The sequence below is a fragment of the Wenzhouxiangella sp. XN201 genome (assembly GCF_011008905.1).
In the GTDB taxonomy this organism is placed as follows: Bacteria; Pseudomonadota; Gammaproteobacteria; order Xanthomonadales; family Wenzhouxiangellaceae; genus Wenzhouxiangella.
Window position 1 is genome coordinate 115414 of record NZ_JAAIVI010000022.1, and the last position, 114626, is coordinate 230039.

At 63.0% G+C, this 114626-nt stretch carries 107 protein-coding genes and 1 other RNA gene; 36 read left to right on the forward strand and 72 right to left on the reverse strand.

All coding sequences use genetic code 11. The features are described 5' to 3' along the window. Positions 1–184: 184 nt before the first annotated feature. The gene (locus G4Y73_RS13380) at positions 185–3238 is read right to left on the reverse strand and encodes a ligand-binding sensor domain-containing diguanylate cyclase (RefSeq protein ID WP_164232322.1); all 3054 of its coding nucleotides are present in this window, start codon (positions 3236–3238) and stop codon (positions 185–187) included. Positions 3239–3355: 117 nt separating this feature from the next. Here G4Y73_RS13380 and prmC point away from each other — a divergent pair, with 117 nt between their 5' ends. The 7 genes from prmC to arsS all read left to right on the forward strand — a co-directional run bounded on the left by prmC (position 3356) and on the right by arsS (position 10118). Further along, entirely contained in the window at positions 3356–4210 is an 855-nt protein-coding gene (prmC, locus tag G4Y73_RS13385) for a peptide chain release factor N(5)-glutamine methyltransferase (RefSeq protein WP_240451363.1), read from the forward strand. Between the two features lie 97 nt (positions 4211–4307). Further along, positions 4308–6455, forward strand: a complete 2148-nt coding sequence (locus G4Y73_RS13390; protein ID WP_164232323.1) for an FAD-dependent oxidoreductase — start codon at positions 4308–4310, stop codon at positions 6453–6455. Positions 6456–6562: 107 nt separating this feature from the next. Beyond that, positions 6563–6970 (forward strand): nucleoside diphosphate kinase regulator, encoded by a 408-nt coding sequence (rnk, locus tag G4Y73_RS13395; RefSeq protein WP_164232324.1) that lies wholly within the window; start codon positions 6563–6565, stop codon positions 6968–6970. A 4-nt stretch (positions 6971–6974) separates the two neighbouring features. Further along, positions 6975–7652, forward strand: coding sequence for a glycosyltransferase (locus G4Y73_RS13400; protein WP_164232325.1), 678 nt, complete (start codon positions 6975–6977; stop codon positions 7650–7652). Continuing rightward, positions 7649–8341, forward strand: a complete 693-nt coding sequence (locus tag G4Y73_RS13405) for a DUF2064 domain-containing protein (RefSeq protein WP_164232326.1) — start codon at positions 7649–7651, stop codon at positions 8339–8341. Before G4Y73_RS13400 ends, G4Y73_RS13405 begins: the two co-directional genes overlap by 4 nt. Before the next feature lie 6 nt (positions 8342–8347). Continuing rightward, on the forward strand, positions 8348–9163 hold the full coding sequence (locus G4Y73_RS13410) for a sterol desaturase family protein (protein WP_346426860.1): 816 nt from the start codon (positions 8348–8350) through the stop codon (positions 9161–9163). Further along, positions 9156–10118, forward strand: coding sequence for an arsenosugar biosynthesis radical SAM (seleno)protein ArsS (arsS, locus tag G4Y73_RS13415; RefSeq protein WP_164232327.1), 963 nt, complete (start codon positions 9156–9158; stop codon positions 10116–10118). The genes G4Y73_RS13410 and arsS overlap by 8 nt, the downstream gene beginning before the upstream one ends. Here the strand turns inward: arsS and G4Y73_RS13420 are convergent. The 3 genes from G4Y73_RS13420 to G4Y73_RS13430 form a co-directional block, all read right to left on the reverse strand. Continuing rightward, entirely contained in the window at positions 10089–10805 is a 717-nt protein-coding gene (locus G4Y73_RS13420) for a hypothetical protein (RefSeq protein ID WP_164232328.1), read from the reverse strand. The two genes, arsS and G4Y73_RS13420, sit on opposite strands and share 30 nt — an antisense overlap. A 68-nt stretch (positions 10806–10873) precedes the next feature. Beyond that, positions 10874–12484, reverse strand: coding sequence for a peptide MFS transporter (locus G4Y73_RS13425; RefSeq protein WP_164232329.1), 1611 nt, complete (start codon positions 12482–12484; stop codon positions 10874–10876). 104 nt (positions 12485–12588) lie between these two features. Beyond that, entirely contained in the window at positions 12589–16182 is a 3594-nt protein-coding gene (locus G4Y73_RS13430; protein ID WP_164232330.1) for a methylmalonyl-CoA mutase family protein, read from the reverse strand. Positions 16183–16379: 197 nt separating this feature from the next. Here G4Y73_RS13430 and G4Y73_RS13435 point away from each other — a divergent pair, with 197 nt between their 5' ends. Then, entirely contained in the window at positions 16380–16661 is a 282-nt protein-coding gene (locus tag G4Y73_RS13435) for a metalloregulator ArsR/SmtB family transcription factor (RefSeq protein ID WP_240451364.1), read from the forward strand. On the opposite strand, the gene G4Y73_RS13440 is transcribed toward G4Y73_RS13435, so the two are convergent. The 4 genes from G4Y73_RS13440 to G4Y73_RS13455 form a co-directional block, all read right to left on the reverse strand. After that, positions 16624–18033, reverse strand: coding sequence for a sodium/proline symporter (locus tag G4Y73_RS13440; protein WP_164232332.1), 1410 nt, complete (start codon positions 18031–18033; stop codon positions 16624–16626). The genes G4Y73_RS13435 and G4Y73_RS13440 overlap by 38 nt on opposite strands. Positions 18034–18119: 86 nt before the next feature. After that, entirely contained in the window at positions 18120–19283 is a 1164-nt protein-coding gene (locus G4Y73_RS13445) for a hypothetical protein (RefSeq protein WP_164232333.1), read from the reverse strand. Positions 19284–19474: 191 nt separating this feature from the next. Next, positions 19475–19975: a response regulator gene (locus G4Y73_RS13450; protein WP_164232334.1), complete on the reverse strand. Its 501-nt coding sequence runs from the start codon at positions 19973–19975 to the stop codon at positions 19475–19477. A gap of 76 nt (positions 19976–20051) precedes the next feature. Further along, positions 20052–21335 (reverse strand): HD-GYP domain-containing protein, encoded by a 1284-nt coding sequence (locus G4Y73_RS13455; RefSeq protein ID WP_164232335.1) that lies wholly within the window; start codon positions 21333–21335, stop codon positions 20052–20054. Between the two features lie 172 nt (positions 21336–21507). Here G4Y73_RS13455 and G4Y73_RS13460 point away from each other — a divergent pair, with 172 nt between their 5' ends. The 4 genes from G4Y73_RS13460 (at position 21508) to G4Y73_RS13475 (ending at position 24328) form a co-directional block, all read left to right on the forward strand. Next, complete coding sequence (locus G4Y73_RS13460) at positions 21508–22188, forward strand: TIGR00153 family protein (protein WP_164232336.1); 681 nt, start codon at positions 21508–21510, stop codon at positions 22186–22188. 31 nt (positions 22189–22219) lie between these two features. After that, positions 22220–23470, forward strand: a complete 1251-nt coding sequence (locus G4Y73_RS13465) for an inorganic phosphate transporter (protein ID WP_164232337.1) — start codon at positions 22220–22222, stop codon at positions 23468–23470. Positions 23471–23561: 91 nt separating this feature from the next. Next, the gene (locus G4Y73_RS13470; RefSeq protein WP_164232338.1) at positions 23562–23765 is read left to right on the forward strand and encodes a DUF2892 domain-containing protein; all 204 of its coding nucleotides are present in this window, start codon (positions 23562–23564) and stop codon (positions 23763–23765) included. Between the two features lie 77 nt (positions 23766–23842). After that, positions 23843–24328, forward strand: coding sequence for a DUF3365 domain-containing protein (locus tag G4Y73_RS13475; RefSeq protein ID WP_164232339.1), 486 nt, complete (start codon positions 23843–23845; stop codon positions 24326–24328). Positions 24329–24416: 88 nt separating this feature from the next. Here the strand turns inward: G4Y73_RS13475 and G4Y73_RS13480 are convergent, their stop codons facing one another. From G4Y73_RS13480 to G4Y73_RS13490, 3 genes are all read right to left on the reverse strand, one after another. Further along, a complete protein-coding gene (locus G4Y73_RS13480) occupies positions 24417–27800 on the reverse strand; it encodes a right-handed parallel beta-helix repeat-containing protein (protein ID WP_164232340.1) in 3384 nt (1127 codons plus the stop codon). A 219-nt stretch (positions 27801–28019) separates the two neighbouring features. Continuing rightward, positions 28020–28841 carry a hypothetical protein gene (locus G4Y73_RS13485; protein WP_164232341.1) on the reverse strand — a complete coding sequence of 274 codons (822 nt, stop codon included), beginning with the start codon at positions 28839–28841 and terminating at the stop codon, positions 28020–28022. After that, positions 28807–29118 (reverse strand): hypothetical protein, encoded by a 312-nt coding sequence (locus G4Y73_RS13490; RefSeq protein ID WP_164232342.1) that lies wholly within the window; start codon positions 29116–29118, stop codon positions 28807–28809. Before G4Y73_RS13490 ends, G4Y73_RS13485 begins: the two co-directional genes overlap by 35 nt. Positions 29119–29331: 213 nt before the next feature. Between G4Y73_RS13490 and G4Y73_RS13495 the strand changes: the two genes are divergently transcribed. The 5 genes from G4Y73_RS13495 to G4Y73_RS13515 all read left to right on the forward strand — a co-directional run bounded on the left by G4Y73_RS13495 (position 29332) and on the right by G4Y73_RS13515 (position 38686). Next, positions 29332–31017: a sigma 54-interacting transcriptional regulator gene (locus tag G4Y73_RS13495; protein ID WP_164232343.1), complete on the forward strand. Its 1686-nt coding sequence runs from the start codon at positions 29332–29334 to the stop codon at positions 31015–31017. A 1-nt stretch (position 31018) separates the two neighbouring features. Continuing rightward, positions 31019–34027: a serine/threonine-protein kinase gene (locus G4Y73_RS13500; protein WP_164232344.1), complete on the forward strand. Its 3009-nt coding sequence runs from the start codon at positions 31019–31021 to the stop codon at positions 34025–34027. Positions 34028–34227: 200 nt separating this feature from the next. Beyond that, positions 34228–35331, forward strand: a complete 1104-nt coding sequence (locus G4Y73_RS13505; RefSeq protein ID WP_164232345.1) for a Glu/Leu/Phe/Val dehydrogenase — start codon at positions 34228–34230, stop codon at positions 35329–35331. Positions 35332–35511: 180 nt separating this feature from the next. Then, positions 35512–36660, forward strand: coding sequence for an isovaleryl-CoA dehydrogenase (locus tag G4Y73_RS13510; RefSeq protein ID WP_164232346.1), 1149 nt, complete (start codon positions 35512–35514; stop codon positions 36658–36660). A gap of 205 nt (positions 36661–36865) precedes the next feature. Continuing rightward, positions 36866–38686: an SLC13 family permease gene (locus tag G4Y73_RS13515; protein ID WP_164232347.1), complete on the forward strand. Its 1821-nt coding sequence runs from the start codon at positions 36866–36868 to the stop codon at positions 38684–38686. Between the two features lie 127 nt (positions 38687–38813). Here G4Y73_RS13515 and G4Y73_RS13520 read toward each other — a convergent pair whose 3' ends face one another. Beyond that, on the reverse strand, positions 38814–40859 hold the full coding sequence (locus G4Y73_RS13520; RefSeq protein ID WP_164232348.1) for a S8 family serine peptidase: 2046 nt from the start codon (positions 40857–40859) through the stop codon (positions 38814–38816). Positions 40860–41062: 203 nt separating this feature from the next. Between G4Y73_RS13520 and G4Y73_RS13525 the strand changes: the two genes are divergently transcribed. From G4Y73_RS13525 to G4Y73_RS13545, 5 genes are all read left to right on the forward strand, one after another. Then, entirely contained in the window at positions 41063–42232 is a 1170-nt protein-coding gene (locus G4Y73_RS13525; protein ID WP_164232349.1) for an acetyl-CoA C-acyltransferase, read from the forward strand. Positions 42233–42236: 4 nt separating this feature from the next. Next, entirely contained in the window at positions 42237–43130 is an 894-nt protein-coding gene (locus tag G4Y73_RS13530; RefSeq protein WP_164232350.1) for a hydroxymethylglutaryl-CoA lyase, read from the forward strand. 88 nt (positions 43131–43218) lie between these two features. Beyond that, positions 43219–43605 (forward strand): GxxExxY protein, encoded by a 387-nt coding sequence (locus tag G4Y73_RS13535; RefSeq protein ID WP_164232351.1) that lies wholly within the window; start codon positions 43219–43221, stop codon positions 43603–43605. 78 nt (positions 43606–43683) lie between these two features. Beyond that, entirely contained in the window at positions 43684–44454 is a 771-nt protein-coding gene (locus tag G4Y73_RS13540) for an SDR family NAD(P)-dependent oxidoreductase (RefSeq protein WP_164232352.1), read from the forward strand. Between the two features lie 197 nt (positions 44455–44651). Then, positions 44652–45500, forward strand: a complete 849-nt coding sequence (locus G4Y73_RS13545; protein WP_164232353.1) for a mechanosensitive ion channel domain-containing protein — start codon at positions 44652–44654, stop codon at positions 45498–45500. Positions 45501–45597: 97 nt separating this feature from the next. Here G4Y73_RS13545 and G4Y73_RS13550 read toward each other — a convergent pair whose 3' ends face one another. From G4Y73_RS13550 to G4Y73_RS13560, 3 genes are all read right to left on the reverse strand, one after another. After that, on the reverse strand, positions 45598–46404 hold the full coding sequence (locus tag G4Y73_RS13550) for an NYN domain-containing protein (RefSeq protein WP_164232354.1): 807 nt from the start codon (positions 46402–46404) through the stop codon (positions 45598–45600). A 253-nt stretch (positions 46405–46657) separates the two neighbouring features. Further along, complete coding sequence (locus G4Y73_RS13555) at positions 46658–48556, reverse strand: DUF2207 domain-containing protein (protein ID WP_164232355.1); 1899 nt, start codon at positions 48554–48556, stop codon at positions 46658–46660. Between the two features lie 11 nt (positions 48557–48567). Next, positions 48568–49149 (reverse strand): LemA family protein, encoded by a 582-nt coding sequence (locus G4Y73_RS13560; protein WP_164232356.1) that lies wholly within the window; start codon positions 49147–49149, stop codon positions 48568–48570. Positions 49150–49428: 279 nt separating this feature from the next. Between G4Y73_RS13560 and G4Y73_RS13565 the strand changes: the two genes are divergently transcribed. Continuing rightward, the gene (locus G4Y73_RS13565) at positions 49429–49941 is read left to right on the forward strand and encodes a YqiA/YcfP family alpha/beta fold hydrolase (RefSeq protein WP_164232357.1); all 513 of its coding nucleotides are present in this window, start codon (positions 49429–49431) and stop codon (positions 49939–49941) included. Between the two features lie 88 nt (positions 49942–50029). Here G4Y73_RS13565 and G4Y73_RS13570 read toward each other — a convergent pair whose 3' ends face one another. Further along, positions 50030–51979 carry an acetoacetate--CoA ligase gene (locus G4Y73_RS13570; RefSeq protein WP_164232358.1) on the reverse strand — a complete coding sequence of 650 codons (1950 nt, stop codon included), beginning with the start codon at positions 51977–51979 and terminating at the stop codon, positions 50030–50032. A gap of 145 nt (positions 51980–52124) precedes the next feature. Here G4Y73_RS13570 and G4Y73_RS14225 point away from each other — a divergent pair, with 145 nt between their 5' ends. The 3 genes from G4Y73_RS14225 to G4Y73_RS13585 are packed head-to-tail and all read left to right on the forward strand — an operon-like array spanning position 52125 to position 54827. Further along, positions 52125–53099, forward strand: coding sequence for a peptidylprolyl isomerase (locus tag G4Y73_RS14225; protein WP_164232359.1), 975 nt, complete (start codon positions 52125–52127; stop codon positions 53097–53099). A gap of 7 nt (positions 53100–53106) precedes the next feature. Continuing rightward, entirely contained in the window at positions 53107–54054 is a 948-nt protein-coding gene (locus tag G4Y73_RS13580; RefSeq protein ID WP_164232360.1) for an ABC transporter ATP-binding protein, read from the forward strand. Next, positions 54051–54827: an ABC transporter permease gene (locus tag G4Y73_RS13585; RefSeq protein ID WP_164232361.1), complete on the forward strand. Its 777-nt coding sequence runs from the start codon at positions 54051–54053 to the stop codon at positions 54825–54827. Before G4Y73_RS13580 ends, G4Y73_RS13585 begins: the two co-directional genes overlap by 4 nt. A gap of 13 nt (positions 54828–54840) precedes the next feature. Here G4Y73_RS13585 and G4Y73_RS13590 read toward each other — a convergent pair whose 3' ends face one another. The 3 genes from G4Y73_RS13590 to G4Y73_RS13600 form a co-directional block, all read right to left on the reverse strand. Then, a complete protein-coding gene (locus tag G4Y73_RS13590; RefSeq protein ID WP_164232362.1) occupies positions 54841–56604 on the reverse strand; it encodes a DUF3300 domain-containing protein in 1764 nt (587 codons plus the stop codon). Positions 56605–56819: 215 nt separating this feature from the next. Then, entirely contained in the window at positions 56820–58136 is a 1317-nt protein-coding gene (locus tag G4Y73_RS13595; RefSeq protein WP_164232363.1) for an alkaline phosphatase D family protein, read from the reverse strand. A gap of 85 nt (positions 58137–58221) precedes the next feature. Further along, a complete protein-coding gene (locus tag G4Y73_RS13600) occupies positions 58222–61272 on the reverse strand; it encodes a DEAD/DEAH box helicase (protein ID WP_164232364.1) in 3051 nt (1016 codons plus the stop codon). 208 nt (positions 61273–61480) lie between these two features. Here G4Y73_RS13600 and G4Y73_RS13605 point away from each other — a divergent pair, with 208 nt between their 5' ends. After that, the gene (locus G4Y73_RS13605; RefSeq protein ID WP_164232365.1) at positions 61481–65107 is read left to right on the forward strand and encodes a hydantoinase B/oxoprolinase family protein; all 3627 of its coding nucleotides are present in this window, start codon (positions 61481–61483) and stop codon (positions 65105–65107) included. A gap of 2 nt (positions 65108–65109) precedes the next feature. On the opposite strand, the gene G4Y73_RS14310 is transcribed toward G4Y73_RS13605, so the two are convergent. The 3 genes from G4Y73_RS14310 to G4Y73_RS13620 all read right to left on the reverse strand — a co-directional run bounded on the left by G4Y73_RS14310 (position 65110) and on the right by G4Y73_RS13620 (position 70024). After that, entirely contained in the window at positions 65110–68169 is a 3060-nt protein-coding gene (locus G4Y73_RS14310; RefSeq protein ID WP_164232366.1) for a ligand-binding sensor domain-containing diguanylate cyclase, read from the reverse strand. A 167-nt stretch (positions 68170–68336) separates the two neighbouring features. Continuing rightward, entirely contained in the window at positions 68337–69278 is a 942-nt protein-coding gene (locus tag G4Y73_RS13615) for an FAD-binding protein (protein WP_164232367.1), read from the reverse strand. Next, a complete protein-coding gene (locus tag G4Y73_RS13620; RefSeq protein ID WP_164232368.1) occupies positions 69278–70024 on the reverse strand; it encodes an electron transfer flavoprotein subunit beta/FixA family protein in 747 nt (248 codons plus the stop codon). The genes G4Y73_RS13615 and G4Y73_RS13620 overlap by 1 nt, the downstream gene beginning before the upstream one ends. A gap of 108 nt (positions 70025–70132) precedes the next feature. Here G4Y73_RS13620 and G4Y73_RS13625 point away from each other — a divergent pair, with 108 nt between their 5' ends. After that, positions 70133–70651, forward strand: coding sequence for a transcription termination/antitermination NusG family protein (locus G4Y73_RS13625; protein ID WP_240451367.1), 519 nt, complete (start codon positions 70133–70135; stop codon positions 70649–70651). Between the two features lie 3 nt (positions 70652–70654). Next, a complete protein-coding gene (gene glmS, locus G4Y73_RS13630) occupies positions 70655–72487 on the forward strand; it encodes a glutamine--fructose-6-phosphate transaminase (isomerizing) (protein WP_164232369.1) in 1833 nt (610 codons plus the stop codon). A 30-nt stretch (positions 72488–72517) separates the two neighbouring features. On the opposite strand, the gene prmB is transcribed toward glmS, so the two are convergent. From prmB to G4Y73_RS13655, 5 genes are all read right to left on the reverse strand, one after another. Continuing rightward, positions 72518–73399 carry a 50S ribosomal protein L3 N(5)-glutamine methyltransferase gene (gene prmB, locus G4Y73_RS13635; RefSeq protein WP_164232370.1) on the reverse strand — a complete coding sequence of 294 codons (882 nt, stop codon included), beginning with the start codon at positions 73397–73399 and terminating at the stop codon, positions 72518–72520. 199 nt (positions 73400–73598) lie between these two features. Then, positions 73599–73951, reverse strand: an RNA gene (gene rnpB / locus G4Y73_RS13640) — RNase P RNA component class A. 69 nt (positions 73952–74020) lie between these two features. After that, entirely contained in the window at positions 74021–74866 is an 846-nt protein-coding gene (asd, locus tag G4Y73_RS13645) for an archaetidylserine decarboxylase (protein ID WP_346426861.1), read from the reverse strand. Further along, positions 74863–75501: an SCO family protein gene (locus G4Y73_RS13650; protein WP_164232371.1), complete on the reverse strand. Its 639-nt coding sequence runs from the start codon at positions 75499–75501 to the stop codon at positions 74863–74865. The genes asd and G4Y73_RS13650 overlap by 4 nt, the downstream gene beginning before the upstream one ends. Positions 75502–75633: 132 nt before the next feature. Continuing rightward, positions 75634–76320 carry a zinc metallopeptidase gene (locus tag G4Y73_RS13655; RefSeq protein ID WP_164232372.1) on the reverse strand — a complete coding sequence of 229 codons (687 nt, stop codon included), beginning with the start codon at positions 76318–76320 and terminating at the stop codon, positions 75634–75636. Positions 76321–76383: 63 nt separating this feature from the next. On the opposite strand from G4Y73_RS13655, the gene rsmI reads away from it, so the two are divergent. The 3 genes from rsmI to G4Y73_RS13670 are packed head-to-tail and all read left to right on the forward strand — an operon-like array spanning position 76384 to position 79509. Further along, complete coding sequence (gene rsmI, locus G4Y73_RS13660; protein WP_164232373.1) at positions 76384–77232, forward strand: 16S rRNA (cytidine(1402)-2'-O)-methyltransferase; 849 nt, start codon at positions 76384–76386, stop codon at positions 77230–77232. Between the two features lie 53 nt (positions 77233–77285). Continuing rightward, entirely contained in the window at positions 77286–79157 is a 1872-nt protein-coding gene (locus G4Y73_RS13665; protein ID WP_164232374.1) for a penicillin-binding protein activator, read from the forward strand. Further along, positions 79132–79509, forward strand: coding sequence for a YraN family protein (locus tag G4Y73_RS13670; RefSeq protein ID WP_164232375.1), 378 nt, complete (start codon positions 79132–79134; stop codon positions 79507–79509). The genes G4Y73_RS13665 and G4Y73_RS13670 overlap by 26 nt, the downstream gene beginning before the upstream one ends. A gap of 641 nt (positions 79510–80150) precedes the next feature. Here the strand turns inward: G4Y73_RS13670 and G4Y73_RS13675 are convergent. The 9 genes from G4Y73_RS13675 to glyA form a co-directional block, all read right to left on the reverse strand. Next, positions 80151–80639: a phosphatidylglycerophosphatase A gene (locus G4Y73_RS13675; RefSeq protein ID WP_164232376.1), complete on the reverse strand. Its 489-nt coding sequence runs from the start codon at positions 80637–80639 to the stop codon at positions 80151–80153. Then, positions 80629–81573 carry a thiamine-phosphate kinase gene (gene thiL, locus G4Y73_RS13680; RefSeq protein ID WP_164232433.1) on the reverse strand — a complete coding sequence of 315 codons (945 nt, stop codon included), beginning with the start codon at positions 81571–81573 and terminating at the stop codon, positions 80629–80631. Before thiL ends, G4Y73_RS13675 begins: the two co-directional genes overlap by 11 nt. Then, the gene (nusB, locus tag G4Y73_RS13685) at positions 81566–82027 is read right to left on the reverse strand and encodes a transcription antitermination factor NusB (protein ID WP_164232377.1); all 462 of its coding nucleotides are present in this window, start codon (positions 82025–82027) and stop codon (positions 81566–81568) included. Before nusB ends, thiL begins: the two co-directional genes overlap by 8 nt. Beyond that, the gene (gene ribH / locus G4Y73_RS13690; RefSeq protein ID WP_164232378.1) at positions 82024–82485 is read right to left on the reverse strand and encodes a 6,7-dimethyl-8-ribityllumazine synthase; all 462 of its coding nucleotides are present in this window, start codon (positions 82483–82485) and stop codon (positions 82024–82026) included. The genes nusB and ribH overlap by 4 nt, the downstream gene beginning before the upstream one ends. A gap of 8 nt (positions 82486–82493) precedes the next feature. Further along, positions 82494–83609, reverse strand: a complete 1116-nt coding sequence (ribB, locus tag G4Y73_RS13695) for a 3,4-dihydroxy-2-butanone-4-phosphate synthase (RefSeq protein ID WP_164232379.1) — start codon at positions 83607–83609, stop codon at positions 82494–82496. Then, positions 83606–84202, reverse strand: coding sequence for a riboflavin synthase (locus G4Y73_RS13700; protein ID WP_164232380.1), 597 nt, complete (start codon positions 84200–84202; stop codon positions 83606–83608). The genes ribB and G4Y73_RS13700 overlap by 4 nt, the downstream gene beginning before the upstream one ends. 14 nt (positions 84203–84216) lie before the next feature. Continuing rightward, a complete protein-coding gene (ribD, locus tag G4Y73_RS13705; RefSeq protein ID WP_240451369.1) occupies positions 84217–85293 on the reverse strand; it encodes a bifunctional diaminohydroxyphosphoribosylaminopyrimidine deaminase/5-amino-6-(5-phosphoribosylamino)uracil reductase RibD in 1077 nt (358 codons plus the stop codon). A gap of 121 nt (positions 85294–85414) precedes the next feature. After that, entirely contained in the window at positions 85415–85921 is a 507-nt protein-coding gene (gene nrdR, locus G4Y73_RS13710; protein ID WP_164232381.1) for a transcriptional regulator NrdR, read from the reverse strand. A gap of 182 nt (positions 85922–86103) precedes the next feature. Continuing rightward, the gene (gene glyA / locus G4Y73_RS13715) at positions 86104–87363 is read right to left on the reverse strand and encodes a serine hydroxymethyltransferase (RefSeq protein ID WP_164232382.1); all 1260 of its coding nucleotides are present in this window, start codon (positions 87361–87363) and stop codon (positions 86104–86106) included. Between glyA and G4Y73_RS13720 the strand changes: the two genes are divergently transcribed. After that, complete coding sequence (locus G4Y73_RS13720; protein WP_164232383.1) at positions 87362–87574, forward strand: hypothetical protein; 213 nt, start codon at positions 87362–87364, stop codon at positions 87572–87574. The genes glyA and G4Y73_RS13720 overlap by 2 nt on opposite strands. Here the strand turns inward: G4Y73_RS13720 and G4Y73_RS13725 are convergent. After that, on the reverse strand, positions 87555–87878 hold the full coding sequence (locus tag G4Y73_RS13725) for a DUF1622 domain-containing protein (RefSeq protein WP_164232384.1): 324 nt from the start codon (positions 87876–87878) through the stop codon (positions 87555–87557). The two genes, G4Y73_RS13720 and G4Y73_RS13725, sit on opposite strands and share 20 nt — an antisense overlap. An 8-nt stretch (positions 87879–87886) precedes the next feature. Next, on the reverse strand, positions 87887–89026 hold the full coding sequence (locus G4Y73_RS13730) for an alkane 1-monooxygenase (protein ID WP_164232385.1): 1140 nt from the start codon (positions 89024–89026) through the stop codon (positions 87887–87889). A gap of 140 nt (positions 89027–89166) precedes the next feature. Between G4Y73_RS13730 and G4Y73_RS13735 the strand changes: the two genes are divergently transcribed. Continuing rightward, positions 89167–90525 carry a phosphomannomutase gene (locus G4Y73_RS13735; protein ID WP_164232386.1) on the forward strand — a complete coding sequence of 453 codons (1359 nt, stop codon included), beginning with the start codon at positions 89167–89169 and terminating at the stop codon, positions 90523–90525. Here G4Y73_RS13735 and G4Y73_RS13740 read toward each other — a convergent pair whose 3' ends face one another. Continuing rightward, positions 90526–91716, reverse strand: a complete 1191-nt coding sequence (locus tag G4Y73_RS13740; RefSeq protein ID WP_164232387.1) for a GGDEF domain-containing protein — start codon at positions 91714–91716, stop codon at positions 90526–90528. A gap of 39 nt (positions 91717–91755) precedes the next feature. Continuing rightward, complete coding sequence (locus tag G4Y73_RS13745) at positions 91756–93606, reverse strand: DUF885 domain-containing protein (protein ID WP_164232388.1); 1851 nt, start codon at positions 93604–93606, stop codon at positions 91756–91758. A 102-nt stretch (positions 93607–93708) separates the two neighbouring features. On the opposite strand from G4Y73_RS13745, the gene G4Y73_RS13750 reads away from it, so the two are divergent. After that, positions 93709–94353: a hemolysin III family protein gene (locus G4Y73_RS13750; RefSeq protein ID WP_164232389.1), complete on the forward strand. Its 645-nt coding sequence runs from the start codon at positions 93709–93711 to the stop codon at positions 94351–94353. Here G4Y73_RS13750 and G4Y73_RS13755 read toward each other — a convergent pair. Next, positions 94322–96250, reverse strand: a complete 1929-nt coding sequence (locus G4Y73_RS13755; RefSeq protein WP_164232390.1) for an EAL domain-containing protein — start codon at positions 96248–96250, stop codon at positions 94322–94324. The two genes, G4Y73_RS13750 and G4Y73_RS13755, sit on opposite strands and share 32 nt — an antisense overlap. Before the next feature lie 163 nt (positions 96251–96413). Between G4Y73_RS13755 and G4Y73_RS13760 the strand changes: the two genes are divergently transcribed. Then, on the forward strand, positions 96414–96953 hold the full coding sequence (locus G4Y73_RS13760) for a YSC84-related protein (protein WP_164232391.1): 540 nt from the start codon (positions 96414–96416) through the stop codon (positions 96951–96953). Between the two features lie 22 nt (positions 96954–96975). Here G4Y73_RS13760 and G4Y73_RS13765 read toward each other — a convergent pair whose 3' ends face one another. The 31 genes from G4Y73_RS13765 to tuf form a co-directional block, all read right to left on the reverse strand. Then, positions 96976–98754 carry an ABC transporter transmembrane domain-containing protein gene (locus G4Y73_RS13765; protein WP_164232392.1) on the reverse strand — a complete coding sequence of 593 codons (1779 nt, stop codon included), beginning with the start codon at positions 98752–98754 and terminating at the stop codon, positions 96976–96978. After that, positions 98751–99662 (reverse strand): EamA family transporter RarD, encoded by a 912-nt coding sequence (gene rarD / locus G4Y73_RS13770; protein WP_164232393.1) that lies wholly within the window; start codon positions 99660–99662, stop codon positions 98751–98753. Before rarD ends, G4Y73_RS13765 begins: the two co-directional genes overlap by 4 nt. Before the next feature lie 120 nt (positions 99663–99782). Beyond that, positions 99783–100169, reverse strand: a complete 387-nt coding sequence (rplQ, locus tag G4Y73_RS13775; protein WP_164232394.1) for a 50S ribosomal protein L17 — start codon at positions 100167–100169, stop codon at positions 99783–99785. Positions 100170–100182: 13 nt separating this feature from the next. Further along, a complete protein-coding gene (rpoA, locus tag G4Y73_RS13780; protein WP_164232435.1) occupies positions 100183–101154 on the reverse strand; it encodes a DNA-directed RNA polymerase subunit alpha in 972 nt (323 codons plus the stop codon). Between the two features lie 89 nt (positions 101155–101243). Further along, positions 101244–101870: a 30S ribosomal protein S4 gene (gene rpsD / locus G4Y73_RS13785; RefSeq protein WP_164232395.1), complete on the reverse strand. Its 627-nt coding sequence runs from the start codon at positions 101868–101870 to the stop codon at positions 101244–101246. 26 nt (positions 101871–101896) lie between these two features. Further along, positions 101897–102289, reverse strand: coding sequence for a 30S ribosomal protein S11 (gene rpsK, locus G4Y73_RS13790; RefSeq protein ID WP_164232396.1), 393 nt, complete (start codon positions 102287–102289; stop codon positions 101897–101899). Between the two features lie 11 nt (positions 102290–102300). After that, positions 102301–102654 carry a 30S ribosomal protein S13 gene (gene rpsM / locus G4Y73_RS13795; protein ID WP_164232397.1) on the reverse strand — a complete coding sequence of 118 codons (354 nt, stop codon included), beginning with the start codon at positions 102652–102654 and terminating at the stop codon, positions 102301–102303. A gap of 94 nt (positions 102655–102748) precedes the next feature. Then, positions 102749–102862 carry a 50S ribosomal protein L36 gene (gene rpmJ / locus G4Y73_RS13800; protein WP_164232398.1) on the reverse strand — a complete coding sequence of 38 codons (114 nt, stop codon included), beginning with the start codon at positions 102860–102862 and terminating at the stop codon, positions 102749–102751. 42 nt (positions 102863–102904) lie between these two features. Then, complete coding sequence (secY, locus tag G4Y73_RS13805) at positions 102905–104263, reverse strand: preprotein translocase subunit SecY (protein ID WP_164232399.1); 1359 nt, start codon at positions 104261–104263, stop codon at positions 102905–102907. Beyond that, positions 104263–104694 carry a 50S ribosomal protein L15 gene (gene rplO, locus G4Y73_RS13810; protein ID WP_164232400.1) on the reverse strand — a complete coding sequence of 144 codons (432 nt, stop codon included), beginning with the start codon at positions 104692–104694 and terminating at the stop codon, positions 104263–104265. Before rplO ends, secY begins: the two co-directional genes overlap by 1 nt. A 22-nt stretch (positions 104695–104716) precedes the next feature. Continuing rightward, a complete protein-coding gene (gene rpmD / locus G4Y73_RS13815; RefSeq protein ID WP_164232401.1) occupies positions 104717–104911 on the reverse strand; it encodes a 50S ribosomal protein L30 in 195 nt (64 codons plus the stop codon). Continuing rightward, positions 104904–105410 carry a 30S ribosomal protein S5 gene (gene rpsE, locus G4Y73_RS13820; RefSeq protein WP_164232402.1) on the reverse strand — a complete coding sequence of 169 codons (507 nt, stop codon included), beginning with the start codon at positions 105408–105410 and terminating at the stop codon, positions 104904–104906. The genes rpmD and rpsE overlap by 8 nt, the downstream gene beginning before the upstream one ends. A 17-nt stretch (positions 105411–105427) precedes the next feature. Then, on the reverse strand, positions 105428–105784 hold the full coding sequence (rplR, locus tag G4Y73_RS13825; RefSeq protein WP_164232403.1) for a 50S ribosomal protein L18: 357 nt from the start codon (positions 105782–105784) through the stop codon (positions 105428–105430). 10 nt (positions 105785–105794) lie between these two features. Beyond that, a complete protein-coding gene (rplF, locus tag G4Y73_RS13830; RefSeq protein ID WP_164232404.1) occupies positions 105795–106322 on the reverse strand; it encodes a 50S ribosomal protein L6 in 528 nt (175 codons plus the stop codon). Between the two features lie 22 nt (positions 106323–106344). Continuing rightward, complete coding sequence (rpsH, locus tag G4Y73_RS13835) at positions 106345–106740, reverse strand: 30S ribosomal protein S8 (protein WP_164232405.1); 396 nt, start codon at positions 106738–106740, stop codon at positions 106345–106347. Positions 106741–106754: 14 nt separating this feature from the next. Further along, a complete protein-coding gene (gene rpsN / locus G4Y73_RS13840) occupies positions 106755–107060 on the reverse strand; it encodes a 30S ribosomal protein S14 (RefSeq protein WP_164232406.1) in 306 nt (101 codons plus the stop codon). A gap of 14 nt (positions 107061–107074) precedes the next feature. Further along, a complete protein-coding gene (rplE, locus tag G4Y73_RS13845) occupies positions 107075–107617 on the reverse strand; it encodes a 50S ribosomal protein L5 (protein WP_164232407.1) in 543 nt (180 codons plus the stop codon). A gap of 165 nt (positions 107618–107782) precedes the next feature. Continuing rightward, positions 107783–108100 (reverse strand): 50S ribosomal protein L24, encoded by a 318-nt coding sequence (gene rplX / locus G4Y73_RS13850; protein ID WP_164232408.1) that lies wholly within the window; start codon positions 108098–108100, stop codon positions 107783–107785. A gap of 10 nt (positions 108101–108110) precedes the next feature. Continuing rightward, positions 108111–108479 (reverse strand): 50S ribosomal protein L14, encoded by a 369-nt coding sequence (gene rplN, locus G4Y73_RS13855; protein ID WP_164232409.1) that lies wholly within the window; start codon positions 108477–108479, stop codon positions 108111–108113. Positions 108480–108493: 14 nt separating this feature from the next. Next, positions 108494–108754 carry a 30S ribosomal protein S17 gene (gene rpsQ, locus G4Y73_RS13860; protein ID WP_164232410.1) on the reverse strand — a complete coding sequence of 87 codons (261 nt, stop codon included), beginning with the start codon at positions 108752–108754 and terminating at the stop codon, positions 108494–108496. Continuing rightward, positions 108751–108948, reverse strand: a complete 198-nt coding sequence (gene rpmC, locus G4Y73_RS13865) for a 50S ribosomal protein L29 (protein WP_164232411.1) — start codon at positions 108946–108948, stop codon at positions 108751–108753. Before rpmC ends, rpsQ begins: the two co-directional genes overlap by 4 nt. After that, positions 108948–109358: a 50S ribosomal protein L16 gene (gene rplP, locus G4Y73_RS13870; protein WP_164232412.1), complete on the reverse strand. Its 411-nt coding sequence runs from the start codon at positions 109356–109358 to the stop codon at positions 108948–108950. Before rplP ends, rpmC begins: the two co-directional genes overlap by 1 nt. Positions 109359–109361: 3 nt before the next feature. Beyond that, positions 109362–110051 carry a 30S ribosomal protein S3 gene (rpsC, locus tag G4Y73_RS13875; RefSeq protein WP_164232413.1) on the reverse strand — a complete coding sequence of 230 codons (690 nt, stop codon included), beginning with the start codon at positions 110049–110051 and terminating at the stop codon, positions 109362–109364. Positions 110052–110053: 2 nt separating this feature from the next. Next, positions 110054–110386, reverse strand: a complete 333-nt coding sequence (gene rplV / locus G4Y73_RS13880) for a 50S ribosomal protein L22 (protein WP_164232414.1) — start codon at positions 110384–110386, stop codon at positions 110054–110056. A 19-nt stretch (positions 110387–110405) separates the two neighbouring features. After that, positions 110406–110678, reverse strand: a complete 273-nt coding sequence (rpsS, locus tag G4Y73_RS13885; RefSeq protein ID WP_164232415.1) for a 30S ribosomal protein S19 — start codon at positions 110676–110678, stop codon at positions 110406–110408. Between the two features lie 12 nt (positions 110679–110690). Next, positions 110691–111518 carry a 50S ribosomal protein L2 gene (gene rplB, locus G4Y73_RS13890; protein ID WP_164232416.1) on the reverse strand — a complete coding sequence of 276 codons (828 nt, stop codon included), beginning with the start codon at positions 111516–111518 and terminating at the stop codon, positions 110691–110693. A gap of 24 nt (positions 111519–111542) precedes the next feature. Continuing rightward, a complete protein-coding gene (rplW, locus tag G4Y73_RS13895) occupies positions 111543–111839 on the reverse strand; it encodes a 50S ribosomal protein L23 (protein ID WP_164232417.1) in 297 nt (98 codons plus the stop codon). Beyond that, complete coding sequence (gene rplD / locus G4Y73_RS13900; RefSeq protein WP_164232436.1) at positions 111836–112438, reverse strand: 50S ribosomal protein L4; 603 nt, start codon at positions 112436–112438, stop codon at positions 111836–111838. Before rplD ends, rplW begins: the two co-directional genes overlap by 4 nt. A gap of 11 nt (positions 112439–112449) precedes the next feature. Further along, complete coding sequence (gene rplC / locus G4Y73_RS13905; protein ID WP_164232418.1) at positions 112450–113088, reverse strand: 50S ribosomal protein L3; 639 nt, start codon at positions 113086–113088, stop codon at positions 112450–112452. Positions 113089–113102: 14 nt separating this feature from the next. Further along, positions 113103–113414 (reverse strand): 30S ribosomal protein S10, encoded by a 312-nt coding sequence (gene rpsJ / locus G4Y73_RS13910; RefSeq protein ID WP_116650688.1) that lies wholly within the window; start codon positions 113412–113414, stop codon positions 113103–113105. A 147-nt stretch (positions 113415–113561) separates the two neighbouring features. Beyond that, positions 113562–114626 (reverse strand): elongation factor Tu (gene tuf / locus G4Y73_RS13915; protein ID WP_164232419.1); only part of this gene is annotated, 1065 nt, incomplete at its 5' end.

The following is a 114626-nucleotide window of genomic DNA, read 5'->3' on the forward strand; positions in this document are numbered from 1 at the left end:
AACGCGTTCCCCCGAACCGCCGATCCGGCTTCGCCGGGCGGTTAGATGGCTGACACGAGGTCAGCGACCTTCGGTTCCGTCCCTGGCCACCATCCCCGCCAATTTCCAAGCATCCGCCTTCGGTCGAGGCCTTCCACCGAACCGCCTATCGCGCTGCGCGCGGCGGTTAGATAGCCGGGTGTGATCAACCGCCCTCGCGGCGCCGTAACTGCCCCTGTGCGATCAGCTGGTCCGGGTCTTCCTTGACCTGCTGCATGAATTCATCGCCACTCGACACGACGAGACCTTCTCCTGGCTCGAGTTGGACCCAACGGTCCCGGCCGGCGCCCTTGGCCTGGTAGACGGCAACGTCGGCCAGCTGGACAACCTGCTCCCAGTCGACCGCATCGTTGGGCTTGCCAAAGGGGTAGCAGGCAATGCCAATCGAACAGGTCAGCCCCAGATCCTGGCCTGCGTCGTCGATGGTGAATCGGTTGGCACGAACACCTTCAATCATGCGCTGGGCAATCTGGTGCGCCTGCCCACACTCGGTCTGACAGGCCACGACGAGAAACTCCTCCCCGCCCCAGCGAATCATGTAGTCGCTATCACGCAACTGCCGGCCCAAGGTGCGACTGAACTCGAGCAGGATGCGGTCACCGGCATCATGACCGTGGACATCGTTGATCTGCTTGAAGTTATCGAGATCGACCATCAGAAACGCAACATCGCCGTTGACAGGATCATCGTCGTGATGCGCCCGCCGGCTGCGCGCAATGTCGTCACCGATCCGGTCGAACAGGTAGCGCCGATTGGGAAGCCCGGTAAGCTGGTCGCTGCGTGCCATGTGGCGCAGGCGGTCATTGGCCTCGCTCAATTCCGCGGTACGGCTCCCGACCAGGTGCTGCAAACGTCGACGTGTGGCCTCGATCTGCCGCAAGCGCAGGTGAATAACGCCCCAGACCAGAAGGGCGAGCGTCGCGCCACACAACAAGATGAACCAGGTCCTGGCCCAGAACGGAGCGTCAACCGAAAACTCGAAGCGATCCGGGTGCTCGCTCCAGACTCCATCTGGATTACGGGCCATGACCTCGAACCGGTATTCGCCGTGCCCCAGATTGGCGTAGGTGACCTGCCGGTTATCGGTCGGTTCGGACCACCGCTCGCCGGCGCCGAGCAGACGATAGCGGAATCGCACCGCGTCTTCATCCTGAAAGCTCAATCCAGCGTAGTTGATCGTCAGGCTGCCGGGTCGATGCGGCAGCCGTTGCCCACTCTCCACCGGCTGTCGGTCCAGTTCGACCGACTCGATCACCACCGGCGGCGCGACCGAATTGCTGTATTCACCGTCCGGGTCGTAGCGCATCAACCCGTCGGCCGAAGCAAACCACAGCATGCCGTCACCGGTCTGAAACGCGCCGGTTGCGCCGCCCTCGAGGTGCAACAGGCCGTCGCGCTCGGAGTAATTGACGAAGTTGTCGTCCTCCATTCGGGACAGCCCGCGGTTGGTATAGGCCCACAATCGGCCACGATCATCCTCCAGCACTTGCCAGACCGAGTCGTCGACCAGGCCATCGCGGCTCGTGTACTGCTCGATGCGGCCATCGGGCCAGACGCGGAAGATACCGTCCCCATTGCTGCCTACCCACATCGAGCCGTTCGGGGAAGGAGCGATATCCCAGAGCATCTCATCGGTCAGGCCCTCGGCGGCCTGATAGGAAGCCACGGTCCCGTCCGGCTCGCGGATCAGCAAGCCGTGGCGGAGCGTCGCAAACCACAGGCGACCGGCCGAGTCCTCGCGGATACGAAGGGCAAAGGCCTGCGCCAGTTTTCCGTCAGAGGGAGTTTGAAGCTCGCCATTCTCGCGCCAGCGCACCCCGCGAGTGCTGCCGATCCAGAGTCGGTCGCCGCCGTCGATCAGCAGCGAGTGAATCTCCTCGGCCGGCAGGCCATCCCCGGCATCGATCAGCTCGGTAACACCTTTTTCATCGTGCAAGTGCGCCACACCCTGCCCGGTCGCAATCCATGCGCTTTCCCGGCCTGTAAAGGCAATACTGAAGATCCGGTTGTCGGGCAGGCCATCGGAACGCAGGATGGGTCGCGATTCGTCGAAACGCCAGCGCCCGTCGCGTTTCGTGACGATCTGCAGACCCTCACGCGTGCCCAGCCAGAGCCGGCCCTGATCATCCTCGTTGATGGTTCGCACGAACGAGGCCAGCAGGCCGTTCTTGGTCGAGAACCCCTCGAAAGGTCCAGGCAGCACCTTGATCAGACCCTGGTCGCTACCAATCCACATCAGACCTTCGCGGTCCTGCTCCAGCGACAAGGTACGATTATTGGACAAACCTTCCCGGGTGGTCAGCAGCTCGGGCCCTTCGCTGCCTCCACGAATCAGTCCTTCAGGCGTTGCCGCCCAAAGGGTGCCGTCGGAATCGAAGGTGATGTCATCGATTCGGGTCCCGGACGGAATCGGTAACGCCCGCTCCTCGATCCCACCGGTGACCGGATCCAGGCGAAACAGGGTGCCGTTACTGCCGATCCACAGTTCGCCATCGTGGATTTCCAGGTCGTACACGGTCGAGCCATTAGCCGGAAGGGGCTGCCTTTCCAGCTCGGCCGCCGCCAGCAAGAACAGGCCCGCCTGGCCCCCAACCCAGAGACGCCCGTTATCATCCAGCGCAAGGGCGTGCACGACTGCCGACCCCGCCAGTCCGGCCCAGCCCTCGACCGGCTTGAACTGGTCATCTTCAAAAACAAACAAACCCTCGTCGGCAGCCACCCAAAGCATGCCGCCATCGATCTGAAGATCGTTGACCATCAGTTCATCTACATTATCCGGGTTGAAGCAATCGAACCGCCCTGCCTTGCGCCGACAGAGGCCGCGCGCAGTGCCGACCCAGACGGTTCCGCGGGTATCGGATTCGACCACGTTGATGTAGCTGGTAGAGAGCCCGGCGTCGGTTCGGAAAACTTCGAAACGGTTGCCGTTATAACGTGCCAGGCCGCCGTAGGTCCCGACCCACAGGTAGCCGAGTTCGTCCTGGTGCACACTGCTGATCTGGATCTGTGGAATGCCGTCACGCGTGTCGTAGAGGCGCAGGTTCAGCTGCCCGGCACCCGCGAGTGTCGGCATCAGGGCCAGGATTAACAGGAACGCAAGCGAACCGCCACTGAGCTTGCGGCAGTCTCGTTCCGACTTGCGCCCCCCTTTGGGCGACGACCCGACCTCACGGTCAAGCCGTTCATAGCAACTCGGCATTAGCTGGTTTTCATTCCCCTTTCAGTAATACCGGTATCATCCGGGATAAGCCGCACGCAAACAAGTCGCCTGGCGGCAGCAATGAGAGTCTGGTCACGAAGCGGGAGTGCAAGCCTGATGCAATCGACCACGTCTGCCGAGTGCGGTATGCCGGCAACGATCGGGCGGGCGGTGACGAACGCAGCGGCCCGTCTGGGTGAACGCCTCGAGGCCGAACTACTGCTGGCCCACGCGCTCGAACGCGACCGCGCCTGGCTGTACGCCCATGCCGGTGACCCGATCGAGGCCGAGCGGTGGCGCGCCTGCCTCGAGTTGGTCCGGCAACGTCAATGCGGTCGCCCGGTCGCCTACCTGCTTGGTCAGCGCGAGTTCTACGGCCGCGAGTTCGAGGTCGGCGACGGCGTCCTGATCCCGCGCCCGGAAACCGAGCTGCTGATCGATATCGCGCTGCAGTTGCCCCTGCCCGAGCAGGCACGCGTCGTCGATGTCGGCACCGGCTCGGGCTGCATCGCCCTGACGCTCGCCCTGGAACGTCCGGGCTGGCAGGTGATGGCCACCGATATTTCGGCCGAGGCCCTGGCGATTGCACACCGGAACCGCAAATGGCTGGGTGCCGACGCAGTCGAACTGCTGCGGGGCAATCTGCTCGAGCCGCTGGTCAATATTCACCCGGACCTGGTGATCTCCAACCCCCCTTACGTGGCCGAGGGCGATCCGCACCTTGCGCGAGGCGATGTCCGTTTCGAGCCGCAAACGGCGCTGGTCGCCGGGTCCGATGGGCTCGATGTCATCCGCGAACTCGTGCAACAGTCGGCGCGGGCACTGGCCGCTGGTGGATGTCTGCTGATCGAACATGGTCATGATCAGGCCGGCGAGGTCCGGCATTTGCTGCAGGCGGCGGATTTCCATGCGATCGCCTCGCACCGTGACCTGGCCGGAATCGAACGCGTTACGCTGGGCCGAAGGACTTGAGTTGCTCACAGGCACGCCATAGGGAAAACGCGTATATCGCCTCGACCAGCGGCCGGTTAAGCTGCCGACTTGAACCTTCATATCGAGGTGAAAACCGATGAGTTCACGCCTGCTTCTGCGCCTGGCCGTGGCATGCCTCTTCCTGGCGGCCATCGTCGCCTTCGTGGCGCTGGACCTGCAGCAGTACCTGAACCTCGAGACCTTGCGCGAGCGGCGCGACGCCCTGCTGACCTGGACGCAGGACAACCTGCTGCTGGCCCTGGCCGTCTACATGGCCATCTATATCGTCATGGCCGCCCTGTCGGTACCCGGCGCGGCCGTCCTGACCCTGGCCGGCGGCGCCTTGTTCGGAGTCGTCACCGGCACGATTGCGGTGTCATTCGCCAGCACTATCGGTGCAACCCTGGTTTTTCTTGCCGCGCGTTTTCTCTTCCGGGAAGCCATCCAGAGACGCTTCCGCAAGCGCCTGGAGAAGATCAATGCCGGCGTCGAAAAGGACGGCGCCTTCTACCTGCTGGCCCTCAGGCTGGTGCCCGTATTCCCATTCTGGGTCATCAACCTGGTCATGGCGCTCACGCCGATCCGCACCTGGACCTACTACTGGGTCAGCCAGCTCGGCATGCTTCCGGCCACGGTCGTCTACGTGAATGCAGGCACCCAGCTCGCCCAGGTCGACTCGGTCGGCGACGTGCTCTCACCCGGACTGATCGGTGCCTTCGTGCTGCTGGGATTGCTGCCACTGATCCTGCGCTGGCTGCTGCGATTGCTCAAGACGCGCAAGGTCTACGCCGGCTTTAGCAAACCCGGGCATTTCGACTATAACCTGATCGTCATCGGCGCAGGTTCGGCCGGCCTCGTCTCGGCCTACATTGGCGCCACGGTCAAGGCGAAAGTCGCGCTGATCGAGAAACACCGCATGGGCGGCGACTGCCTGAATACCGGTTGCGTGCCGTCCAAGGCCCTGATCCGCATGGCGCGCGCGATGGCCGAGGCGCGCGACAGTAAGCGCTACGGAATACGTCGCATGGAAGCCGAACTCGACTTCGGTGAAGTGATGGCGCGGGTGCGCGAAGCGATCCGGAAGATCGCACCGCACGACTCCCCGGAGCGCTACGAGGCGATGGGCGTGGATGTCATCAAGGCCGAGGCGAAGCTGGTCTCGCCCTGGGAAGTCGAGGTCGAAGGGCGGCGCATCAGCGCGCGCGCGATTGTGCTGGCCACCGGCGCCGAACCCCTGGTGCCGCCAATCGAGGGGCTCGACAAGGTCGATTATCTGACCAGCGATACGCTGTGGGATCTCGAACAACTGCCCGAGCGCCTGGTGGTGCTCGGCGGCGGGCCGATCGGCGCCGAGTTGACCCAGGCCTTTGCCCGTCTGGGTTCGAAGGTGACCGTGGTCGAGATGGCAGAGCACCTCCTGCCGCGCGAAGACGCCGAAGCCGGCCAGTTGCTGGCCGAACACCTTGAGCGCGACGGCGTGCTGGTCGCGACTTCCCACAAGGCCCTGCGGGTCGAATCCAACGCCGAAGGCCGGCGACTGGTGTGCGAACACGACGGCGAGGAGACTGCATTCGAGTTCTCCCACCTGCTGGTCGCCCTCGGACGCAGGACCCGGACCGCGGGCTACGGCCTGGAGGAACTGGGCGTGCGGATCGACGACGCGGGCCGGCTCGACGTCGACGGCTTCCAGCGCAGCAACTTCCCCAATATCTACGTCTGTGGCGATGCCGCCGGACCCTATCAGTTCACGCATGTAGCCTCCCACCAGGCCTGGTCGGCGGCAGTCAATGCCCTGATCAGTCCGCTATGGTCGTTCCGCACGGACTACCGCGTCATTCCCTGGGTGACCTTCACCGATCCGGAAGTCGCCCGGGTCGGCCTGAGCGAGGACGAAGCACGCGAGCGGGAGATCGATGTCGAAGTGACCACCTACAGCCTGGACGATCTCGATCGCGCGATTGCCGACAGTGCCGACTACGGCCACGTCAAGGTGCTGACCGAGCCCGGCAAGGATCGCATCCTCGGTGCGACCATCGTCGGCGCCCATGCCGGCGAGATGCTGCCCGAATTCGTGCTCGCCATGAAGCATGGCCTGGGCCTGAACAAGCTGCTCGGCACGATTCATGTCTACCCCACCTTCAGCGAGGCCAACAAGTTTGCCGCCGGGGAGTGGAAGAGGGCCCACCAGCCCGAAACCGCCCTGCGCTGGGCCGAGCGCTTCTTCACCTGGCGGCGAGGGCACTGATCCCCTTTTCATCGCGAAAGGGTTACACTTGGACAAGTGATGGGCCGGTGGCCGTCGATTTGGCGGTGCCGGCCCTTTGTGCATGCGAACAAGCTTCAGGAACTGTCATGACAGCCAGACCCCACATCGTCCTATCCTCGATCGATTTGCACCGGTTGGAGAACTTGCTCGACGACCTGCCCCCGGGTGCCTTTCCCGGGCGCGACGAGCTGGAGACCGAACTGGCCCGCGGCGAGCTGACCGAACCGGCCGATATGCCCGCCGACGTCGTCAGCATGAACTCGACCGTGCGATTTTTGGCGGACGGACACCGCTATACCAAGACCCTCGTCTATCCCGCCAACCTGAAGGACTCGGGCGAGCAAATCTCGGTGATGGCGCCAGTCGGCAGCGCATTGCTGGGCATGCGAGAGGGCGACAGCATCGACTGGCCGCGTCCCGGTGGCGGCACGATGCAGGTCGAAGTCGAAGAAATCGTCTTCCAGCCCGAGCGTGAGGGCGAGCTGCATCGCTGAAGCGGTGACCAAGCCCATACTGAGCATTATCGTGCCCATCGCGCCGGGTGAGCAGCCGGATCCCGGACTCCTGCCTGTCCTCGGCACTTCCTCGCCAGCTTCAGAGCTGATCGTCTCACTGGCCGGAAACGACTCGGCAGATGCATTGCCCCCAGCCGCGCAACTCGTTCGCAGTTCGGCCGGGCGCGGCCGACAACTTAATTGCGGAGCCGCGCAGGCCAAAGGCCAGTGGCTGTGGTTCGTGCATGCCGACTGCCGTCTCGAGCCGGGCGCCGTCGAGCGCGTCCTGGATTTTGCAGAAAAGCACCATCAGGCCATCGGCTATGCCCGGCTTCGCTTTCTCGACGACGGTCCGGGCCTGGCGCGACTCAACGCCCTCGGTGCCAACCTGCGCTCGCGCCTGCTTGGCCTGCCCTACGGCGACCAGGGGCTGTGCATTCCCGCCGAACGATTTGGTCAACTGGATGGCTTCCGTGAAGACCTCGAGCGCGGGGAAGACCTCGACTTCATAGTGCGCGCCCGGCGCGCCGGCCTGAAGACACAGCCCATGGAGATGACCATACGGACAAGCGCCCGCCGCTATCGCAAGAACGGCTGGCTGACCACGACGATCAGGCACCAGGTCGCAGCCTGGCACCTGATCCGCAATGCCCGCCGGAACGAGGGGTCGAATCGGACATGAGCGCCATTGCCATTTTCGTCAAGACGCCCGGACGATCTCCGGTCAAGACCCGGCTGGCCAGAACAATCGGCCCCGGGCGTGCCGAATCGCTCTACCGCCGCTGCGCGGCAGCGGTGGCCGAGGTTGCCGGAATCGCCGCCGAGCACGTCTACTGGGCACTGGCCGAACAGCCCGGGGATGTCGCTTCAGAATGGCCGGGATTGGCCCATCTCGAGCAGGGCCAGGGCAGCCTTGGCGAACGCATGCACCGCGTGTTTTCCGAGCTGGTAACCAGGCACGGCAGCGGTTTTCTGCTCGGTGCCGACACCCCACAGCTCGATCCGGCTGAACTGGTCCGGGCGGCCGCTTGGCTGGACACTGATCGACCGCGCCACGTGATCGGACCAGCCCGGGATGGCGGTTTCTGGTCCATAGGCGGCAATCACGTAACGGCCATGCAGCAATGGACACGCGTTCCTTACAGCCGTGTTGATACGCTGTTCGAGTTCAGGCGATCATTGGGTAACGAATCCGAGTGGCTGGAGCTGACGAACCTGACCGACCTGGATACGCAAGAAGACATGGAACGAGTCGCCACAGAGTTACGGAGCCTGAATCAGCCCCTGCCCTCGCAAATAGCGCTGGCTCAAGCGCTCGAAGCCCGGGTGGGCGATGGTCCGTTGCCTGATCCCCTGAACCCTGAACCCTGAACTCTGGTGCAATCCGAACCCCTCATCCGCCTCACCATCTTCCTGGCCACCCTGGCGGTATTGCTGATTGCCCAGCGCTTATGGCCGGCGCGCGGCGATGGACGCTGGAGCATGCGCCAGCTCACCAACGCGGCCCTGGTTGCCATCGACACCCTGGTGCTGCGCCTGGCCTTTCCGGTACTGGCCGTCACCTTTGCCGTGCAGGTCCATGGCGGCGGGCTGTACGGCTGGCTGGACTGGCCGGCCTGGCTGGAGATCGTCACGGCGATACTGCTTCTTGACGTTGCCATCTACTGGCAACACCGACTGCTTCACACCATTCCGGTCCTGTGGCGCATGCATCGCGTGCATCACGCCGACACCGGCTTCGACGTAACCACCGGCGTGCGTTTTCATCCCCTCGAGATCGTCCTGTCGATGGGTATCAAGCTGGCGCTGGTCTGGCTGCTGGCCCCGCACCCACTCGCCGTGCTCATCTTCGAAATCCTGCTTTCGGCCGGCTCACTGTTCACCCACTCCGACTTCCGCTTTCCGCCGGCGCTCGACCGGCGTCTGCGCTGGCTGATCGTCACCCCCTCCATGCACCGCATTCACCACTCGACCTGGCGCCCCGAGACCGACAGCAACTACGGTTTTCACCTGTCGACCTGGGACAGGATCTTCGACAGCTACACACCGGCACCTCGCGAAGACGAACGCAGGATGCTGATCGGGCTGGAGCGATTCCGCTCGCCGCGGGAGCAATCCTTGATTTCGCTTCTGATCAATCCCTTCCGTCGCGACACCGCCGCGGACCGAAAACCGGAGAACGACGATGCGTGAAAGCTGGCCCCTGCTCGAACGAAGCGACTTCCCGGCCATCGCCCGCGACCGGCTCGATACCCTGCAAATGAACCTGGGCTATCTGTGCAACCTCAGCTGCATTCACTGCCACGTCAATGCCGGGCCGAAACGCACCGAGCTGATGGACCGCGCGACCATGGAGACGGCACTGAACGTGGCCGATCGATTCGAAGCGACCACCCTGGACCTGACCGGCGGCTCGCCGGAGATGAACCCCGATTTCCGCTGGCTGGTCGAGCGGGCGAGAGCCAGGGGACTGCATGTAATGGACCGGCTCAATCCCACCATCATGAATGAACTCGGCTATGAGTGGGTCGGCAAGTTCCTGGCGCAGCATGAGGTTGAAGTGGTCGCCTCCCTGCCCTGCTACTCGAAGGACAACGTCGACGCCCAGCGCGGCAACGGCGTATTCGAATCGTCCATCAGCGCCTTGCAACAGCTCAACGCGCTTGGTTACGGCAAGTCCGGATCAGGGCGGATACTCAACCTGGTCTACAACCCGCTCGGCGCCAGCCTGCCACCACCGCAGGGCGCGCTCGAGGCCGACTACAAGCGCCTGCTGGCTGAAGAGTTCAATATCCACTTCAATCACCTGTTCACGCTCACCAACATGCCGATCAAGCGCTTCGGCGCCATCCTGCTCAGCAAGGGTGAATTCGGCAACTACATGACGCTGCTCAAGAATGCCTACCAGCCCGAGAACCTCAAGGCCGTGATGTGCCGTAGCCTGCTCAGCGTTGACTACCGTGGTTACGTCTACGACTGTGACTTCAACCAGATGCTGGGACTGCCGCTGGAAGGCAAGCGGCAGCCTACGCGCCTGCAGGATCTTCTGGAGGTCGACTCGCTGCCAAGGAAAATCGGCGTGGCCGATCACTGCTATGGCTGCACGGCCGGTCAGGGTTCAAGCTGCGGTGGCGCCCTGGCGAGCTAGGGCGTTCGCCCTGTAGTAGTTGATCAGCACAAAGATTGCCATGGCCAGCGCCAGCATCAGTTCGGCCGGCTCCTGGTCGCGGAAGACGATGAACTCGCCGATAACCAGCCGCTGCCCGAGCAGACTCGGCTGAACCCACTGGGCCAGCTCGATCAGGCCGTAGACCAGCAGCAGGACGGCGAAGTAGCTGGCCAGGTACCAGTCGGCGATGACGAAGCGCCGGAGCGACTGCTCTGCCGGCGGCCAGATCGCATTCAACAACCAGGCAAAGCTGCCGTAGGCCCCCACGCACAGGTAAGCCACGTGCAGGTAGATCATCAGGGGTTCGAGGTTGTGAACGGTCAGCTCGTTCTGGAGATTGACAGCCGCCACGCGCTCGGGCGTTGCGATCCCGAAAAGCCGTTGCCCCCAGCTGATTTCGTCCATCGCCACGACCAGCAAGCCGATGCCGAGCAGCCAGTAAAGTCCGCAATGAAGTTTCAGGCCCGTCGCGACCAGGCGACGACCGGCCAGGATCGCGACGATCCCGGCACCGAAAAAGAGTAGGAACTGGAGGTTTTCGACCAGGCCGTCCTCGCGTACCAGCGACTTGTAGTGCAACGGTGCTTCGAGCTTGAGTAGCACCATGGCAACAAGCAGTCCCAGTGGCAGCAGGAACAGGACCCAGCTTGCGCGTTGGTCATGCATCACAGTCTGCCGCAGGCGTCCCGGAAATCCGGCCGGCGGCCGGACTCCGGTTGATCCACGTCGACGGATCAGTCGCGACGGTCCCGGCCGGCCGGCACATCGGCGTCGAAGGCACCCGGCTCGTCCTGGCGAGTATGGTCATCATCGCCCGGGACTTTATCCAGGGCTGCCATGCGCTTGAGGAAGGGCGTGGCGACCAGGAAGCCGACGGTCACGACACCGCAGAAAATCACAACGTTGCGATACAGCTCGGGGAACTCGGAGACACGATCACCGCTGAACGAACCGGCCAGCAGGCCGGCCAGCAGGTTACCCAGCGCGGCACCGAAGAACCACATACCCATCATCTGGCTGTAGTACTGGCGTGGGGCCAGCTTGGAGGTCGCCGAAAGGCCGATCGGGCTGACGCACAACTCACCGGTGGTGTGGAACAGATAGGTCAGCAGCAACCAGGTGGGCAGCACTTGGTCGCCGTCCTGGATCAGCGAACCGGCTATCCACATGAAACCGAAGCCGATGCCAAGCTGAGCGAAACCAAGCGCGAACTTCATTGGAGTTGACGGGTCGAGATTACGTCGGCCCAGATTGATCCAGAGCGCCGAGAAAAACGGTGCGAAGATCAGGATGTAGACCGGGTTAAGTGACTGGAAGGCCTCGGCGGGAATCACGATGCCCAGCATCTCGCGCGCCGTGTAGCGCTCGGCAAAGAGGTTGAGTGAAGAACCAGCCTGCTCGAAGCCCGCCCAGAACAGGGCCGCGCCGATAAACAGCGCCACCAGCACTACGGTGCGTCGCCGCTCCAGGCCGGTCAGCTCCTTGTCGAGCAGAACGCGGCCGAAGAACAGAACGGCGACCGCGACAATCACATAGACGCTGTATTCGGCCAGCATCTGCGCGTTGATCTCCACCACGCCACCAAGCGCCAGGAAGGCAATCAGGAACAGCAGTGCAGTGCCGGCATAGATCGCCCAGGACATGTACTTCGTCTGCGCCTGCTTGTGGGCGGGTGTGGGGTGCGGCTTCTTGCCAAACTCACCCAGGTGCTTCTGGGTGAGTCGATAGACAACCAGGCCGGCAATCATGCCTACTGCGGCCGCGGCGAAACCCCAGTGCCAGCCGACGTTGACGCGCAAAAGCCCGCAGATAAACGGCCCCAGTGCGGCGCCGACATTGATGCCCATGTAGTAGATCACGTAGCCGGCATCACGGCGCGCACCGCCCTCCGGATAAAGCTCGCCCACGCAACTGGAGATGTTGGGCTTGAGCAGGCCGGTACCGACAACGATCAGGACCAGGCCAATATAGAAGCCGAATAACTCCGGCACCAGGCCGAAGCCGGGTAGCGACAGTACGATATGGCCAGCGGCGATGATGATGCCCCCGTACCAGATGGCATTCTGCTGGCCGAAGATGCGGTCGGCCAGCCAGCCGCCCGGCAGCGCGGCGAGGTAAACGCCAGCGGTGTAGAGGCCATAGATCGCCGACGCGGTCGGATCGTCCATGCCCAGGCCACCTTCCAGCACCGCGGCAGTCATGAACAGCACCAGCAGTGCCCGCATGCCGTAGTAGCTGAAACGCTCCCACAGCTCGGTAAAGAACAGTGTGCCTAGACCGGCCGGATGACCGAAGAAGCGACGCTGACCCGGGATCGCCGGGCTCCCCTCGTTATTCTGGGACATCAAATAAATCCTCTTTTATGGTTCTCGTCGACCCGGGGAGTTGACCAGAAATCCCCGGGGGAATCAAGGCACGTCCCGAACGGCCGCTCACAGCAAGGGCAGCATTACATGCTGCGCCGGTATTCACCACCGACTTCGTAGAGGGCGTGCGATATCTGGCCGAGCGAGCAGCACTTGACCGCCTCCATCAGGGCTTCGAAGGTATTGCCGCGTTCGCGCGCGACCGTCTGCAGCTGCTCGACGGCCTCTTTCGCACGCGTCTCGTTTCGCTGGCGAAACGCCTGCACGTTGGCCACCTGCTGCTGCTTCTCGTTCTCGGTGGAACGGGCCAATTCGATCGCCCCGCCTTCCTGTTCACTGCCTTCCGGCGGCAGGAAGGTATTCACCCCGACCAGCGGCAGCGAACCGTCGTGCTTCTTGTGCTCGTAGTAGAGCGACTCTTCCTGGATCTTGCCGCGCTGGTACATGGTGTCCATTGCGCCGAGTACGCCGCCACGCTCGGAGATGCGCTCGAATTCGGCATAGACGGCGTCTTCGACCAGGTCGGTGAGCTGGTCGACGATATAGCTGCCCTGGAACGGGTTTTCGTTGTAATTGAGACCCAGTTCCTTGTTGATGATCATCTGGATGGCCACAGCACGCCGCACCGATTCCTCGGTCGGCGTGGTGATCGCCTCGTCGTAGGCATTGGTGTGCAGGCTGTTGCAATTGTCGAAGATCGCGTAGAGCGCCTGCAGGGTAGTCCGGATATCGTTGAACTGGATTTCCTGGGCGTGCAGCGAGCGGCCCGAGGTCTGGATGTGGTACTTGAGCATCTGCGAGCGCTTGCTGGCGCCGTAGCGCTCGCGCATGGCACGCGCCCAGATGCGTCGCGCCACCCGGCCGATGACCGAGTACTCGGGATCCATGCCGTTGGAGAAGAAGAAACTGAGGTTCGGGGCGAACTCGTCGATGTCCATGCCCCGTGCCAGGTAATACTCGACGATGGTAAAGCCGTTCGACAAGGTGAAAGCCAGCTGGCTGATCGGATTCGCCCCGGCCTCGGCGATGTGATAGCCCGAGATCGATACCGAGTAGAAATTCCTGACACCCTTGTCGATGAAGTATTGCTGGATGTCACCCATCATGTGCAGGGCGAACTCGGTTGAGAAGATGCAGGTGTTCTGGGCCTGGTCCTCCTTGAGGATATCGGCCTGTACCGTGCCCCTGACGACCTTGAGTGTATCGGCCTTGATCTTCTCGTAGGTGTCGGCGTCGACCAGCTGATCCCCCGTGACACCCAGCATGCCCAGACCCAGCCCGTCGTTGCTTGCGGGCAAATCGCCGGTGTATTCCGGCACGTCGTCCCCGAGCAGTTCGGCGCGCTTTTTCTGCGCGGCCTCCCACTGGCCGGATTCCTTCAAGTGCTTTTCGACCTGCTGGTCGATGGCCGTGTTCATGAACATCGCCATGAGCATCGGCGCCGGACCGTTGATGGTCATCGACACGGAGGTGGTCGGATCGGCCAGGTCGAAGCCCGAATAGAGCTTCTTCATGTCGTCGAGGGTGGCAATGGAGACACCCGAATTGCCGACCTTGCCGTAGATGTCAGGCCGCTCGGCCGGATCCTCGCCGTAGAGGGTGACCGAATCGAAGGCGGTCGACAGGCGCTTGGCTGGCTGTCCTTCCGAGACGTAATGAAAACGGCGATTGGTCCGCTCCGGCGTGCCCTCGCCGGCAAACATGCGGATCGGGTCCTCGTTGGTACGCCGGTAGGGGTAGACGCCGCCGGTATAGGGATAGTGCCCGGGCAAGTGCTCCTTCATCAGGAACACCAGCAGGTCGCCCCAGTCGGAGGTCTGCGGCGGCGCGATCTTGGGAATCTGCAGCTTCGACAACGACTCCCGGTAGTTGGAGCCGGTAATCGTCTTGCCGCGAACCTCGTAGCTGAATTCATCGGCTTCGACCGCGGCCTTCAGGTCGGGCCACTGGCGAAGGAGATCGAGGGCTTGTTGGGGGAGGGCTTTGAGGGCTTCGGCGTAGCGTTGGCGAAGCGTTGTGATCGTGGCGTCCTCGCCCGGTTCTTCGGATTCGGGACTCGGGACTCGGGACTCGGGACTCGCGGAGTCCGGGACCAGAGGAGCCGGAAGATTTCCGGGCGTGAATTCGCGCAGCACTTCGTAATAATGCTGGGCACGGCGGGCTTCTTCAGCAAATTCGAGAATCTTTTCGTTGAGCGTCTTGCCCTGCTCGGCAATCTCCGCCAGGTAGCGCACCCGATTGCCAGGGATCAGCACCGAGGCCGACGGCTCGTGATCGTCCAACTCCACATCCGGATCAAAATCACAACGCTCGCTGCCCCACCCCGAGTCCCGGCCTTTTTCCGAGTCCCGATCTCCACTCTTGTCGGAATCCGATCCCCCATCAGATACCCCATTCTCCCGCAGAAGCCGGCACAAATTCACAAACATCCACGTCAGCGCCGGATCATTGAACTGGCTGGCGATGGTCGGGTAGACCGGCACGTCCTCGTCAGCCAGGTCGAAGGCCAGGCGGTTTCGCTTCCACTGTTTGCGAACATCACGCAACGCGTCCTGCGAGCCCTGACGGTCGAACTTGTTGAGTACCACCAGCTCGGCGAAGTCGAGCATGTCGATCTTTTCTAGCTGGCTGGCCGCGCCGAAATCGGAGGTCATCACGTAGACCGGGAAATCGACCAGATCGACCACCTCGGAATCCGACTGGCCGATGCCCGCGGTTTCCAGGATCACCAGGTCAAAGCCGCTGCTGCGCAGAAGCGCCAGGGTATCGGCCACCACTTCGGACGTGGCCAGGTGCTGCCTCCGCGTCGCCATCGAGCGCATGAACACGCGCTCGGAGCGAAGTGAATTCATGCGGATGCGATCACCCAGCAACGCCCCGCCGGTGCGCCGGCGCGTCGGATCGACCGCCAGTACCGCAATGCGCATGTCGGGGAAGTACTGCAGGAAGCGGTTGAGCAACTCGTCGGTCACGGAGGACTTGCCCGCCCCGCCTGTACCCGTCAGCCCTATGATCGGGACTCGGGACTCGGGACTCGGGACTCGCACCTTCTTACGTAATTGCGCCAGCTCATGTTCTGTAATGGTTCCGTTCTCGATGGCAGAAAGCTTCCGCGCGACTAGCTGCGTGTCGATCCGGCCTTCCGAGTCCCGAGTCCCGAGTCCCGAGTCCCGTTCACCAGCACCTGCCGAAGTCGATCCCGCCTGTCGCTCTTCCCGAGCCTGTCGGGTCCGCTCCACCAGATCCCCAATCATCTCCTTGAGCCCCATCTTCATCCCGTGCTCGGGGTGGTAGATGCGAGTGACTCCATAGTCCTCGAGTTCGCGGATTTCATCGAGCGTGATCGTGCCGCCGCCTCCGCCGAAGACCTTGATGTGACTGGCGCCGAGCTCGTCGAGCATGTCGACCATGTACTTGAAATACTCGATGTGCCCGCCCTGGTAGGAACTGACCGCAATGGCATCAGCATCCTCGCAGATGGCCGCGCGCACGATGTCGGCCACCGAGCGGTTGTGTCCCAGGTGGATGACTTCGCAGCCCTCGGCCTGGATCAGTCGGCGCATCAGGTTGATGGCGGCATCGTGTCCGTCGAACAGGCTGGCGGCCGTCACCATCCGCAGCGGCAGATCATTCTTGGCGCCGGGCGCCCGCGACAGGGTTTCTGCAGTCTGGCTCATGAGCGTCGGTTTCGTGAGGAATTGTTAACGTGCCATTGTATCCCGGCAGGCCTTCTAGCCCCAAACTGACCGTATCCGGCCCCGGGTACTTCGAAACCTTTGCGAAGCGGGCACCAGTTGAGTAATAATCGGCGGCTATGGCAAGCGTATCCACTCTGGCAACGAACGGGCCGGTCGACAAACCGGAACCACGGGAAATGGCAAGGCACGCCGAGCAGGCCTCGGGCTTTCTGAAGCTGATGGCCAATCCGCATCGGCTGATGATCCTGTGCCATTTACTCGACAACGAGCTTTCGGTCAGCGGACTCAACTCGCACCTGCCGCTGAGCCAGTCGGCACTGTCGCAGCACCTGGCCGTATTGCGCAATGCCGGCCTGGTCCAGACTCGCCGCGAGCAACAGACGGTCTTCTATTCCCTGGCCAGTGACCAGGTCTCTGCGATCATGTCCGTGCTGTATCAGGAGTTTTGCCAGCCCTGACCCGTCCGGCGAGGGCAATGACCAGGGCAATGGCGAAGGGCAGCAGGCGCTCGATCGCATTGCCCGGCGCCTGCCCCGGATAGATACTGATCAGCACCGTCAGCGAAAACCCGGTCAGCATTGCCGCCAGTCGGTAGCGCGAACGCACCCCGCCTGAAAACAGCAGCACGATCAGCAGTGGACCAAAGGCATTGCCGAGCGCCTGCCAGGCAAACAGCACGCGATCGAAAATCGAATCCGGGAACCACAACGCCAGCACCACAGCTGCGACCCCCAGCAGCAGGATTACCACTCGATCGAGCATGAGCGAACCGTTGCCGCGCCTGAGATCGTGGCTGACCGCGGAACCGGCCACCAGCAGCTGGCTGTCCGAGGTCGACATGATGGCGGCCAGTACGCCGCCGGTCACGAGCCCACCCAGAACGGCCGGCAGCAGATCCACCGCCAGCTCCAGCAATACAGACTCACCATCGGGCAATTCGGGCATCAACACCCGACCGCACCAACCCAGCACCACCATGCCGACATAAATCACTGCCGCCCAGGACAGAGCGATGCTGCGGGCGAATCGGATTTCGCAGCTCGACCGCAGGGCCATGAACCGGTTGACCACGTGAGGCTGCCCGGGGTAGCCGAGGCCGATCCCGAACAGTCCGGCAATGAAGACCATCGACAGCAGCAGGCCGGGCTGATCGACGACCCGCATCAATGAAGGATCCTCGAGCGCCCGCAGTCCGGACTGAAGTTCCGCGGGGCCACCGACCGCCACCAGCGCCACAACCGGCAGGACGGCCGCGACGAACAGCATCATCAGGCCCTGCAGTGCGTCGGTGACGCTCGCCGCCCAGAACCCGCCAAGAAAGACGTAGGCGATCACGATTGCCGCCCCGGCAAGGATGGCGACGGCAGTGTCGACCGTCAGGGCCGTAGCGATGGCGGTGCCGGCCGCCTGGAACTGCGATGCGACGTAGAAGGTGAAGCAGAACAGGATGATGGCGGCCCCGAAAGCGCGAATTCGCTGTTCATTGGCCGCGTCCGAGCCGCGGCCGAGAAACTCCACCAGGGTCAGCGCCCCGTTCTCGTGACTGGCCGGCTGCAGCTTCGGCGCGATGAAGACCCAGTTGATGAAAAATCCCGACCAGATGGCCGGGATCAGCCAGAGCGCCTGCAGGCCCCAGGCGTAGGCCGCGCCGCTGACGCCCAGCAGGGTCCAGGCCGACGACGAACTGGCCGAAGCGCTCAAAGAGGCCACGATCGGACCCATGCGGCGTCCGGCCAGGTGAAAGTCGGACGTGTCGCCGACGCGTCGCTGCGCCCAGATTCCGATCAATATCAGCACGACGAGATAGGCGACGAGCGTGACTGCGACCATGCGGCAACTCCGGAATTGCGGGGCCGCTCAGTGTAGCGGATGCCGGGCACGGCGCGCGGGCAGCGCGCCGATTCACCCCCGGGCGGTCAGAGCTTCCAGGTCAGGCGCGCGTACATGTCGCGGTCCTGCTGCAGCTCCGATGCGCCCAGGCGCCGCTCGATCTCCTCGCGGTAGCGCAGGCGAAAGTCCAGCCGCAGCTTTGTGTTGAAGTGATGCTGGTAGCGGATCTCGTAGAGATGATTGTTGTTACTGAAGTCATTGGATGTCAGCCAGCCGGCTTCGACCCGACCGTAGACCACGCCGAGATTGTGACCGGGGCGGATGTCGAACAGGTTGGCGCTGACCTGATAGCCGTCACCGGCCACGTCGTCGATGGTGCCGAGCTGCATCGTGCTTTGCTGCGGCGTGTTGAAGGCGCGACCGAACTCGCCGGCCAGCACGAAGCGCATGCCGGCACTGCCCACCGGCCACTCCGCGGCCGCCTTGGCGGTGGCTGTCAGGTAATCGTCCCGGCGCGCATCGCCGACTCCATGAGTGGCCAGCGCGTCGGGAATCCAGTGGAGCGTGAGCATGCGCATCGACACCGGCCCCCAGCGCTCGGTGGAACGCAGGCCGAGGTAGGCGCCAACGCGCGAGCCGCTGTCGGAAAAATCGATCGGGGCGCGCGCCGTGTTGCCCGTGCCGCGCCGGTGGTTGAGCTGGGCAATCACATGGCTCTCCCAGCCCGCGCCGAGCTGGCTGATCCAGTGCACACCGTCGGTCCAGCCGATGCCGACATTGGAGGCGTCATTGCGGTCCAGGCTCTTATCCGGCACGACCGGCAGCTTGAATCCCGTCTGGAAGCGACCCACGCGCAGCTGGTGACGCTGCGCATCGTCGGCCCATTGCAGGAAAAACTCGTCGAGATGCACCTCGCCCGGCCGCGTGCCCGTACCCGAGGCCCGGTAGCGATCGAACTCCAGCGAATAGTCGTTGCCGTCAGTGGTGACCCAGGTGGCCACTCGCCCCCGAAACAACCAGTTGTCGGAAAGCTCGCGCTGTGCGAACAACCTGAAGCGGCCACGCAGGCTCTCGGCACTGCTCTCATTGCCGTCGCGTCCGTCGCGCTCGCTGGCATAGAAACCGCCACGCAGGTCACCACCGAACTCCCAGCCGCGGTTTGGAGCCTCCTGGCCCTGCGCCGGTCCGGCCAGTGCGATGAGGGCCAGGCAGATGCCGGTCAAGCCGGTGACAAGAACAAGTTTCTTCATGATGACGTTTCCCGCTGTGTATTTCAGATCAGGCCGCAGCCACTGCGCGCAGATTTTGTGGCAGGAATATGACAGCAATATGAAATCGTCACAAATCCGAATTCAAAACGTCATTCGAGGTTATTCGCCTGTCCGGCCGGAAGTCTATTCGAGTCGCAAGTACGAAGCTTTGATCGGGGTCAAGAACGAAATCAGAGATCTGCCGGCTCCGCTGCCGGCCGCTCCCGGGCAGGTAACTCACCGTCGCTGACCAGGCGCTCGATGCGGGAAAAGACCTCGTAGCGACCGAACGGCTTTTTCATGAAATCGTCGGCGCCGATCTTCTTCAGATAGAACTCCTCCACGGCCTGGGGATTGCCGCTGATCATGATCACCGGAACCGACTCGGTCGCCGGATCGCGCCGGAACTGGCGCAGGGCCGAGAACCCGCTCATCCCGGGCAGGACGATGTCGAGAAAGATCAGGTCGGGCGGATCGGTCCGGGCCTTTTCCAGGGCAGCTTCGGCGCTGTCGGCGCTGTCGGTCTCATAGCCGTTCTGGCCGAGCATGTGGCCGAGAGCGGCAACGATCGTTTGCGAATCGTCCACGATCAGTACCCGAAGACCCTTGCGCGCGTTCTTCCGCCGGGTACTCCGACGGTCGTCCGGCTGTCGCATGCCGAGCAATCGACGAAAGCGATCGAGCTGGCTCATGTTTTTCTCCCTCTGAACGTTGCAACCCGCGAAGGCATTACCGGAAACCCTCTAGCCAATTATGGCCTGGGCGCGCTCAGTCGAGTGCCGACACCAGCATGGCCTTGACATTGATGCCGGGCAGACCGTCCGGCAACACCTCATCGATGTGGATGAGCGGGTTGCCGTCGGCATCGCGCAGCTCCGCCAGATCGACACGCTCACCCGGCCGATAGCCCGCCGAACCCTGAACGAGCTTGCGCACGACCGGATAGAAGCCGTGCATGATATTCGTTTCCTCGACCACCGCCAGCTCATCACTCGACAGGCGCACCAGGGTGCCCGGTGCTACCCAGCCAAGGAAGTGAATGAAGGTTTCGACCATCTTGCGATCGAACTTGTGCGAACGCCCACGCCAAAGAACGCCCAGGGCGTCGTGGTGTGAGCGTGCCGGCCGGTAGCTTCGTTGCGAGGTCACGGCATCGTAAACGTCGACCACCGAGACCAGGCGCGAGATCTGGTTGATGTCACCAATCGACTTGCCGTAGGGGTAACCCTTGCCGTCGGTACGCTCATGATGTTCCAACGCGGCCAGTGCCACCACCGGATCCAGTTCGTCACGCGTCGACAGCATCTCGTATCCCTTGAGCGTATGCGTTTTGACGTGGCGATATTCCTCCTCGGTCAACAGGTCGGGCTTGTTGAGAATGGACGCATCGGTATCGACATTGCCGACATCGTGCAGCAGCGCCGCCAGGCCGGCCTTCTCGATCATGTCTGGCGGCCACTCCAGTGCATGCGCCAGACCCAGCGCAAGAATGGCCGAGTTGATCGAGTGTTGCGCTGTGTAGTCGTCACGATCCTTGATGCGGGTCAGCCATACCATTGCCGCGAGATTCTGCTGCAGGAAACCGGCCAGTTCGGCCACGACCTTCTCGGCCGTCTTGATTTCCAGTGTGCCGCGCTGGGAAAAGCCACGAATCATCTGTCGCGCCTGGCTGTCGATCAGATTGTAGGCGCGCAATGCGACCCCGACGCTGTCTTTGTCGATGCGCTCACCGCGTAGGGCATTGGCCGGGTGCTCCAGGCTGGACGAGAGCTGCGGCGCTTCATCCTCGGCAGGCTGGGTCCCGGCCGGACGTCTGAGCGGTTTCGAAACCGGCGTGTCACTGCGTTCGTGATCGATCACCACCCACTCACAGTGATCTTCGAACCACTCGCGGGTTTTCTCGTTGTCGATGAGCACGCCCTGCAGGGGAAATGGCGTATCGATCCAGGGAATATCGAGGCGCACCACGAAATTGCCCACCTCCAGATCGGAAGGGTGGACGATCATTTCGCGGCTCCAGATCGAGTCGGATGATGCCTTGTCGCGGGCCATTGACAATTACACGGACAACTTCAGCCCATTATGCCAGCATTCACCGATCGCTCACCAACCGGTGACAGGAATTCACCGCAATCTCCGTGAGCACCGTCATGATTCGGTCACAAAACTGCTACAATTCGCGCCAATCACTTGCCGGCCACGCCCAATCGGGTTAGAAAATTTCATGAATCCAAGCGGTTACATTTCACGAGTTTTCGGTCAGTCGCCGGTTCGTCCTCTGCAAGAGCACATCGAAAAGGCTGCGGCCTGCGCCCAGCAACTCCCGGAATTCGTCCGCGCCGCCCAGGCCGGCGACTGGACGGGCGCCGGAGAAGTCCGCAAGAGCATTGTCCGGCTCGAACACGAAGCAGACGATCTCAAGCGTGATCTGCGCCTCAACCTGCCGCGCACTCTGTTCATGCCGGTGGCGCGCACCGATGTGCTCGAGATGCTCTCGGTACAGGATCGTATTGCCAACAAGGCACGCGACATCTCCGGCCTCATGCTGGGGCGGCGCATGACCTTTCCACAAGCCCTGCAGGATACGTACCTGGCCTTTGCCGATCGCTGTCTCGACGCCGTACTCCAGGCACACAAGACGGTCAACGAACTCGACGAACTGTTCGAAACCGGATTTCGCGGGAGCGAGATCGAACTGGTCATGGGCATGATCAAGGAACTCGATCGGGTCGAGAACGACAGCGATAGCCTTCAGGTCGAGCTGCGAGCACGCCTGTTCGAAATTGAACGGGATCTGCCGCCGATCGACGTGATGTTTCTCTACAAGATCATCGACTGGACCGGTGATCTCGGCGACCTTGCCCAACGGGTCGGGAGCCGACTGCACCTGATGATCGCACGCTAGAAACCACCAGAACCCCGGGGACCTAGGCTTCATGGAACAGGCGATTTTCTACATCATCCTGGCGGCACTGTTTGGCCTGTTCATGGCCTGGGGCATCGGCGCCAACGATGTGGCCAACGCCATGGCGCCCTCGGTGGGCTCACGCGCCATCACGATCAAGCAAGCCATTCTTATAGCCGCAATATTCGAGTTCGGGGGCGCTGTGCTGGCTGGCGGCGGTGTCACCAGCACTATCCGCAAGGGTATCGTGGATGCATCTCTGCTACAGGGCCAGCCCGAGCTGCTGGTCTTCGGCATGCTCGCGGCCCTGCTGGCCGCCGGGACCTGGCTACTGATCGCCTCGGCACGCGGCTGGCCGGTCTCGACCACCCATACCATCATCGGTGCCGTGGTCGGTTTTGCGGCAATCGGAATCGGCTTCTCGACCGTTCACTGGGACCAGGTCGGCCAGATCGTGATGAGCTGGGTGATCAGCCCGCTGATGGCCGGCTTCATCGCCTGGCTGTTGTTCACCAGCGTGCAGCGCCTGGTGCTCGACCGGAAGGATCCGTTGCGCGCTGCCCGCCGCTGGGTGCCGGGCTATATTTTCCTGGCCGGGTTCTTCATGACCCTGGTGACCGTGTTCAAGGGCCTCAAACACATTGGCATCGATCTCGATCCGATCCATGCCTACAGCCTGGCCGTTGCCCTGGGCGTCATCATTGCGGGCGTCGGCACAGTTTTCATCATGCGCATTCCCGATACCGACCTGCAGGACACCGACTTTCACTACTACACGGTCGAGCGCATATTCGGTGTATTGATGGTCGTCACGGCCTGCTCAATGGCCTTCGCACACGGCTCCAACGATGTCGCCAACGCCATCGGTCCAGTGGCGGCCGTGGTCAGCGTGGCCAGCAGCGGCAGCGTGAATCAGGAAGCCATCGTCCCGGTCTGGATCCTGATCCTGGGCGGCGGCGGCATCGTTGTCGGCCTGGCTACCTACGGACACCGCGTGATCGCGACAGTCGGCAGCAATATCACCACGCTGACGCCCTCGCGCGGCTTCGCGGCCGGACTGGCGGCCGCGGCCACCATCGTCATGGCCTCCGGCACGGGACTGCCGATTTCGACCACACACACGGTCGTCGGCGCCATCCTGGGTGTCGGCCTGGCCCGCGGCATCGCCGCGATCAACCTGCGCACCGTCGGTTCGATCTTCATGTCCTGGATCATCACCATCCCGGCCGGCGCCCTGCTGTCGGTAATGTTCTTCCTGATTATCCGCGCCATCGCGGGCTGAACCGGTTGGCGTTTTTCCTTGCAAGTTCGAGCGAACGACTTTATATTAGATTTATCTAATCTTAAAGCCGCCACGACGGCAGGGAGTCCCCATGAATATCGATCGACTCGTCTTTGCTTTTGCAGGCTTCATGATCCTGCTCAGCCTCGTGCTGTCTCAGGTTCACAGCGTCTACTGGCTGTTCCTGACGGCGTTCGTGGGCCTGAACATGTTCCAGGCTGCCTTTACCGGCTTCTGCCCCCTGGCCAGGATTCTCAAGGCCATTGGCAAACAACCCGGAAAAGCGTTCAACTAATGCGCCGGCTGACCCTGGGGCTATTCGCCGCACTAAGCACCTCAGTCTTCGCAGTCGAGGACCGGATGCCAGATTGGGTGAGTGAGGCCCGGACCGCCGCCGGGGAACTCGGGAGCCAGCTGCAGCAGGCACTGCAGGCCGCCATCGCCGAAGGCGGCCCGGTAGCGGGCATCGAGGTCTGCAGGCACCAGGCACCGCAGATCGCCGAGACCATATCCGATGAACAACTGCAGGTCGGCCGCACCTCGCTAAAAGTGCGCAACCCCGACAATGCACCCGACCGGTGGGAAACCCGCGCCATGGAAGATTTCGAACGACGCCTTGCCGCCGGCAAGGCACCCGGCGAGATCGAATCCTTCGCCATCCGCAACGACGGCGAGCGCCGCTACGGACACTGGATGAAAGCCATTCCAACCCAGCCCCTGTGCACCGCGTGCCACGGCAGCGACATCAGTCCGGCAGTCGCAGACGCTATCGAAGCGGCCTACCCCGACGACCAGGCTCGCGGGTATTCGGTCGGCGAACTGCGCGGCGCGTTCAGCGTCGAAGTCGCCCTCGACTAATTGCCACTTGAACAGGCTGCCGGAAGCATCCCCGGCAGCCGAAGTTCCAGACTGAAGGCAATCCGCCGCCAAAACACCAATTCCGGAACTATTGCTCGAACCGATCCGAGAACAGAGCGCCGGAGACCGGTTCGACGACACTCAGCCCGAGCCCGGCCTGCCGGACCCTTTCCCCGTCGCTGCCCTCGACCAGGAGCGAGTAGTCTCCGGGCGGTGTCTGGCCAGCGTTGACACTGAGCGTGAAGCTCTGGCTTCCGTCGGCCGGCGGGGTCACGCTCACCGCTGAGGGCTGGCAATCAATCGAAGTCGCGCTTTCAAAGCACAGCAGCGACACGGCTTGGCTGTAGCCGTTGACCGATTCCACGCTACAGCTGACCTGTGCCGTGCCGCCTTCCTGGACTTCGACAGTACTCCCGCCCTCGCAGCCAAGCAGAAAGTCGGGCTGAGCAGCCAGCACGAACAGCGCCGTCGTCTCGACATTGCCTGCTGCGGTGACAGTGCAGACTGCCCCCTGACCGGCGCAGGCCCCCTCCCAGCCGATGAACTCACCACCCGATCCCGATGCGAGCGTGGCGGTGAGCACTACCTCCGCATCCAGGCTGAACAAGGCACTGCAGCTGTCGTTGGTACCCTCTCCGCACCAGATGCCGGTGGGGCTGGACTGGACCCGCCCGAGTGCGGCATCGTCGACGAGCACGCTGACCCGGGCGTTTTCTGAGAGCTCGTAAGCACCGCGATCACATTGCGCCGTTGCATCCTCGTCACCGTCGGCCGGTCTGACGGCGCCCCGCTGATCAATCAGCAAGGGCTCACCACCGGGCCGATCCAGGCAAGCAGGATCGCCAGCGTCCACGATCCAGTTAAACGAGGCCGGCGCGTGGGTCGGCGTGGAGCCACCATTGTCGGCCAAGGCGCCGAGCTGGACATGCGTGGCGTCATCGCTACCCCCGCTGTTGAACGCACACTCCGAATCGCCCGCCATCGCGTTATAGCCCGCCGAATCGACGGATCCGTAGCAGTTGGCGGCCTGTGGTACACAGATGGGCGGCAGCGAAGGATTGGGCCTAGAACAGGCCTCCTTTCCCGTGTTGGAGCTGACGATGCTGTTGTAGAGCGTGGCCGTGGCGTTGGCATTAACGTACAGACCGCCCCCATTTCCTGAGTTATTGTCACCTGGCCCTGCCTCATTGAAAGCAATCGTGCTGTTGTTGACCGCCAGCGATGTCGCTGCCTCGACTGAGATGCCGCCGCCCGAGGTTTCCGCGATATTTCCCGAGACCGTGCTGTTGCTCACCTGGGCAAGAAAAACACCGTAGAGGTAGGCACCACCACCCAGTAGCGCAGCGTTGCCATGCAGCGCCGAACGCTGGATGGCGACAGCAGGCAAACTGCCCCCACCCGAGTTCCAGGCCAGGATGCCGCCACCCGCTGCGTTGGCCTGATTGTCATGAACATTGCTATCGATGACCGACAGAGTGGCGAAACTCTCAGGCATAAAAGTCAACCCTCCCCCATCAGAGGCCTCGTTATCGAAGATTCTCACCTGCTCCAGCGTCAAGTGGCCATTGCCATCGTCGCTGGCGCTGTGGAGGGCACCGCCGCTTCCGTCCGTCATACCATCGGTCAGGGTCACGTTACTCAGGACAAGCTCGCCGGACTGGTGCAAAATCAGCCCGCCGTCGGTGCCATTCCCATCCGTGTCCGTTGGCACGAGGCCCTGGCCTTGCAAATGCATGTTCTCTATGCGAACAAAACTGGCCGGATTGCCGATTCTGATCAGCCGGTCGGTCTCGACAGTTGGAAAGCTGCCGACAACAAAAGGTAAGTTGCCATCTTCATCGGGTATTCCGACGAGGTGCATGCGCCGTTTGATCTTGAGGCTGCCATGGAGCGACTCATCTTCCCCACTCGTGCGAGCGAGCGTGTAGGAAAACGGCGAGTAGGGGACTTTTACGGTAAACGTACGCCCGGTAGCCGCAGCCAGGGCATTGGCCTCCATCACCGCGGCACGCAGCGAGCAGTCATCGTTGCCGGACGAGCTTTCGCAAATGCCGTCACCCGGCGAGCCATCCCAGCCGTCAATGCTGCGGTTGACCGTAAGATTGACGATCCGCGAACTTGCCACTGCGGTATCGTTACTGGAAATGTAATCTCGGTCAGTCACGCTGTAGACCGCGACATCAACGCCCATTGCCACTTGGTCCTCGGGAATGCCGAATGCCAATTGGCACTCGCTCGGAGATGCGTGGCTCACCCAAACCGCCCCCTCAACCAGGCCGGGCATCGTTTCGGTCAACGAACAATGCTCACCCGTTACTGAATGAAACAACATCGGTTCGCTGATCTCCACCGATACCATCGTAAGAAGTGGCTCGCTACTGGTTCCAAGGTTCTCAACTTCGAGAAACACGTTGAATTCATCACCAGCTTCCGGCAACTCGGAAGCAGCCACCGAAACCGACATATCCGGCGCTTCCAAAATCTCTACCGGAATGGATACATCATTATCCCCGGGATTGAGGTCCCCATCGCAGTCCGCACAATCGGCAACAGCATTCAGGCCCACCACGCCAGCGAATCCAGAATCAGCGCGTGCGGTGATGGTACAACTGCGCGTGTGCGGCTGCGGATCCTCCGGAATATTGAACCACCTGAAGAAATGCTCACCACCCTGTGATGCATCGACGACAGCCCCCGCGTCGCAAACGTAGCCAACCAGGGAGATCCGATCACCATGAATGATACGGAGATCCAGCGGTGTCCCGTTGTACTGAGAATCGTAGCTCACCTCGATGGTGAATTGTTGCAATGGATCGAGCTCCGTCGCACTGACACTCATTTGAACACTCACATCGGGGCGGAGTTTGCCCAGTACGGCATTGTCAAAAAAGAATTTCGCGCTCTCGCTGGATGACCCGGTTGTCGAATGCAAAGCGGTTGCAACCCGGGTGACGCCGGCCGGAACAATTCCTACGCCGGAGGCAGATCCCCAGCCAAAGGGCTCGAACAAGAACGCGCTGGCGAAAGAGTCACCGATTTGCGGCGGCGAATCGGCTTCGGGACAGGGGTTGCCGGTGACGTCGAGCAGCAGCATGCGAGCTGACGAACTACCCGGATTACCCAAATTGCCATGAATATCGAGCGACATTTCATAGGCCCGGTTGGGTTCCACATCCACACACTGCCACGCACTGGAAACCCGGCGCTCGCCCGAGGAGGCAATCGGCGTGACTGATGCCTGCAAGCAACCTGTGGGGTTGGGCGAGTTGCAGAAATAGTCCGGATCGAACGAGGAACTCCCCCAGAGCGGCGCATCGAGCAACGTCCAGTCGGAGAACGCCTCGAAATCGCCGTTGGCAATGAGGTTGGAGTGAATCGGTTGCGCAGCCGCACTGGTCACCAAAGGCGGCACACCTCCAAGTAACGCCAGGGCACTGGCAATAAAGAAAGGGAATCGTTTCGCATATTGCATGATCGATCTCTCAGTGTGTAAAAGCTCCATTGATGTGTCGTACAACGGGAATAACTGCAGACGCATCCTCAAGGCATGCGGTCCATCTTGTACTCGACACTGCAGCCGTAGAAGCAAAGCGGTTCACCAGCGCGGCCGCTGCAAGAGCGCTCAAGATGAATAGGATTGACGTACTTTTCGTGTTGCGCTTTTTCGCACTCGTGGCATGTCCTTCGCTAGTCATGGAGTGGTGTCAAGGCAGTGGATACGGGCTTCAAAGGTGCCGGCCACGTTTGCATTGTTTGAATACACGCAACTGTAGGCAGCCAAGCCCATCGGATCACCCCAGTTAGTCGGCTCGAACGATTCCAACCCAAGACTGGAACCAGCTTCTGGACTGAAGACGCAGGCGCCACTGACCGGAATATCTTCAACCTCTTCGCAGGCTGCAGTAGCGTTAGCCCTCGAACCCAAGAAGTTGATGGTCCGTTGATCGACTTTGACGTATAGGCTGCCCCGCGTCGTTGCGTTCCAGAAGCTCTTATCGGTATCGGCGCCAGTGATGGTGCCGTCGACGATGTGATTGGTGTAAATGCTGTTGTCGGCAATGTCGACGGCCTGCACCCCGCCATCCTCCAGCTCCTGCGAGCCCACCGCTTCCTCGATCACGGTCTCGGCTCGCGAGGCCAGCGGAGCAGCGGTTACTTTCTGGCGCGGGGACAGCAACTGCCCGTCAACCGTGATCTGCAACCAGCGACCCAGGTCCCAGGCCTGCGCCCCGAAGTCGAGCTCGACCTGGAACAGCCCCTGCAGCACGGGCACACCGTTGGTCGCGACAGGCGAACCCACGGGGTTTCCATTGGATTCGGCGTCGAACAGTTCGAACACCATATCCACGCTGCCGTCGAAGGCCTGCCCGCCGGCATCCAGCCGGCCCTGGTAGCTGATGGTGGTGTTGGCCATGGCCGTGCCCGTATACATCACCACAACGGCGGCGAGGATGATCAATGTGATAGTGCGCTGCATTTCAGTCTCCTTGCTCGGCTTCGAAGCGATCGCCAAACAGGCGATCGGCCAGGTCTTCCAGGCTCAAGGCCCAGAAGCCACCGGTCAGCTTCCATTGCCCGCCTTGCAGAACGCGGGCAGCGGTGGCATCGGCCTGGCCGATGGTGCCGGACAGATCGAAATCTCCGCCGGTGGATTGCACGGCTCCACCGCCATCAATGCTGTACCAGTCGATCGAAAAGGTTTCGGTTTCACCGGCCTGGATCGGCGCGGCAATGCAGACCAGCAGCATCAGAGTTGGCAGGCTCATTTGAATGACTGTGCTTCCGTTCATGCGCCAGGTCCCCATCGTTGATTCATTCGATGGCGGCTTGTAAGCAGTTTCCGTGCCAAGGTTGAACCGCTGGAAAAACGGGCCCATACCGGCGATCCTGATCAGGCAGATGTGTCATGCACGGGACACCATTCCCTCGAGCGGGACAAACCAGGTGCGAAAACTCCGGGCCTGGAGTATGCTTTCGATCGGGACAGTCAGATAATTGAGGGCATGCAGCAAGCAGTCTTGTGCATGAATCTGGAGTCGGGGACCCGTCGCTTCGTCATCGAGGGAGACGAATGCACCATCGGCACCGGCGCCGACTGCGACATCGTCATCGAGGAGATCTCGGTGTCGCGCCGCCACGCCTGCCTCAAGCGCGAGCCCGACGGCTGGCTGGTGCAGGATCTTGATTCCACCAACGGTACCCGCATCAACGAACAGCGCATCGTCGGGGCGGAATTTTTTGTAACCGGCGACCGGCTGCAGTTCGGCAATGTTCGCGCCGAATTTCGCCTTGAAGATGCGGCGGAATTCGAAATCGCAGTCGGGCAGCCCGAGCCCAGGGCCGCCACTGCCCTTGCCCTGACCGATATCCCGCCTACCCTGGCCAGTGATCGCCTGGCACAGTTCTTCATTGCCCAGCTGCCCGAGCTCATCGCCAGGCTGCGCAGCCTGCCCCCGGATACGCATGCGGCCTGCATCATCGACTGCCTGCCGAAGGTCATCGCCGGCCGCTGGCGCCTGCTGCGCGATGACTCGATCATCGTCGAATCGGGCCTGGGGGATGCCGATGCCGGTGACCAGCACCGACACTGCGACGGCCTGTGGTGCATCGAACTGGCCGCCAGAGGCAGCATCGCGCCGTCCGCGTTCGAAGCCGTGGCCGGCTTTGCCCTCAATCTGGTGCAGCTGACGGCTCAAACCACGCGCCGGGCCAAAGGCAAGACCCACAGCAACCCGTCCGACCAGGCCCCGCCACAGCCGGTGCCGCCGAGCGGCCACCCGGGACTCCACTCACTCTATCGACAGGCCGCCCGAGTGGCGGACAGCGACATCAACGTGCTCATCGAGGGCGATTCGGGCACGGGCAAGGAGTTGTTTGCGCGCTTTCTGCATGCTGCCGGCGGGCCTGAAAGGCCTTTAATCACCCTCAACTGCGCCAGCATGCCGGCGGATTTGCTCGATGCCGAACTGTTCGGCATCGAGAAAGGCGTGGCTACGGGTGTCACCGAGCGGGCCGGCAAGTTCGAACAAGCGCACGGCGGTGTTCTGTTTCTCGACGAGATCGGCGACATGCAGCCGGCGACCCAGGCGCGTATCCTGCGCGTGCTGCAGGAACGCGAAGTCTTTCGAATCGGCGGTGACCGGCCGCGCCCCGCCGACGTACGCGTGGTCTCGGCCACCAACCACGACATGAATCGGCTGGTCGAGGACGGCCGCTTCCGCCTGGATCTCTACCACCGGATCGCCGACTGGCAAGTCCGTCTGCCATCGCTGACCGAGCGCCATATGGACATTGCCAATCTCGCCGCCCACTTCCTGCAGGGTGCCTGTCAGAAGTCCGGCATTGCCTTCGGCGGTATTTCGCGGGCGGCACTCGACCGCCTCAAGGCCTACGACTGGCCGGGCAACGTACGCGAACTCGAACGCGAGATGAAGCGCTGCGCCCTGTTCCTCGAAGACGGCGAAGCGCTCCGATCCGACCACCTGCAGGACCGCATCCGCCTGGCCGAGCAACAAGAAATGCCCGGCACAACCACCCTGAAAGACAGCCTGGAACATGCCGAGCGAACGGCAATCCAGCAGGCCCTGGCCAGCCAGGGGGGGAATATCAGCAACACGGCCCGCCAGCTGGGAATTGGCCGTTCGACGCTCTATCGGCGAATCCAGGAGCTGGGTATTGTCACCGAATGACGTGAATACCAATCCGCTGGACTGGGAAACCGGTGTCCCGCTCGCCAGCGGCGGCTCGGCCGAGGTGGTTCGCGCCTGGTGCCCCTCACTCGGCCGCGATATTGCCGTCAAGTACCTGAAGGCCGAGGACCCCGGGGCCATCGCACGCCTGGTGCGCGAGGCCGAAACCCAGAAGGGGCTCGAGCACCCGCACATCCTGCGTGTCCACCAGACCGGCGTGCATCTGGGACGCCACTACATCGCCATGGACCTGGTCGAGGGCAAGCCCATCGACCAGGCGCTCGAGGGCGCCGACCAGGACGCGCGACTGGCCGTTTTCGAGCAGGTACTGGCCGCCGTGGCGCTGGCACATGAGCGAGGCGTGACTCACCGCGATCTCAAGCCGGCCAATATCCTGGTCGAGGAAGCCGATGATGGTCCGCATGCCTGGGTGATGGATTTCGGGCTCGCCCGCCAGGCCGGCGACGCAACGCTGACCGTGACTGGACACGCAATCGGCACGCCCGGCTACATGGCCCCGGAGCAGGCGCGCGGGGAAAAGCACATCGATGCCCGTGCCGACATATTCGCTCTGGGCGTGATCCTCTACCGGCTGTTTACCGGGAGCCTGCCTTTCGACGCCGACACGCCTGTGGCGATGATGCTGCAGGCAGCCTCCGGTGACATCGCGCCGATCTCGGGCATGCGCCGCCACTTGCCCGAAGGACTGGTGCGGATCGTGGCCAAGTGCCTGGAGTATCGGCGGACCGACCGCTATGACAGCGCGCGAAAACTGCTGGCGGATATTCATGCCTTTCGCACTGGACAGGTGCTCGAGGCCCGGAGAATTGGCCGCCTGTACAGCCTGCAACGCTGGTCACGTCGAAACCCGGCGCTGGCACTGACCGGCCTGGCGGCCATCGCACTGGTAACGGCCAGCGCCGCCGCTGCCCTGTGGAGCTGGCAGCAAAGTGAGCGCGATCTCGCCACGGCGCGCGGTCTGATCGCCAGTGCCGAGCGCGTTCGCAGCGACTGGTATATCGACCAGATGCGCCCGCCGCACGACCAGGCAGAAACGCGACAGCAGGCGTTGGCGACCCTGGATGGACTCGAACGCGAAACCCGTCGGACGGGGCCGCACGCCAGTGCTGAGGTCCATTCAGCCATGGCCGACCTGCACTACGAGCTGGGTGACTACGCAGACGCCCTGAAACTGGCCGAAAGCGCCTGGCAGGCCGGGTTGCGGCAGCCGGCAACCGCCAACCGGGCGACACGCTCGCTGCTGCGGCAATACAACGAGGCGCGTATCCAGCGCAGCCTGTCGGTCGATCCCGAATTGCTGCCCGAACTGGACCACCGGGCGCGCAGCGACCTGTTGAGTGATTTGGCGCCCTACCGCGACCATCTGCCGGCAGAAACCGACCGGCTGGTCCGAATCAGCCTTGGAGAGCGCGAAGGCACGGCCCTGGAGTGGATCGAAGGCATCGAGCCGGCAACCCCCGACGACTGGGACACCCTGCTGATACTCGCCCAGCACCAGACCGCCGAGGCCGGCCTGGAACTGATGCGCGAACAGGAAAAGGCCGCGGCCAGTATCAAACGAATCGACAGTGCGCTGGCCAACCTGATCGACACCGCACGCTCCAGCGCTGCTGCCCACCTGGCCCGCTGCCAGCTGGCCGCCGTGGAAGCCAACCCGCTCAACACCGCCTACGACCCTGATACCCCAGGCAGTCGTGAACGCATCGGACACTGCGGCACCGGGCTTGCCATTCGTAGCGAGGACGCCAACCTGCTTGCCGCAAAGGCCTACTGGCTGTGGCAAACGGCCAAACGCAAGCTGAGGGCGCGCGAGGACTACGTGCACCTGCTTGACGAAGCGATCGAGCTGGCTGGCCGGGCGCTCAAGCTCGCACCGGACAACCACCCCGCGCGGCTCGCACTGGGCACCGCGCTGCAACTCAAGGGCCGGTGGGCCATGGGCGAAGGGCAACCGGAATCCGAGTACCTGGAACGAGCCCTCGATGTTCTTCAACAAGCGCACGAGGAGTTTCCCGGAAGCGTCAATATCATCAACAACCTGGCAGTGACCTGGACGACCATCGCCACATCACGCAATACCCGCGGGAACTCCATTGCCGGAGAAGCTGCTCATGAAGAGGCGATTCGATGGATGCAGCGCGCCGCTGCAATTCGGCCCGACGACCGCCGACTGGTCCACAATGCGATGGCCACCGAGATTTTTTTGATGTACGACCGGCAGGAGCGCGGCCTCCACCGAATGTCGGATCACGACCGACTGGACGAAGGTCTCGAGGCCCTGATCGAGCGCTATCCGGACTACGCCACGCCGTACAATTCCCTGGCCCTTCTGTGGTGGGGACTGGCAGAGTTTCAGCAGCGCGGCGGCGAGGATCCACAGCCCGCGCTGGCCCGGGCCGAGAACGTCCTGCGCCGTTTACTGGCATTCGACCCTGATCACGAGAGCGGCCTGGTCAACCTGGCCGGCATACTCCGCCACCAGTATCGATTCAGTACCCCCGTCCGCTCCGAGCGCCTGGAGAGGGCGGCCGACGAGGCTATGGCCATCTACCGTCGACTGGAACGCCCCGAGGCCGAGCGCCAGGAGTTTGGCTGCCTGATTGCCGAGATCCTGGCAGCCCGGGCCCATAGACAACCGCCTGATCAACAATCTGCATTATTGACCGAGGCTGAGCGCCTGAGCCGGACCAGCGACAATATTGACTGGTTAAAACTGGAGTGCCTGGTCACTCGGGCCGAAATTGCCATCAATATGAGCCGGGCTGTCCGGGACGACCCGGTGATCGGCCGGATCTGGGAAGAGATCGCAACGATCATGGCGGAGCGCATGCCCGAGAATGCGGCTCTGATCGATGCCGCCGCAAGACTAGCCTGGTCACTGAACAAATCGGATCTGGCGGCCGAGTGGTCCGCCCAAGCCGCAGCCGGAAACCCGCAGTTCCCGATCCTGTCCCCTGCCGGTGCAGATTCCGCCGTGCCGACACCCTGAGCGAAACTGGCACGCCCTTCCGGTTCAGGCTAAAATAGGCGGCTGCCTCGCCGGCCTTCATGAAAGGGCGGGTCAGGTAACCGCGGCCCGGATTCCTTGCACCGCCGGGCGTGTCAACCAACTAGTCAAACCCGGCCGATTCGACGGGGATCGGCGGAAACGCTTGCGACCTCACTGGCGCAGGCCCTGGAGGACCGTCAATGAATCTGTTTGAAACCATCCACACGACCGAGCACGAGCAGGTCATCTTCTGTCATCAAAAGGATGCCGGCCTGAAGGCCATCATCGCCATCCACAACACCACGCTCGGACCGGCCCTCGGTGGCATGCGCATGTGGCCCTACGCGACCGAGCAGGATGCCCTCGACGATGTGCTGCGCCTGTCGCGTGGCATGACCTACAAGGCCGCAGTTGCCGGCCTCAACCTCGGCGGCGGCAAGTCGGTCATCATCGGTGATCCACGCCAGGACAAGTCAGAAGCGCTGTTCCGCGCCGTCGGTCGCTTCATCGATTCCCTGCACGGCCGCTATATCACGGCCGAAGATGTCGGTATCGATGTCAACGACATGGAGTACGTCTTCCAGGAAACCGACAACGTGGTCGGTGTTCACCAGGTCCACGGCGGTTCGGGCGACCCCTCGCCATTCACCGCCTTCGGCACCCTGCAGGGCATTCGCGCCAGCTTGCAGCGCCAGTTCGGCAACGAGGAAATCGGCAAGTACAGCTACGCCGTCCAGGGCGTGGGCCACGTCGGCATGGAGCTGGTCAAGCTGCTTCGCAAGGAAGATGCCAAGGTCTTTGTCACCGACATCAACGAGGAAGCCGTCCAGGCCGCCGTCGAGATGGGTTGCGAAGCGGTCGGTACCGACGATATTTACGACGTGGATGCCGACGTCTACTCACCCACCGCACTGGGCGCAACGGTCAACGAACAGACCATTCCGCGCTTCAAGTTCAAGATCGTGTGCGGTGCGGCCAACAACCAGCTTGCCACCGAGGATTGCGGCGACGAGCTGGAACGACGCGGCATAATCTACGCACCCGACTACGCGGTCAATGCCGGCGGGCTGATGAACGTTTCGATCGAGTTCGAAGGCTACAACCGCGAACGTGCCAAGCGCATGACCCGTGCCATCTACTACAACGTCTCGAAGATCTTCCAGATCGCCGAGCGCGACGGCATTCCGACCTGGAAGGCCGCCGACCGCATGGCCGCCGAACGCATCGCCATGGTCGGCAAGCTCAAGCTGCCCTTCATGGGCCGCGCACACCGCTTCCCGGGCCGTGAGCGCGGGAATCACTAGAGAACTCGAGTACTTGAAACCGCAGATTGCGCAGATTCACGCAGATAGAGACCGAAAAAGCCTTAATCTCATTGGCCTTGAGATCTTCGAGTCCGGGCCATTCGCTCCTCCGGAGCAATCTGCGTACATCTGCGAAATCTGCGGTTTCATGAACTCTGCCATCTAACGAGGCACCAGACGATGAAGCTTTCCGAAGACATCGAAATGCTCAGAGAGACCGTCCGGCGCTTCGCCGAGGAGTCGATCGCCCCGCGCGCCGAGGAGATCGACCGGTCCAACGAGTTCCCGCAGGAGCTGTGGCAGGAACTGGGCGAGATGGGTCTTCTGGGCATCACCATTCCGGAGCAGCACGGTGGCTCGGATATGGGCTACCTGGCGCACCTGGTGGCGATGGAGGAAATCTCTCGGGCCTCGGCGTCCATAGGCCTGTCCTACGGCGCTCACTCCAACCTCTGCCTCGACAACCTCTGCCGCAACGGTAGCGATACCCAGCGCGAAAAATTCGTGCCGAAACTGGTCTCCGGTGAATGGGTCGGCGCACTGGCCATGTCCGAGCCCGGTGCGGGCTCGGACGTAGTCGGATCGATGAGCTGCCGGGCCGAGAAGAAAGGCGACGTGTGGGTCGCCAATGGCTCGAAGATGTGGATCACCAACGGCCCGGAGTGCGATGTCGCACTGGTCTACATGCGCACCGCCGGCAAGGATGCCGGCAGCAAATGCATGACCGCCTTCCTGGTCGAAAAGGACTTCGACGGGTTCGAGAAGGCCCAGAAACTCGACAAGCTCGGCATGCGCGGTTCCAATACTTGTGAGCTGGTGTTCGAGAACTGCGAGATTCCCGAAGAGAACGTGCTCGGCGAGGTCAACGACGGCGTGAAGATCCTGATGTCGGGGCTGAATTCCGAGCGCCTGGTGCTTTCGGGCGGACCGATCGGCATCATGCAGGCGGCTATGGACAACGTGCTGCCCTACATCGCCGAACGCAAGCAATTCGGGCGGACCCTGTCGGATTTCGGTCTGATGCAGGCCAAGATCGGCGACATGTACGCCGCCCTGCAATCCTCGCGCGGCTTCGCCTACCAGGTCGCCTCCGACTACGACCAGGGCGAGCGCTCGCGCATCGACGCCGCCGCCTGCCTGCTGCACGCCTCGACCAGCGCGGTCAACGTGGCACTGGAAGCCATCCAGGCCCTGGGTGGCAACGGCTACATCAACGAATACCCAACCGGTCGGCTGCTCAGGGATGCCAAGCTCTACGACATCGGCGCCGGCACCAACGAGATTCGCCGCATGCTCATCGGCCGCGAACTCGCCGCTGGCCGTAGTTGATCCCGCCTGAATATTGAAACCACGGAAATCACGGAACACACGGTTGGGAATTCAGGGGGCTGCCCGCGTGACGTCGACTCCAATGCCGACGCACATGGGGCACAATAAGGTGTCTTTCCTCCACACCGGTTGATCTTTCCGTGAATTCCGTGGCTTCCGTGGTTACCATTTCGATGATGGCAAACAAGCCGGCAAAGAGTTCGAGATGACCGTCGAGATCGGGCTCGTCTTCCTCATCATCGGCATCGCGCTGTACCTGTTCGCCAGCGAGAAGTTTCCGCTCGACGTCACCGCTTTCCTGATTCTGGTTTCCGTCACCGCGATTCCGCTGCTTTTCCACTCCGATTGGCTCCTCGAGCGCGGCATCGACCTGCAGTCGGCATTCCCGACCGTGCGCGAGGGACTTTCGGGGCTTTCGTCACCGGCCACGGTGACGGTTTTGGCGATGTTCATTCTTTCCGCCGGCGTCCAGCGTTCGGGGCTGATTCACCGCCTCGGCAAGCTTCTGGCCCCCTGGATGAGCGGGCCGGAATGGCGTCAGATCACGATCATCGCGCTGCTGGTCGGACCGGTCTCGGGGCTGATCAACAACACTGCCGCGGTTGCGGTGGCCATTCCACTCGTGCTCGATATGGCCAAGCGTTCGGGCTCACAGGCCTCCCGCCTGCTGCTGCCGCTGAGCTTCCTGGCCATGATGGGGGGTACGCTGACCCTGGTCGGCACCTCGACTAACTTGCTGGCTTCTTCGCTGCTGGCCGAATCCGAGGCATTTGGCCGCGAGATCGGCATGTTCGAGTTCACGCATCTGGGGTTGATCGTTCTGGCGACCGGCCTGATCTATTTCCTGTTCATCGGCCGCTGGCTGATGCCTGAGCGCGACCGCATACAGGTTCACGACACGGACGAAGAAAGCTTCATCTTTGAAGTGCAGGTCCGTTCTGGCAGCAACCTGGTTGGCAAGAGCATCAGAGAGGCGGGCTTCGACGAACGCACCGGCACCGAGGCCGTCCGACTGGTGCGCGACGAACACTCGCATATCAAACGCGCGGCGACAACGCGGCTCAAGGTGAACGACATCCTGCACCTGCGCGGCAACCGTCGGCAGGTCGCCGATCTGATCAAGTCGGATGATGTCGAAGTGCTGTCGAATTTTGGCCAGGCGCGGCGCGTCCGTTCCGACGGCCACCTGACGCGCCTTTTGCTGCGCAACGATCGAGTGTTCGAGAACACACCGGGCCGTGAAGTTGATTTCTGGCAACGCTACCAGGCCCGCGTGGTTGGACTGGAGGTCGAGTCGGTCGACTCACAGCGCCTGGCCGAAGAGCGGCTGACTGTGGGAGAGATCGTGCTGGTCCAGGTCTCCTCGACCGCGCATGATCGCCTGCGCCGCCACCCCGACGTGGTCGTCCTCGATACCTTCGAGGACGATTTCGATACCGCTCGCATGTGGTCGGCCGGCCTGGTCGTCGCCGGTGTGATTCTGGCGGCCACACTCACACCGCTGCCGATTGTCATTACCGCGCTGATCGGCGTGGTGGCCATGTTCTTCTGCGGCTGCCTGACGCGAGAGGATCTCTACTCGGGCGTGTCCTGGAACGTCATTTTTCTGCTTGCCGGCGTGATTCCGCTTGGCATCGCCATGACCAAGTCGGGTGCGGCCGAATGGCTGGCCACGATGCTGGCCACGAATGCCAGCGGCTGGCATCCCCTGCTTGTACTCATGGCCCTGTACCTGATCACCACCGTGTTGACCGAAATGGTCAGCAACAATGCTTCGGTGGTGATCCTGGTGCCGGTGGCCATCAGTGTCGCCAGCCAGTTGGCCATGCCGATTTTTCCCGTCGTGCTGATCGTGATGTTCGCCGCCTCGACCAGCTTCCTGTCCCCGGTCGGCTACCAGACCAACACCATGATCTATGGTACCGGGCTTTACCGTTTTACCGACTTTGCCAAGGTCGGTGCGCCACTCAACCTGATACTGATGGTGGTCACCAGCACTTCGATCTACTGGCTATGGCCCGTGTGACCGGCACCCGGGGGATCCGTTTGGCGGCGGCCCGCAAGATCGGTTCCAGTCCCCAGGCGCTGCAGTAAGAAGAAGGGGCCGCGCTTGGCGGCCCCGATTCCGGAGATCGAAATAATCACTTGCATGCTCAGTCGGCGATCCTTACCGAGGTCTCGGTACTCTCCAGGGTGTAGTTGGTAAGCACGCTGATATAGCCCTCGATAACCCAGGTGTAGGTTCCGGCTTCGCTGATATCGGCCACGGCGATTTCAGGCTGTTCCAGCGATGCCGCCGAGGCGACTTCCTGGCCGCTGGGGTCGTAGAGTCGCAGATCCAGGTCGGCGAACACGTCCCAGTCAAGAATTCCTTCGATCCGAATAGTGCCCGGCTCAACCTCGAAGTCGATCATTTCGACCGACACATTCTCGGCTGATGGCCCCATGGTGCCCGTGTACACCGTGGTCTCCTCGACCAACTCGGCATCGATATCGAACAATTCACCGGGAATCCTGAACCCATCGAAATAGGTCCGTCCGTCGATCGGAATCAGCTCGACGGTGTGAATACCCGCACCCAGACCGGAGAATGCACGCGCTGCCATGGTCGTGACATCGTCGAAGTAACTGACCCGGCCATGGAAATGGTCGTCGATATAGACATCAGCCACACCGCCCTGCTTGTCGCGCGGCAGAGGAAGCTGCAAGGTGTCGCCCGAAAAACGTCCAAAAACATGCCCCCCGCGGCGGGAATCGATCCATTGCACGCTGCCGCCCTCGGCCGAATCATGGCTGCGGCTGCGCCACTTTCCGGAAAGCGCCAGGCGCGAATCGGTATCGTCGATCCGGTTCCATTCGCCGCTGGCCGACCAACGAGACTGCCCCTCGAGAAACTCGATGCGCTCGCCGTCGGTTTCCTGGGCCAGGACGGCCGCATTGAGGACATTGATATGTCCGGCACCCACCTCGTGAAACTCGTAGCCGAACATCGGGTCGGCGCTTTCCATGAGGATGTCGAGCACCTGGTCGGGCGAAAGCATGGGATTGGCCTCGAGCAGCACGGCGGCCGTGCCGGCGACAAAGGGCGTGGCCATGCTGGTACCGCTCATTGTCGCGTAATAGGTGTAGTACTCGGGGTCCAGCACCGGGCCCAGCAGGGGAAGCGGCGTATTGACTGCACGTGTCGAGGTAATGGTCGAGCCTGGCGCGGTGATGTCGGGGTGTTTGTAAGGGTGATCCGGCACGCCCCGGCTGGAAAAATCGGCCAGTTGGGCGTCCTGGGTACCAGCTGCCACGCTGATCGCCCACGGCGCCAGCGCATACGGGTTGACCGTGTCTTCGGCACCGTCGTTCCCGGCGGCAAACAGCACGACCATACCTCGGCGATACGCTTCGTAGGAGGCCTTGTTGATCGGATTGTTGGGGTCGAATTCGGGCCCGCCGGTGGCACCCCAGGAATTTGTAATGATGTCGATGCCCAGTCGTTCCTGGTTGCCGATGGCATAGTCGAAGCCGATCAGCGCGTAAAGAATGGCGATGGCTTCACCGGCACCGAGTCCCACAATGTCGGACTCCGGGGCGATGCCGGCCAGCGCATACGGCCGCCGAGGATCATCTGCCGAGACTTCACCCGTGCCACCCACCGTTCCGGCGACATGCGTTCCGTGTCCCGAACTGGTGTCGGTATTGAGCTGGCCTTCGGCGTAGAGAGTCTGCCCGCCCAGCAGGCCCAGGTCGCCGATGATCTTGACGTTCTCGATCGTCTTGGTGCCGAACTCGAGATCGGGATGGGTTGCGTCCACGCCCGAATCCAGCACGGCAATGGTCACCCCACGACCTTTGATATCGAGCGTATCGTGCATCAGGTGGCCGTCGGTGATCTGTCCGGAGTTGTAGTTGAAGTACTCCAGCGGGGCGTTGAAGTAGATGCTTTCGACGCCGCTCAACCCGGAGACCAGATCGATTTCGGCGTTACTCAGCGTCAGGCCGGCCATGGGCAGCACTTCGAGCTTGAGCGCCGAGAGGCCAAGCACGTCGAGCTGGCTCAGGTCGTTACGTTTTTCGAACGTGACAATGACCTCGCATGGACACTCGCCGGCATCCATGTTTTGCTGCAATAAGGGGTCGATCGCAACATCGGCCTGGGCATGACCGGCGAAGGCCAGGCACAGGGCGATTGGAATCAATTGGCGTTTCATGATGGAAATACCTCGGTTGAATTGCTACCGAGTATCGACCTCCCGTGGCCCGTGCCACCACCCGGGAGATCACCCACGAAAACCGGGGAAAACCCTCAGCCCAAGAACGGACCGCCCGCCGGAACACAGGCCGGTCTGCCCAACCTCGATCGTTCCTCATGCGATAATAGCCGGCTGAGTCCCACAAACACGGATAGCCCCCCATGACCGATTCCATTGTCATCGTTTCCGCCCGTCGTACCGCTGTCGGCTCCTTCCAGGGCCAGTTTGCACCGGTCAAGTCGCCCGAGTTGGGTGCGGCCGCCATCCAGGCGGCGCTGAGCGACGCCGGGATCCGCGGCGAGGATGTCTCCGAAGTCATCATGGGCTGCGTGCTGCCGGCTGGCGTCGGGCAGGCACCGGCCCGCCAGGCCTCCCTCGGTGCCGGCGTACCGGTCAGCACCGGCTGCACCACCATCAACAAGGTCTGTGGATCGGGCATGAAGGCCGTCATGCAGGGCGCCGACGCGCTGCTGGCCGGCTCGGCCGATATCGTGGTTGCCGGGGGCATGGAGTCGATGACCAACGCGCCCTACATGGCCGAGCGCGGCCTGCGCATGGGCCATGCCAAATTCCTCGACCACATGTTCTTCGACGGCCTGCAGAACCCCTATGACGGCCAGATGATGGGCCAGTTCGGCGAGCAGTGCGTGGCCAAGTACGGCTTCACCCGCGACGCGCAGGACGCCTTTTCCAAAGCCTCGGTCGAGCGCGCCCTGGCGGCGATCGAATCCGACGCCTTCGCCGCCGAGATCACGCCGGTGACGGTCAAGACCCGCAAGGGCGAGGTCGAGGTCAGCACCGACGAAGAACCGGCCAACTGCCCGGTCGACAAGATGCCCAAGCTGCGCCCGGCCTTTGCCAAGGACGGCACCATCACCGCCGCCAGCTCCTCGAAAATATCCGACGGTGCGGCCGCCACGGTCCTGATGCGCGAGTCCGATGCCGAATCCCGCGGCGCCAAGCCGCTGGCACGCATCGTTGCCCATGCCACGCACTCACAGGAACCGGAATGGTTCACCACGGCCCCGGTCGGCGCCATCTCGAAGGTGCTCGACAAGGCTGGCTGGAAGGCCGAGGAAGTCGACCTGTTCGAGATCAACGAGGCCTTCGCTGCCGTCACCATGGCAGCCATGACCGAACTCGAGCTGCCGCACGAGAAGGTCAACGTCAACGGTGGCGCCTGCGCTCTGGGCCATCCGATCGGCGCCAGCGGTGCACGCATCCTGGTGACGCTCATCCACGCCTTGAAAAACCGCGGCGGCAAGCGCGGCATTGCCAGCCTGTGCATCGGCGGTGGCGAGGCCACGGCAATTGCCATCGAACTCGTTTGAGGCGATGACTGACAAGGTCACCATTGTCGAGGTCGGGCCGCGTGACGGGCTCCAGAACGAGTCCTACACGATTCCGACGCAGGTCAAGATCGAGCTGATCGAGCGCCTGGCCGATTCGGGCCTGGGCGTCATCGAGGCGACGAGCTTCGTCGCCGCCCCCGCCATTCCGCAACTGGCCGATGCCGAGGAAGTCTTCGAGCGCCTCGAGCGGAGATCGGGCGTACGTTACCCGGTCCTCGTGCCCAACGAGAAGGGATACGAGCGTGCCCGAAAGGTGGGCGCCGAAGAAGTGGCCGTATTTTCCGCCGCTTCCGAGGCCTTCAATCAGCGAAACATCAACTGCTCGATTGCCGAATCGCTGGAACGTTTTGCACCCGTACTGGCCCGTGCCCGGGAAGACGGGGTGCGCGTGCGCGGCTATGTCTCCACCGTACTGGGCTGTCCCTATCAGGGTGACGTGCCGGTTGCCGACGTGGTGCGGGTGGCGGAGGCTCTGTTCGACGCCGGCTGTGCCGAAATTTCCCTGGGCGACACGATCGGCGTCGGCACGCCGAACAAGGCGCGTGAAATGCTCGAAACCGTCGCCCGCTCGGTCCCGATGGAACAGCTCGCCGTTCACTTCCACGATACATACGGCCAGGCCCTGGCCAACATTTACACCTGCCTGGACGCAGGCGTGCGCGTGGTCGACTCCTCGGTGGCCGGCCTCGGCGGCTGTCCCTACGCCCGCGGCGCGACCGGTAACGTCGCCACCGAGGACGTCGTTTACATGCTCCACGGTCTGGGCCTGGAAACTGGCGTCGACCTGATGCAACTCGCCCGAGTCGGCGACTGGATCGCCGGCGAACTCGACCGGCCCCGCTCAAAGACGGGCCAGGCGATCCTCAAGCGGAGTTAGAAAGGCTCTGGAAGTGAAAAACCTTTAGAACGCAAAGCAGCGAAGCAGCAAAGAACGCAAAGAAGAGATGAACTAAAAGCCTACAGGCATGAATCGATCGGAACTGGAAGGTCTTGCGAGAGAGACAGTGGACTGTGTATTCAAGGTGCACAGCGCTCTTGGGCCTGGTCTACTGGAGTCGGCTTATCAGGCATGCTTGGCGCATGAGCTCCAAAAACGCGGGTACAGGGTTGCTACAGAAGTTCTGCTCCCACTGCGTTACGACGGACTGGAGATCGAAAAAGCATTTCGGGTGGACATGCTGGTCCATGACACTGTTCTAATCGAGAACAAAGTGACGCAAGAGGTTCTGCCGGTTCACAAATCTCAGGTCTTTACCTACTTGAAATTGACGGGCCTTCAGTTAGGACTCTTAATCAATTGGAATACACGACTCATCAAGCACGGCATTTCTCGCGTCGTCAATAACCTGTAGGTCCTTCTTTGCGTTCTTCGCTGCTTCGCTGCTTTGCGTTCCAAAGATTTTGATTTTCGAACAACCAGGAGAAAACCAATGGATACCAACAAGATCAAAGCCGTCATCACCGGCGGCGTATCGGGCCTGGGCCTTGCCGTGGCCGAGCACTTCGTTTCGCTCGGTGGGAAAGTCGCCCTGCTCGACGTTAACGAAGACAAGGCCGCTGAGGCCGTTGGCAAGCTCGGGGAGGAGAAGGCAAAGTTCTTCAAGACCGACGTCACCAGCGAATCGCAGGTCGAACAGGTCCTGTCGGATGCGAAGGACTGGCTTGGCGAAATCAACGTCACCGTCAACTGTGCCGGCATCCTGGGTGCCGGCCGCGTGCTCGGTCGCGAAGCCCCCATGCCGCTCAATATCTTCTCGCAGACGGTCATGGTCAACCTGGTCGGCAGCTTCAATGTAGGCAAGGCCGCGGCCAACCTGATGCAGCACAATGAGCCCAACGATGATGGCGAGCGCGGTGTGATCATCAACACGGCGTCGGTGGCCGCCTATGAAGGACAGATCGGCCAGGCCGCCTATTCCGCCTCCAAGGGCGGCGTGGTCGGCATGACCTTGCCGATGGCACGCGAGTTTACCCGTTTCGGCGTTCGCGTGATGACCATCGCGCCGGGCGTCTTCCACACCCCGATGGTCGATGTGATGCCCGAGAAAGTGCAGCAGGCCCTGGGCGAGTCGATTCCCTTCCCCAAGCGACTCGGCAAGCCGGAGGAGTTCGCCCGCCTGGCCGCGCACATCGTCGAAAACGCCTACTTCAACGGCACGACCCTGCGTCTCGACGGTGCCGTGCGTCTGGAGCCCAAGTAAATCTAGGTCAAAACCATAAACCACGGAATACACGGACTCTGCATAAATCCAGTAAGGCCCTCCGTGCCTTTCCGTGTTTTCCGTGGTTACAGGGTTCGGGAACTAATCCCGGCGTTGACACCCCGGCGACATTCTTGACGTAGGCTCATGGGCTGAATCATGATTCCGCAATAACCCGAAAAATCAGGGAGACTCGCATGGAAAGCTTGCAAGAGTGGTACGCCAACCTCGAAACGGCGCAGATCCTGGCGATCGCCTGGAAGGTGATCGGTGCACTGCTGATTTTCATCATTGGCCGCTGGGTCGCCAAGGCCATCGCCGCGCTGGCACGCAAGACCCTGAGCAAGCGTCAACTCGATGCCATGCTGATTGCTTTCCTTGGCACCATCCTCTACGGTCTGCTGCTGCTGTGCGTCATTCTGGCTTCCATCAGCTACCTTGGCGTCTCCGTAACGCCAATGATCGCGATCCTTGGTGGCGCCGCCCTGGCTGTCGGCCTGGCGCTGCAGAACAGCCTGTCGAACTTCGCTTCCGGGGTGATGCTGGTCGGGTTCAGGCCCTTCACCAAGGGGCACTTCGTCGAGGCCGGTGGCGTGTCGGGCACGGTCGAGCGTGTCGGTCTTTTTCATTCGCATCTGGTCACGCCGGACAATCGAAGCGTGATCGTGCCCAACAGCGAGATCACTTCCAGCCCGATCACCAACTACTCGGCCTTTGAAACACGCCGCTGCGACCTGCTGATCGGCGTAGGTTACGGTGATGATCTCAAGGTCGCGCGAGACACTATTTGGAAGGTGATCACCGACCACGATAAGGTACTCAAGGATCCCGAACCGGCCATCCTGGTCATGGACCTGGCCGATTCCAGCGTCAACTTCGCAGTGAGGCCATGGGTGCTGACTTCCGATTACTGGGTCGTGCGCAGCGAGCTGCTCGAAAAGATCAAGACCGAACTCGAAGCCGCCGGCTGCTCGATCCCGTTCCCCCAGAGAACGATCCATCATCTCAACGAAACCCCAGCCAGGACCGGGACCAACTCGGACTGAAAACCGATGGAACCACGGAAATCACGGAAGACACGAACCTGGATTCTCCCTTCCGTGTATTCCGTGCCTTCCGTGGTTCCATGGTTTTTCGCGCCGGCTACTCCTCCGCCTTGATTGACTGGATGATGTAGCCGCCGGACTTCTCGTCCGGCTTCAACTCCAGCAGCCCCCGCTTCTCGGCCTGCTGCAACAACTCCGAGAAGTTGCGGAAGCCGTGATAGGACTCGCTGAAGCCGGGTTTGCGGCGCTTCAAGGCCTGCTTGACCATCGATCCCCACACCTTTTCCTCGGCATCGCGGTCGGCAAACAACGCCTCGGCCGTTTCGAGCACCAGGTCGAAGGCCTCCTGCTGCTTGTCGTCGACCGGCTTGGCGCTGGCAGTCGTCTTCTTTTTCGAGGACTTCTTCTTCGCTACAGGCTTCTTCGGCTTCTTGCGAATCAAGTCATCGTAGAAAATGAACTCATCGCAGTTGGCCATCAGCAGGTCGGAAGTCGAACTTTTCACACCAACGCCGATAACCGTCTTGTTGTTCTCTCGCAGTTTCGAAACCAGGGGAGAGAAGTCCGAGTCACCACTGAGCAGCACGAAGCTGTCGACATGGCCCTTGGTGTAGCACAGGTCAAGGGCATCGACCACCATTCGGATATCGGCCGAGTTCTTACCCGACATGCGAACATGCGGGATATCGATCAATTCGAAGGCCGCCTCGTGCATCGGCGGCTTGAATTCCTTGTACCTGCCCCAGTCGCAATAGGCCTTCTTGACCACGATATTGCCCTTGAGCAGCAGGCGCTCGAGCACTTTCTGAATATCGAAAGCCTCGTAGCGCATATCGCGCACGCCCAAAGCGATATTCTCGAAGTCGCAGAAAACCGCCAGATTGCGGGTCGGGTTGGATGTCATACCATCACCTGTTCGGTTGGACGAATAAACCTGGAACCACGGGAATCACGGAACACACGGAAATGGGAACAACCTGGAAAGCCCGAGAAAGTGAGTTGGGCTCGAGCAAAGTTTCAAAATCATGCCCTGACTACACGACGGGAACTCACACACTCTGAAGGCACCGCCAAAGCTGACCCGTGATCCGTCATTCTTGCATTTTTTGGTCCTTCCGTGGATTCCGTGCCTTCCGTGGTTCCAACAAAAAGGGAATCTACCAGCCCCCGCCACCTCCGCCGCCACCTCCGCCGCCGGAGGATCCACCTCCCCCGCCGCCGGAACTCGATCCGGGCGCCGTCGAGGCCGATGCGGTGGCGCTGGCCAGGCTCGAGCCCAGGGCCGAGCCCAGGCCTGCCGCGGTGAATCGCCCATCGCTGATTGTGGCCGGGTACCAGTGGCGCGACTGTGCCGTGCCCGCCTGCGCGGCCGCTTCGATCTCGGCGGCGAAGCGCTCGGCCCAGGTATCGGCCGCGTCCAGGGCCACGGCATAGGGCAGCAGGCGCTCGAATTCCTCGAAGGTCTGCGGCGGTGCCTTGCCATGGCGCTGTTCGATCTCATCGCGCTCGGCTACTGTCAGGTACAGTCGCAGGCCCTCGATCTGGTCGAGCAGCTTGCGTCCGCGCAAGGTCGGCGCGCGCATCCAGCTCCAGAACAGGCCGTTGACGACGGCGATCAGGACCACGATCAGGCCCGGCAGCCAGCCGATCATATTGCCGAAGATACCCAGCACCACGATGCTTGCGATCAGAAACGGCAGGCTGAATGCTGTCAACACGATGGCGCCGATCAGGCCGGTGACGCCCTTGAGGTCGCGCCAGGTCCGGTAGACGCGCATCATCAGCACCGCCGTTCCGATATTCCAGATCGACTGGTGCACGGCCAGGAAGCCGGCCGCGAACTTCTCCTCGCCTGGCAGGGAAAGCACCATGGCCAGAAGGGTGGCCACCGAAATCACGATACCCGGGATCACCCACCATCGGTTGAGCTGGAAGTAACGTCCTTCCATGCGGCCCGAGAGCGCCTTTTCGTGCGCCTTTAGCGCAGCGCGTATGTCGGAATGATTGCTTTGCTCGAATGTCATCCGGTCGCCCTGCCGGGAGAGCAGCATCTCCAGCAACTTGCGCTCGGTGGTGGAATCGGTCTCGCCGTCGAGGCGCTCGGCCACGTAGTCGTCATCGTCCTTGTCGAGCTTGATCGCGCCCTTCACCGCCAGACTGACCAGGGCGGCGGCCAGGCAGGTCTTGTCGTAGCCCATCTTCCAGACGTAGCGCAGCATGCCCGGGGAGTAACCCTCCGGCGGATCGTAGCGTGGATAGATCGCTCCGCCGTCAGGGTCGCGGCCCACCCGTGTCCAGGCAAGCAGGTACCAGAGCACGACGAGGAGGGTGCCGAGTCCACCGATGACCGCTATCCGATGATCCTGCAGGAACATCTCGCGCCTCTCGGCTGCCGTGGGCTCCTTGACCAGGCCCTTCGGAAAGCCGACCGCGATCGTCAGCCCCTCGCGCGGGGCGAGGCGGCGGGTGGTCTCGAATCGCACGCGGCTGCCGCTGACCACCTCGCCGACCGCATCGCCGCCCTGCTCGCCCTGGGCGCCGGTATAGGCATCCAGACGCAGATCGTCGGGCGACGCGCCCGGCGGCAGCTCGACAACGACACTGGCTTGCTCGATGGGAAAACCCCAGGCGTTGCCGGTGACGTTCCAGTAGAGCTCGTCGAAGTCCTCGAAGAAACCGATCTGGCGCTCGGTCCGATAGATCAATTCGTAAGTGTGCTCGCCATGTTCCAGCATCCGGTCCGCGCTGCCGAAGTACACGCGCACACCATTGCTGATCGACTCGGTATGCCAGTCCTCGCGCTGACCGTTGCGACGCACAGACGTCACCTCGAACGGAACGGTCATGCGACGACCGCTGCGGTCTTCATAGCGCGTCGGAAAATCGCGATAGATACCGCGTCGGATATCGCGGCCTTCGGCCACCACGGTGATGTTTTCCACAACCACCAGCTCACCCGAGGGTTTCACCTCGATCTCGCTGGCAAATTCGACAATGCGCTCTTCGGCCACCGCCATCACCGGCAGCAGCAGGAGCGCCCACAGGAATCGCTTCATCCGTTTGTCCCTCAGTCCTTGTTGCTTCTCCCCAGCAATCCCGCGACGCCGGGCGCCGAACGCGCCTCGATCTCGGCGCTGAAGAAGGTCGCTTCCTCGAAACCGGTCAGGCGAGCGACCAGCAGGTCCGGAAATTGCTGAATGCGGGTATTGAGATCGCGCACCGCACCGTTATAGAAACGCCGAGCGTGCGACAGCAGATCCTCGGTCTCCACCAGTTCGTTCGTCAGCTGCTGGAAATTCTCAGTCGCCTTGAGATCCGGATAATCCTCGGCCAGCAACAACAGCCGCCCCAACCCGGCGGCAAGCGCCACCTCCGCGCCGGCCATCGCCTGCGCCTGCCCCTTGCCCTCGGCCTCCTGCGCCCTCGAACGCAAGGCCGTCACATCCATGAGCACACGCTGTTCATGGCCGCTGTAGGCCCGCACCGCTTCGACCAGCTGCGGCACCAGGTCGTGCCTTCGCTGCAACTGCACATCGATGTCAGCAAAGCCGTTGCGCACCAGGTTGCGAGCGCGCACCAGGCGATTGAAAACGACGATGCCCCACACCAGCAGGACAACCAGAACAGCAATCAGAATTCCCTCGATCATGCGTTGATTCTAAGCGAAAGCGTCCTTGGTCATGAAACCACGGAAGGCACGGAAGTCACGGAAAAAAACAAGAAAGCATTGCGCTCCATGGCGTACTCGCGTTCTTGTGGTTGATAGGCCCAGATTAGTTTCAGGAGAGAAACAGCGGCCTATTCCGTGTCTTCCGCGCTTTCCGTGGCTCCAGATTCCTGCACGGTCAGCGCTTGGCACCTCACCCCGACGATGCAACAATGCCGACCAAAGCACCGAAAAACCACAACACCAATGAACTCAATGCCCATGCGCGTCATCTTCAGCCACGGCCACCTCTCCAGCCCCGACAGCCTCAAGATTCGAGAACTCGAGCCCGTAGCAAATGAATTGGGCTTCAAGACCCTGGCCGTGGACTACCGCGATCTGCAGGACGAGCCTGCTGCCCGCGCCGAGCGGCTGATCGAGACGATTCGTCAACAGGCCGAGCCGCCGATTCTCGTCGGTTCATCGATGGGAGGATGGGTTTCCGTGCACGCCGCTGAAGCCGTACCGGTCACCGGCCTGTTCCTGATGGCGCCCGCCCTGTACCTGGAGGACCGTGTCCCCGAAGGCGTGATACCCGAAAGCTATGCCCCGAAATGCGATCGCATTGCCGTCATCCACGGCTGGCACGACGACATCATCCCCTGGCAACACAGCCTGCGCTTCGCCGAAGCCAGCAAGGCCGCCCTCCACCTGCTCGACAGCGACCACCGCCTTGAGTCGGCATTGCCGGTGCTGAAATCACTTCTTGCGCAGTTTCTTCAGGAAAAAAACTGAGCCACGGAAATCACGGAAGTCACTGAATCAATTAAAGACCTCGCTGCCTTTTCCGTGCATTCCGTGTCTTCCGTGGTTCCAGACTCCTTCAGGACTCAAGCTCTTCGAGATCGCGATAGTGCTCCAACGCCTCGGGGTTGGCCAATGCCGAGGTGTTCTTGACCTCGCGGCCGTGGATGACGTCGCGGACGGCCAGTTCAACGATCTTGCCCGAGACCGTGCGCGGGATGTCGGGCACGGCGATGATCTTTGCCGGCACGTGGCGCGGGGTGGCGTTGGCACGGACGGTCTTGCGGATGCGGTCGCGCAGTTCATCGTCGAGTTCGACACCGTCGCGAAGCCGGACGAACAGCACCACCCGCACATCGCCTTCCCAGTCCTGACCGACGCAGATCGACTCGAGTACTTCGTCGAGCTTCTCGACCTGGCGGTAGATCTCCGCGGTACCGATACGCACCCCGCCCGGATTGAGGGTGGCATCCGAGCGGCCATAGATCACCACGCCGCCCGTGGGGGTCAGGCGGGCGTAATCGCCGTGCGACCACACGTGCTCGAACTTCTCGAAGTAGGCACTGTGATAACGCTTGCCGTCAGGGTCGTTCCAGAACTTGACGGGCATGCAGGGGAAAGGCATCGAGCAGGTCAGTTCACCGGTCTCGTCTTCGACCACGCGACCATCGTCGGCGCGGATCTCGACCTTCATGCCCAGTCCCCGGCACTGCAGTTCCCCGCGATACACCGGCAGCAGCGGATTGCCCAGCGCGAAGCAGGAAACGATATCGGTACCGCCAGAGATCGAACTCAACTGCACATCTTCGGCCACGTCGCGGTAGACGTAGTCGAAGGACTCCGGCAGCAATGGCGAGCCGGTCGAGAGAATCGCCTTGAGGTGCTCGAGCCTGTGTGTCTCGCGCGGCTTGATTCCGGCCTTGTCGCAGGCGGCAATCCACTTGGCACTGGTGCCCAACACGGTAATGCCGACCTCATCGGCCAGATCCCAGAGCACCTTGCCGCTGGGATGAAAGGGCGAGCCGTCGTAGAGCACCACGGTCGAACCCACTGCCAGGCCCGAGACCAGCCAGTTCCACATCATCCAGCCGCAGGTCGTGAAATAGAACAGGCGGTCGTCACGGCGCAGGTCGGTGTGCAACTGCAGCTCCTTGAGGTGCTGCAAAAGCGTGCCCCCGGCGCCGTGAACGATGCACTTGGGCACGCCGGTGGTGCCCGAGGAGTACAGGATGTAGATCGGGTGGTCGAAGGGCAGTTGGGCGAAATCTACTTTTTCGGCGCTGTTGTCTGCAAAATTGGTCCATATAACCGCATGATCGAGACCGGATAAATCTGGATCGTCATCCATGTATCCGGTCACCACGATGCGCTCGAGTGAAGGCAACTTCTCGGCCAGCTGGCGCACCCGCGCCAGGCAATCGAAGGTCTTCCCGTTATAGCGGTAGGCGGCGGCGACGAACAGCACCTTCGGCTCGATTTGCCCGAAACGGTCCATCACGCCCTGTACGCCGAAATCGGGCGAACACGACGACCACACTGCACCGATGGACGTTGCCGCCAGCATGGCGATGACGGTCTCGGGCAGGTTGGGCAGGTAGCCGGCGACCCGGTCGCCCTCCACCACGCCCATCTCGCGCAGTGCAGCGGCGACACGCGCCACCTCGGCGTAAAGTTCGGCGTAGCTGATCCGCCGCTGCACACCCTGCTCGTTGGCGAAGATCAGCGCCGTGCGTTCGTCGCGGAACTTGAGCAGATTCTGGGCGAAATTCAGTCGCGCCTGCGGAAACCAGCGCGTGCCCGGCATGGCCGGCCAGTTCTCGGTCACTTCGTCGCCGCGCGATTCGGCCAGCACGTCTCCGAACTCCCACATCGCCTTCCAGAAGTCCTGCGGGTTGTCCACGGACCACCGGTACAGCGTCTCCCAGTCGTGCACATGCGGGTCGAGCTGCTGGTTGATCAACTGGATGAAGCGGGACAGGTTGGCCCCGGAACGACGCTCGGCCGACGGCCGCCACATGGGTTCGGTCATGGTCTTGGCTGCTATCTTTTGTGAGTCCAGCCCCAAAGGGTACCCAACTCCGCCCCGCATCGTCACCTGTACTTTGGTGCGTTGCCACCCCTTGCGTACCGCCCTGGCGTAGAATTCAGGCTTTCCCGAGCGACTAAAGAATATCATGAGCAAATTCCTTACCTTCGTGCTGCTGGCCACTTGCGCCTTTCAGGCCCAGTCTCAGGATCCGCGCGTCTGGCTCGATACCGACCAGGGCCCGATCATCATCGAACTCGATCCCGGGGCCGCCCCAATCACGGTCGAGAACTTCCTGCGCTACGTTGATGACGGCTTCTACGACGGACTGATCTTCCACCGGGTCCTCTCGGGATTCGTGATCCAGGCCGGCGGATTCGACCAACACCTCGACTTTCAGGACGACACTTACGAGGCGATCGTCAACGAAGCCGACAACGGCCTGTCCAACCTGCGCGGCACCCTGGCCATGGCGCGTACAAGCAATCCCGATTCGGCGACATCGCAGTTCTTCATCAATCTGGAGGACAACCCGGACCTCGACCCCGGCGGAAACACCGACGAGGGGTACGCTGTTTTCGGCGAAGTGGTGCATGGCATGTCCACGGTAGACGCCATCGCGCAGATTCCCACCAGCAGCATCACTTCCCCCATTGGGACATTGCAGCAGTTCCCCCGCAATCCGCCGGTCATTCTCCGCGCGGCACGCACCGAAGGCTTCCCCTTGATGCCACAGCATTCCGGATCCTGGTACGACCCCGATAATTCCGGCGTCGGTTTCAACATCGAAATCGCCAATGACGCCGGCGGTAATGGTCCGCTGGCCCTGGTCTACTGGTACAACTTCGACCAGCAGCGGCAGTTCTGGCTGATCGGTAGCAGCTCCTTTGATTACGGCGCCAGCGAAGTCACGGTGGATTTGCAAAGCCACCCCGGCACGGAAGAAGGCGTCGGCTTTCAGAACCCGCCGCAATCAGGTTTCGACGGCTACGGCACCCTGACCCTGAGCTTCGACGACTGCAGCAGCGGCACGGTCGCCTACGACATGCCCGGCTACGGCAGCGGCGAAATCGCCGTCACCCGCCTGTCCACGCCGGATGGCTACAAATGCGAGGCACTCTGAGCCCGGCATGAGCGCATTGCTTCAAATCGACAACCTCGACAAGCGCTATGCAGGCGGCCTACAAGCGCTCAAATCGATAAACCTGGACATCGAGCGGGGCGAGATCTTCGCCCTGCTCGGCCCCAACGGCGCGGGCAAGACCACCCTGATCAACGTCATCTGCGGCATCGTCACACCCACCTCGGGTAGCGTCACGGTCGACGGGTACGACACGGTCCGAGATTTCCGCACCACCCGGCGCCACACCGGCCTGGTGCCGCAGGAGCTCTACACCGACATGTTCGAGACCGTGATCGACACGGTCAGCTTCAGCCGCGGCCTGTTCGGGCTCGCCCCCGATCCGGCCCATATCGAGCGCGTGCTTCGTGACCTTTCGCTTTGGGACAAGCGTGACCACGCCATCATGACGCTCTCCGGCGGGATGAAACGGCGCGTGCTCATCGCCAAGGCACTGGCCCATGAACCCAAATTGCTATTTCTCGACGAACCCACGGCCGGGGTCGACGTGGAACTGCGACGCGACATGTGGCGGATGATCGAGAAGCTGCGCGGAACCGGCGTGACCATCGTGCTCACTACCCACTACATCGAGGAAGCCGAGCGCATGGCCGACCGTGTCGGCGTAATCCGGCGCGGCGAGATCATCGTGGTCGACGAAACCGCCTCGCTGATGAAGGAACTCGGCCGCAAGCACCTGAGCCTGTACCTCGAAGCGCCGATGAGCGAACTGCCCGAGTCGCTCGACGACTGGTCGCTGACCCTGGCCGACGAGGGCCGCAGACTCGACTACAGCTTCGCCGCCGACGAGGAGCAATCCTGCGTTCCTACCCTGCTCAAACGCCTGCACGCACAAGGCATCGAGTTCACCAACATCAATACGCGCCAGAGCACGCTCGAAGAGATTTTCGTCGACCTGGTGCACGAAGATGATGAATTACTGGAGAGCGAGCGATGAGTGCCCCGATGCTCAACCTGCGTGGCACCTGGGCCATCTACCGCTTCGAGATGGCGCGCTTCAAGCGCACGCTGTGGCAGAGCCTCGCCACGCCCATCCTCACAACGGTGCTCTATTTCGTGGTCTTCGGCTCGGCCATCGGCTCGAGAATCGGCGAGATCGACCAGGTCAATTACGGTGCCTTCATCGTTCCGGGACTGATCCTTCTGACGGTGTTCACGCAGAGTCTCAACAACGCCTCGTTCGGCATCTACATGCCACGCTTCTCGGGAACCATCTACGAAATCCTGTCCGCCCCCGTCTCGACGGCGGAACTGGTGCTGGCCTACGTGGGTGCGGCGGCCACCAAGTCGGTGCTGCTGGGCCTGATCATCCTGCTCACGGCGCACCTGTTCGTCGATCTCAATGTGGGTTACCCGGTGTGGATGCTGGTCTACCTGGTGATGGTGGCCTTTGCCTTCAGCCTGGCCGGCTTCATCATCGGCATCTGGGCCGAGGGCTTCGAGGCCCTGCAATTCATCCCCATGCTGGTGGTCACGCCGCTGACCTTTCTAGGCGGAGTGTTCTACTCCATCGACATGCTGCCCGAGACCTGGCAGACGGTGAGCCTGTTCAATCCCATCGTCTACATCGTCTCGGGTTTTCGTTACTTCTTCTTCGGTAGCGGGGATGTCAGCGTCTGGGTGAGCGTAGCCTCGCTGGCCGGCTTCATCATCGTGTGTTTGGCCATCGTTTCCTGGATCGTAAGAACCGGGCATCGGCTCAAGAGCTGAAGCAGGGTTTCGATTACCGCCGCTCTTCCTCACCCCCACGGCCACCGCGCCGCGAATCACCGCCGCGTGAGCGGCTCTGGACCGCGCTCCTCGTAGAGCGCGGGCTCGAAGCAGCGCGACTGCTGCGCGAAGGCGACGAGGAGTTCCGGCCGCGGTCGGGGGCAGAGGATCGAACCCGGGGCTCCGCGCGCGACGGCGCTGAATCGCGGCTGCCTGAATGGCTGCGACTCGGAGCCGACTGCCGGCTCGGGGCTGAACTGCGCTCATTGATGATGGCTCCGCCGCGTGACGGCGCTGCCGAGCGAGTGCTCCCGGCCGGTGCCGCCGAACGGGCGCTGCGCGAAGGCGTGGAGCTGCGTTCCCTGCTACTGCTCGAACGCACGGTCAGATCGCGCGGAATCGCCACGGACGAACGCTTGCTGTCAGACCGGCTCGTTCGACCGGCGGTGCTCGAGCGCCCGGACGAGCGACTGCTCGCCCGCTCGGACGAACGCTCAGTCACCGGCGACCGGCTGGTCGCCTGAGTACGCGAACTCGAACCGCTACGCAGCGACTCGCTGATACGGCTCGCGCGCGTGGCGGGCGAACGCGTCGATTCGATCGAGCCACCACTGCGCGAGGCAGCCCGTTCCGGCGCACGTTCGGTCACGGTGCGACTGCGCGCTGTCGCGCGGCTCGATTCGACACGCGCCGAGCCGGATCGGCTGGCTGCGCGTTCAGAACTGGCGACCCTTGATGTGGCTCGTTCACCGCCGCGCAACTCGGCCACACGCTCCGACCTCGAGCTTGATCGCGTTGCCGACCCAACCTGGCGGTCGAATGTGGTGCTCGAACGGCGTTCTGCCGCCCATTCACGCCGATCCGATCGCACCGCCGATCGGCTTGTGCTTGCCTTCTGGCGCGCCGAAGCCGGCCGGCTACTGCCGCTATCGACGAAACGTGTCTGCTCCACCCGGCCGCGATAGCTCACACCCCGACGATGCGTCGGATCGTGCTTCCAGTGGCGAGCCTGTTCGAAGCGGGCCACCTGGCGGCCGGAATGGAAGCCGTGATCCCGGTAGTAGTGATGGTGATGATTGACCACCACGACCCGGCGCTGTGCCCAGTGGAAGGAGCTGAAGTAGAAGTTCGGCCGGACATAGTACGGGCGACCCCAGTGGAAATTCACGCTCAGGCTGAAACCGCTGGGACGATGCCAATACACCGGCGGATGACTCGACCAGCGCCAGCTTGAGTAAATCACGCGCGGGTCGTAGTAAGGCACGTAGACCACGCGGGTGCGCGCCGGCTCGATGTAAATGTACTCCTTCTCGCGCACGACCTTGACACGGTCGTTGCTGGCCAGGTGGCCCTGCGAGTAGGCCTCCGAGCGCAGATACTGAATCGAGGCGATCAGGTCTTCCTCCTGCATCAGGAAGGCGTCACCCAGACGCTGCGTCCACTGCAAGTCGTCGTCCATGCGCTCGAGCAATTCCGGGAAAGCGACCAGCGCCTTCACGCTGGGATCCCAGTCCTGGTATTCCACCGCGGCCACGGCATCTTCACCGCGCAGGCCCGGTCGTTCGCGCGACCAGCGCGCGGCCTGAATCACTTCCAGCGGATAGGTCGCCGCGATCAAGACATGCGAAAGCACGCTGTCGGGATACAGCGCGATCGGGGCCAGCATCGAGTCGAGCTCGGCCTGACTGAAGTAGTCGTCATCGGCCTGAACCTGGCCGGTCATGCTGCAGCCAAGCGTCAACAGGGCGGAAAGTACCAGCGTCATCAGGGTTTTCATGTCATTGCCTCCTTACGGCAAAACGCGCCGCGTGGACACTTTGTACCCCGACCCGCCTGAAGTCAGCCTGAACGAAAACCTGAACGAGGCTCGGCCTGAGCGTCAATATGGACCACGGAATTCACGGAAGACACGGAAGACGCGGAAAAAAGAGGTCCAGTATTCTTCCGTGCATTCGGTGCTTTCCGTGGTCAATTTCTGGTTTCAGGCCCCGCTTAGGGCTGCAAATCCTGCTGCCGAATCTCGCCGCGCCAGACTTCCTCGCCGTCGCTGTTGTGCAGGATCAGGGAGGCGACGCGCTCGTTGCGCGGCCCCGTTACTTCGATCATGCCGAAATTCCGCTCGGTGTAGAGACTGCCGTCGACATCGTACTGCATGGCCTCGTCGCCGGGATTGTGTGATCCGGCGGTCAGCGGCGAAACGGTCCATTCGTGGAGCGGATAGGTGCGATAGCGGTCCATTTTCAGCAGCACCGAGTGGTGCCGGTCACCGGTCAGGAAGACCACGCCGGGAATGCGCTCGGCCTCGATGCGGTCAAGCAACTCGCGCCGCTCGCCGGGGGCGAGATTGATGTAGCTCTCGCTGCTTTCGGCCGAGTTGAGGAACTGCCCGCCCATAACCACGAACTTGAAGCTGGCATTGCTGGTCTTGAGCGCGTCGATCAGCCATTCGACCTGGTCCTCGCCCAGGATCGTCCGGTCACCGGATACGCGGTAGTTGGCCTGGCGGAAGTAGCGGTTGTCGAGCAGAAAGAAGCCGACATCGTGCCACTCGAAGTAGTTGGTCACTCCGCCCGTTCCGGCAGCCGAGAAGTCCGGGTTGGCCCAGAAGGCGTTGAACACCTCCAAAGCAGCCTCGCGCATGGCGTAGCCGCGGTCGGAGTTATTCGGTCCGAAATCGTGGTCGTCCCAGGTGGCGTAATGGTGCGTGCCGGTCACCAGCCGTGACAAGGCTTCGTGGCCCCGGGTGTGGCTGAAGCGCGCATACATGCCCGATTTCGAATTCCAGTCGGCTTCACGGTAGTAAACGTTGTCGCCGAGCCACAGCATGAAGGCCGGTTCGGCGTCGGCGATGGCATCGAAAATCCGGTAGTCGCCGCCGTACGGCTCACCCGGTCGGTCGTACTCGGGCTGGTTGATATAGGCGCAGGAGCCGAGTGCGAAACGGAAGTCGGGCGGGTCTTCACGCCACTGCCATAACGGCTGGGTGACGAAACGCTGCGTGTGTTCGGCCGGCTGTACGACATCGTCGACCAACACCTCGTATTCGTAGTGCAGCCCCGGCTCCAGGCCCGTGGCAAGCACCGTTGCCGTGTTGGCCTTTTCGGAATTGGTGGCCTCGGGTTCGCTCGTCAGCCAGTCCTCGCCTTCATCGGCGCGGTAGCGAAGCTGCACCAGGGCCGGTTCGTCGGTCTGCACCCAGACCTTGACCTGGCGCATGGTCGAATGCCCGGGCATCGGCCCGGCCACGATCTCGGCGGCCGAGGCGGCAACGGAACAAACCGACAGCAGTACTGCAATCAGAATTCGCATTCCCATTTCTCCGTTGGGTGTCGCTCCAGTGACGGGACTATACCGGCTCGCCCGATTCGATGTCGTGACATGGCTTCCACGCACCCTACGCAATCTTCGACACACGGTTCTCGGCATCCCCGGGCCCGGTCAATCCAAACACCGTCGACACCGTCTCGAACGCCCGTTCCCCCTCAACGCAACGACGGCTCTCGACCAACCACTGCCACACCGCACCGCGGTCGCTCGGCAGGGCATCGCGCGGAAAGCCGCCGGGTGGCGGACTGGGCTGCCAGCGCCCGTCCAGTGACAGGAACCAGTCCAGCCGGGGCGTGGCAATCCAAAGTCGCTGCCTGGTTTCGGGATTGACCAGCGCCAGGGCGCGTCCCTCGCGCACGAGCTTCGAAAACCAGCGCGTCCAGCCCCCGGCCGGTGCCGGATGCGCCAGGCCCAGCCCCGACTCCCCTTCGCGCTGAGTCAGGAAACCCGACTGCTCCAGCAATCGCTCGAGCGCGGTGGTCGAGGGTTTGCGCGGCGCCAACTCGCCGCCGCTGGCCACCTCCGGTGCCGCAACACCCGGAGTGCGCGCCGGCGGCTTCGTGGCGCCCGTCCGCTTCCCTGACGGAGGCCGCGGCGCGCTACGTGAGCGCACCGCGGATCCGCCCGGCCGCTTGGCCGGTCGCTCGAAGTTGCGCGTGCGTCGTTCCTCGGCGTCGTCCTCGTCCAGGTAGCTATAGCGCGGGGCGTGAATCAGCGCCTCGGCCAGGGGCGAAGGGCGTTGGGTGTCAACCGCATGCACCTCGACTTCGCCGGTTTCGACGCGCGCCAGTAGCTGCTGCAGCCCACCCAGGTCCATGTAATCGTCCAGGCAGTCGGACAGTGCCTGCTGCACCAGCGGATGGTCGGGCACCTCACGCGCCCCGCTCAAATTCTCCAGGCAAGCAAGCTGATCGGGAAACACGCAGGCGATCAGGTTCTCGGCCTGGCTGCGCTGTCGCTGTGAGGGCAGCGGCCCGTCCAGGCCGTTTTTCAGCAGCACCAGGGCGTTGTTGGCGCACCAGCGAAAACGCGTGACGAACAACGGGGTGTCGAGCATCGCCTGGGTGAGCACATCGGCGACATTGTGCGACTTGACGAATCCGGCCACCGCCGGCAGGTCGAACTGGCTGGTCACGCCCAGTGAAATCAGCACGCCGTCGTCGGTGGCCGCCGCCTGCAGCTCGAAGTTGAACTGGCGGCAGAAGCGCTTTCGGAGCGCCAGGCCCCAGGCGCGATTGATGCGCGCCCCGGCAAAGGTATGCAGCACGATATGGCGGTCGCCGCCGGGATCGGAAAACTGCTCGATCACCAGGCGATTCGGCGCTGGCAAGGCCCCGAGCAGAGCGCGCGATTCTTCCAGCAACTGCAGGGCCTGCGGATGCGGCGGATTGGGCCCCTGCCCGCCGATGACCCGCAGCATGGCCTGCGCCATCTCCTGGCTGCGCCCCGCCCCTTCGCCGAACCAGAACGGCATCTCGGCCGGCTCTTCGTCGGCCGGTTCCACGCGCACCAGGCCGGTCAGCACGCGCAGGATCCGCCAGGGCCGATTGCCCAGCTGCAGCACCTGCCCCGGCGAGGACTCGAAAGCCACTTCCTCGTCGAGCCTGCCCACCACCTCGCCGGTATCGACGCGCACCACCTCGTACTCGAACCATTCGGGAATCGTGCCGGCGTTGGTCAGCACCAGGCGATCGGCCTCGGCATGGGCGCGGTAGCCGCCGCGCCCGTCGACAACCAGCAGGGGATCGAGCTGCTCATGGGGCATCAGTTCAGGCCGATCGGCCAGGGAGGCCAGCAATGCTTCCAGTTCCGCCTTCGAGAGATCGCGGTACGGCCAGGCCGAACGCACAACCGCCAGCAGTTCGTCGACATCACCCGTGCCGTTGGCGACCAGGGCCACCAGTTGCTGCGCCAGCACGTCCAGCGGCGCCGCCAGCGGCTCGACGGCGTCGACGCCGCCGTCGGCGATCACGTCTTTCAGTGCGCGGGTCTCGACCAGCTGGTTGAGCGTCAGTGGAAATAGATGCATGCACGGACGCCGACCTGGCCGATGCCCGCTTCTTCCGGCGCGCTGGCGCACCAGGTTGACCGAGCCGGGCACGCCGATCTGGCAGACCCGGTCGACATGGCCCAGGTCCAGTCCCAGCTCCAATGAGGCACTGCTGACCAGAACGCGCAACTCGCCGGCCTTGAACCGTGCCTCGATTGCCTCGCGGTGCGCGGTATCCAGGCTGCCGTGATGCGCGCCGACCTGACCGGGCTGCCCGGCGGCTTCGAGCAACTCGTCCAGCGTCGCGGCCGTGCGCTCGACGCGCGCACGCGTCTGACAGAACACCAGCAGGGAGCGGTCGGCCGCCGCCAGCTCGGCAATGCGAGAGTGAATCTGCTCCCAGTGCACGCTGTTGGGGTACGGCCCCAGCGGCATGTCCGGCAGTTCCACCGCCAGCTTCACCGGCCCGGGTGCATCCGGAGCCACGATCTCGCAGTCGCCCGCGCCGGCCAGAAACTGCGCCAGGGCCCCGGCTGGATGGGCCGTGGCCGACAGGCCGATACGCTGCACGGGCCTGCCCGCCAGCCGGTCCAGGCGGGCCAGTGACAGTGCCAGGTGCGCCCCGCGCTTGTTGCCCACCAGGGCATGCAGCTCGTCGACCACCACGGATTCCACCCTGCGCAGCAGGGCCCGCCCGCCGCGGCTTCCCAGCAGCACGAACAGGGATTCCGGCGTGGTCGAGAGAATCTCGGGCGGATTGCGGCGCTGCCGGTCGCGCTCGGACCGCGGCGTGTCACCGCAACGCAGCCCGATCCTCGGCGCCTGCCCACTGAACGGAACAACCGCCTCGAGCAAGGGCGCCAGATTGTGCGTCATGTCCCGCGCCAGGGCCTTCAGCGGCGCAATATGCAGCGCCCTGACCCCACGTCCGCGAGCCGGCCGGTTCACCAGCCCCTCCACAAGCGGCCGCCAGGCCGCCAGACTCTTGCCCTGCCCGGTCGAGGCAATCACCAGCGCATTGCGGCCGCCGCGCAACACCGGCCAGGCCGAACGCTGCACCGGCGTGGGCTCGCCCACAGCTTCGGCGAACCAGGCGTCCAGGGTCTTTTCGGCATCGAATAACGACATCGCGGCATTATGGCCGCGAAGCGTTCTCAAAACCTGAGAATCTGGCTGGTTGGCTGGTTGGCTGGTTGGCTGGTTGGCTGGTTCGGCAAATTATCGGCTGCCCGCCATCCTGCCGCGGCAAAGCCGCCCCGCAAGGCGGCCAGTTGTCGAACCAGACAACAAGCAAACAAGACAACCAGCCAACCAGTCCCCTGCTAAAGTCTCCCCCATGTCCGAACCCCTTTCACCAATCAAAGCCGACCCACAACGAAGGTGGCGCTTCTGGATCGACCGCGGCGGCACCTTCACCGATGTGATTGCCCGCACGCCCGACGGAGAACTGCGCGCCACGAAGCTGTTGTCGGAGAACCCCGACCACTACGACGACGCCGCCATCGAGGGCGTCCGGCGCATGCTGGAACTGGGTGTGGACGAGGCCATCCCGGACGCGCACATGGAGCACGTGCGCATGGGCACAACCGTGGCGACCAACGCCCTGCTCGAGCGCAAGGGCGAGGCGACGGCCCTGGTCACCACGCGCGGCTTTCGTGATGCGCTCAGGATCGGCCACCAGAGCCGGCCGGATATCTTCGCCCTGGACATTCGCCGACCCGAGCAGCTCTGCGACGAGATCGTCGAAATCGAGGAACGCGTCGACGCCGAGGGCGATGTCCTGCAAACCCTCGACGAAGACCGGGTGCGCGAACAACTGGAAAGCCTGCGCGATAAGGACATCCGTGCCCTGGCCGTGATCCTGATGCACGGCTACCGATACCCCGACCACGAAAAACGCATCGGCGACATCGCCGAAGAACTGGGCTTCGAGCAGGTCAGCCTCTCGCACCGGGTCAGCCCCCTGATCCGCTTCATCGGCCGCGGCGACACCACCGTGGTCGACGCCTACCTCTCGCCAGTGCTCAAGCGCTACGCCGATCGCGTGGCCGCCCATCTGGGCAACGTGCGCCTGCAGTTCATGAAGTCCGACGGCGGCCTGACGGATGCGGCCAGCTTCGCCGGCAAGGACGCCATCCTGTCGGGTCCGGCCGGCGGCATCGTCGGCAGCGTGCGCACCGCAGCCATGGCCGGCCTGGAGCGCGTCATCGGCTTCGACATGGGCGGCACATCGACCGATGTCTCGCACTACAGCGGCGAATTCGAGCGCAGCCTCGAGACGGTCATCGCCGGCGTTCGATTGCGCGTGCCCATGCTCGAAATTCACACGGTAGCCGCCGGCGGCGGCTCGAAGCTGCACTTCGACGGATCGCGTTACCGCGTCGGCCCGGGCTCGGCCGGCGCTGATCCCGGCCCGGCCTGCTATCGAAAAGGGGGCCCGCTGACGGTCACCGACTGCAATGTCATGCTCGGCAAGCTGCAGCCGGATTTCTTCCCCCGCACCTTCGGCCCCGACGCCGACCAGGCGCTGGATGCCGAGATCGTGCGCGAGCACTTCGACGAACTGTGCCGCGAAATCCGCGAGGCCACCGGCGACACACGCAAGCCGGTCGAAGTGGCCGAAGGATACCTGCGCATCGCCGTGTCCAACATGGCCAACGCCATCAAGAAGGTCTCGGTGCGACGCGGCCACGACGTGACCCGCTACGCCCTCAACTGCTTCGGCGGCGCCGGCGGCCAGCACGCTTGCCTGGTGGCCGACGAGCTGGGCATCGAGACTGTGCTGATCCATCCGCACGCCGGCGTGCTCTCGGCCTACGGCATGGGCCTGGCCGACGTCACCGCCCACCGCGAATTCGCCGCCAACGCGCCTCTCGACGAGTCACTGATCGACAAACTGGAGTCGGCCTTCGCACAACACGCCGAAGAGGCCGTCGCCGAACTGCATCAGCAGGACTTCACCGACGCGGCAATCGAAGTCGAGCGCACCTGCCGCGTGCGCTACAGCGGCACCGACACCAGCCTGCCCGTGCCCTTCGGGTCATTGGCTGAAATGAGCCGCGCCTTCACCGAGGCTCACCGCCAGCAGTTCGGCTTCGCCATGGAAGAACGCGACCTGGTGGTCGAGGCCGGCCTGGTCGAGGCGATCGGCCACAGCCCCGCGCTCGAGGCCGAAACGGAGATCGACTCCGACCGGCCGCAGGCCGAACCGGCCGACCGCGTCGAGACCTTTATGGACGGCCGTCGCCTACCGGACACCCCGGTGTATCGAAGGGATGAACTGGCGGTCGACCAGGCCATCGACGGTCCGGCCCTCGTCATCGAGGCCAATTCCACGGTCGTGCTCGAGCCAGGCTGGCGCGCCGCGATCAACCGCCATGGCCACCTGCTGCTCGAGCGCCGCGAGTCAAAGCGCGCCCTCCAAGCCGACACCGAAGCCGACCCGGTCTTGCTGGAAGTCTTCAACAACCTGTTCATGTCGATTGCCGAACACATGGGCGCGACCCTGCAGCAGACCGCCTGGTCGGCCAACATCAAGGAACGGCTGGACTTCTCCTGCGCCCTGTTCGACGAGGCCGGTCGGCTGGTGTCCAACGCACCGCACATGCCCGTTCATCTGGGCTCGATGGGCGAGAGCGTGCGCGCGGTCATCGACGAGTTCGCCCATGACATGACCCCGGGCGATGTCTTCCTGCTCAACGACCCGTATCACGGCGGCACCCACCTGCCCGACTTGACAGTGGTCAGCCCCTGCTTCGACGACGATGGCGAGATCCTGTTCTACACCGCCAGCCGCGCCCATCACGCCGACGTCGGCGGCATCACCCCGGGCTCCATGCCGCCCGACAGCAAGACCATCCACGACGAAGGCGTGTTGATCGGCCCGATGCGCGCCGTCCGGGGCGGCGACCTATGCCGTGAAGAACTCGAAGCCGTATTCACGGGCGGCGACCATCCCGTGCGCAACCTCGAACAGAACTTCAGCGACCTGCACGCCCAGATCGCGGCCAACCAGCGCGGCCTTCAGGAAGTCGATCGCATGATCGAACAGTTCGGGCTGAATACCGTACGCGCCTACATGCACCACGTTCAGGACAATGCCGGCGAACAGGTCGCACGCGCCCTGTCGAAACTCGACGACGGCCACTGGGTCAAGCACATGGACAACGACGCCCGGATCGAAGTCCACGTCAGCGTCGACCAGGCCGCCCGCCGGGCAACGATCGATTTCACCGGCACAAGCGATCAGACCGGCGATAACTTCAACGCCCCGCGCGCCGTCACCCGGGCGGCCGTGCTCTACGTCCTACGCACGCTCGTCGCTGACGACATCCCCCTCAACGACGGCTGTATGAAACCGATCAACCTGGTCATTCCCGACGGCAGCCTGCTCTCGCCCGTCCATCCGGCCGCGGTGGTCGCAGGCAATGTCGAGACCAGCCAGGTCGTGGTCGACGCCCTGCTGGCCGCCATGGGCGTACTCGCCAACAGCCAGGGGACGATGAACAACCTCACCTTCGGCAACGACCGCTACCAGCACTACGAGACGCTCTGCGGCGGTGCGGGCGCTGGCGACGGCTTCAACGGCGCCGACGCCGTGCACGTGCACATGACCAACTCGCGCCTCACGGACCCCGAGATCCTCGAGACGCGCTTCCCGGTCCGGCTCGAATCCTTCGGCATCCGCCCCGACTCCGGCGGCCAGGGAAAATGGCACGGCGGCCACGGCGCCGAACGCCGCATCCGCTTTCTCGAGCCGATGACCGTCGCCATCCTGGCCAACTCCAGAAAGATTGCACCGTCGGGAATCGAAGGCGGCGGTGACGGCGCGCTCGGCAAGGCCTGGATCGAAAAGGCCGCCGATGGCCGACAGGATCTCGCCGGCACCGACCGCATCGAAGTCAAAGCGGGGGATATGCTGGTATTGCAGACGCCGGGCGGCGGCGGCTACGGATCGGCGTAGCCCTAGCCGGTATCGATTTCGATCTCGCCGGCTGCAAGCAGGTCCCCGATTTCGACAGTCAGTCGCTGCGATAGCGTGGCCGGTTCCACACGCGAGGTCGGGCGGATCCAGCACCAGTTGTCGCGACTGTCGCGCTTGATGTGGTAAAGCGCCTTGTCGGCCAGCGCAATCGTCTGTTCCCAGTCAAAGGCGCCCGGCTTATCGCGAAACGGCGGATAGGCACAGACGCCGACCGAGCAGGTCATCTTCAAGGTTTCACCGCTGGCAAGGGCAAAGGGTTTCTCACGCACACCGTCGACGATGCGGGCGCACAGGCGCGGAATCTCGCGTTCGGGCAAGGGTCGAAACACGATCAGGAATTCCTCGCCACCCCAGCGCACCACGTAATCGCCGGTTCGAGTCAGGTCTTCGAGCAGCCTGGCGAACTGATCGAGCACCTCATCGCCGGCGGTGTGGCCGTGGCGGTCATTGACCTGTTTGAAGAAGTCGATATCGATCAGCGCAAACACCATCGCGTGGCCGTGCATCGACGGGCGCGACAGTTGGCGATGGAAGTAGGCCAGGTCGGCCACCAACTGATTGCCCAGGTAGCGGCGATTCCACAATCGGGTCAGCGGATCGGTCAGGCTGGCCGTCTCCAGGCGAGCACTGTAGTCGCGCAAGTGTTCGTTGGCGACCCGAAGCTCATCAGTCCGTTCCGAAACTGTTTGTTCCAGCGCCCGTTGCTGATGCTGCATATTACGCAGGCGATAGTTGAATAACAGCCAGATCAGCAGCAGGACAGCAAACAGCGAGACCACCCGAAACCAGGTCGTTTCCCAGAACCGTGGCTCGATCCGGAAGGACAATTCAGCCGGCGCCGTATTCCAGACACCGGCATTGTTGGTGGCGCGGACCTGCAGCGTGAACTCGCCGGCGGGCAGATTGGTGTAGATGACTTCCCGCCGCATGGGCTCGTCCAGTCTTTGCCATTGCTCACGGAACCCGCGTAGCCGATACTCGGCCGTGACGCCGGTGGCATCCTGAAAGCTCAACACCGCGAAACCGAAGGCCAGATCACGCTCGCCGGACGAAAAGACCTGCAGATCGCCGGATGACAAAGCGTGCCAGCCCTCGCTGTTCCTGAAGCGATCGATACGCACCCGTGGTGCGGCCTCATTGCGCCGAATCCGCTCAGGGACGAGGTGAACAATGCCGCCGCGTGTGGGCAGCCAGAACTCGCCGTCGTGCATGAACCCCTTGGCATTGCCCGCACCATTGCAGCAATAGCCCTTTTGCGCGCCCGGTACGTCGCCGCGTTCGTGCAACACCATGCGCCCGGGCAGCGAATCGATCTCGCCGGCGAGATAGCGATCGACAGCCGCCAACGACAGCTCATGGATGCCCCGTATGCCGGCAACCCAGAGCGTGCCTTCATGCTCGGCCAGGGCGAAGGGGCTGTTGACGGGCAAACCATCCTCGATGCCAAGCTCATGCCATTGATCGCCCCTGCCGATGAACAGACGCTCATTGAGCGTACCGAGCACGAGGCGGCCATCGCTCAATTCGAGCAGGGCAGTCACATCCTGCTGCTCGGCCGCGCCCGGCACCTGGTAGAAGCGATCTCCCGCACCCCAGCGAATGAGCCCCCGGCGGGTGCCGGCCAGCAGCGTGCCATCGCCCGTCTCGCCGAGCAAGCGAATGTCCTGACCGCCGAGATCTCCGCGGGCCGCGGCTCGCTCCATACGGGTGCCGTCCCAGCGAAAGACGCCTTCGGTCGAAGCAATCCAGTAGCTGCCATCGCGCCGCCGGATGATGCCATTGACCTGGGCACTGTCCAGGGGTGCAAAGCCGGCCGGTTTGTCGATCCGTTGCAGTTCCCGGTTCCACCAGAACAGGCCCGTCCGCGTACCGACCCATACCCGGTCTTCCTCGGGCAAGAGGGTGTAGGCATGCGGGTGCGGTTGCTCGTTGCCGCGGGTCAGCTGCGTGAAGCGCCCGTCGCGAAACACCGCCAGCCCGTCCATGGTCCCGGTCCATACGTCGCCCGCGGCATCGCGGGCCACCGACCAGACCAGGCTGTTGTGAAGCCCCTCGGGCCGGTCGTAACGAAAGACCCAGCCGTTCCAGAGTCGGGCCAGACCATCCCAGCGCGAGCCCAACCACAGATTGCCTTCATGGTCTTCGGTGATGTCGAGGACACTGCCGTGAGAAGCAGGCGAGTCATCGGCGATCGTCTCGACCAGTTCCCGGCCCTGCAACCGAAACAGGAAACCAGCCGCACCGATCCAGAAGTTGCCGTCGCGATCGGCGTAAACGGTTTCGATCACCGCATCCTCGAGCCGGCCCGGCACGACGAAGGGTGTCCACTGCCCGTCATCGAGCCACAGCAATCCGCGCGTGGTCGCCGCCCAGATGGTCCCGTCATGGGCTTCGAAATCGGTGACCAGCGCATTCGACAGCGCGTCGGGCAGCGTCGTACGCCGCCAGCTTTCGCCCGTGTTGATGTGAATCACACCGAAGCCGCCGGCATAGACCGTACCGCGGTGCTGGTAGACCGACAGCAGGCGATCGTCCGGATCGCCTGCAAACTGCACGAAGGCATCACCGGCGAGCCGGAACAGGCCGCGATCGGCGGCCATCAGCAGTTCGCCGTCTGCTGTCTCGGCAAACTGAAAGACATCGATCTCGCGCCCGAAACCGTCGTCAACACCGTGGAACTCGCCGTCACGAAAGACGGCGGCTCCCTTGTAGGTACCGGCCCAGATCCGATCACGGGAATCGACATAAAGGGTCTGAATGAACATGCCCGGCATGTGCGGAGAAGTGCCGGGATCGAAATTGACGAAGCGCACGCCATCGAAGCGGGCCACACCGGCCTGGGTGCCGGCCCAGATATAGCCGTCCGGACCCTGCACGACGGCCATCACCGAAATCTGCGGCAAGCCCTCCTCGATGCTCCAGGTGTCGCGGACATACTGATGAAAGGCCTTGTCCGGGGCCAGTGCGTGCACCGACATGCAAGCGGTGATCGAACCGACCAGGCCGCAGACAGCAAGCAAGTGCACGAAAAACCGAACCACCTGGCTCCCCTCCAGACACCAGCCGCCCACCCCCGGCCGCCACGCCGACCGTTTGAGCATACCGCAAGCGAGGTTGAATTGCCTGAAACCCGGACCTGAATCCTAAATCTTCGGCCCCACCGCAAGCCGGGGCACCACGCGGGCCCGCAAGGCTCCGCGGAGGCTCTTTAACCGATAGCTTTTTCCAACTCCGGCACAATCTCGAACAAATCCCCGACCAACCCGAGATCCGCCACTTCGAAAATCGGGGCTTCCGGGTCCTTGTTGATGGCGACGATGGTGCCAGCGTCCTTGATGCCGGTCAGATGCTGGATGGCGCCGGAGATGCCGATGGCGAAATACAGATCCGGCGCGATGATCTTGCCGGTCTGGCCGACCTGCAGTTCGTTCGGCACATAGCCGGCATCGACTGCCGCGCGCGAGGCGCCCACGGCTGCGCCCAGTTTTTTGGCCAGCGAATAGATGATGTCGAAGCCTTCGCCCGAGCCCATGGCACGGCCGCCGGAGACAACCACCGCTGCGGTGGACAGGTCCGGTCCCTCGCCCTCGCCACCTTCGACCTTGATCCAGCGGGTGTGGCCGGGATCATCGGCCTGCGGGTCGCGCTGCTCGATCTCGGCCGAACCACCCTCGCTGGCCGCCGCGAACGAGGCCGTGCGAATGGTGGCCACCACCGGCTGATCATCGGCGACCTTGACCGTGACAATGGCGTTGGACGCGTAAATGGGGCGCTTGAAAGTGCGCTCGTCAATCACTTCCTGGATGTCTGAGACCTGATTGACCCCGATCAGTGCCGCCGCACGTGGCAGCACGTCCTTGCCGTAGGTGGTCGACGGCATCAGGATATGGGAATAGCCATCCGCCAGCGCCTTGATTTCCGGAGCCAGGCGGGCGGCCAGGAAGTGTTCGAAGTCGGCATGCGCAATCGACAACACGCGCGTGGCCCCGTCGAGCTTTGCAGCCTGCTCGGCCACGGCAGACGGGTCGGCAGCGAATACCGCGATATCAATATCATCGATACCCATGCCCAGGGCACCGGTCAGCGTCTTGGCCGTGGCGGGACTCAGCGTTTCGCCGTCGTGTTCGGCAATGATCAGAATTCTCGACATTACAGCAACCCCTTCGCCTTGAGTTCGGACACCAGTTCGTCTACGGACTCGACCACCTTTCCGCCGCCGCGCTGCGGCGGTGGCTCGTAGGAGACCGCTTCGATACCGCCGGCGCGCTCCACGCCCAGATCCTCGAGCGACAAGGTCTCGAGCGGCTTGCGCTTGGCCTTCATGATCTCCGGCAACTTGACGAAACGCGGTTCATTGAGCCGCAGATCGGAAGTCAGCACCGCCGGCAGCTCGACTTCGATCGTCTCGAGGCCCGCATCGACTTCGCGCGCCACCGTGGCCTTGCCGTCCGCCAGTTCGACTTTTGAAGCAAACGTGGCCTGCGGCCGATCCCACAGCGCGGCCAGCATCTGGCCGGTCTGGTTGCAGTCGTCGTCGATCGCCTGCTTGCCCAGGAAGACGATGCCGGGTTCTTCCTTTTCGACCAGCTTTAGGAAAGTGCGCGCGGCGGTCAGCGGTTGCACATCGCCGTCTGAGCTGACCTGGATGGCGCGGTCGGCACCCATGGCCAGGCCGGTCCGGAGCTGCTGTTGCACCTCGTCACCGCCGATCGAGGCCACGATCACTTCCTCGGCCTCGCCGCGTTCCTTGATACGCAATGCCTCTTCCAGCGCGATCTCGTCGAACGGGTTGATCGACATCTTCACGCCGTCGGTCTCGACGCCGCTGCCGTCCTTCTTGACCCGCACGCGCACGTTGTAGTCCACCACCCGCTTGAGGGTGACCAGAATCTTCATGGTGAAATTCCTGTTTCAGGCTGTAAGTGGAAAGCTGTCTATTGTAACGGCCCCGGCCGATTGATGTATCCTGATGCTGGCAAAGGGGGCACACGAAGCGACCGGGGCATGGAGATGCAACATGAGCGCCTCTGGCGGGCAGTTTTCTGCAAGCCGGGCCAGGAAAGACGCGCCGAAGCGCACCTCGAAAACCAGGGTTTCGAGGTGTTTCTGCCGCGCGTTCGGACTCGCAACCGCGCGGGCGGCAGCTCGCGCCTACGCGTGCAGCCGATGTTTCCCCGCTACCTGTTCGTGAACCTGTGCGCACATGCCGAAGACTGGAGTACCATTCGCTCCACCCGCGGCGCGATCGGCCTGGTTCGCTTCGGCGAGCGCGTACCGGCGGTGCCGGGCGATTTCATCGACTACCTGATGACGCGCCACGACCAGTTCGGCGCCATCGACATGAGCGAAGCCATGGAAATCAGGCCCGATGACACCGTCGAGATCACCGACGGCGCCATGGCCGGCCTGCGCGCGATATTCCAGGCGAGAAGCGGTAAGGACCGCGTGGTGGTGCTGCTCAAATTGCTCGAATACGAACGAAAGGTGGAATTACCCGCCAGCGCGATCCGGAAGGTGGTTTGAATTATGTGCGGAATCGTAGGCGCCACCTCGGCGCGCAATATCACGCCCATCCTGCTCGAAGGCCTCAGGCGGCTGGAGTATCGTGGCTATGACTCCGCCGGCATGGCGGTCATCGACGGCCCGGCCATCGAGGTACGCCGCACCGTCGGCAAGGTCGAAGCGCTGACCGACTCGCTGGCCGCCAACCCGCTGGAATCGCACACCGGCATCGCCCACACCCGCTGGGCCACCCATGGCAAGCCGACCGAAGCCAACGCCCATCCGCACCGCTCGGGCCAGCGCCTGGCCGTGGTGCACAACGGCATCATCGAGAACTACGAGGCTCTGCGCAGCGAGCTCAAGGCAACCGGTTTCGAGTTCGCCTCCGAGACGGACACCGAGGTGATCGCGCACCTCATCGCACACGAAATGGACCAGCAAGACGACTTCGCCCAGGCCTTCTCGCGCGCGGTGGCCCGACTGGAAGGCGCCTACGCCCTGGCCGCCGTTACTCCGAAGGATCCCGAAGCCCTCTACCTGGCTCGCATGGGCTCGCCCCTGGTCATTGGCGTGTCGACCGAAGAGAGCTACATCGCCTCCGACCCCCTTGCCCTGCTACAGGTGACCGACCGCTTCATCCACCTCGAAAACGGCGATCTGGCCCGCGTCGACCGGCAGGAAGCACGGCTGTTCGACCTCAAGGGCAAGACCCTCAATCGCGAACCCGAGCGCTACGCCCACGATGACCAGGTGGCCAACAAGGGCGACTACCGACACTTCATGCTCAAGGAAATCCACGAGCAGCCCAAGGCCGTGGCCAATACCCTGGCCGACAAGCTCGGGACGCACGGCGTCCTGACCGAATCCCTGGGCCCGGAAGCCAACGCAATCCTGCCCAGGATCGAGAACGTCCACATCATCGCCTGCGGCACCAGCTACCACGCCGGGCTGGTGGCACGCTACTGGATCGAATCGATCGCCGGCATCCCGGTCAACGTGGAAGTCGCCAGCGAGTACCGCTACCGCGAACCGGTAGCGCCGCCCAATACCCTGTTCATCGGCATCTCACAGTCCGGGGAGACGGCGGACACCCTGGCCGCACTCAGATTTGCCAAGGAAAACAATTACCTGCAGACCCTGGCCCTGTGCAATATGCCCGGCTCCACCCTGGTGCGCGAATCAGGCCTGCGCCTGCTCACCCAGGCCGGAATCGAGATCGGCGTGGCCTCGACCAAGGCCTTCACCACCCAGCTCGCAGCACTTTACTGGCTGGCCCTGGCCCTGGGCCGGGCTCGTGGCCGGCTCAGCAAGGCGGCCGAGGAGAAAGCCGTCGGCACCTTACGTGCCCTGCCCGGCCTGATCGAGAAGGCACTGGACCTGGAAGACGAAGTCAAGCTCATCGCCGAGGATTTCGTCGACAAACACCATGCCCTGTTCCTGGGCCGCGGCACGCATTTCCCGATCGCCCTGGAGGGCGCGCTCAAGCTTAAGGAAATCAGCTACATCCATGCCGAGGCCTACCCGGCCGGCGAACTCAAGCACGGCCCCCTGGCCCTGGTCGATGAAGACATGCCCGTGGTCACCGTCGCCCCCGACGACCATCTCCTCGGCAAGCTCAGATCCAATCTCGAGGAAGTCCGGGCCCGCGGCGGCCAGTTGATCAACTTCATCGCCGAGAATATCGACATCCACGACGGCGAAGGCACCACCAATCTGAAAGTCCCCGGCATGAACAACGACACCAGCCCGATCATCGCCACGATTCCCCTGCAACTGCTGGCCTATCACGTGGCGCTGCTCAAGGGTACGGACGTCGACAAGCCGAGGAACCTGGCCAAATCGGTCACCGTGGAGTAGGTCGCGGCAACGCCCGCACCGGCAATGGCTTCAAACCTCGAAGGCCTTCGCCTCGATCAAAGCCACGCCGTCCCCACCGTGCTCGAATTCCAGCCAGGTGAATTCGATACCGCGTTCCAGCAATAGACTTTCCAGCGCTTCGGCGGCTTCGCCGACTTCCACGATCAGTACACCATCGTCTTCGAGATGATCGGCGGCGGTGTCGAGCAGGCGGCGGACCAGGTCGAGACCATCCTCGCCGGCTTCCAGGCCCAGGGCCGGTTCCCAGCGATATTCCGCGGGCAGTTCGGCCATCGAGGCCGTCGGCACGTAGGGCGGGTTGGCCAGGATGACGTCGTAGCGCCTGCCTGATACGGCATCCAGCAAGTCGGATTCGATCGCTTCCACGCGATCGCCCACGCCGTGGCGTTGCGCATTGGCTCGCGCCAGAGCCAGCGCCTCGGGGCTGATGTCGACGGCATCGACCGTCACTTCGGGCCAGTACACCGCCGTGGCGATCGCCAGGCAGCCCGACCCCGTCCCCACGTCCAGCACGCGCCGTAGCCGATCCGGCTCGATCCACGGCGCGAATCCTTCCACGATCAGTTCCGCCAGCGGCGAGCGCGGCACCAGAACGTTCTCGTCGACCTCGAAGGCAAGCCCGGCAAACCAGGCCTCGCCGATCAGGTAGGCCAGCGGCTTGCGCGTTTCGATCCGTTCGGTAATCAGAGCGTCGAAACGCCCGCGATCTTCTTCCGATACCTCCCGAGCCAGCGCTTCATCCTCAAAATCCGGCGCCAACCCGAACACGTGCGACGCCGCCCAGCACGCCTCGTCGATGGCGTTGTCGGTGCCGTGGCCGAAGAAGATTCCCGCTGATTGCATGCGGGCTGCGGCCTGGCGGATTAGGGTCTCAAGGCGGGAAGTTGTCATCTCGGTCAGTTGTTGGCTTGTTGGCTGGTTGGCTTGTTATCTGGTTCGGCAACCGAACGTCGTGCGGGGCGGCCAAGCCGCAATCGATCAGAGGCAAGCCATCGGACTTCTACGGCATACCGCAGCGTAGCTGCCCTCCAATCCCTGCAGATGCCGAACCAGCAAACCAGCGAACAAGCAAACCAGCCAACATGAATTTAGTGAGAGCCGGCCTGTAAGCCGGGTTCTGTCGTGGACAGTCATTCATCTGGGACGGCTGTCGCCAGCCGCCTCGAGCGGCCTACCCGGGTGCGGCGCGGGCCACGCCATCGCACCCCTATTTGGCCTTGCTTCGGGTGGGGTTTACCCTGCCACCACTGTTACCAGTCGCGCGGTGCGCTCTTACCGCACCTTTTCACCCTTACCTGTGCCGTTGCCGGCCATCGGCGGTATGTTTTCTGCGGCACTTTCCGTCGGCCCTTGCGGACCGCCCAGGCGTTACCTGGCACCCTGCCCTGCGAAGCCCGGACTTTCCTCCATGCCCGAAGGCACAGCGACTGTCCGGCCGGCTCTCGGCGTCGATTATGACACTGATGCTGGTACAGGGGTTCGTTTCCGATGCCGCTTGCCAGTCGTTGGTCCTCAGACCAATGCCTGGCCCATGCGCACGCGCCCTTCGGGACGCAGCGCCGACAACCAGCCGGGGAAGCCTGCCGGCGTGAGCACGATGACAGTCGAGCCCCAGTGGAAGCGGCCGAGTTCGTCGCCACGATCGAGGTGGAAGGATTCGATACTTCGTTCACGCACCCGGCGATCGGGCCGCAGGTCGGCCGGTCCGCCCCAGGCGGTCTGGATGCCGGCCACCAGCATGGCAGCCACCATCACCACAGCCACCGGTCCGTGATCGGTCTCCATCATCGCCACCATTCGCTCGTTGCGGGCGAACAGCTTCGGCACCGCCCGCGTCGTGGCCGCCGATACGCTGAATAGCTGCCCGGGAACGCGTACTTCCTCGACCACCTGCCCGGCGATCGGCGCATGGACGCGGTGATAGTCCCTGGGCGCAAGATAGATGGTGATGAAACTACCCTCTGAGAAAGCGCCAGCCCGCTCGTTTGAGCCGAGCAGTTCGGCGATTTCGTAGTCCAGTCCCTTGGCCTGCACGAGTGTCGTGCCGTCAATGCGTCCAAGCTGGCTGATGGTGCCGTCGCTCGGGCTGACGAGCCGCGCATCGTTCGCGATCGGCCGCGCTTCGGGCTTCAGCGTCCGGGTAAAAAAATCGTCGAAGCAGGCATAGTCGGCGATGTCGCTGCGCCGGGCCTCGGAAAGATCAACCCCGAACAGCCGCACGAACAGACGGATGAAGGGTTGGTGAAACCAGCGCGCCCGGCAGGTCGACAGCTTCCAGGCCAGCGCCGTCAGCAACTTCTGGGGCAGCAAATACTGCGGCCACACCCGCAGCCGCGCAGCCAGGGAAACTGAGCTCACCGCCCGAGCGCGAACAGGTCTGCGGCGATCGCCTGCCGTTCGAACGGCGGCGCGAAACGGCCATACAAACGCCCCTGCGGGTCGACGATCATGACCGAGGCCGAATGATCCACCGAGTAATAGCCATCTTCGCCCGGTTCACCCAGGTAATAGACCACGCCGAGCTGGCGGGTGAACGACTCGAGCGCGTCCGGGCTGCCGGTGGCACCGATGAAATCCGGGTTGAACCAGGCGACATACTCGGACAGGGCCTCGCCGGCATCGCGCTCGGGATCGACCGACACGAACACCACCTGTGGCTTGTGTTCGCGCCCCATCCTGTCGAGATCCCCCATCACCGCATCGAGCACCGCCAGGGTGTCCGGACAAATGTCCGGGCAGTTGGTGAAACCGAAAAACAGCAGCGACCAGTTGCCTTCCAGATCCGCACGCGTCAGCGGCTCGCCGGACGCCGTCTCGAGCTCGAATTCCGGCAGCGGCCGGGCTTCCGGAAAGGCCTGCGCGGCACGCAGCTCCTGGCTGCGATCGAACAGCTTGGACGAAACCACGATGCCGCTGGCGATGGCGGCCAAGGCGATCACAATCATCAGGAAAGCGCGGCCGGATTGGGGATGGTGTAGAGCAGCTCGGGTCATGAAGCGATTATATCTAAGAGTGAATGTTGGCTAGTTGGCTGGTTGGCTTGTTTGCTGGTTCGGCACACCGACGCATTGGAGCGCGGCTTCGCCGCGTGGGCCATTATGCCAACTGGAAAGCACAAAGGGCGCTTAGCGCCCAAGCAATCTCAGCCACCACCAGAAGTTGACCAGGCCGACCAGCGCGCCTGCCACGTAGGTAAAAGCGGCAGCAGTCAGTATTCGTCGCGCCGGGCGTCGATCTCCTGGCTTGAGATAGTCCCCCTTCTCGAGGATTGGTAGAGCGCGCCTGAAACTGGCGTCGAGCTCGGTCGGCAGGGTGAACAAATGCACGATCACGCCGGAAGCGAGCGAAGCCACGGCCACCCCGAGCAGGATCAGGCCAGCGCGCGGCAGGCGCAGTGCCAGCATGGCCACCGGCGCGAGCACGAGCAACACCATGCCGATGCGCTGAAAACGCTGCATCAGCTCGACCAGGCGGGTTCGCCACAGCAGCGGCCGATAGCCATCGGCATGCTGGATGGCGTGCCCCACTTCGTGGGCCGCCACGGTAATCGCCGTCAGCGAAGCGCCGCTATAGTGCTCGGGCCCGAGGCGAATGCATCGCTCGCGGGGATCGTAATGGTCTGCCCCCGACTCCCCTTCCTCCACGGTCACGGACTCCAGCCCCGCCCTTTCCAGCAGGTGCCGGGCCAGCTCGCCACCAGTGCCCTGGTAACGGTCATCAGGCTGGCGATAGCGGGCCAGCACGCGCTTGACCCACCACTGGGGCAGGAAAATGACGGCGACAAAAAGGACCACGAGGAATACCAGGTGCATGGGCGGAGATGATAACTGAACCCTGACCCTGAACCCCGACCCCAAACCCTCTAGAATCCTCCCATGACCGACACTTCCGCCCCCGGCACCCTCTGGGTCGTCGCCACACCGATCGGCAATCTCGACGACTTCACGCCGCGCGCTCGTGCGCTGCTGGAATCCACCGCGGTGATTGCCGCCGAGGACACGCGGGTCAGCTCGCGTCTGCTCACCGAGCGCCGGGAACCGGTGCAGTGGGTCAGCCTGCACGAACACAACGAGTCGCGGGCGATCGACGGCCTGATCGAGCAGCTGACGGCGGGTACGGACGTTGCCCTGATCAGCGACGCGGGCACGCCGCTGATTTCCGACCCCGGATACCGCCTGGTCTCGGCCGCCCACGCGGCCGGCATTCCGGTGCGAACCGTGCCGGGACCCTCGGCCGCCACCGCCGCCCTCTCGGTCGCCGGCCTGCCCACCGACCGCTTCCTGTTCGCCGGCTTTCTGCCCGCGCGCGCGTCGGCCCGGCGCAAGCATCTGCGCGAGCTGGCCCGACGCCACGAGACACTGGTTTTCTACGCGCCGGCCCGTGATCTGCCCGCGGTGCTGGACGACCTGGCCGCGGTCTTCGGACCTTCTCGAATGGCGACTCTGTGCCGGGAACTGACCAAACTGCACGAGACCGTCCGTCGCGACGCCCTGGAGGCCTTGCGGGACTGGACTCGCGACGACCCCGATCAGCAGCGCGGTGAAGCCGTGCTGGTGGTCGCCGGAAGCGACGATCCGGAGCGGGCCATCAACATCGATGCTCTGGCGATGGAGCTTGCGCGCGAACTGCCGCCTTCACGCGCGGCCAAGGTCCTGGCCCGCCTGACCGGTCTGGATCGCCAGACTGCCTGGCAACGGATCGAAGCCATCCGTTCCGAGGACTGAACCGCAAACTGAATGAGGCAGGATCCATGCCGGTGTTGGTTTATCATCGCCCCATGATGCGAATCCTGCTGACGGCCCTGCTCGCCCTTGTGATCGCTGCCTGCGCCCCGAGCGGTCCGGGCACCCGACCCGGAGTCGAAGTCGATCTGGGCGAGAACATCGAGCGCCTGCTTGACACTGGCGAGTTCCGCGCCGCCGCCGAGGCACTCGAACAACGCGCCGAAGCGCAGCCACAACAGCGCGATATGTTTCTCGTCCGCGCTGCCGAAGCCTGGCTCGCGGCGCAGGCTTTCGAACGGGCTGAGGCCACCGTGGCCAGGATCAACCCGGCGGCCCTCGCGCGTGAGGACCGGATTCGTCTCGACCTGGTCCAGGCCGAGTTGGCGATGCGCCGCGGCGATCTGGCCAATGCCGGCTGGCTGCTGGCCAGCACCGCCGAGCGCCTGCCGGCTTCGCTGAGCGAACGCCACGCCGAGCTGGAAGCGCTGCTGCTCGAACTCGAGTCGAGTCCCGTGCGCGACGCCCTCGATGCCCTGCAGCAGGCCGTGGAAGAGCCCGACTTCGAAGGCGAGACGGCGCTGGCCCTGCTGCTGGAATTTCCGCTTGCCGAGCTTGAGGGTGTCCTGTACGAGGTGAGCGACCAGGCCCGGCTGATGCCCTGGCTGGATCTGGTCATCACTGCGCGCGAGCATTTGCTCGACGACGAAGCCCTCGGTGCGGCGCTGGATTCCTGGGAAAGCCGCTGGAGGGCCGTCGACTATCCGGCTGCCGAAGCACGCCGGTGGATCGCCGCCTGGCGGCAGACACGGCCCCTGCCGTCGCGCGTAACCGTGCTGCTCCCCGACTCCGGCTCGCCCCTTCATCGCCCCGGGGAGGCCCTGCGCGAGGGCTTGTTGGCCGGCTGGCTGCAGCTCACGCCGGATCGTCGACCGCAACTCGAATTTCGCTACATCGGCGAGGCCCCGGAGGATGCCGTGTCAGCCTGGTTCGATGCGCGGGAAAACGGCACCGAGTTCCTGATCGGGCCGCTGGGTCAGGCGCAGGCCGATGCCTTGTCACGCCAGCCGGATGCCGGCCTGATTCCGACCCTGTTGCTCAACCTACCCGACGACCCGCAACTGTTGAGCGAATCAGGTGGAGAAATCATGGCGCTGGCCCTGCCGCCTGAAAGCGAGGCCGAGCTGGCCGCCATTCATGCGCTCGCCACCGGCCACAAACGCGCCCTGGTCCTGTCGCAGTACTCGAGCTGGGGTGAGCGCGTTTCCCGCGCCTTCATCGACACCTTCTCGCTCGGTGGCGGACGGGTGGTGGAGGAACGCATCTACGACCCCGAACTGCCCGACCACTCGATTCTGCTCAAGGAAGTGCTCGAAGTCGATGACTCGGAAGCGCGCATCGCCCGCATGTCATCCCTTCTGGGCGACTCGGTCGAGTCCGTGGCGCAGCGCCGGACGGACATCGACGTGATCTTTCTGGGCGCACGTGCCGACGACGGTCGACTGCTGCGTCCGCAGCTGGAATTCTTCGATGCCGGCGATCTCACCCTGATGGCGACTTCCTACATCGTCGACGGGGCCCCGCGACCGGAGCGCGACCGCGATCTCGACGGCGTCACGACACCCATGCCGCCCTGGTTCCTGGACTTCACCCCGGCCGGCGTCGTACGCGAGCGCGCCGGTACGCTTTACGACGGCCTCGACAACGCCACCCTGTCGCGCCTGCATGCGCTGGGACGCGACGCCATCGCCCTGCTGCCCTGGCTGGCCATGATGCGGGACGACCCGACGCTCGAACTGCCGGGGATGGTGGGTCGGCTGAGCCTGCCCGACGGCCACATCGTCCGGCGCGACCTGCCGGTCATCGAGCTGCGGGGCGGATACGCCCGACCGGCCCGGATCGATGAGCGAGAAACGACTAACCGGTAATCGCGGCGAGCGGCAGGCGGAGGATTTCCTCGCCGCGCGCGGACTGCGACTGGTCAGCCGCAACTACCAGTGCCGCGCCGGGGAGATCGACCTGGTCATGCTCGATCCCAACCCGTCCGACACCGAGGTGCTGGCCTTCATCGAGGTGCGGCTGCGCGGACCGGGCGCTCGGGTCGACTCCATCGACAGCATTGACGAACGTAAGCAGCGTCGCCTGATCAGCGCCGCTCGCCACTTCCTGATGATTCATCCGGAATGGCAGGAACATGCCTGCCGCTTCGACGTGGTCGGAATCGACGGCCGGGACGATGAACTGCGCTGGATTCCCGGGGCTTTCGAACTGGCCGGTTGAGAGCTGGCGGCTGCTTCGCAGGTGGCGTAGCCTGCCGGCTCTGTGCGGGGTGCACGTTGCGGGAGCACCTGCCCGCGGTGCAGGCCTCGACAAGTCAAAGGCGGTTTCGCCCGCCTGCTTCGCAGGCTGATGGCGAGTAACTTTTTTCCCGCGCGAAAAAAGTCACCAAAAAACGCGCTTAAAACACGCGGTTGGTCCGCAGGGCCAGATGGCTTTAAGGGCTTAACGGAGATACCGCTTCTGCCTTCGCGATGGCTCGTTCCCGGAACATAGTGGCCTCAGCAGAGCTGGGGAGTTGCCCGCAACTGAACGGTATGGCCTCGATGAGGTCGGCTTCGATGGATGTTGGAATAGGGTCAAGGGTCGGCAGCCCCCTTCGAAGTCGTGGTGCCAGACCAGGGCCCTCACCAAGCCTTGTCGCAAGCCAGCATGTGCCTCAGGCGGGCTTAAGCAAAGCCCCAGCCGGAGTTCTGAAGCCAATCCGCTTAGAGGTTCCTGAGACGTTGGCCGTCATCTTTTAAGCGCGTTTTTTGGGCACTTTTTTGGCGCGACAAAAAAGTGCCTCGCCGAAAGCGCCTGCGAAGCAGGCCGGGCGAGACCGCTTTTGACGTGTCGAAGCCCGCACCGCGGGCAGGCTGCATCTACATACCGATCACGTAAGCAACAACCCCCAACACCGCCAGTGCATAGCCGGCGGCCAGCAGGTCGTCGAGCATCACGCCGAGCCCGCCATGAATGCGGCGATCGAGCCAGCCGATCGGCCAGGGCTTGAGGATGTCGAAGAGCCGGAACAAGGCAAATCCGGCCAGCCACCAGCCCCAGTGGAAGGGAATGCAGACCAGCACCAGCCACATGCCGACAAATTCGTCCCAGACGATGCCGCTGTGATCGTGCTCGCCGAGCCTTCGTCCCACCCGCCCGCACAGCCAGATCCCCGCCAGGAAAGCGATAGCGATGAAAATCAAGGCATTGATCAGCGGCACCTGGACGAGGAGCAGCGCGGGCAGCAGCGCAACCACGCTGCCGGCAGTGCCGGGTGCCTTCGGCGCCAGGCCGCTGCCGAAGCCGAAGGCCAGCAGGCCCTCGATCGTGCCCAGCGCGATGTCCTGGGTACGTCGATCAAGGGCCATGAAAGTGGTCCCATCCTGGTGAATCGATTGCAACCGGGTGCCCCTGCCCGTCGAGGCAGCGCACTTGCCCGCCGTCGGTCACGCAGCCGATATCGCTTAGCGCAACACCGGCCTGCGCGGCCAGCCGCGGCAGATTCGCCATTTCCGCCTCGGGCAGCACCGCCAGCAGTTCGTAATCGCTGCCGCCGCCGGTTTGCAGGCACCTGCGATCGGCTTGCGCGTCGACCGCCTCGAGCAGCGCGTCGGAGACCGGCAGCGCATCCAGATCCAGGTCGGCCCCCTGCCCCTCTCCAAGCAGATGACCCAGGTCGGCCAGCAGGCCGTCAGAGAGATCGATCATGGCGCGGGCCATACCGGCCAACACCAAGCCGGCGCGAACGCGCGCGGTCGGCCGATGCAGACGCTCTCGCAGGGCGGTGGGTGCATGGCCGCCGAGCTCAAGGGCAGCAGCGGCATCGCCCAGGGTGCCGGTTACCACCAGACGGTCGCCGGCCTGCGCGCCGCGTCGGGTCACGGCCTGTCCGGCGGGCACTTCGCCGAGCAGTTGCAGGCCGATATTCAGCGGGCCGCGGGCCAGGTTGCCGCCAACCAGCGCCAACCCGGTTTCCGCCGCAGCCTCGAGAAAGCCGTCGAGCAAGCCGTCCAGCCAGTCGGCATCGGCATCCGGCAGGGTCAGCGCAAGCAGCGCCCAGCGCGGAGTCGCGCCCATGGCGGCAAGATCGCTCAAATTGGCCTGGGCGGCCAGGTAGCCGATGTCGGCCGGGGGCCAGTCGGGCGTGAAATGACGTCCGAGCACCAGCGAATCGGTGGTCGCGACCAGTTCGTGACCGGGCGTGGGCGCAAGCACGGCGGCATCGTCGCCGATGCCCACCACGACCCCGGAAGCGGCCGGCACACGCCGGCGAATGCGCTCGATCAGCTCGAACTCAGCCATCACCGTCGACGGCTTCGCGCTCGCTCGCACGCGTTTCGCGCGACAGGCGATCGAGCACGCCATTGACGAAGGTATGCGCCTTCTCGGCACCGAAGCGATGCGCCAGCTCCAGGGCTTCGTCGATGATCACGCGGTAGGGGGTTTCGGGGTGATGGATCAGTTCGCAGGCACCCAGCCTCAGGATCGCGCGCTCCATCTGATCGAGGCTGGCGTCGACCCGCACCACGTGCGGCGCGAGCGCTTCGTCGAGTGCATCGCGGTTGGCCACCACTTCGCGCACCAGGGTCTCGAAGTAACTCGAGTCGACACCGTCGAAGCTCTGCTCTTCGCGGAACTGCTCGATGATCGCCGCGGCCGAGTCATCGTTGATCTGCCATTGGTAGAGCGCCTGCAATGCGCGCCGGCGAGCGCGGCGACGAGGCTCGAACGGGCTGACGGTCCGGCGCCGGCTCACGATGCGACCCGACGCTTGAAATCGATCATGTCGAGCACGGCCAGTGCGGCCTCGCGCCCCTTGTTCTTGCGCTGCGGATCGGCACGCTCGATCGCCTGCTCACCATTCTCGGGCGTGAGCACGCCAAAGCCCACCGGCACGCCGGTGTCGAGTTGGGTCTGCTGCAGGCCACGCGCACACTCGGCGGAAATGAAGTCGAAATGCGCCGTTTCGCCACGGACTACGGCACCGAGGGCGATGACGCCGTCGAAACGGCCGCTGTCGGCCATTTCCCGGCAGGCCAGCGGCAGTTCCCAGGCGCCCGGCACGGGGTGGACTTCGATGTGATCTTCGCCCAGCCCGGCATCGAGCAGCGCCTGGCGGCACCCGGCCAGCAGCCGGTCGGTGATTTCGGGATTGAACCGGGCCACAGCGATGGCAATGCGCGTGTTGTCGCTGGCGGGATGCGGATCATTCATGACGTTGTTCAGCCCTCTTCCTCGGGAACGACGTAGTCGGTGATTTCCAGCCCGAAACCGTCGAGCGCATGCAGGCGCTTGGGCGCGCCGAAGACCTGCATGCGACGAATGCCCAGCTCGGCGATGATCTGCGCCGCAACACCGTAGCTTCGCAACTCACGCGCAGCCTGGTCGCGCTCACCGGCTTGCGGACCGGTTCCGCCGCCCTTGAGGCCGGCGAGCCGTTCCTCGTCATCTTCATCATAGCCCAGGACCAGGGCCAGGCCCCGGCCGCGCCGGGCAATATCGGCCAGAACCGCATTCAGCGGCATGCCGAAGCCGGGGTCGGTCAGGGCCAGCACATCGCCGAGCAATTCGGGTACGTGCACACGCACGGGGAAAGGCGCATCGGGCTCGATCTCGCCGCGAATCAGGGCCCAGTGCAGGCGCGCAGTGATGCGATCACGGAAGACCTTGAGCTCGAACGGACCGTGCGCCGTTCCCACGGTCTGGGCATGCACGCACTCGACGTTCTGTTCGGTGCTCATGCGGTAGCGGATCAGGTCGGCGACGCTGCCCATCTTCAGCTCGTGCATCCGGACGAATTCCTCCAACTCGGGCCGGCGCGCCATGGTGCCGTCTTCGTTGAGAATCTCGACCAGTACACCGGACGGCTCCAGGCCGGCCAGCAGGGCCAGGTCCATGCTCGCCTCGGTATGGCCGGCGCGTGCCAGCACCCCGCCGGGCTGGGCCATGAGGGGAAAGACGTGACCGGGCTGGGTCAGATCGTCCGGGCGCGCATCCGGTGCCACCGCCGTACGGACGGTATGGGCGCGATCGTAGGCCGATATGCCGGTGGTTACGCCGGTAGCCGCCTCGATCGAGACGGTGAAGTTGGTCTGGTGGTGACGATCGGTATCGCGCACCATCAATTGCAGGCCGAGCTGCCGGCAGCGCTCGCGGGTGAGCGACAGGCAAATCAGGCCGCGGCCGTAACGCGCCATGAAATTGATGTCTTCGGGCCGGACCAGCGGGGCAGCCATGATCAGGTCGCCCTCGTTCTCGCGGTCTTCGTCGTCGAGCATGACGACCATTCGGCCCTTGCCGATGTCGTCGATGATGGATTCGATTGAATCAAAACTCATTGGCTTGCTCCTAGCAGCCGTTCGATGTATCGCGCCAGCTGATCAACCTCGAGATTGACGCGGGCGCCGCGCGCGAGCCGCCCGAGGGTGGTCACGGCCAGGGTGTGGGGAATCAGGTTGACCTCGAATTCGAGGCCGTCGACGGCATTGACGGTCAGGCTGACGCCGTCGAGCGTGACCGAGCCCTTCTCGGCGATGAATCGCGCCAGCGTCTCCGGCACCCTCAAGCGAGCGATGCGGCTCTCCCCCGAGGGGTGGATCGACACCACTTCGGCCAATCCGTCGATGTGGCCACTGACCAGATGTCCGCCGAGGCGGTCACCGACGGCCAGGGCCGGTTCGAGGTTGACCGGATCGCCCGACTCGAGCGCGCCCAGGCTGGTGCGCTCGAGCGTCTCGGCCGACAGATCGGCGCTGAAGCCCTGCGCGTCGAGGGCCAGGGCGGTCAGGCAGCAGCCGGCAACCGCCACGCTGTCACCTTCCTGCCAACGCGATGGCTCGAGCAAGGGGCAATCGATGCGCAGCCGGCTGCCTGCTTGCGAGGGCGTGATCCGACTGACCGTACCCACGGTCTGGATGATTCCGGTAAACATGACGGTAATTCAGTTCAAGTCTGCGGGCGGTACAGAAAACGCCAGTCCGATCCGAGCCGGCGGTAGTCGATCAGGTCAAGATGGAGGCGCTGGTCAAATTTTTCCATCCCCGCCAGTGCCAGCAGCGACCGGCCCCGCCCGATCAGGCACGGCGCCTGGTAAATCAGCAGCTCGTCAACCAGGCCCGCCTGCAGCAGGGCGCCGGAAAGCACCGGGCCGGCTTCGACGTGCACGGTGTTGATCTCGCGCTCGGCAAGTCGCGCCATCAGCACGGTGAGATTGACCCGGCCGGACAGATCGCGTGGCAGCTGCCACCACTCCATTCCAGCCTCCGATCGGGGTTCAGTGCAACTGGCCACAAGCACCGGGCCCGGCAAGCCGGTCAGTCGCAATCTCTCCGGCAGGCGGCCGTCGCTGTCGACGACCACGCGCAGCAGCTCGCGCTCGAACCCCGGCAGGCGGACATTCAACCGCGGATCGTCGGCCAGGACGGTTCCGATACCGGTCAGAATGCAGGAGGATGCGGCGCGCCAGCGCTGCACATCGGCACGCGCCGCCTCGCCGGTGATCCACTGCGACTGCCCATCGGCGCCGGCCGTGAATCCGTCCAGGCTGGTGGCCAGCTTGACCCGTACCCAGGGGCGGCCGCGCTCGTGGCGGCTGACGAAACCGCGGTTGAGTTCGCGCGCTTTCGATTCCATCAGCCCGGTACGTACAGTGATGCCGGCACGCGCAAGCCGATCATGGCCGGCTCCGGCAACGCGCTCGTCCGGGTCGGGCATGGCCGAGATCACCGCGCCGACACCGGCCTCGATCAGGGCGTTGGCGCAGGGTGGTGTCCGGCCCTGGTGGCTACAGGGCTCCAGGGTCACGTAGGCGGTTGCGCCGCGCGCCCGGGCACCGGCCTCCTGAAGCGCCAGGGTTTCAGCATGCGGCTCGCCCGCAGCGCGGTGAAAGCCACGGCCGAGCACTTCACCATCGGCGACGATCACGCAGCCGACAGCCGGGTTCGGATCGGCGGTCAGCCGGCCCTTTTCCGCCAGGCGGAGGGCCTCGGCCATGTGGCGGTGATCATCATCGGTGAAAGTCATGGCACGATCACTCGAAATTCCATGGAACCACGGAAGGCACTGAAAACACGGAGATTGAATTCAATTTGCTCAGACAGATTCCGCGTCATTCCGTGATTTCCGTGGTTACCCAAAAATCAGATCAGTCTTCGCGGTCGTCGAGCAGGGAGATCTGGCGGCGATCGATCATGCCGGGATTCTCGCGTTCGAGTTTCTCGATCTCCTCGCGGAAAGCCTGAACATCCTCGAAGCGACGATAGACCGAGGCAAAGCGGACGTAAGCGACCTTGTCCAGGTGCGAGAGCTCCGCGGCGACCCAGTCACCCAGTTGCTGGCTGGAAATTTCGGCCTCGTCCAGGGTGCGGATCTCACGCACCAATTTTCGGATGGCGCGTTCGACCAACTGTGTCTCCACCGGCCGCTTTTCCAGCGCCTTGGTCATGCCGCGACGGAGCTTGTCCTCGTCGAAGGCCTCCCGCGACCCGTCGGACTTGATCACGTTGGGCGCCTTCAGTGCTGGCGTCTCGAGGGTGTTGAAGCGCGCCCCGCAGTCGGCACACTCACGCCGGCGCCGGATCTGGAAACCGTCGGAGGCCAGCCGCGAGTCGACAACGCGAGTATCAGTGTGATTACAGAACGGGCACCACATGAATTAGTGCCCCGAAGCCTCACGCCAAGACGCCAAGGCGCGAAGTTCGCCAAGAGGCGATACTGTCTTTTGATCCATGTGGCGCTTGGATCTTGGCAAAATGTGGGAGCTGAACCAAATAGCTAGCGTCAGATTCTTCATTTACTTGGCGCCCTTGGCGTCTTCGCGCCTTGGCGTGAGGCTCAACGCCGGTAAACCGGATACCGGCGGCATAGATCGAGCGCCGACTCCTTGACGCGGGCCTCAACCGACTCGTCGCCGATGTTGTCGAGGAGGTCACAGATCAACCCGGCCAATTCGCGGCAGTCCTGTTCGTCGAAGCCGCGGGTGGTGGCCGCCGGCGTGCCGATTCGCAAGCCCGAGGTCACGAAGGGTGAGCGCGGTTCTCCCGGCACGGTGTTCTTGTTGACGGTGATGTTGGCCCGTCCGAGTGCGGCTTCGGCATCCTTGCCGGTGATGTCCTTGTCGATGAGATCGATCAAAAACAGATGATTGTCGGTGCCGCCGGAAACGACCTTGTAACCTCGCTCCATGATGACCTCGGCCATGGCGCGGGCGTTATCGACCACCCGCTGCTGGTAGGCCTTGAAGTCCGGCTCGAGCGCTTCCTTGAAGGCCACGGCCTTGGCGGCGATGACGTGCATCAGCGGCCCGCCCTGGCAGCCGGGAAAGACCAGTGACTGGAACTTCTTGACCAGTTTCTCGTCCTCGCCGCTGGCCAGGATGATGCCACCGCGCGGCCCGCGCAGCGTCTTGTGGGTGGTCGATGTCACGGCATGGGCATGCGCCACCGGGTTGGGATAGACACCGGCAGCAATCAGGCCGGCCACGTGCGCCATGTCGACCATGAACCAGGCACCCACCTCGTCGGCGATCTGCCGCATCCTGGCCCAGTCGACGACCCGCGAATAGGCCGAGAAACCGCCGATCAGCATCTTCGGCTTGTGCTCCCGAGCGAGTTCGGCCATACGGTCGTAGTCGATCTCGCCGGTCTCGTGATCGAGGCCATAGTGGACCGCATTGAAAACCTTGCCGGAAAAATTGACCGGTGACCCGTGGGTCAGATGGCCGCCCTCGGACAAATCCATGCCCAGAATGGTGTCCCCGGGATCGAGCAGCGCGAGATAGACGGCCTGGTTGGCCTGCGAGCCCGAGTGCGGCTGAACATTGGCATAGCCGGCGCCGAACAGTTGCTTGACGCGCTCGATGGCCAGGTTTTCGGCGATATCGACGTACTCGCAGCCGCCGTAGTAACGCTTGCCGGGATAGCCCTCGGCATACTTGTTGGTCAGCACCGAGCCCTGGGCTTCCAGCACCCGCGGGCTGGCGTAGTTTTCCGAGGCGATCAGTTCGATGTGGTCTTCCTGTCGCTGCTCCTCGGAGCCAATAGCGGCAGCCAGTTCATCATCGAAACCGGCAATGGTGAAGGACTTGTCGAACATGGGTCAGTTTTCCGGCTTTGAAAGCCCGCCAATGGTATCACTAAGTGTTGTACGCCAGCCGGTGCGGCAGGCCCTGGCCTGTGTTCTGATCATCACCTCCAGTCCGTTCCCGGGCTATGTACAAGCGCAATCCGAATCCGGGCAACATCCGCCCGGTGCTTCAAATGCACCACCAACTGGTTCAATGATCGTCAATCCTCATGATTCTTGATTTCGAGGTGCAGCGTGAATACCAGGAAGCTGCGGATGAGGATAATCATGCCCAGCATCAGCACGCTTTCCAGGGTGTAGTCGACAGCCACGGTCTTGATGATGTCGGCGGCAACCAGGAACTCCAGGCCAAGGACCAATCCACGCACACTCTGGCGCCGATAGGCGACGTAGTTTTCATGCATCGAGTTTCTGGTCAGGTTGCGCAGCCACATCGCGGTAGCCACCAGGAAGCCAGCCACGATCACCAGGATGCCGATTCCCTCGAGCGCGTGAATCAGGAACTGGACGGCTTCCAGAAACATCAGCCTGCTCAACGGTTGACCAGCGACAGGTCGCCGCCCACGTGCGGCAGTGCCAGCAGCCGCGGATTCATGAGCCTGAACCACAACGGCGGTACGTAGGCAAGCACGAACATGCCCAGGTACCCGGTCGGCAGCTCGGGCAGGTTTTCGAAATGGCGTAGCGACTGGTAACGCCTGTTGGGATGGGCGTGATGATCGGAGTGACGTTCCAGATGAAAGAGCAGGAGATTGGAGAAGATGTGATTGCTGTTCCAGGAATAATGCGGCTGGCAGCGCTCGTACTCGCCATCGGGCTGTTTGCGGCGCAGCAACCCGTAATGCTCGACATAGTTGGCGCTGGTCAGCTGGAACCAGGCCACCAGGTTGTGGATGAACAGGAAGGCCAGCGTCCAGCCGCCCAGTACGGCCACCAGCACACCCTGCAACAGTAGCGTCATGGCCCAGGACTGAACGATGGTGTTGCGCGGACTCCAGGCCGGCAAGCCGCTTCGAGCCAAGCGCCGGCGCTCGATGCCCCAGGCACGGGCCAGCCCGCCGGGCATCTCACGCATTGCAAAGTGGTAGATCGATTCGTTCATGCGCGCGCTGGCGCAATCTTCCGGCGTTGCCACATGCTTGTGGTGGCCGAAATTGTGCTCAACGGTGAAATGACCGTACGCCGGCACGGCCAGCGCGATACGGCTCAGCCATTGCTCGACAGCGGTGCGCTTGTGCCCCATCTCGTGGGCCGTATTCACCGCCAGGCCCGAGGCCAGACCGGCCACCACCGCCAGGACCAGCCAGCCGAATGGGCTAAGCCCGGCAGTCGCAGCCCACCAGGCAGCCACCAGCAGTGAAACCAGGTGCAGGGGTACAGTCAGCCAGGTCAGGTAACGGTAATAACGGTCGTTTTCCAGTTCGGTGACGGTCTGCTCGGGTGGATTGCTCAGGTCCTCGCCAAAGAGCCAGTCAAGAAAGGGAACCAGGCCGTAGCTGAACATGATCGGTGCCGTCAGCCACCATTCGCTGCCGCCGAAGTGATGCAGCGCCACGGCAATGACCGGAGAAAGCGGGTATACCACCGACAGCAGCCAGAGCGCACGCTTGCGGTCAACATAGACCTGTCGCTGCCCTTGGTCATCGGTGAAGCGGAATGATCGGGTCAGCATAGCCATCTCCCCAGGCGCGCCGGACTGGTTCCATTCTAGCGCCCGGCCACGCCCGTGCAAGCCGGGCGCCTGAACCCTGAACTCTGAACCCTGAAACCTACATCGTGTAGCATTTCCCCGAACATCCATGGCAGAGCAGTATGCAGACACTTCCCAACTCTCCCTTCAAGGCCTACGACATTCGTGGTCGCGTACCCGACCAACTCGACGAGGACCGGGCCTTTCGCATCGGGCAGGCCTACGCGCAAGTGGTCGAACCGCGCGGGCCGGTCGCCATCGGCCGCGACATGCGACTTTCGAGTCAGGCCATGGCCGAAGCACTGGCACGGGGTCTCAACCGGGCCGGCGTCGATACTCGAGACATCGGATTGTGCGGGACGGAAGTGGTCTACCATGCCGCCTCGCTCGAGGGTATGGGCGGCGGCATCATGATTACAGCCAGCCACAATCCAGCCGACTACAACGGCATGAAGCTGGTGCGTGAAAGGGCTATTCCGATCAGTGCCGACACCGGTTTGAAGGAAATGGAAGCGATCCTGGCCAGCGAGCCGGCGCCGCAGGACACCGAACGGCCGGGCGAGCACCGCCGCATGGAAGTCTTCGAAAGTTACGTCGAGCGCGTACGCGCCTTCATCGACGCATCAGACCTCAAACCAATCAAGCTGGTGGTCAACGCCGGCAACGGCTGCGCCGGCCCGGCCTTCGACGCTATTGCCGAAGGCCTGCCGCTGGAAGTCACGCGACTGCACCATGCGCCGGACGGCCGCTTTCCCAACGGTGTCCCCAATCCCCTGCTGCGGGAAAACCGCAAGGAGACCGCCCAGGCCGTCATCGACAACAACGCCGATCTGGGGATCGCCTGGGACGGCGACTACGACCGCTGTTTCTTTTTCGATCATACCGGGCGATTCATCGAGGGCTACTACCTGGTCGGCCTGTTCGCCCGGCAGCTGCTGGAAAAATCACCCGGCGAAAAGATCATCCTCGATCCGCGCCTGACCTGGAATACCCTCGACGAGGTCGCTTCGGCCGGCGGCACGGCCCTGGTCAACAAGAGCGGGCACGCGTTCATCAAGGAACGCATGCGCACCGAGAACGCACTCTACGGCGGAGAGATGTCCGCGCATCACTATTTCCGCGATTTCGCCTACTGCGATTCGGGCATGATTCCGTGGCTTCTGCTGCTCGAACGGATCTCGGCCACCGGCCAGTCGCTGGCCGACCTGGTCGACGCGCGCATCGAGGCCTATCCCTGCAGCGGCGAGATCAATTTCACGGTCGATGACGCGGCAGCCGTGACCGAGCGCGTGCTCGATCACTTCGCCGGCGAGAATCCCCGCATCGACCGCACAGACGGTATATCGCTGGAATTCGAGCGCTGGCGATTCAACCTGCGCTCATCCAACACCGAGCCCGTCATTCGGCTCAATGTCGAAACGCGCGCCGATCGCGACCTGCTCGACGAACGGGTCCGCTTGCTCGAGTCGTTGATTGGCTGATCAGGTCGCCGGGGACGGCGATGCCTCCGCCACCTCGACCCGGTTGCGACCCTGCTCCTTGGCCCGGTAGAGTGCCTGATCGGCACGCCGCTGCAGGCTATCCCAGTCGTCAGCAATCGGATCGAAAGTGACCACCCCCGCGCTGGTCGAGACCACGATTTCCCGATCGCGATGAAAAATGGGATCTCGCGCAAGCAGCCGTCGCAGCCGCTCGGCCACCTGCCGGGCAAATGTCCCACTGGCCCCCGGAAGCAGGATCAGGAACTCTTCCCCGCCAATGCGGAAGGCGACATCTTCCTCCCGAATCACGCTGCGGATCCGGCCCGCTGCCTCTACCAGCACATGGTCCCCCGCGGCATGCCCGAATCGGTCGTTGACGTTCTTGAAGTTGTCGAGATCGAGAACGACCAGCGACAGATCGTCTTCACCGCGGCGGGCGCGCGCCATCTCACGCGCAGCGAATTCATCCAGTGAATAGCGATTGAGCAGGCCCGTGAGTGCATCGTGTCGCGCCAGATAGCGCAGGTAAACCTCCTTGCGCCGGAACAGCATGAGCGACAGCGAAACCGTCAAGGCCATGAAGAACAGCACCGAGGAAAAGAATACGGGGACAAGCACCGACTGCGAAGACGGATCGATCGGCAGCTCGTCGGCCATCGCCATGTAGAATGCCCGTGCCACCAGGGTGGCTGCGTTGAGCATCATGACCACGGCCACGGCCCGCCGATAGGGTTGCAGTGCCGAGTCCTCGGCGCGCCAGAGCAAGACCGCCGCGGCTGTCGATATGGCGACAAACACCACGGTCAGCAGGCCTACGCGCATCATCAGGCTCTGATTCATCAGCGGCAAATGCCAGGTTGACAACAGGATGACCACGACACTGCCGATAACCAACAGCGTCGATCGGGGCCGTTCCAGGTGATGTTGCACGCCGAGCAGCAGCATGCCGTAGCCCAGCGCGACACTGGCATTGATCAATGCCAGCAACAGATGGCGATCGAGCAGCGCGCTCTCTGTCAGCGACAGGTTGCCGAGCGCGTGCCCGAGGCAGAACATGAGCCCGGCAATCGCCCAGTCGGCGATGGCGCGCTCCCGATTGCCCGCCAGGTAGATCCCGGCCATGGTGATGGCCATGAACATCGCCGCCACGGCCGACACGACCGCCAGCGTGAAGGCATCCAGATTCGGCATTGACTCCCCTCCCCCCGGAACGTCAGACCATCATAGCACTCAACCGTCCGGGCGCATCAATTCGGCAATCGTGTCGACTGGCGCCGACCCATAGCTGAGAAACTCGTTATGAAAGGCCTTGAGGTCGAAATTCTCGCCGCGCTCGGCCTTCAGCTGTTCGCGCAGATCCATGATGGCCGCATAACCGGCGTAGTAAGACGTCAGCTGAACCTGGCTGAGCGTCAGGCGCCGCCACTTCTGGGTCGCCTCGGACGATTCCTGGAAGGCCTCCTCGCGCATCATGCGAATCGCTTCTTCGCGCTCCAGGCCCCGCACGTGGACCGCATAGTCGAGAATGGCGTTGTGCGTGACGCGCAACAGCCACTTGCCGTGCATCAGCCACAGTTCAGGTTCACGATCGCCCCAACCGGCTTCGAGCATCATGCGCTCGGCATAGACGGCCCAGCCCTCGACCATGGCACCGTTGCCGAACAGGCTCTTGACCAGGCTCGGAGAGCGATTGGCATGCAACAGCTGGGTGTAATGGCCGGGTATGGCCTCATGAATGTTGAGAATCTGCAGCATCCAGTCGTTGTACTCACGCAGATAACTGGCGGCCTGCTCCTCGCCGTAGGTTTCCAGCGGGGTAACGTTGTAGTAGGTCTCGGCATCGGGATTGAATGGGCCGGGCGCGCTGACCGATGCGATGGCGCCGGAGCCGCGCATGTACTCGGGCGTTTCACGCACCACCAGCGGTTTGCCCGGATCCTGATCGAGCAGATCCTTTTCGCGCACGAAATCGGCCAGCTCCGGGACCTGACGGCGAATCGTCTCGACGAAATCCTCGACCGCCACGTGTTCCTCGGACAGCCGATCGATCATCCGGCCAATACGCGCCAGTCGATCCTCCGGCATGGCCGTTGCCGGAAAGTACTTGGGCCACAAATCGGTAGTGTATTCATCCATCTCCCCGAGTAGCCGCTCCTTTTCTTCCAGTGCCCGCTCATAGAGTTCTTCGGCCGTGAAGTCGGCCTGGATGTCATAGGCGAATTTCTGCTCGTATAGATCCCTGCCCAGGCGGAATGAACGCGCATCGCCGGAGGCTTCCAGTTCGGCCAGGCGCTGCTCGAGCCAGCCGACCCAATCCTCGATGGCGGATTCCGCGCGCGGGAGCGCCTCACTCAGCGACGCCGTCAGCGCCGCGTCCAGGTCGGCTTCGGCAGCCGCCTCCCGGATGTCGGCAAGGACACTCAACGAACCCCGGTTCTGGCTAATCGCCAGCTCGGTATGCTCCAGGGTCGGCGTGCCGAGGTTGTTGCGCGCCGCGGCGTAGTACTCCGGCACTTTCTCCAGGCGGTCGCGAATCAGCGCCAGGCGCTCCGGCAATGGTGCGAAATCGGTATTGAGCAGGATACTGAGCGGCCCGGCGACATTGTAGCTGGAGGGTTGCCAGGTCCAGTCACGCAAGGTTTCCTGGTAGAAGCGCATCGAGTCAAATCGATTGACGAGCAGATCGTAGTCGGTGCGCCGACCGACGGGCAGCGCCTCGCGCTCGATCGAACCCAGCTGTTCGAGTGAATCCTCGATAAAAGCCAGGCGCTGGGCACGCGTCACCACATTGGGAATCGTTACCTGCCCGGCGTTCTCGTAGCGGCCCTCGTAAATCGCCCACTCCGGTGATTGGTCGAGCAGGGTCTCGATCAACTCATCGACCAGTACATCGAACTTCGCTACCGTTTCGGCATGCTCTGCCTCTTTTGCTTCGCCGGCGGGCTCTGCAGGTGGCGGCGTCGACGAAGCGCTTTCGGTCGGCTCTCGGGTGTCGTCAGCCGTTTCGGGGGCCGAATCTTCGGCAGGCGGGTTGCAGGCGGTCAGGGCAAGCAACAGCAGCAAGGCTATGATTTGTTTCATCGTACTGATTTCCGGTCGGTTCAATCGATTCATGCTACCCCAGCGAGGGGGCCAATGCAGCCGCCCGGCTCGGATCAGGCGCCCGAATGCTATAGTTCGGGCATGAGTCGGACTTCCCTGCAGCGCGAAGAATTGATCAATGCGCTTACGCACGGTCTGGGCGTAATTCTGAGTATCGGCGCCGGGGCTGTGCTGATCACCCTCGCCGGTATTCACGCGGGTGCCCGGGAAGTCATCAGCGCAGCAATCTTCGTCACCTCCCTGGTCCTGCTCTACTCCGCTTCGACCCTCTACCACGCGGCCCGGCACCCGGCCTGGAAGGCGCGACTGAAAACGCTTGATCACTGTGCCATTTTCCTGCTGATTGCCGGAACCTACACGCCGTTCACGCTGGCCGCACTGGGTGGCGGCTGGGGCTGGTCCCTATTCGGCGTGATCTGGGGACTGGCCGTGGTCGGCATTGTATTCAAGCTGTTCTTCACCGGCCGCTTCCGCGCCCTGTCCACGGCGACCTACATCGGCATGGGGTGGCTGGTCATTGTCGCGCTGGCCCCGCTGCTGCAAGTGCTGACCCCAACGGCCATGGTCGCCTTGGTGTTGGGTGGCGTGCTCTACACTGCCGGCACACTCTTCTATCACAACGAACGTGTTCCCTACGCTCACGCCATCTGGCACCTGTTCGTGCTCGCTGGCAGCGCAAGCCATTTCATAGCCGTCACGGCCCAGATGATCGGGCCTCGGGTCTGACCTGCCCGAGGGCGCGGGCAATTTGCGGCACATCGGCCGCAGGCAGCGCTTGACTGAAGAAAAATCCCTGGAAGCAGTCACAGTCCATACCGGTCAGAATGTCTAGCTGATCGAGCGTTTCCACTCCCTCGGCGACAACTTTCAGGCGCAGGCATCGCGCCATGCCGATGATGGCGGCGACCAATTCCCGGTCCGAATCGCTCGAGGCCAGATCACGGATGAAGGAGCGATCGATCTTGAGGGTGTCAAGATCGAATTCCTTGACATAGGAGAGCGAGGAGTAGCCGGTACCGAAATCATCCAGGGAAACGTGCACGCCGATGGCGCGCAGACGCCTGAGCACATCCTGCCCCGCCTGAACCTGTTCCATCAGCATCGATTCGGTAATTTCGAGGTTCAGCAACTCCGGTGAGAGCTTGGCATCCTTGAGTGCTCGCTCGACCGTTTCCACCATTCGTCCCGTCTGGAACTGGCGCGCGGACAGGTTGACGGCAACCGGCAAGCCTTCGAAACCCTCGTTTTCCCAGCTTGCGGCCTGCCGGCAGGCCTGCTCGAGGACCCACTGGCCCAGCGGCACGATCAGGCCGGATTCCTCGGTGGCCCGAATGAACTCGGTCGGGAAAAGCAGGCTTCCATCCGCCTGACGCCAGCGCACCAGGGCCTCTACGCCGCAAACCCGGTATTGCGGTCCGGCTGACACGACCGGCTGATAGTGCAGCACGAACTCCTCGGCATCGAGCGCATGTCGAAGTTGGGCATCGAGCGCCAGGCGGCGGCTGGCCGACTGCACCATGGAGGTCGAGAAAAACTGCCAGGTATTGCGCCCGCGCTGCTTGGCCCGATACATGGCGGCATTGGCGTATTGCAGCATTTCGGTGGCCGACGCCGCATCTTCCGGATACATACAGATCCCGATACTGGCGGTCACATAGACTTCGCTGCTATTGGCCAGCATGAATGGTTCGGCTACCGCAGCCAGGGTGCACTCGGCCAGTTCAGATGCACCGGCGGGTGAGTCAATGCCTGAAGCGTGAATGAGAAACTCATCGCCACCCAGACAGGCCAGGCCCGTACCCGCCGGCAGCACGCTTTGCAGACGTCGTGCCACCAGCACCAGCAGGTCGTCACCGGTCGGATGACCAAAACTGTCGTTGACGTTGCGGAAATGATCGAGGTCGATGTAGAGGACGGCGATGCGCTCGGCTTGCTCGGACTGTTCGGAAAGCACACGGCGCAGCGTGTCCTGCACCTTCAGGCGATTCGGCAGCCCGGTCAGTGCGTCATAGTAGGCCAGTTGTTCGAGGCGCCGCTGGGCTTGCTTGAGTTCGCCGATATCAGAAAAGATCCACGCGTACAGTTCCCGGCCGCCGCGGTCGGCACCGATGTCGGTCACCATCACCTGGTAGGGATATTCCCCGTTGTCGGGCCCCCGAATCCACAGCTCACCGCGCCAGTGGCCTTCACGGGACAGGGCCTTTTCGATGCGGCCGAACACGTTCCCATTGCCCCCCGGCGCATGGAGCGTGGCCAGGTCGAGCCCGCGCAGTCGGGATTCCGGCCGGTCCAGCATGCGCTCGAAGGCGGGATTGGCAGACACGATGCGCCGACGGTGGTCGCTGAGCACGACGCCATCATGGCTGCGCTCGAAGACCACGGCCGACTGGTGTAACTCGCGAATCAGACCGGCCTGGTCGCCCAGCGCCCGCCAACTCAGCCAGAACACCAGCACCGCGCTGGCCAGGACGAACAGCCAGCCCTTGTAGGTCTGAAAGGTGGTCAGCACGCCCGGGTCGGACGTAAACTGGCGCACGGCCGAGTCGCTCATGAAAATCCAAAGCACGCCGGCCGCGGCATAGATCGCGGCCACCCTGAACGCACGGCTGCCGGTCAGTTTCATGGCATGGTCTCCCTTCAGGCCCGGCGTGACGCTGGCGCAGCCAACGACCCGAAAAGGCCCGGGAACCAACTATACTACGAATGAATCAAACTACCGAGCGAGCCGGGTATAGCCTGGCATCTGAATGGAATTCGTCCAAGGGGACAGAACGGAGACCGAAAAAATGCTGCTGACTGAACGACTGAAGTCATTCGCCCTGTGCCTGACCCTGGCCAGCCTGCTCGCTGGCTGCGCCTCGACTCCGTCGAGCGACACCCTGATCAGTGAATCACGCTCGGCACTGGCCAGTTTTGTCGATCACGATCCCGGGCTCCAGCGCTGGATCGACGAGGCCTATGGCTACACGGTATTTCCCAATATCGGTAAAGGTGGTTTCTGGGTCGGCGGCGGCTTTGGCCGAGGCATCGTGTTCGAACAGGGCAAACCGGTCGGGCGTGCAACCGTCTCGCAGGCGACCATCGGAGCACAGATCGGGGCGCAGTCCTACAGCCAGGTGATCTTTTTCCGCGACGAGTCCGCCCTGCGCCGCTTCCAGCGGGAACGTTTCGAGTTCTCGGCCCAGGCAACGGCCGTGGCCGCCACCGAAGGCAAGGCCGCGACCACCAGCTATGAACGTGGTGTGGCGGTATTCAACCACGCGCGCGGCGGGCTGATGGCGGAAGCATCCGTGGGCGGACAGAAATTCCGTTACTGGTCGCTGTAGTCGGCCCGCCGGCCCGGCGAAGTCAGTCGGCCGACTCCAGGAACTGCAAGCGGGCCAACCGCGCATAGAGCGCATTGGCGGCGACCAGTTCCTCGTGGGTTCCCTCGGCCACCACACGCCCGCCATCGAGCACAAGAATGCGATCGGCGCGCCGTACCGTGGCCAGGCGATGTGCGATGACCAGGACTGTGCGATTGGCGCTGATGTCATTGAGCGCATCCTGAACCAGGCGCTCGCTTTCGGCATCCAGGCTGGCGGTGGCTTCATCAAGCAGTAACAGGGCGGGATCCTTGATCAGAGCCCGCGCGATGGCAATGCGCTGGCGCTGCCCACCCGACAGGTGCATGCCCCGCTCACCCAGGAATGTGGCGTACCCTTGCGGCCAGTGCGCAATGAATTCCTCGGCGTGGGCAGCACGGGCGGCAGAAACCACCGCTGCCTCTTCGGCGTCCGGCCGTCCGTAGGCAATATTCTCGCTAGCCGAGCCGGAAAACATGACAACGTCCTGGGGCACCAGCCCGAGCGAACGACGAAGTGCGGCCAGGTCGAGTTCACGCAGGTCGATTCCGCCAACCCTGATACATCCGGCATCGGGATCGTGGAAGCGCAGCAGCAACTGGAACAGCGTCGACTTCCCGGCCCCGGAGGGCCCCACGATGGCAACCGTTTCGCCCGGTTTCACGTCCAGCTCGAGCCCGTCCAGAACCGCCTGGTCCGGCCGCGCCGGATAAGCGAAACGCACATCTTCGAACCGCACGGACAACGGGCCGACTGGCAGCCCGCGCGGTTCGGGTGGGGAGACAATGACCGGCCTGGCCTCGAGCAGTTCGGCCAGGCGCTCCATGGCGCCGGCGGCACGCTGCAGCTGACTCCAGATCTCACTCAGGCTGGCCGTCGAACCGGCTGCGATGGCGGCATACAGCACGAACTGCCCGAGCTGGCCCGGAGTCATGGCACCAGCCAACACCGAACGCGCACCCAGCCAAAGTACGAAGGTGATCGCCGCGAAAGTCATCAGAATGACCAGCACGATCAGCAGCGCGCTGGCGCGAATGCGATCGCGGGCAGCAATGAAGGCCGACTCCACCGCCCGGTCGAAGCGGCTGCGCTCTCGGTCTTCCTGGGCGAAGGCCTGGACCGTCTGCACGGCATTGATCGATTCGTCACCGAGCGCGCTGAAATCGGCCACGCGGTCCTGGGTATTGCGCGACAGGCGGCGTACCCAGCGACCGAGCAGGATGACCGGCACGACGATCAGGCCGATCAGCAGGCCGATCACGCCGGCCAGTTTGGGTGCGGTCACGACCAGGGCCAGGGAGCTGGCCACCAGCATGAGCACATTGCGCACGCCGAAGGACACGGTTGAGCCAACCAGGGTCTCGACCAGGGTGGTGTCCGTGTTGAGCCTGGAGAGCACTTCACCGGTGCGCGTGGTGCTGAAGAATTCCGGGCTCATCGACAGCACGCGGGCGTAGACAGCCTTGCGGATGTCGGCAACCACGCGCTGGCCCAGCCAACTGACCCAGTAAAAGCGCAAGCCGCCGCCGACGGCCATCATCGCGGCAGCACCGAATAGCAGCCAGAACCAACGGTTGATGCGCTCCAGATCCTCGGCCATGAAGCCGCGATCAATAACCTGCCCCACCGCAGCCGGTATGGCCAGCGCACCCGCGGCCGAGACGAGCAGGAAGACCAGCGCCAGCAGGATCTGTGCGCGGTAACGGGCGACAAAGGGCCCGAGCGCACGCAGTGAGCCGAGTTCGCGTTTGCCTGATTGCTGCATGGTCAGGTCCTCGTTCATGCCGTTCCTCGGGAGAGTGCCCGCCCGCGCCGGTAATGTCGCCAGCCGGCCCAGGTGAACAGTAACAGGCCGGTCCAGATCAGGCCGAAGGTAGTGGCATGATCCGGCGTGAAGGGCTCATCGAACAGGAAGACCGCCAACACAAAGGTCATGCTCGGTGCCAGGTACTGCATGAGACCAATGGTACCGAGATTGAGACGCCGCACGGCCGCGGCGAACAGTACCAGCGGAACCAGGGTAATCAGCCCGGTGCCGGCCAGCAGTGTCGCTTCCGGGACATGGGCGGGGTCGAATGCCAGCATCCCCTGCCGGCTCAACCAGAACAGCCACAAAAGGGCGACGGGCGTCATCAGCAGGGTTTCCCAGAACAGACCGACCAGCGGACCGACATCGGTCTTCTTCCGGACCAGGCCATAGAGGGCAAAACTGAATGCCAGGATCAGGGCAATCCAGGGGAACTGACCCACGCGCAGGGTCATCCAGGCAGTCCCCGCGGCCGCCAGCAGCACGGCCAGAACCTGTAGCCGGCTCAAAGTTTCGCGAAAGACCAGCAGACCGAGCAGGACACTGACCAAGGGATTGATGAAGTAGCCCAGGCTCGTTGACAGCACACGATCCGAGTTGATGGCATACACGAAAGTCAGCCAGTTGGCCGCGATCAGAACCGAGCTGATGGCCAGGGCCAGCAGCACGCGCGGCCGGACTCGGATGTGGATAAAAAAACGCCGACGTTCGCGCACGGCCAGCACCGCGGCGAGCAACAGCATCGACCAGATCACGCGATGGGCAATGATCTCATCGGCCCGGACCGTACCAAGCAGCTTGAAGTAGAGTGGCGCCAGGCCCCAGATGCCGAAGGCGCCCAGCGCCGCAATCAGGCCCAACGTTCGTTCTCGGTCAGTACTCAAGACGAAAGTCTGGAAGGAGGAAGGAAACGTCAATTCTAGCCCGGGTGTGCATAAACCAGAACAAAAAAAGCCCGGCACGAGGGCCGGGCTTCCTGAACCTCCGGTCAATCAACCGGAAAACTATTCAGCGTTGTCGGCGGCCGGCGCATCCGGGCGATCCACCAGCTCCACGTAGGCCATGGGCGCGTTGTCGCCGTTGCGGAAACCGCACTTGAGAATGCGCAGATAACCGCCTGGGCGCTCCCGATAGCGCGGACCCAGCTCGGAAAAGAGCTTGCCCACCGCATCCTTGTCGCGCAGGCGATTGAAGGCCAGGCGCCGCGCGGAAACGCTGTCGTCCTTGGCCAGGGTGATCAGCGGCTCAGCCACGCGCCGCAATTCCTTGGCCTTGGGCAACGTGGTCTTGATCAGCTCATGTTCGATCAGGCTGGCAGTCATATTGCGGAACATCGCGCGACGGTGCGGCGAATTCCGGTTGAGCTTGCGACCTGCTTTGCGATGACGCATCGTCGTTCTCTCCTCAGTGCTCGGTGCGCGCCAGCGAGGGCGGCGGCCAGTTTTCCAGGCGGGTTCCAAGCGACAGATCGTGGGTCGCCAGCACCGTCTTGATTTCGGTCAGGGACTTCTTGCCCAGATTCGGCGTCTTGAGCAGCTCGGTTTCGGTCCGCTGTACCAGATCGCCCACGTACTGGATGTGTTCGGCCTTGAGACAGTTGGCTGAACGCACCGTCAGTTCCAGGTCATCGATCGGCCTGAGCAGGATCGGATCGAAGCTTTCGGTGGCCGTTTCCGTCTCATCCTTCTCGCGGGCGACGAACTCGACAAATACCGACATCTGATCGACAAGGATTCCCGCAGCCAGCTTGACCGCGTCCTCGCAGCTCATGGTGCCGTTGGTTTCGATGTCCAGCACCAGCTTGTCAAGATCGGTTCGCTGGCCAACACGCGCGCTTTCGACGCTGTAGGCCACGCGGTGGACCGGGCAGTACGAGGCGTCGAGCTGCAGGCGACCGATGGTACGCGACTCTTCCTCGGTAAAGCGCAGCGCCGCGGCAGGCTGGTAGCCAACACCTCGCGTGACCTTGAGCTGCATGCGAAGCTTCGTGTCCTTGGTCAGCGTGCAAATCACGTGGTCCGGATTCACCAACTCGATGTCATGATCAAGCTGAATATCGCCGGCCGTGACCGGACCCTTCTTGTCCTTGCTCAAGGTCAGCGTGGCTTCATCGCGCGAGTGCATGCGAATCGCAACGTCCTTGAGATTGAGCAGGACCTCGACGATGTCTTCCTGAAGACCGTCGACAGCGGTGTACTCGTGCAGCACGCCGTCCATCTCGGCCTCGGTAATCGCGCTACCGGGAATCGACGACAGCAGAATGCGCCGCAGGGCGTTACCCAGGGTGTGGCCGAAACCGCGCTCGAGCGGCTCGAGCGTAATGCGAGCGCGACGCGGCGAAATCTCGTCGACCACGAGACCCTTGGGCTTGAGCATCGTGCCGATAAGTTCGCTTATCTGGCCTGACATGTTTGGCTCTCCAAAATCTGTTTTCGTAAAGTGCGCGACGGGAATACGTCTGCGGCTTACTTCGAGTACAACTCGACGATCAGGTTCTCATTGATGTCCGGCGGCAGATCATCGCGGTCCGGCGACACCTTGAAGACACCTTCCATCTTGTCGAAGTCGACATCGATCCAGCCGGGCACCAGATCCAGTTCGCGCGCGACATTAATCGCCTCCTGGATGCGTAGCTGCTTCTTCGCCTTTTCGCGAATCGCGATGCGATCGTCAGCCTGCACCTGGTACGACGCGATATTGACGACCTTGCCATTGACCTCGATCGACTTGTGGCTGACCAGCTGCCTGGCCTGGGCGCGCGTTACCGCAAAGCCCATGCGATAGACCACGTTGTCGAGTCGGTTCTCCAGCAGCTGCAGCAGGTTCTCGCCCGTAGCGCCTTTGCGGCGTGCCGCTTCCTTGTAGTAGTTGCGGAACTGCTTCTCCAGCACGCCATACATACGACGTACCTTCTGCTTCTCCCGCAGCTGCAGCGCATAGTCGGACAGTCGCTGACGACGACTGTCGCCATGCTGCCCTGGCGGCTGGTTAAGCTTGCACTTCGACTCAAGGCCGCGTGCCGGGCTCTTGAGATTGAGATCGACGCCTTCGCGGCGCGCGAGCTTGCAGGTGGGTCCAGTATATCTAGCCATATTTCTTCAGTCTGCCTGCCGGTGACTTATACGCGACGTTTTTTGGGTGGACGACAGCCGTTGTGTGGAATCGGCGTGACATCGATGATGTTCATGATCTTGAATCCGGCCGCATTGAGCGAGCGCACCGAGGATTCACGGCCAGGGCCCGGGCCGTTGACCCGAACTTCCAGGTTCTTCATGCCGAATTCCTGGGCCGCCCGGCCGGCGTTGTCGGCCGCCACCTGGGCGGCAAACGGAGTCGACTTGCGCGAACCGCGGAAACCCGATCCCCCGGAAGTTGCCCAGGAAACCGTATTGCCCTGGCGATCGGTGATCGTGATGATCGTGTTGTTGAACGAGGCATGCACGTGTGCAATGCCATCGACCACGGTCTTCTTGACCCGCTTCTTCGTTTTTGCGCTTTGCTGCTTGGCCATCTGTTCCTACCTCAACGAATCGGACGACGCGGACCCTTCCGGGTACGGGCGTTGGTACGCGTGCGCTGGCCGCGAACGGGCAAGCCGCGCCGGTGACGCAGGCCGCGGTAGCAGCCCAGGTCCATCAGGCGCTTGATGTTCATCGAGACTTCCCGACGCAGATCGCCTTCGACCGTGAGCTGGCCAATGGCCTGGCGCAGCTTTTCCTGCTCCGCTTCGGTCAGATCGCGAACCTTCGTTTCCGGGGCCACGCCGGTGGCCTCGCAGATCTCGTAGGACCGGGTTCTCCCGATGCCGTAAATTTGAGTCAATGCCACCCAGGTATGCTGCTGGACCGGCAGATTGACGCCTGCTATACGTGCCATTTGCTTGCTCCGTAAACCATTACGTCCGCTCGACGCAAACCGGCAATTCTACCGGCTTCGGGGCCGTTTGCCAAGCCCAACGAGCGGAACCGTGTCATCCCTGGCGCTGCTTGTGCTTCGGGTCGCTGCAGATCACGTAGACCACGCCACCCCTGCGCACCACTTTGCAGTGCCGGCAAATTTTCTTGACTGATGCCTGAACCTTCATTGCTGCTCTCCAGTACTTCCGGCCTTAATTCGGCCCGTTGAATCAGCGCCGCACGACGCCGCTTCGGCCATAACCCTTCAAATTGGACTTCTTGAGCAGGCTGTCGTACTGATGCGACATCAGATGCGCCTGCAGCTGGGCCATGAAATCCATGGTGACCACGACGATGATCAGCAGCGAGGTACCGCCAAAGTAAAACGGCACGTTCCACTGCATGATCAGAAACTCCGGCAGCAGGCAAACTGCCGCCAGGTACAGGGCACCGACCAGCGTCAGACGGGTCAGCACGTAGTCAATGTACTCGGCGGTCTGGCGGCCGGGGCGAATCCCCGGGATGAATGCACCGGACTTCTTGAGATTATCCGCCGTTTCCTTCGAATTGAAGACGATGGCGGTGTAGAAGAACGCGAAGAACATCACCATGCCGCCGTAGAGGCTGATGTAGACCGGCTGTCCCGGGCTGAGCTGATTGGCGATGATCTGCAACCAGCCGGCTTCGCCGGCCTGCCCGAACCAGGTCGATATCGTGGCCGGAAACAGTACCAGGCTGGACGCGAAAATTGCCGGAATGACACCGGCCATATTGACCTTCAGGGGCAGATGCGTCGACTGACTGCGATAGGCCTGACGCCCTTGTCGCTGGGCATAGTTGACCGTGATGCGGCGCTGGCCGCGTTCAACGAAGACGACGAAAGCCGTCACCGCCAGCGCCAGAGCCAGCAGGAAAGTGGCCGTCAGAACACCCAGCTGACCGGTTCGCACCAACTCCAGCGTGGAACCCAGTGCACGCGGCAGTTCCGCCACGATACCGGCAAAGATCAGGATCGAGATACCGTTGCCGATACCGCGCTCCGTGATCTGCTCGCCCAGCCACATCAGGAAAACCGTGCCGGCAGTCAGGGTGATGACCGCAGCCATCACGAAACCCGGTCCGGGTGCGATGACCACGGGCAGTCCAGCGCCAGCACTTTGGCTCTGCAGCGCAACGGCTACACCAAAGCTCTGGAATGCCGCCAGGACGACCGTGAAATAACGTGTGTACTGCGTGATCTTGCGACGACCCTGCTCGCCTTCCTTGCGCAGCTGCTGCAGCTGCGGAATGGCGTGGCTCATCAACTGCATGATGATGGCCGCCGAAATGTAGGGCATCACCCCTAACGCAAAAATGGAGAATCGGCCGAGGGCACCGCCTGAGAACATGTTGAACATGTCGACGATGGTGCCGCTGGTCATATCCATGAGCTCGACCAGGGCGATCGGGTTGATGCCCGGCACCGGGATGAAGGTCCCGAAACGGAAGACCAGCAGCGCAACCAGCACCACCAGCAGCCGCTGACGCAGCTCCTTGAGCCGGCCGATACCGCCGAGCATGCCTGCCATTTCCGAGGGGTTACGTGCCATTATTCGACCTTGCCGCCCGCTGCTTCGATGGCCTTGGCCGCACCCGCGGTAGCGTGAACGCCACGCACGGTAACGGCCCGCTCGATCGCGCCGGTGTTGACCAGGCGAACCTTGCGGGTCGTGCCAGCAATCAGGCCGGCCTGCTTGAGCGTGTCAAGGTCGATGACCTCGGCGTCGATCGCATTGATCTGGTACAGACGCAGTTCGGCGGTGTGGCGGTTGGTGGCGGAACGGAAACCCACCTTGGGCACACGACGCTGCAGGGGCATCTGGCCGCCTTCGAAGCCGACCTTGTGATAGCCGCCCGAACGCGCCTTCTGGCCCTTGTGACCACGACCGGCGGTCTTGCCCAGTCCGGAACCAATGCCCCGACCAACGCGCTTGCGCTGGCTGCGGCTGCCTTCTGCGGGCTGAATGGAATTAAGTTTCATATCACTTCCCGAAAAATTGAATTCAGGCTTCCTCGACGCGCACCAGATAGTCGACCTTGCGAATCATGCCGCGGATTGCCGGCGTATCCTCGAGTTCGACTGTATGGTTTATGCGCCTGAGGCCCAGGCCGCGCACCGTCGCGCGGTGCTTGCCGATGGTGCCGTTGATGCTGCGCACGAGCGTGACGCGCAGCTTTTCCGCGTTCTTCTTAGCCATGATATTCCAGCACCTCCTCAATCGCCTTGCCACGCTTGATCGCGACTTTCTCCGGCGACGCCATGGCCTGCAGGCCCTTCATGGTCGCGCGCACCAGGTTGATCGGATTGTTCGAGCCGAGGCTCTTGGCCAGGACGTTATGCACGCCAACGGCTTCGAATACCGCACGCATCGGGCCACCCGCAATCACACCGGTACCTTCCGAGGCCGGCTGCATGTAGATGCGCGAGCCGCTGTGGCTGGCCTTGACCGGATGCCACAGGGTGCCCTCGTTGAGGGAAATGCGCACCATATCGCGGCGGGCACGTTCCATCGCCTTCTGGATGGCCAGGGGCACTTCACGCGCCTTGCCGTATCCGAAGCCGACCTTGCCCTCGCCGTCACCAACCACCGAGAGTGCGGTAAAGCTGAACTGGCGGCCACCTTTGACGACCTTGACCACACGGTTAACCGTGACCAGCTTCTCAATCAGATCGTCGGTGCTGTTATCTCTTGCCATGATGAATTCCGTATGCGTTAAAACTTCAGACCGGCTTCGCGCGCGGCATCTGCCAGCGCCTTGACCCGTCCGTGGTAGCGGAAACCGGAACGGTCGAAGGCCACGCCTTCGACACCGGCCTCGAGACTGCGCTCGGCAATCTTCTTGCCAACGGCCTGCGCCGCTTCGACGCTGCAGGTGCTCTTCAGGCCTTCGGCTACATCCTTCTGCAGGGTCGAAGCCGCAGCAATGGTGTGCTGACCGCCGGCACCGATGACCTGCGCATAAATATGCCGTCCGGAGCGGTGCACGGATAGCCGTGCCTGGCCCGAACGCGTAATGCGGGCGCGGTTCTTGCGCGCGCGTCGCAATCTGGATTGATTCTTGTCCTTCATGTTCGTTTCCTCAGGCCTTCTTGGCTTCCTTCATGACCACGCGCTCATTGGCATAGCGCACACCCTTGCCCTTGTACGGCTCAGGCGGGCGGAACGCGCGAATCTCGGCGGCCACCTGGCCGACCAGCTGCTTGTTACTGCCCTTGATTACGACTTCGGTCTGGCTGGGCGTTTCGACCGTCACACCTTCGGGAATGTCAAATTCCACAGGATGACTGAAGCCCAACTGCAGGTTGAGTTTCTTGCCCTGCATCTGCGCACGATAGCCGACGCCGCGCAGTTCCAGCTTCTTTTCGAAGCCCTGGGTGACGCCCTGCACCATGTTGTTGATCAGTGCGCGCATGGTGCCGGCCATGGCCATGGTGCCGCTCTCGCGAGGCGCCACGCTGACCACGCCGTCATTGACTTCCAGCGTCACTCCGGGATGCATTTGCATCTCCAGCGCACCGTTGGTGCCCTTGACCTTCACCACGCCTTCGGCATGGTTGAATTCGACGCCCTTGGGCAGCTCGATGGGGGCATTGGCTATTCTCGACATTGCTAGTTTCTCCGAAACTCGATCAGGCTATCAGGCAGAGCACTTCGCCACCGTGCCCCTCTGCGCGGGCCCGGCGATCGCTCATGACACCATTGGATGTGCTGACAATTGCCACACCCAGGCCGCTGAGCACCCGCGGGAGCTCGTCCTTGCCAAAATAACGGCGCCGACTGGGCCGACTGTAGCGGTCCAGGCGATCGATCACGCCGCGGCCTTCCACGTATTTCAATTCGATGGTCAGCTCACGCTTGGGGCCATCCTCCTCGACGTGAAAATCGCGGATGTAGCCCTCGTCCTTCAGCACTTCGCTGATGGCGATCTTGACCTTCGATGCCGGTATGCTCACGCTACGCTTGTTGACCGCCTGGGCGTTCTTGATGCGAGCCAGCATGTCGGCAATGGGATCACTCATGCTCATTGCTATGTCTCTCCTTACCAGCTGGCCTTGCGCAGGCCCGGAATATCACCACGCATGGCGGCTTCACGCAGCTTGTTGCGTGCCAGTCCGAACTTGCGGTAGTAACCCCGCGGCCGACCGGACTGCCGACAGCGGTTGCGACCACGCACCGGCGATGAATCGCGCGGCAGCTTGTTGAGCGCGTGCATCGCCGCCTGCTTTTCCTCGAAATCCGCTTCGGGATCGGCAATGACGCGCTTGAGCTCGGCCCGCTTCTCGGCATACTTTGCCGCAAGCTTGGCGCGCCGCACGTCGCGTTCAACCATTGAAACCTTGGCCATATCGTCTCTACTCCTTACTTGGCCCGGAACGGGAAGCCGAACGCTTCCAACAGCGCCAGGCCTTCCTCGTCAGTCGAAGCCGATGTGATGATGGCAATATCCATCCCGCGCAGCTTGTCGACCTGGTCGTAATTGATTTCCGGAAAAATAATCTGTTCCTTGATGCCCAGGTTGTAATTGCCGCGGCCGTCGAAGGACTTGCGCGGGATGCCGCGGAAGTCGCGCACGCGCGGCAGGGCAATGTTGACCAGCCGATCCAGGAACTCGTACATGCGTTCACGCCTGAGCGTCACCATGCAGCCGATCGGATAGCCGTCGCGGATCTTGAAGCTGGCCACTGACTTGCGCGCCTTGGTGACCACGGGCTGTTGACCAGCGATCTTGGCCATGTCAGACACGGCATGCTCGATCACCTTCTTGTCACCCACAGCTTCGCCCACGCCCATGTTGATCGTGACCTTCTCGAAACGCGGCACCTGCATCGGGTTGGCATAACCGAACTGTTCGGTCAGCTTGCCGACGACTTCGTCCTTGTAGATTTCTCTTAACCTGGCCATCTCGTATCTCTGCAAAATATTCAGCTCAATGTTGCGGCGCAACTCGGTCAACTCCGGTGCGCCAGCTTGTCTTTATCCACATCAACTTACCAATCATGTGGTTGGTGCGGTTTATGCGCAGCATAAGAAGCGCCAACCACATTCCTCATATGCCAACCACATTCCTCATATATCCACGACCTCACCGGTCGAGCGGTAGAAGCGCACCTTACGGCCGTCCTCGAGGAACTTGAAACCGACGCGATCACCCTGGCCCGTGGCCGGGTTGAAAAGCATCACGTTGGATGCCTGGATCGGGGCCTCGCGCTCGATGATGCCGCCTGGCTTCTGGCTCTGCGGATCGGGCTTCTGGTGGCGCTTGACCATGTTGACGTTTTCCACCAGAAAGCGCTGGTCCTTGAGCACTTTGAGCACGTGACCGCGCTGGCCCTTGCTACGGCCGGCAATCACGATCACTTCGTCGCCCTTTCGAATACGTTCCATCATGAACTCCTTACAACACTTCCGGTGCGAGCGAGACAATCTTCATGAATTGTCCCGTACGCAGCTCGCGCGTCACCGGCCCAAAAATACGGGTGCCGATTGGCTCGAGCTTGTTGTTGAGCAGCACGGCTGCGTTGCCGTCGAAGCGGATCAACGATCCGTCGCGGCGACGCACACCCTTGGCGGTGCGAACAACGACGGCGTTGTAGACCTCGCCCTTCTTGACCTTGCCGCGCGGAATAGCGTCCTTGACGGTCACCTTGATGACATCGCCAATATTGGCGTAGCGCCGCTTGGAACCGCCCAGCACCTTGATGCATTGCAGTTCGCGCGCTCCGCTGTTGTCGGCTGCCGACAGCCTGGATTGCATTTGGATCATGACTATCGCTCCGCTTACTGGGCCCGTTCGACCACTTCGATGACCTGCCAGGCTTTGGTCTTGGCAATCGGTCGGGTCTGCTCGATTCGCACGGTATCGCCTTCGTTGCAGCTGTTTTCCGGATCGTGCGCATGCACCTTGCTGGAACGGCGGATGTACTTGCCGTACAGCGGGTGCTTGACCAGCCGCTCGAGACGAACCGTCACGGTCTTGTCCATCTTGTTGCTGACGACGCGCCCGACGACGCTGCGTTGCTTGCGATCTTCGCTACTCATTCCTTGTCATCCTGCTTCTGGTTGAGCACGGTCTTGACCCGTGCAATTTCCTTGCGGATCCGACGCAACTCGTGGGGCGACCCCAGCTGACCTGTGCCGTGCTGCATCCGCAGGGAAAACTGTTCCTTGCGCAGGTCCAGCAGCATGCCGTTGAGTTCGCTGGCGTTCTTGTCACGCAGTTCACTCGCTTTCATCACAGCGTCCTCGCTACAAATGTGGTGCGCACGCTCAGCTTGGCGGCGGCGCGACGAAACGCTTCGCGCGCGATATCTTCGCTGACGCCCTGGATCTCGTAAATCACGCGACCGGGCTGAATCGGCGCTACCCAGTACTCGACATTACCCTTGCCCTTGCCCATTCGGACTTCGACCGGCTTCTTGGTTACCGGCTTGTCCGGAAAGACTCGAATCCAGAGCTTGCCGCCACGCTTGACGTGACGGGTGATCGCGCGTCGGGCCGACTCGATCTGACGCGCAGTCAGAAAGCCACGGGTGGTCGCCTGCAGCCCGAACTCGCCGAAGCTCACGCGATTTCCCACCTGCGCCAGGCCGCGATTGCGTCCCTTCTGCTGCTTTCTGAACTTGGTACGTTTCGGCTGCAGCATGGTTCAGCTCTCCTTGCGTGCGCCGCCCTTGGACGGTGCTTTTTCCGAACTCTTCTCGGCATACAGGTCGAAAACCTCGCCCTTGTACACCCAGACCTTGATGCCGATGATGCCGTAAGTCGTGGCAGCCTCGGCGGTGCCGTAGTCAATGTCGGCACGCAGCGTATGCAGAGGCACACGGCCTTCGCGATACCACTCGGTACGGGCGATATCGGCGCCATTGAGGCGACCGGCGACCTGTACCTTGATGCCCAGCGCGCCCAGGCGCATGGCGTTACCCACGGACCGCTTCATGGCGCGGCGGAACATCACCCGGCGCTCGAGCTGCTGAGCAATGCTTTCGGCCACCAGGCGCGCGTCGAGTTCCGGCTTGCGAATCTCGTTGACCCGAATGTGGGTCGGCACGCCCATGATCTTGCCGACTGCACGACGCAGCTTCTCGATGTCTTCGCCTTTCTTGCCAATGACAATCCCGGGGCGCGCCGTGTGGACCGTGATCTCGGCCGACTTGGCCGGCCGTTCGATCTCGATGCGGCTCACTGCGGCGTGCGCCAGCGTCTTGTGAAGGTACTCACGCGCCTTCAGGTCGGTATTGAGCTGGTCGGCGAAATCGCCGGCCTCGGCATACCACTTGGCGCTCCAGTCCTTGGCGATTCCGAGACGAATTCCGGTTGGATGTACCTTGTGACCCATGATTAGTCCTCTGCCACGACAATGGTGATGTGACTGGTGCGCTTGAGAATGCGCGTGAACCGGCCCTTGGCACGCGGCATGCCGCGCTTGAAGGTCGGACCCTCGTCGACGTAGATCGTGCGCACCTTCAGCTCGTCGATATCGGCGCCGCTGTTGTGCTCGGCATTCGCGATGGCCGACATCAGCACCTTGCGAACTACGTGCGCCGCCTTCTTGTTGCTGAACGTCAGCACCTCGTCGGCTTTCTCCACCGGCAGGCCACGAATCTGGTCAGCGACCAGGCGGGCTTTCTGCGCCGAAATGCGCGCGGCCCTGAGCTTTGCTGTTGCTTCCATCACCGTCTATAACCTTTGGTTACTTGGACTTACGGTCACCACTGTGACCCTTGTATGTTCTCGTCGGCGCAAACTCGCCGAGCTTGTGGCCGACCATGTTCTCGTTGATCAGGATCGGCACGTGCTGCCGACCGTTGTGCACGGCAATGGTCAGCCCGACCATATCCGGCAGGATCATCGAGCGGCGCGACCAGGTCTTGATCGGGCGCCGGTTGTTGGCTTCGACAGCCGCTTCGACCTTCGCCTGAAGGTGATGGTCGACAAACGGCCCTTTCTTGATCGAACGTGGCATGGCGTTTTCCTGTTACTTGCGCTTGCGAGAACGCGTGATGTGCTTGTCAGTGCGCTTGTTCTTGCGGGTGCGCTTGCCCTTGGTCGACACACCCCAGGGCGTGACCGGATGACGGCCACCCGAGGTGCGGCCTTCACCCCCGCCGTGCGGGTGATCGACCGGGTTCATTGCGACACCGCGCACGGTCGGGCGCACGCCCTTCCAGCGCTTGGCACCGGCCTTGCCCAACTTCTCGAGGTTGTGTTCGACGTTGGCGACCTGGCCGATGGTGGCGCGGCAATTCGAATGCGCCTTGCGCATTTCGCCGGAACGCAGCAGCACGGTGGCGTATTGGCCTTCGCGCGCCACCAGCTGCACCGAGGCACCGGCACTGCGCGCCAGCTGGCCGCCCTTGCCGGGCTTGAGCTCGACGTTATGAATCTGCGTACCCACGGGAATCGAGCGCAACTGCATGGCGTTGCCCGGCTTGATCGGGGCTTCGCTGCCGCTCAGAATCTCGTCGCCGGCCCGGACATTGCGCGGCGCCAGGATATAGCGGCGCTCACCGTCGATGTACTTGATCAGCGCAATGTGCGCGCTGCGATTCGGATCGTACTCGATTCGCTCAACCACGCCGCGCACCCCGTCCTTGTCGCGACGGAAGTCAATCACGCGATAGTGGTGCTTGTGTCCGCCGCCGCGATGCCGGGTCGTGATGCGACCGGCATTGTTGCGCCCGCCCGTCGAACCCTGAGGTTCCAGCAAGGGCGCATACGGCTCACCTTTCCACAGGTGAGCGTGCTTGACCTGCACGAGACCGCGGCGGCCCGGAGACGTTGGTTTTGCCTTTACGATTGCCATGATTCTATTCCCGTCTCACTAATCTCAGTCTGCCTGCACTTCTTCGATGGTCTGTCCGCCACGCACGCGCACATAGGCCTTTTTCCAGCCCTTCTGGCGCCCGGGGACAAGCCGAAAGCTCTTCTGCTTGCCCTTGACGTTGACCACACGAACCTGCTCGACATCGACCTCGAACAGTCCTTCGACCGCACGCTTGATGTCGCCCTTGCTGGCGTCACTGCGCACTTCGAAGACGTACTGGTTGGAGTCGGCCTGCAGCATCGCGGTCTTTTCCGACACATGCGGCCGACGGATGATTTGATACATGCGTTCGGTCTTCATGCCAGCCACTCCTCGATCTTGTTGACGGCCGCGCTGGTCATGACGACCTTTTCGGCGCCGACCAGGCTGACCGGGTTGAGTGCCTCGACGGTCAGCGCGTAAACACCCGGAATATTGCGGCTGCCGAGGTAAAGGTTCTCGCCCAGCTCGACATCGACCAACACGCCGGTTTCAACACCCAGATCGGACAACTGCTCGCGCACGGCGCGCGTTTTCGGCTCGGCAACATCGAACTTGTCGACCACGAGCAGGCGTTCCTGCCGAACCAGCTCGGACAGGATGGCCTTGATCGCCGCACGGTACTGCTTGCGGTTGACCTTCTGGCTGAAGTCACGCGGCTGGGCGGCGAACGTCACGCCACCCGAGCGCCAAAGCGGGCTCCGGATGGTACCGGCCCGGGCGTTGCCCGTGCCCTTCTGGCGCCACGGCTTGCGGCCGCCACCAGAAACCGCCGAACGGTTCTTCTGCGCCTTGGTGCCAGCCCGGCCGCCTGCCAGATAGGCAGTCACGACCTGGTGCACCAGGGCCTCGGAAAAATCGCGGCCGAAGACCTCGTCGGAGACCTTGATCTTGCTACCGCCTGTCACTGCAAGTTCCATCATTCTCTCCTTCAGGCCTTGATCGACGGACGAATCGTCACGTGGCCGCCACGCGCACCCGGCACCGGACCCCGGATCAGCAGGAGGTTGCGCTCGGCATCGACCTTGACGACCTGGAGATTGAGGGTGGTCTGGCGCTCGTCACCCATGTGACCGGCCATCTTCTTGCCCTTGAAAACGCGGCCCGGGGTCTGGCACTGGCCAATGGAGCCCGGCGCGCGGTGCGACAGGGAGTTGCCGTGAGTGGCATCCTGCATGCGGAAGTTGTGACGTTTGACCGCACCGGCAAAGCCCTTGCCCTTGGTGGTGCCGGTCACGTCGACCTTCTGGCCGGCCTCGAAACGTTCGACGGTGAGTTCAGCGCCGGGTTCGAGCCCGTCACCCTCATCGCCTTCGAGGCGGAATTCCCACAGCCCCTCACCGGCCTCGACACCCGCCTTGGCGAAGTGTCCGGCCGCGGGGCGCGAGACCAAAGACGTACGCCTGGCTCCGCAGGTGACCTGGATGGCCGAATAGCCGTCCCGGTCTTCCTCGCGGATCTGCGTAATCCGGTTGGGGCTGACCTCGATCACGGTCACGGGAACGGAACTGCCGTCTTCCGTGAAGATCCGGGTCATGCCTCGTTTGCGTCCTACCAATCCGATAGCCATTTTTCTCAACTCGCTCAATACAGCTTGATCTGAACGTCGACGCCTGCAGCCAAATCCAGCTTCATCAGGGCATCTACCGTCTTGTCGTTGGGATCGACGATATCCAGCAGCCGCTTGTGGGTGCGGATTTCGTACTGATCACGCGCGTCCTTGTTAACGTGCGGTGAAATCAGCACGGTATAACGCTCCTTGCGCGTGGGCAGCGGAATCGGACCACGCACCTGCGCACCAGTGCGCTTGGCGGTATCCACGATTTCCTGGGTCGACCGGTCAATCAGACGGTGATCGAAACCCTTCAAACGAATACGGATTTTCTGTTCGGCCATTGCCGTACGCCTTCAGTCTGTTAAAGATCAAAATCTTCAGCCCGCCTTTCGGCAGACACGTTTGCGATCCTTCCGGATCGCCGCCCCTACGCGAGGGGTCAGGAGTCAGGGATCAGGAGTGAATCCTGATCCCCAGACCCTAAATCATCATTCCAGAATCTTCGACACCACGCCGGCGCCCACGGTGCGACCGCCTTCGCGAATCGCGAAGCGCAGGCCATCTTCCATGGCGATCGGCGCAATCAGCTCCACCGTCATCTGAACGTTGTCGCCCGGCATCACCATCTCGGTGCCCTCGGGCAACTCGCAGGATCCGGTCACGTCGGTCGTGCGGAAGTAGAACTGCGGGCGATAGCCCTTGAAGAACGGCGTGTGTCGGCCGCCTTCGTCCTTGCTCAGGACATAAACTTCCGCCTCGAACTTGGTGTGCGGGGTGATCGATCCCGGCTTGGCCAGCACCTGGCCACGCTCGACATCGTCACGCTTGGTGCCGCGCAGCAGCACGCCCACGTTGTCGCCGGCCTGACCCTGGTCAAGCAGCTTGCGGAACATCTCCACACCCGTGCAGGTCGTCTTCGTCGTGTCCTTGATACCCACGATCTCGATCTCGTCGCCAACGTGAATCACGCCGCGCTCGATACGACCGGTTACCACCGTGCCTCGACCCGAAATCGAGAACACGTCCTCGATCGGCATCAGGAATTCCTTGTCCAGGTCGCGCTCGGGCTCGGGAACGTAATCGTCCAGCGCCTCGACCAGCTTCAGGATCGACGGCACGCCGATGTCGCTGTCGTCGCCTTCGAGCGCCTTGAGCGCCGAGCCGGTGACGATCGGGGTGTCATCGCCCGGAAAGTCGTAGTCGCTCAACAGCTCGCGAACTTCCATCTCGACCAGTTCGAGCAGCTCGGCGTCGTCGACCATGTCGGCCTTGTTCAGGTAAACCAGAATGCACGGCACGCCCACCTGGCGGGCCAGCAGAATGTGCTCGCGCGTCTGCGGCATCGGGCCGTCAGCGGCCGAAACCACCAGAATCGCACCGTCCATCTGCGCCGCACCCGTGATCATGTTCTTCACGTAGTCAGCGTGACCCGGGCAGTCCACGTGGGCATAGTGACGCTTGTCCGACTCGTACTCGACGTGGGCCGAGGCAATCGTGATACCGCGCTCGCGTTCTTCCGGCGCGTTGTCAATCTGGTCATATGCACGGAACTC

Excerpts from the sequence above, each read along its gene's own strand:
- G4Y73_RS13550 (WP_164232354.1), bottom strand. The coding sequence starts at position 46,404 with ATGACATCCAACCCGACCCGCAATCTGGCGGTTTTCTGCGACTTCGAG.
- ribH (WP_164232378.1), bottom strand. The coding sequence starts at position 82,485 with ATGAATGATCCGCATCCCGCCAGCGACAACACGCGCATTGCCATCGCT.
- G4Y73_RS13625 (WP_240451367.1), top strand. The coding sequence starts at position 70,133 with ATGGAGATGCAACATGAGCGCCTCTGGCGGGCAGTTTTCTGCAAGCCG.
- G4Y73_RS13390 (WP_164232323.1), top strand. The coding sequence starts at position 4,308 with ATGAGTTCACGCCTGCTTCTGCGCCTGGCCGTGGCATGCCTCTTCCTG.
- G4Y73_RS13540 (WP_164232352.1), top strand. The coding sequence starts at position 43,684 with ATGGATACCAACAAGATCAAAGCCGTCATCACCGGCGGCGTATCGGGC.
- G4Y73_RS13655 (WP_164232372.1), bottom strand. The coding sequence starts at position 76,320 with ATGCACCTGGTATTCCTCGTGGTCCTTTTTGTCGCCGTCATTTTCCTG.
- rplR (WP_164232403.1), bottom strand. The coding sequence starts at position 105,784 with ATGAAGGACAAGAATCAATCCAGATTGCGACGCGCGCGCAAGAACCGC.
- G4Y73_RS13530 (WP_164232350.1), top strand. The coding sequence starts at position 42,237 with ATGACTGACAAGGTCACCATTGTCGAGGTCGGGCCGCGTGACGGGCTC.
- G4Y73_RS13535 (WP_164232351.1), top strand. The coding sequence starts at position 43,219 with ATGAATCGATCGGAACTGGAAGGTCTTGCGAGAGAGACAGTGGACTGT.
- G4Y73_RS13650 (WP_164232371.1), bottom strand. The coding sequence starts at position 75,501 with ATGACCCGAGCTGCTCTACACCATCCCCAATCCGGCCGCGCTTTCCTG.
- G4Y73_RS13480 (WP_164232340.1), bottom strand. The coding sequence starts at position 27,800 with ATGCAATATGCGAAACGATTCCCTTTCTTTATTGCCAGTGCCCTGGCG.
- G4Y73_RS13545 (WP_164232353.1), top strand. The coding sequence starts at position 44,652 with ATGGAAAGCTTGCAAGAGTGGTACGCCAACCTCGAAACGGCGCAGATC.
- G4Y73_RS13525 (WP_164232349.1), top strand. The coding sequence starts at position 41,063 with ATGACCGATTCCATTGTCATCGTTTCCGCCCGTCGTACCGCTGTCGGC.
- G4Y73_RS13515 (WP_164232347.1), top strand. The coding sequence starts at position 36,866 with ATGACCGTCGAGATCGGGCTCGTCTTCCTCATCATCGGCATCGCGCTG.
- G4Y73_RS13700 (WP_164232380.1), bottom strand. The coding sequence starts at position 84,202 with ATGTTTACCGGAATCATCCAGACCGTGGGTACGGTCAGTCGGATCACG.
- G4Y73_RS13470 (WP_164232338.1), top strand. The coding sequence starts at position 23,562 with ATGAATATCGATCGACTCGTCTTTGCTTTTGCAGGCTTCATGATCCTG.
- G4Y73_RS13665 (WP_164232374.1), top strand. The coding sequence starts at position 77,286 with ATGATGCGAATCCTGCTGACGGCCCTGCTCGCCCTTGTGATCGCTGCC.
- G4Y73_RS13580 (WP_164232360.1), top strand. The coding sequence starts at position 53,107 with ATGAGCGCATTGCTTCAAATCGACAACCTCGACAAGCGCTATGCAGGC.
- G4Y73_RS13505 (WP_164232345.1), top strand. The coding sequence starts at position 34,228 with ATGAATCTGTTTGAAACCATCCACACGACCGAGCACGAGCAGGTCATC.
- G4Y73_RS13405 (WP_164232326.1), top strand. The coding sequence starts at position 7,649 with ATGAGCGCCATTGCCATTTTCGTCAAGACGCCCGGACGATCTCCGGTC.
- rpsD (WP_164232395.1), bottom strand. The coding sequence starts at position 101,870 with ATGGCTAGATATACTGGACCCACCTGCAAGCTCGCGCGCCGCGAAGGC.
- rpsJ (WP_116650688.1), bottom strand. The coding sequence starts at position 113,414 with ATGGCCGAACAGAAAATCCGTATTCGTTTGAAGGGTTTCGATCACCGT.
- G4Y73_RS13615 (WP_164232367.1), bottom strand. The coding sequence starts at position 69,278 with ATGTCGAGAATTCTGATCATTGCCGAACACGACGGCGAAACGCTGAGT.
- G4Y73_RS13735 (WP_164232386.1), top strand. The coding sequence starts at position 89,167 with ATGCAGACACTTCCCAACTCTCCCTTCAAGGCCTACGACATTCGTGGT.
- G4Y73_RS13435 (WP_240451364.1), top strand. The coding sequence starts at position 16,380 with ATGGCAAGGCACGCCGAGCAGGCCTCGGGCTTTCTGAAGCTGATGGCC.
- G4Y73_RS13760 (WP_164232391.1), top strand. The coding sequence starts at position 96,414 with ATGCTGCTGACTGAACGACTGAAGTCATTCGCCCTGTGCCTGACCCTG.
- G4Y73_RS13510 (WP_164232346.1), top strand. The coding sequence starts at position 35,512 with ATGAAGCTTTCCGAAGACATCGAAATGCTCAGAGAGACCGTCCGGCGC.
- rplN (WP_164232409.1), bottom strand. The coding sequence starts at position 108,479 with ATGATCCAAATGCAATCCAGGCTGTCGGCAGCCGACAACAGCGGAGCG.
- G4Y73_RS13765 (WP_164232392.1), bottom strand. The coding sequence starts at position 98,754 with ATGAACGAGGACCTGACCATGCAGCAATCAGGCAAACGCGAACTCGGC.
- G4Y73_RS13440 (WP_164232332.1), bottom strand. The coding sequence starts at position 18,033 with ATGGTCGCAGTCACGCTCGTCGCCTATCTCGTCGTGCTGATATTGATC.
- G4Y73_RS13675 (WP_164232376.1), bottom strand. The coding sequence starts at position 80,639 with ATGGCCCTTGATCGACGTACCCAGGACATCGCGCTGGGCACGATCGAG.
- G4Y73_RS13380 (WP_164232322.1), bottom strand. The coding sequence starts at position 3,238 with ATGCCGAGTTGCTATGAACGGCTTGACCGTGAGGTCGGGTCGTCGCCC.
- rpsH (WP_164232405.1), bottom strand. The coding sequence starts at position 106,740 with ATGAGCATGAGTGATCCCATTGCCGACATGCTGGCTCGCATCAAGAAC.
- G4Y73_RS13430 (WP_164232330.1), bottom strand. The coding sequence starts at position 16,182 with ATGAGCCAGACTGCAGAAACCCTGTCGCGGGCGCCCGGCGCCAAGAAT.
- G4Y73_RS13725 (WP_164232384.1), bottom strand. The coding sequence starts at position 87,878 with ATGTTTCTGGAAGCCGTCCAGTTCCTGATTCACGCGCTCGAGGGAATC.
- rpmD (WP_164232401.1), bottom strand. The coding sequence starts at position 104,911 with ATGGCTAAGAAGAACGCGGAAAAGCTGCGCGTCACGCTCGTGCGCAGC.
- rpmJ (WP_164232398.1), bottom strand. The coding sequence starts at position 102,862 with ATGAAGGTTCAGGCATCAGTCAAGAAAATTTGCCGGCACTGCAAAGTG.
- rpoA (WP_164232435.1), bottom strand. The coding sequence starts at position 101,154 with ATGCTCAAGCCCAAGGGTCTCGTGGTCGACGAGATTTCGCCGCGTCGC.
- rplW (WP_164232417.1), bottom strand. The coding sequence starts at position 111,839 with ATGAAGACCGAACGCATGTATCAAATCATCCGTCGGCCGCATGTGTCG.
- rplV (WP_164232414.1), bottom strand. The coding sequence starts at position 110,386 with ATGGAAGCAACAGCAAAGCTCAGGGCCGCGCGCATTTCGGCGCAGAAA.
- G4Y73_RS13590 (WP_164232362.1), bottom strand. The coding sequence starts at position 56,604 with ATGAAAACCCTGATGACGCTGGTACTTTCCGCCCTGTTGACGCTTGGC.
- rplF (WP_164232404.1), bottom strand. The coding sequence starts at position 106,322 with ATGTCGAGAATAGCCAATGCCCCCATCGAGCTGCCCAAGGGCGTCGAA.
- rplP (WP_164232412.1), bottom strand. The coding sequence starts at position 109,358 with ATGCTGCAGCCGAAACGTACCAAGTTCAGAAAGCAGCAGAAGGGACGC.
- rplQ (WP_164232394.1), bottom strand. The coding sequence starts at position 100,169 with ATGCGTCATCGCAAAGCAGGTCGCAAGCTCAACCGGAATTCGCCGCAC.
- G4Y73_RS13585 (WP_164232361.1), top strand. The coding sequence starts at position 54,051 with ATGAGTGCCCCGATGCTCAACCTGCGTGGCACCTGGGCCATCTACCGC.
- G4Y73_RS13560 (WP_164232356.1), bottom strand. The coding sequence starts at position 49,149 with ATGATCGAGGGAATTCTGATTGCTGTTCTGGTTGTCCTGCTGGTGTGG.
- rpsS (WP_164232415.1), bottom strand. The coding sequence starts at position 110,678 with ATGCCACGTTCGATCAAGAAAGGGCCGTTTGTCGACCATCACCTTCAG.
- G4Y73_RS13420 (WP_164232328.1), bottom strand. The coding sequence starts at position 10,805 with ATGCATGACCAACGCGCAAGCTGGGTCCTGTTCCTGCTGCCACTGGGA.
- G4Y73_RS13455 (WP_164232335.1), bottom strand. The coding sequence starts at position 21,335 with ATGGCCCGCGACAAGGCATCATCCGACTCGATCTGGAGCCGCGAAATG.
- G4Y73_RS13745 (WP_164232388.1), bottom strand. The coding sequence starts at position 93,606 with ATGAAACAAATCATAGCCTTGCTGCTGTTGCTTGCCCTGACCGCCTGC.
- G4Y73_RS13740 (WP_164232387.1), bottom strand. The coding sequence starts at position 91,716 with ATGCCGAATCTGGATGCCTTCACGCTGGCGGTCGTGTCGGCCGTGGCG.
- rpsM (WP_164232397.1), bottom strand. The coding sequence starts at position 102,654 with ATGGCACGTATAGCAGGCGTCAATCTGCCGGTCCAGCAGCATACCTGG.
- G4Y73_RS13520 (WP_164232348.1), bottom strand. The coding sequence starts at position 40,859 with ATGAAACGCCAATTGATTCCAATCGCCCTGTGCCTGGCCTTCGCCGGT.
- prmB (WP_164232370.1), bottom strand. The coding sequence starts at position 73,399 with ATGACAACTTCCCGCCTTGAGACCCTAATCCGCCAGGCCGCAGCCCGC.
- G4Y73_RS13620 (WP_164232368.1), bottom strand. The coding sequence starts at position 70,024 with ATGAAGATTCTGGTCACCCTCAAGCGGGTGGTGGACTACAACGTGCGC.
- G4Y73_RS13570 (WP_164232358.1), bottom strand. The coding sequence starts at position 51,979 with ATGACCGAACCCATGTGGCGGCCGTCGGCCGAGCGTCGTTCCGGGGCC.
- rplD (WP_164232436.1), bottom strand. The coding sequence starts at position 112,438 with ATGGAACTTGCAGTGACAGGCGGTAGCAAGATCAAGGTCTCCGACGAG.
- arsS (WP_164232327.1), top strand. The coding sequence starts at position 9,156 with ATGCGTGAAAGCTGGCCCCTGCTCGAACGAAGCGACTTCCCGGCCATC.
- G4Y73_RS13450 (WP_164232334.1), bottom strand. The coding sequence starts at position 19,975 with ATGAGCCAGCTCGATCGCTTTCGTCGATTGCTCGGCATGCGACAGCCG.
- G4Y73_RS14225 (WP_164232359.1), top strand. The coding sequence starts at position 52,125 with ATGAGCAAATTCCTTACCTTCGTGCTGCTGGCCACTTGCGCCTTTCAG.
- rpsQ (WP_164232410.1), bottom strand. The coding sequence starts at position 108,754 with ATGAGTAGCGAAGATCGCAAGCAACGCAGCGTCGTCGGGCGCGTCGTC.
- rplE (WP_164232407.1), bottom strand. The coding sequence starts at position 107,617 with ATGGCCAGGTTAAGAGAAATCTACAAGGACGAAGTCGTCGGCAAGCTG.
- G4Y73_RS13555 (WP_164232355.1), bottom strand. The coding sequence starts at position 48,556 with ATGAAGCGATTCCTGTGGGCGCTCCTGCTGCTGCCGGTGATGGCGGTG.
- rpsE (WP_164232402.1), bottom strand. The coding sequence starts at position 105,410 with ATGGCAAGAGATAACAGCACCGACGATCTGATTGAGAAGCTGGTCACG.
- G4Y73_RS13425 (WP_164232329.1), bottom strand. The coding sequence starts at position 12,484 with ATGTCCCAGAATAACGAGGGGAGCCCGGCGATCCCGGGTCAGCGTCGC.
- G4Y73_RS13750 (WP_164232389.1), top strand. The coding sequence starts at position 93,709 with ATGAGTCGGACTTCCCTGCAGCGCGAAGAATTGATCAATGCGCTTACG.
- G4Y73_RS13595 (WP_164232363.1), bottom strand. The coding sequence starts at position 58,136 with ATGCGAATTCTGATTGCAGTACTGCTGTCGGTTTGTTCCGTTGCCGCC.
- rnk (WP_164232324.1), top strand. The coding sequence starts at position 6,563 with ATGACAGCCAGACCCCACATCGTCCTATCCTCGATCGATTTGCACCGG.
- secY (WP_164232399.1), bottom strand. The coding sequence starts at position 104,263 with ATGGCACGTAACCCCTCGGAAATGGCAGGCATGCTCGGCGGTATCGGC.
- rpsN (WP_164232406.1), bottom strand. The coding sequence starts at position 107,060 with ATGGCCAAGGTTTCAATGGTTGAACGCGACGTGCGGCGCGCCAAGCTT.
- G4Y73_RS13670 (WP_164232375.1), top strand. The coding sequence starts at position 79,132 with ATGAGCGAGAAACGACTAACCGGTAATCGCGGCGAGCGGCAGGCGGAG.
- rplB (WP_164232416.1), bottom strand. The coding sequence starts at position 111,518 with ATGGCAATCGTAAAGGCAAAACCAACGTCTCCGGGCCGCCGCGGTCTC.
- ribB (WP_164232379.1), bottom strand. The coding sequence starts at position 83,609 with ATGAGTTTTGATTCAATCGAATCCATCATCGACGACATCGGCAAGGGC.
- G4Y73_RS13565 (WP_164232357.1), top strand. The coding sequence starts at position 49,429 with ATGCGCGTCATCTTCAGCCACGGCCACCTCTCCAGCCCCGACAGCCTC.
- G4Y73_RS13465 (WP_164232337.1), top strand. The coding sequence starts at position 22,220 with ATGGAACAGGCGATTTTCTACATCATCCTGGCGGCACTGTTTGGCCTG.
- rpsC (WP_164232413.1), bottom strand. The coding sequence starts at position 110,051 with ATGGGTCACAAGGTACATCCAACCGGAATTCGTCTCGGAATCGCCAAG.
- prmC (WP_240451363.1), top strand. The coding sequence starts at position 3,356 with ATGCAATCGACCACGTCTGCCGAGTGCGGTATGCCGGCAACGATCGGG.
- thiL (WP_164232433.1), bottom strand. The coding sequence starts at position 81,573 with ATGGCTGAGTTCGAGCTGATCGAGCGCATTCGCCGGCGTGTGCCGGCC.
- glyA (WP_164232382.1), bottom strand. The coding sequence starts at position 87,363 with ATGTTCGACAAGTCCTTCACCATTGCCGGTTTCGATGATGAACTGGCT.
- rpmC (WP_164232411.1), bottom strand. The coding sequence starts at position 108,948 with ATGAAAGCGAGTGAACTGCGTGACAAGAACGCCAGCGAACTCAACGGC.
- G4Y73_RS13720 (WP_164232383.1), top strand. The coding sequence starts at position 87,362 with ATGGGTCAGTTTTCCGGCTTTGAAAGCCCGCCAATGGTATCACTAAGT.
- G4Y73_RS13600 (WP_164232364.1), bottom strand. The coding sequence starts at position 61,272 with ATGTCGTTATTCGATGCCGAAAAGACCCTGGACGCCTGGTTCGCCGAA.
- glmS (WP_164232369.1), top strand. The coding sequence starts at position 70,655 with ATGTGCGGAATCGTAGGCGCCACCTCGGCGCGCAATATCACGCCCATC.
- G4Y73_RS13605 (WP_164232365.1), top strand. The coding sequence starts at position 61,481 with ATGTCCGAACCCCTTTCACCAATCAAAGCCGACCCACAACGAAGGTGG.
- rpsK (WP_164232396.1), bottom strand. The coding sequence starts at position 102,289 with ATGGCCAAGCAGCAAAGCGCAAAAACGAAGAAGCGGGTCAAGAAGACC.
- rsmI (WP_164232373.1), top strand. The coding sequence starts at position 76,384 with ATGACCGACACTTCCGCCCCCGGCACCCTCTGGGTCGTCGCCACACCG.
- rplX (WP_164232408.1), bottom strand. The coding sequence starts at position 108,100 with ATGGAACGTATTCGAAAGGGCGACGAAGTGATCGTGATTGCCGGCCGT.
- nrdR (WP_164232381.1), bottom strand. The coding sequence starts at position 85,921 with ATGTGGTGCCCGTTCTGTAATCACACTGATACTCGCGTTGTCGACTCG.
- rplO (WP_164232400.1), bottom strand. The coding sequence starts at position 104,694 with ATGAAACTTAATTCCATTCAGCCCGCAGAAGGCAGCCGCAGCCAGCGC.
- G4Y73_RS13490 (WP_164232342.1), bottom strand. The coding sequence starts at position 29,118 with ATGAACGGAAGCACAGTCATTCAAATGAGCCTGCCAACTCTGATGCTG.
- ribD (WP_240451369.1), bottom strand. The coding sequence starts at position 85,293 with ATGACTTTCACCGATGATGATCACCGCCACATGGCCGAGGCCCTCCGC.
- rplC (WP_164232418.1), bottom strand. The coding sequence starts at position 113,088 with ATGGCTATCGGATTGGTAGGACGCAAACGAGGCATGACCCGGATCTTC.
- G4Y73_RS13755 (WP_164232390.1), bottom strand. The coding sequence starts at position 96,250 with ATGAAACTGACCGGCAGCCGTGCGTTCAGGGTGGCCGCGATCTATGCC.
- G4Y73_RS13460 (WP_164232336.1), top strand. The coding sequence starts at position 21,508 with ATGAATCCAAGCGGTTACATTTCACGAGTTTTCGGTCAGTCGCCGGTT.
- G4Y73_RS13730 (WP_164232385.1), bottom strand. The coding sequence starts at position 89,026 with ATGCTGACCCGATCATTCCGCTTCACCGATGACCAAGGGCAGCGACAG.
- G4Y73_RS13445 (WP_164232333.1), bottom strand. The coding sequence starts at position 19,283 with ATGAAGAAACTTGTTCTTGTCACCGGCTTGACCGGCATCTGCCTGGCC.
- G4Y73_RS13495 (WP_164232343.1), top strand. The coding sequence starts at position 29,332 with ATGCAGCAAGCAGTCTTGTGCATGAATCTGGAGTCGGGGACCCGTCGC.